This is a genomic window from Klebsiella sp. GB_Kp056, assembly GCF_040064755.1.
GTDB lineage: Bacteria > Pseudomonadota > Gammaproteobacteria > Enterobacterales > Enterobacteriaceae > Klebsiella > Klebsiella quasipneumoniae.
In genome coordinates, this window is record NZ_JBEAJA010000040.1 from 111,909 (window position 1) to 223,537 (window position 111,629).

At 59.5% G+C, this 111,629-nt stretch carries 109 protein-coding genes and 3 pseudogenes (1 of these 112 only partly in view); 60 read left to right on the plus strand and 52 right to left on the minus strand.

Going from position 1 to position 111,629, the window contains the following annotated elements:
* Positions 1 to 185, plus strand: the final stretch of a protein-coding gene (locus ABLV52_RS07435) for a bifunctional 4-hydroxy-2-oxoglutarate aldolase/2-dehydro-3-deoxy-phosphogluconate aldolase (RefSeq protein WP_002911423.1). Its footprint begins 457 nt before the window's first position; the window shows 185 of its 642 coding nt (coding positions 458-642); its start codon lies beyond the left edge, outside the window; it ends in the stop codon at positions 183 to 185.
* Between the two features lie 58 nt (positions 186 to 243).
* On the opposite strand, the gene purT is transcribed toward ABLV52_RS07435, so the two are convergent.
* The gene (gene purT / locus ABLV52_RS07440; protein ID WP_032453377.1) at positions 244 to 1,422 is read right to left on the minus strand and encodes a formate-dependent phosphoribosylglycinamide formyltransferase; all 1,179 of its coding nucleotides are present in this window, start codon (positions 1,420 to 1,422) and stop codon (positions 244 to 246) included.
* A gap of 135 nt (positions 1,423 to 1,557) precedes the next feature.
* Between purT and ABLV52_RS07445 the strand changes: the two genes are divergently transcribed.
* Positions 1,558 to 1,905, plus strand: coding sequence for a YebG family protein (locus ABLV52_RS07445; protein WP_048336015.1), 348 nt, complete (start codon positions 1,558 to 1,560; stop codon positions 1,903 to 1,905).
* Positions 1,906 to 1,915: 10 nt separating this feature from the next.
* On the opposite strand, the gene ABLV52_RS07450 is transcribed toward ABLV52_RS07445, so the two are convergent.
* Positions 1,916 to 2,044 (minus strand): hypothetical protein, encoded by a 129-nt coding sequence (locus tag ABLV52_RS07450; protein ID WP_348890228.1) that lies wholly within the window; start codon positions 2,042 to 2,044, stop codon positions 1,916 to 1,918.
* 76 nt (positions 2,045 to 2,120) lie between these two features.
* On the opposite strand from ABLV52_RS07450, the gene ABLV52_RS07455 reads away from it, so the two are divergent.
* Positions 2,121 to 2,780, plus strand: a complete 660-nt coding sequence (locus ABLV52_RS07455) for a tellurite resistance TerB family protein (RefSeq protein ID WP_065881161.1) — start codon at positions 2,121 to 2,123, stop codon at positions 2,778 to 2,780.
* Between the two features lie 120 nt (positions 2,781 to 2,900).
* A complete protein-coding gene (gene ptrB / locus ABLV52_RS07460) occupies positions 2,901 to 4,961 on the plus strand; it encodes an oligopeptidase B (protein ID WP_032428920.1) in 2,061 nt (686 codons plus the stop codon).
* A 3-nt stretch (positions 4,962 to 4,964) separates the two neighbouring features.
* Here the strand turns inward: ptrB and exoX are convergent, their stop codons facing one another.
* Together exoX and ABLV52_RS07470 are read right to left on the minus strand one after the other, a co-directional pair.
* Positions 4,965 to 5,624 (minus strand): exodeoxyribonuclease X, encoded by a 660-nt coding sequence (gene exoX / locus ABLV52_RS07465; protein ID WP_023290237.1) that lies wholly within the window; start codon positions 5,622 to 5,624, stop codon positions 4,965 to 4,967.
* A 78-nt stretch (positions 5,625 to 5,702) separates the two neighbouring features.
* The gene (locus ABLV52_RS07470; protein WP_002911406.1) at positions 5,703 to 5,933 is read right to left on the minus strand and encodes a DNA polymerase III subunit theta; all 231 of its coding nucleotides are present in this window, start codon (positions 5,931 to 5,933) and stop codon (positions 5,703 to 5,705) included.
* Between the two features lie 112 nt (positions 5,934 to 6,045).
* On the opposite strand from ABLV52_RS07470, the gene yobA reads away from it, so the two are divergent.
* Genes yobA through ABLV52_RS07485 form a run of 3 tightly spaced genes read left to right on the plus strand, consistent with a single transcriptional unit; the run spans position 6,046 to position 7,648 of the window.
* Complete coding sequence (gene yobA / locus ABLV52_RS07475; protein ID WP_032453372.1) at positions 6,046 to 6,420, plus strand: CopC domain-containing protein YobA; 375 nt, start codon at positions 6,046 to 6,048, stop codon at positions 6,418 to 6,420.
* 3 nt (positions 6,421 to 6,423) lie between these two features.
* Complete coding sequence (gene copD, locus ABLV52_RS07480; protein ID WP_087824138.1) at positions 6,424 to 7,293, plus strand: copper homeostasis membrane protein CopD; 870 nt, start codon at positions 6,424 to 6,426, stop codon at positions 7,291 to 7,293.
* Positions 7,294 to 7,309: 16 nt separating this feature from the next.
* Positions 7,310 to 7,648 (plus strand): YebY family protein, encoded by a 339-nt coding sequence (locus ABLV52_RS07485; RefSeq protein WP_002911404.1) that lies wholly within the window; start codon positions 7,310 to 7,312, stop codon positions 7,646 to 7,648.
* Between the two features lie 639 nt (positions 7,649 to 8,287).
* On the opposite strand, the gene ABLV52_RS07490 is transcribed toward ABLV52_RS07485, so the two are convergent.
* Both ABLV52_RS07490 and ABLV52_RS07495 read right to left on the minus strand, forming a co-directional pair.
* Positions 8,288 to 8,431, minus strand: a complete 144-nt coding sequence (locus tag ABLV52_RS07490; RefSeq protein ID WP_032425946.1) for an Ecr family regulatory small membrane protein — start codon at positions 8,429 to 8,431, stop codon at positions 8,288 to 8,290.
* Positions 8,432 to 8,534: 103 nt separating this feature from the next.
* Positions 8,535 to 9,503, minus strand: a complete 969-nt coding sequence (locus tag ABLV52_RS07495; RefSeq protein WP_072413392.1) for a VirK/YbjX family protein — start codon at positions 9,501 to 9,503, stop codon at positions 8,535 to 8,537.
* 156 nt (positions 9,504 to 9,659) lie between these two features.
* Between ABLV52_RS07495 and pphA the strand changes: the two genes are divergently transcribed.
* Complete coding sequence (gene pphA / locus ABLV52_RS07500) at positions 9,660 to 10,313, plus strand: protein-serine/threonine phosphatase (protein ID WP_023290232.1); 654 nt, start codon at positions 9,660 to 9,662, stop codon at positions 10,311 to 10,313.
* On the opposite strand, the gene ABLV52_RS07505 is transcribed toward pphA, so the two are convergent.
* From ABLV52_RS07505 to yebS, 5 genes are all read right to left on the minus strand, one after another.
* Positions 10,310 to 10,501, minus strand: a complete 192-nt coding sequence (locus ABLV52_RS07505) for a YebW family protein (protein WP_002911395.1) — start codon at positions 10,499 to 10,501, stop codon at positions 10,310 to 10,312. The two genes, pphA and ABLV52_RS07505, sit on opposite strands and share 4 nt — an antisense overlap.
* Positions 10,502 to 10,598: 97 nt before the next feature.
* Positions 10,599 to 10,838 (minus strand): YebV family protein, encoded by a 240-nt coding sequence (locus ABLV52_RS07510; protein ID WP_002911393.1) that lies wholly within the window; start codon positions 10,836 to 10,838, stop codon positions 10,599 to 10,601.
* Positions 10,839 to 10,953: 115 nt separating this feature from the next.
* Complete coding sequence (gene rsmF, locus ABLV52_RS07515; RefSeq protein WP_049013974.1) at positions 10,954 to 12,384, minus strand: 16S rRNA (cytosine(1407)-C(5))-methyltransferase RsmF; 1,431 nt, start codon at positions 12,382 to 12,384, stop codon at positions 10,954 to 10,956.
* Between the two features lie 129 nt (positions 12,385 to 12,513).
* A complete protein-coding gene (locus tag ABLV52_RS07520) occupies positions 12,514 to 15,147 on the minus strand; it encodes a PqiB family protein (RefSeq protein WP_017900210.1) in 2,634 nt (877 codons plus the stop codon).
* On the minus strand, positions 15,116 to 16,399 hold the full coding sequence (gene yebS, locus ABLV52_RS07525; RefSeq protein ID WP_032428915.1) for a membrane integrity lipid transport subunit YebS: 1,284 nt from the start codon (positions 16,397 to 16,399) through the stop codon (positions 15,116 to 15,118). Before yebS ends, ABLV52_RS07520 begins: the two co-directional genes overlap by 32 nt.
* A 132-nt stretch (positions 16,400 to 16,531) precedes the next feature.
* Between yebS and ABLV52_RS07530 the strand changes: the two are divergent.
* From ABLV52_RS07530 to htpX, 4 genes and pseudogenes are all read left to right on the plus strand, one after another.
* A pseudogene (locus ABLV52_RS07530) lies at positions 16,532 to 17,045 on the plus strand (GAF domain-containing protein).
* Between the two features lie 81 nt (positions 17,046 to 17,126).
* Positions 17,127 to 17,804, plus strand: a complete 678-nt coding sequence (gene proQ / locus ABLV52_RS07535) for an RNA chaperone ProQ (RefSeq protein WP_023290227.1) — start codon at positions 17,127 to 17,129, stop codon at positions 17,802 to 17,804.
* 19 nt (positions 17,805 to 17,823) lie between these two features.
* Positions 17,824 to 19,872, plus strand: a complete 2,049-nt coding sequence (gene prc, locus ABLV52_RS07540; protein ID WP_032453364.1) for a carboxy terminal-processing peptidase — start codon at positions 17,824 to 17,826, stop codon at positions 19,870 to 19,872.
* 234 nt (positions 19,873 to 20,106) lie between these two features.
* A complete protein-coding gene (htpX, locus tag ABLV52_RS07545; protein WP_023290225.1) occupies positions 20,107 to 20,991 on the plus strand; it encodes a protease HtpX in 885 nt (294 codons plus the stop codon).
* Between the two features lie 68 nt (positions 20,992 to 21,059).
* Here the strand turns inward: htpX and ABLV52_RS07550 are convergent, their stop codons facing one another.
* A complete protein-coding gene (locus ABLV52_RS07550; protein WP_044523967.1) occupies positions 21,060 to 22,430 on the minus strand; it encodes an MFS transporter in 1,371 nt (456 codons plus the stop codon).
* A gap of 177 nt (positions 22,431 to 22,607) precedes the next feature.
* Here ABLV52_RS07550 and kdgR point away from each other — a divergent pair, with 177 nt between their 5' ends.
* Positions 22,608 to 23,399: a DNA-binding transcriptional regulator KdgR gene (gene kdgR / locus ABLV52_RS07555; RefSeq protein WP_004203369.1), complete on the plus strand. Its 792-nt coding sequence runs from the start codon at positions 22,608 to 22,610 to the stop codon at positions 23,397 to 23,399.
* A 57-nt stretch (positions 23,400 to 23,456) separates the two neighbouring features.
* Here the strand turns inward: kdgR and ABLV52_RS07560 are convergent, their stop codons facing one another.
* A complete protein-coding gene (locus ABLV52_RS07560; RefSeq protein WP_110211369.1) occupies positions 23,457 to 23,696 on the minus strand; it encodes a YobH family protein in 240 nt (79 codons plus the stop codon).
* Positions 23,697 to 23,855: 159 nt separating this feature from the next.
* Here ABLV52_RS07560 and mgrB point away from each other — a divergent pair, with 159 nt between their 5' ends.
* The 6 genes and pseudogenes from mgrB to rlmA all read left to right on the plus strand — a co-directional run bounded on the left by mgrB (position 23,856) and on the right by rlmA (position 28,114).
* Entirely contained in the window at positions 23,856 to 23,999 is a 144-nt protein-coding gene (gene mgrB, locus ABLV52_RS07565) for a PhoP/PhoQ regulator MgrB (RefSeq protein ID WP_002911375.1), read from the plus strand.
* Between the two features lie 74 nt (positions 24,000 to 24,073).
* Positions 24,074 to 24,364, plus strand: coding sequence for a YebO family protein (locus tag ABLV52_RS07570; protein ID WP_023290222.1), 291 nt, complete (start codon positions 24,074 to 24,076; stop codon positions 24,362 to 24,364).
* 591 nt (positions 24,365 to 24,955) lie between these two features.
* A pseudogene (locus ABLV52_RS07575) lies at positions 24,956 to 25,027 on the plus strand (DUF2627 domain-containing protein); the annotation flags it as partial.
* 85 nt (positions 25,028 to 25,112) lie between these two features.
* Complete coding sequence (gene cspE, locus ABLV52_RS07580) at positions 25,113 to 25,322, plus strand: transcription antiterminator/RNA stability regulator CspE (protein WP_001062678.1); 210 nt, start codon at positions 25,113 to 25,115, stop codon at positions 25,320 to 25,322.
* A 187-nt stretch (positions 25,323 to 25,509) separates the two neighbouring features.
* Positions 25,510 to 27,258, plus strand: a complete 1,749-nt coding sequence (gene ftsI, locus ABLV52_RS07585; protein WP_032428912.1) for a peptidoglycan glycosyltransferase FtsI — start codon at positions 25,510 to 25,512, stop codon at positions 27,256 to 27,258.
* A gap of 61 nt (positions 27,259 to 27,319) precedes the next feature.
* Positions 27,320 to 28,114, plus strand: coding sequence for a 23S rRNA (guanine(745)-N(1))-methyltransferase (rlmA, locus tag ABLV52_RS07590; RefSeq protein WP_348890229.1), 795 nt, complete (start codon positions 27,320 to 27,322; stop codon positions 28,112 to 28,114).
* A gap of 3 nt (positions 28,115 to 28,117) precedes the next feature.
* Here rlmA and mntP read toward each other — a convergent pair whose 3' ends face one another.
* The 5 genes from mntP to manX form a co-directional block, all read right to left on the minus strand.
* Positions 28,118 to 28,684: a manganese efflux pump MntP gene (mntP, locus tag ABLV52_RS07595; protein WP_348890230.1), complete on the minus strand. Its 567-nt coding sequence runs from the start codon at positions 28,682 to 28,684 to the stop codon at positions 28,118 to 28,120.
* A gap of 420 nt (positions 28,685 to 29,104) precedes the next feature.
* Positions 29,105 to 29,563: a DUF986 family protein gene (locus ABLV52_RS07600; protein WP_023290218.1), complete on the minus strand. Its 459-nt coding sequence runs from the start codon at positions 29,561 to 29,563 to the stop codon at positions 29,105 to 29,107.
* A gap of 62 nt (positions 29,564 to 29,625) precedes the next feature.
* The gene (locus ABLV52_RS07605) at positions 29,626 to 30,477 is read right to left on the minus strand and encodes a PTS mannose transporter subunit IID (RefSeq protein WP_004145526.1); all 852 of its coding nucleotides are present in this window, start codon (positions 30,475 to 30,477) and stop codon (positions 29,626 to 29,628) included.
* Positions 30,478 to 30,489: 12 nt separating this feature from the next.
* Complete coding sequence (locus ABLV52_RS07610; RefSeq protein ID WP_004203359.1) at positions 30,490 to 31,290, minus strand: PTS mannose/fructose/sorbose transporter subunit IIC; 801 nt, start codon at positions 31,288 to 31,290, stop codon at positions 30,490 to 30,492.
* A 56-nt stretch (positions 31,291 to 31,346) separates the two neighbouring features.
* The gene (gene manX / locus ABLV52_RS07615; protein ID WP_004203357.1) at positions 31,347 to 32,318 is read right to left on the minus strand and encodes a PTS mannose transporter subunit IIAB; all 972 of its coding nucleotides are present in this window, start codon (positions 32,316 to 32,318) and stop codon (positions 31,347 to 31,349) included.
* Between the two features lie 446 nt (positions 32,319 to 32,764).
* Between manX and yoaE the strand changes: the two genes are divergently transcribed.
* Positions 32,765 to 34,324, plus strand: a complete 1,560-nt coding sequence (gene yoaE, locus ABLV52_RS07620) for a CNNM family cation transport protein YoaE (protein ID WP_023290217.1) — start codon at positions 32,765 to 32,767, stop codon at positions 34,322 to 34,324.
* A 36-nt stretch (positions 34,325 to 34,360) separates the two neighbouring features.
* On the opposite strand, the gene ABLV52_RS07625 is transcribed toward yoaE, so the two are convergent.
* The 4 genes from ABLV52_RS07625 to pabB form a co-directional block, all read right to left on the minus strand.
* On the minus strand, positions 34,361 to 35,917 hold the full coding sequence (locus ABLV52_RS07625) for an EAL domain-containing protein (RefSeq protein WP_348890231.1): 1,557 nt from the start codon (positions 35,915 to 35,917) through the stop codon (positions 34,361 to 34,363).
* Between the two features lie 189 nt (positions 35,918 to 36,106).
* Positions 36,107 to 37,471 (minus strand): L-serine ammonia-lyase, encoded by a 1,365-nt coding sequence (gene sdaA, locus ABLV52_RS07630; protein WP_004203344.1) that lies wholly within the window; start codon positions 37,469 to 37,471, stop codon positions 36,107 to 36,109.
* Positions 37,472 to 37,633: 162 nt separating this feature from the next.
* Positions 37,634 to 38,212: a CoA pyrophosphatase gene (locus ABLV52_RS07635; protein ID WP_023290215.1), complete on the minus strand. Its 579-nt coding sequence runs from the start codon at positions 38,210 to 38,212 to the stop codon at positions 37,634 to 37,636.
* Between the two features lie 3 nt (positions 38,213 to 38,215).
* Positions 38,216 to 39,571, minus strand: a complete 1,356-nt coding sequence (gene pabB / locus ABLV52_RS07640) for an aminodeoxychorismate synthase component 1 (RefSeq protein ID WP_348890232.1) — start codon at positions 39,569 to 39,571, stop codon at positions 38,216 to 38,218.
* A gap of 88 nt (positions 39,572 to 39,659) precedes the next feature.
* Between pabB and ABLV52_RS07645 the strand changes: the two genes are divergently transcribed.
* Positions 39,660 to 39,845 carry a YoaH family protein gene (locus ABLV52_RS07645; RefSeq protein ID WP_004203339.1) on the plus strand — a complete coding sequence of 62 codons (186 nt, stop codon included), beginning with the start codon at positions 39,660 to 39,662 and terminating at the stop codon, positions 39,843 to 39,845.
* Here ABLV52_RS07645 and ABLV52_RS07650 read toward each other — a convergent pair whose 3' ends face one another.
* Positions 39,846 to 40,190, minus strand: a complete 345-nt coding sequence (locus tag ABLV52_RS07650) for a RidA family protein (protein ID WP_002910910.1) — start codon at positions 40,188 to 40,190, stop codon at positions 39,846 to 39,848. It abuts the gene before it with no gap.
* A 131-nt stretch (positions 40,191 to 40,321) separates the two neighbouring features.
* Here ABLV52_RS07650 and ABLV52_RS07655 point away from each other — a divergent pair, with 131 nt between their 5' ends.
* The 5 genes from ABLV52_RS07655 to rnd all read left to right on the plus strand — a co-directional run bounded on the left by ABLV52_RS07655 (position 40,322) and on the right by rnd (position 46,781).
* Positions 40,322 to 42,232, plus strand: coding sequence for an ATP-dependent DNA helicase (locus ABLV52_RS07655; protein WP_348890233.1), 1,911 nt, complete (start codon positions 40,322 to 40,324; stop codon positions 42,230 to 42,232).
* 145 nt (positions 42,233 to 42,377) lie between these two features.
* The gene (gene tsaB / locus ABLV52_RS07660; RefSeq protein WP_348890234.1) at positions 42,378 to 43,073 is read left to right on the plus strand and encodes a tRNA (adenosine(37)-N6)-threonylcarbamoyltransferase complex dimerization subunit type 1 TsaB; all 696 of its coding nucleotides are present in this window, start codon (positions 42,378 to 42,380) and stop codon (positions 43,071 to 43,073) included.
* Positions 43,074 to 43,111: 38 nt separating this feature from the next.
* A complete protein-coding gene (locus tag ABLV52_RS07665; RefSeq protein WP_032453356.1) occupies positions 43,112 to 43,693 on the plus strand; it encodes a Slp family lipoprotein in 582 nt (193 codons plus the stop codon).
* Between the two features lie 205 nt (positions 43,694 to 43,898).
* Entirely contained in the window at positions 43,899 to 45,584 is a 1,686-nt protein-coding gene (gene fadD, locus ABLV52_RS07670) for a long-chain-fatty-acid--CoA ligase FadD (RefSeq protein WP_085551111.1), read from the plus strand.
* Between the two features lie 81 nt (positions 45,585 to 45,665).
* Positions 45,666 to 46,781 carry a ribonuclease D gene (gene rnd / locus ABLV52_RS07675; RefSeq protein ID WP_348890262.1) on the plus strand — a complete coding sequence of 372 codons (1,116 nt, stop codon included), beginning with the start codon at positions 45,666 to 45,668 and terminating at the stop codon, positions 46,779 to 46,781.
* Positions 46,782 to 46,859: 78 nt separating this feature from the next.
* On the opposite strand, the gene minE is transcribed toward rnd, so the two are convergent.
* From minE to minC, 3 genes are read right to left on the minus strand one after another with little or no spacing between them, the layout of a single operon-like run.
* The gene (gene minE, locus ABLV52_RS07680; protein ID WP_004103270.1) at positions 46,860 to 47,129 is read right to left on the minus strand and encodes a cell division topological specificity factor MinE; all 270 of its coding nucleotides are present in this window, start codon (positions 47,127 to 47,129) and stop codon (positions 46,860 to 46,862) included.
* Between the two features lie 3 nt (positions 47,130 to 47,132).
* Positions 47,133 to 47,945, minus strand: a complete 813-nt coding sequence (minD, locus tag ABLV52_RS07685) for a septum site-determining protein MinD (protein WP_002910900.1) — start codon at positions 47,943 to 47,945, stop codon at positions 47,133 to 47,135.
* Positions 47,946 to 47,968: 23 nt separating this feature from the next.
* Positions 47,969 to 48,667 (minus strand): septum site-determining protein MinC, encoded by a 699-nt coding sequence (minC, locus tag ABLV52_RS07690; RefSeq protein ID WP_023290209.1) that lies wholly within the window; start codon positions 48,665 to 48,667, stop codon positions 47,969 to 47,971.
* 126 nt (positions 48,668 to 48,793) lie between these two features.
* Here minC and ABLV52_RS07695 point away from each other — a divergent pair, with 126 nt between their 5' ends.
* The 3 genes from ABLV52_RS07695 to ABLV52_RS07705 all read left to right on the plus strand — a co-directional run bounded on the left by ABLV52_RS07695 (position 48,794) and on the right by ABLV52_RS07705 (position 50,292).
* Positions 48,794 to 49,075 carry a YcgL domain-containing protein gene (locus tag ABLV52_RS07695; RefSeq protein ID WP_004203320.1) on the plus strand — a complete coding sequence of 94 codons (282 nt, stop codon included), beginning with the start codon at positions 48,794 to 48,796 and terminating at the stop codon, positions 49,073 to 49,075.
* Positions 49,076 to 49,091: 16 nt separating this feature from the next.
* Positions 49,092 to 49,751, plus strand: a complete 660-nt coding sequence (locus tag ABLV52_RS07700; RefSeq protein ID WP_023290208.1) for a fumarylacetoacetate hydrolase family protein — start codon at positions 49,092 to 49,094, stop codon at positions 49,749 to 49,751.
* A 94-nt stretch (positions 49,752 to 49,845) separates the two neighbouring features.
* Positions 49,846 to 50,292: a YcgN family cysteine cluster protein gene (locus ABLV52_RS07705; protein WP_048336001.1), complete on the plus strand. Its 447-nt coding sequence runs from the start codon at positions 49,846 to 49,848 to the stop codon at positions 50,290 to 50,292.
* 6 nt (positions 50,293 to 50,298) lie between these two features.
* On the opposite strand, the gene ABLV52_RS07710 is transcribed toward ABLV52_RS07705, so the two are convergent.
* From ABLV52_RS07710 to nhaB, 3 genes are all read right to left on the minus strand, one after another.
* Positions 50,299 to 50,643 (minus strand): DUF1971 domain-containing protein, encoded by a 345-nt coding sequence (locus tag ABLV52_RS07710; protein ID WP_032453353.1) that lies wholly within the window; start codon positions 50,641 to 50,643, stop codon positions 50,299 to 50,301.
* 151 nt (positions 50,644 to 50,794) lie between these two features.
* Positions 50,795 to 51,325, minus strand: coding sequence for a disulfide bond formation protein DsbB (gene dsbB, locus ABLV52_RS07715; RefSeq protein ID WP_004203315.1), 531 nt, complete (start codon positions 51,323 to 51,325; stop codon positions 50,795 to 50,797).
* A gap of 128 nt (positions 51,326 to 51,453) precedes the next feature.
* Complete coding sequence (gene nhaB / locus ABLV52_RS07720; RefSeq protein WP_023290206.1) at positions 51,454 to 53,004, minus strand: sodium/proton antiporter NhaB; 1,551 nt, start codon at positions 53,002 to 53,004, stop codon at positions 51,454 to 51,456.
* Positions 53,005 to 53,252: 248 nt separating this feature from the next.
* Here nhaB and fadR point away from each other — a divergent pair, with 248 nt between their 5' ends.
* Positions 53,253 to 53,972 carry a fatty acid metabolism transcriptional regulator FadR gene (fadR, locus tag ABLV52_RS07725; RefSeq protein WP_004203311.1) on the plus strand — a complete coding sequence of 240 codons (720 nt, stop codon included), beginning with the start codon at positions 53,253 to 53,255 and terminating at the stop codon, positions 53,970 to 53,972.
* 74 nt (positions 53,973 to 54,046) lie between these two features.
* Here fadR and ABLV52_RS07730 read toward each other — a convergent pair whose 3' ends face one another.
* On the minus strand, positions 54,047 to 55,579 hold the full coding sequence (locus ABLV52_RS07730; protein ID WP_004203310.1) for a SpoVR family protein: 1,533 nt from the start codon (positions 55,577 to 55,579) through the stop codon (positions 54,047 to 54,049).
* Positions 55,580 to 55,655: 76 nt separating this feature from the next.
* Between ABLV52_RS07730 and ABLV52_RS07735 the strand changes: the two genes are divergently transcribed.
* From ABLV52_RS07735 to dadX, 3 genes are all read left to right on the plus strand, one after another.
* The gene (locus ABLV52_RS07735; RefSeq protein WP_348890235.1) at positions 55,656 to 55,802 is read left to right on the plus strand and encodes a hypothetical protein; all 147 of its coding nucleotides are present in this window, start codon (positions 55,656 to 55,658) and stop codon (positions 55,800 to 55,802) included.
* Between the two features lie 98 nt (positions 55,803 to 55,900).
* Complete coding sequence (locus ABLV52_RS07740) at positions 55,901 to 57,199, plus strand: D-amino acid dehydrogenase (RefSeq protein ID WP_044523951.1); 1,299 nt, start codon at positions 55,901 to 55,903, stop codon at positions 57,197 to 57,199.
* Positions 57,200 to 57,208: 9 nt separating this feature from the next.
* Positions 57,209 to 58,279, plus strand: coding sequence for a catabolic alanine racemase DadX (dadX, locus tag ABLV52_RS07745; RefSeq protein WP_023290204.1), 1,071 nt, complete (start codon positions 57,209 to 57,211; stop codon positions 58,277 to 58,279).
* 16 nt (positions 58,280 to 58,295) lie between these two features.
* Here dadX and ABLV52_RS07750 read toward each other — a convergent pair whose 3' ends face one another.
* Together ABLV52_RS07750 and ldcA are read right to left on the minus strand one after the other, a co-directional pair.
* Complete coding sequence (locus ABLV52_RS07750; RefSeq protein WP_032453349.1) at positions 58,296 to 60,029, minus strand: potassium/proton antiporter; 1,734 nt, start codon at positions 60,027 to 60,029, stop codon at positions 58,296 to 58,298.
* A gap of 92 nt (positions 60,030 to 60,121) precedes the next feature.
* Positions 60,122 to 61,036 (minus strand): muramoyltetrapeptide carboxypeptidase, encoded by a 915-nt coding sequence (gene ldcA / locus ABLV52_RS07755; protein WP_044523947.1) that lies wholly within the window; start codon positions 61,034 to 61,036, stop codon positions 60,122 to 60,124.
* A 175-nt stretch (positions 61,037 to 61,211) separates the two neighbouring features.
* On the opposite strand from ldcA, the gene emtA reads away from it, so the two are divergent.
* On the plus strand, positions 61,212 to 61,823 hold the full coding sequence (gene emtA, locus ABLV52_RS07760; protein WP_048335997.1) for a membrane-bound lytic murein transglycosylase EmtA: 612 nt from the start codon (positions 61,212 to 61,214) through the stop codon (positions 61,821 to 61,823).
* A 41-nt stretch (positions 61,824 to 61,864) separates the two neighbouring features.
* Here the strand turns inward: emtA and ABLV52_RS07765 are convergent, their stop codons facing one another.
* Together ABLV52_RS07765 and ABLV52_RS07770 are read right to left on the minus strand one after the other, a co-directional pair.
* Positions 61,865 to 63,985 (minus strand): TonB-dependent siderophore receptor, encoded by a 2,121-nt coding sequence (locus ABLV52_RS07765; RefSeq protein WP_348890236.1) that lies wholly within the window; start codon positions 63,983 to 63,985, stop codon positions 61,865 to 61,867.
* Between the two features lie 256 nt (positions 63,986 to 64,241).
* The gene (locus ABLV52_RS07770) at positions 64,242 to 65,975 is read right to left on the minus strand and encodes an alpha,alpha-trehalase (RefSeq protein ID WP_048297798.1); all 1,734 of its coding nucleotides are present in this window, start codon (positions 65,973 to 65,975) and stop codon (positions 64,242 to 64,244) included.
* A 486-nt stretch (positions 65,976 to 66,461) separates the two neighbouring features.
* Here ABLV52_RS07770 and ABLV52_RS07775 point away from each other — a divergent pair, with 486 nt between their 5' ends.
* From ABLV52_RS07775 to ABLV52_RS07790, 4 genes are read left to right on the plus strand one after another with little or no spacing between them, the layout of a single operon-like run.
* The gene (locus ABLV52_RS07775; RefSeq protein WP_004180417.1) at positions 66,462 to 67,901 is read left to right on the plus strand and encodes a circularly permuted type 2 ATP-grasp protein; all 1,440 of its coding nucleotides are present in this window, start codon (positions 66,462 to 66,464) and stop codon (positions 67,899 to 67,901) included.
* Entirely contained in the window at positions 67,895 to 68,824 is a 930-nt protein-coding gene (locus ABLV52_RS07780) for an alpha-E domain-containing protein (protein ID WP_002910835.1), read from the plus strand. The genes ABLV52_RS07775 and ABLV52_RS07780 overlap by 7 nt, the downstream gene beginning before the upstream one ends.
* Positions 68,821 to 69,636, plus strand: a complete 816-nt coding sequence (locus tag ABLV52_RS07785) for a transglutaminase family protein (RefSeq protein WP_032453344.1) — start codon at positions 68,821 to 68,823, stop codon at positions 69,634 to 69,636. Before ABLV52_RS07780 ends, ABLV52_RS07785 begins: the two co-directional genes overlap by 4 nt.
* Positions 69,637 to 69,652: 16 nt before the next feature.
* Positions 69,653 to 70,399, plus strand: coding sequence for a proteasome-type protease (locus tag ABLV52_RS07790; RefSeq protein WP_032453343.1), 747 nt, complete (start codon positions 69,653 to 69,655; stop codon positions 70,397 to 70,399).
* A gap of 61 nt (positions 70,400 to 70,460) precedes the next feature.
* Here the strand turns inward: ABLV52_RS07790 and ugpC are convergent, their stop codons facing one another.
* The 5 genes from ugpC to ABLV52_RS07815 are packed head-to-tail and all read right to left on the minus strand — an operon-like array spanning position 70,461 to position 75,489.
* Positions 70,461 to 71,546 carry a sn-glycerol-3-phosphate ABC transporter ATP-binding protein UgpC gene (gene ugpC, locus ABLV52_RS07795; protein WP_008804321.1) on the minus strand — a complete coding sequence of 362 codons (1,086 nt, stop codon included), beginning with the start codon at positions 71,544 to 71,546 and terminating at the stop codon, positions 70,461 to 70,463.
* Positions 71,533 to 72,495, minus strand: coding sequence for a carbohydrate kinase family protein (locus ABLV52_RS07800; protein WP_048297796.1), 963 nt, complete (start codon positions 72,493 to 72,495; stop codon positions 71,533 to 71,535). Before ABLV52_RS07800 ends, ugpC begins: the two co-directional genes overlap by 14 nt.
* A 2-nt stretch (positions 72,496 to 72,497) precedes the next feature.
* On the minus strand, positions 72,498 to 73,337 hold the full coding sequence (locus ABLV52_RS07805) for a carbohydrate ABC transporter permease (protein ID WP_348890263.1): 840 nt from the start codon (positions 73,335 to 73,337) through the stop codon (positions 72,498 to 72,500).
* Positions 73,327 to 74,235, minus strand: a complete 909-nt coding sequence (locus ABLV52_RS07810; protein WP_017899871.1) for a sugar ABC transporter permease — start codon at positions 74,233 to 74,235, stop codon at positions 73,327 to 73,329. The genes ABLV52_RS07805 and ABLV52_RS07810 overlap by 11 nt, the downstream gene beginning before the upstream one ends.
* Positions 74,236 to 74,244: 9 nt before the next feature.
* A complete protein-coding gene (locus tag ABLV52_RS07815) occupies positions 74,245 to 75,489 on the minus strand; it encodes an extracellular solute-binding protein (RefSeq protein ID WP_109547172.1) in 1,245 nt (414 codons plus the stop codon).
* A gap of 214 nt (positions 75,490 to 75,703) precedes the next feature.
* Between ABLV52_RS07815 and ABLV52_RS07820 the strand changes: the two genes are divergently transcribed.
* The 3 genes from ABLV52_RS07820 (at position 75,704) to ABLV52_RS07830 (ending at position 78,766) form a co-directional block, all read left to right on the plus strand.
* Positions 75,704 to 76,912 carry an ROK family transcriptional regulator gene (locus tag ABLV52_RS07820; RefSeq protein WP_048297795.1) on the plus strand — a complete coding sequence of 403 codons (1,209 nt, stop codon included), beginning with the start codon at positions 75,704 to 75,706 and terminating at the stop codon, positions 76,910 to 76,912.
* Between the two features lie 74 nt (positions 76,913 to 76,986).
* Complete coding sequence (locus tag ABLV52_RS07825; RefSeq protein WP_162543113.1) at positions 76,987 to 77,973, plus strand: fatty acid desaturase; 987 nt, start codon at positions 76,987 to 76,989, stop codon at positions 77,971 to 77,973.
* Complete coding sequence (locus tag ABLV52_RS07830) at positions 77,966 to 78,766, plus strand: PhnD/SsuA/transferrin family substrate-binding protein (RefSeq protein ID WP_348890237.1); 801 nt, start codon at positions 77,966 to 77,968, stop codon at positions 78,764 to 78,766. The genes ABLV52_RS07825 and ABLV52_RS07830 overlap by 8 nt, the downstream gene beginning before the upstream one ends.
* 48 nt (positions 78,767 to 78,814) lie before the next feature.
* Here the strand turns inward: ABLV52_RS07830 and ABLV52_RS07835 are convergent, their stop codons facing one another.
* From ABLV52_RS07835 to ABLV52_RS07860, 6 genes are all read right to left on the minus strand, one after another.
* On the minus strand, positions 78,815 to 80,239 hold the full coding sequence (locus ABLV52_RS07835; protein WP_315971095.1) for an LLM class flavin-dependent oxidoreductase: 1,425 nt from the start codon (positions 80,237 to 80,239) through the stop codon (positions 78,815 to 78,817).
* Positions 80,217 to 81,116 (minus strand): ABC transporter substrate-binding protein, encoded by a 900-nt coding sequence (locus tag ABLV52_RS07840; RefSeq protein WP_348890238.1) that lies wholly within the window; start codon positions 81,114 to 81,116, stop codon positions 80,217 to 80,219. The genes ABLV52_RS07835 and ABLV52_RS07840 overlap by 23 nt, the downstream gene beginning before the upstream one ends.
* A gap of 61 nt (positions 81,117 to 81,177) precedes the next feature.
* Entirely contained in the window at positions 81,178 to 81,846 is a 669-nt protein-coding gene (locus ABLV52_RS07845) for an ABC transporter permease (protein WP_023290193.1), read from the minus strand.
* Complete coding sequence (locus tag ABLV52_RS07850) at positions 81,846 to 82,475, minus strand: ABC transporter permease subunit (RefSeq protein WP_023290192.1); 630 nt, start codon at positions 82,473 to 82,475, stop codon at positions 81,846 to 81,848. The genes ABLV52_RS07845 and ABLV52_RS07850 overlap by 1 nt, the downstream gene beginning before the upstream one ends.
* Complete coding sequence (locus tag ABLV52_RS07855) at positions 82,468 to 83,556, minus strand: ABC transporter ATP-binding protein (protein WP_348890239.1); 1,089 nt, start codon at positions 83,554 to 83,556, stop codon at positions 82,468 to 82,470. The genes ABLV52_RS07850 and ABLV52_RS07855 overlap by 8 nt, the downstream gene beginning before the upstream one ends.
* Positions 83,557 to 83,993: 437 nt before the next feature.
* Positions 83,994 to 84,116 (minus strand): hypothetical protein, encoded by a 123-nt coding sequence (locus ABLV52_RS07860; protein WP_348890264.1) that lies wholly within the window; start codon positions 84,114 to 84,116, stop codon positions 83,994 to 83,996.
* Positions 84,117 to 84,313: 197 nt separating this feature from the next.
* Between ABLV52_RS07860 and tdcA the strand changes: the two genes are divergently transcribed.
* The 5 genes from tdcA (at position 84,314) to pflB (ending at position 91,252) form a co-directional block, all read left to right on the plus strand.
* A complete protein-coding gene (gene tdcA, locus ABLV52_RS07865) occupies positions 84,314 to 85,252 on the plus strand; it encodes a transcriptional regulator TdcA (RefSeq protein ID WP_032453338.1) in 939 nt (312 codons plus the stop codon).
* A gap of 93 nt (positions 85,253 to 85,345) precedes the next feature.
* Positions 85,346 to 86,335, plus strand: a complete 990-nt coding sequence (gene tdcB, locus ABLV52_RS07870) for a bifunctional threonine ammonia-lyase/L-serine ammonia-lyase TdcB (RefSeq protein ID WP_065881209.1) — start codon at positions 85,346 to 85,348, stop codon at positions 86,333 to 86,335.
* 25 nt (positions 86,336 to 86,360) lie between these two features.
* Complete coding sequence (gene tdcC, locus ABLV52_RS07875; RefSeq protein WP_032453337.1) at positions 86,361 to 87,692, plus strand: threonine/serine transporter TdcC; 1,332 nt, start codon at positions 86,361 to 86,363, stop codon at positions 87,690 to 87,692.
* A 27-nt stretch (positions 87,693 to 87,719) separates the two neighbouring features.
* Positions 87,720 to 88,928, plus strand: a complete 1,209-nt coding sequence (gene tdcD / locus ABLV52_RS07880; RefSeq protein ID WP_032453336.1) for a propionate kinase — start codon at positions 87,720 to 87,722, stop codon at positions 88,926 to 88,928.
* 29 nt (positions 88,929 to 88,957) lie between these two features.
* Complete coding sequence (pflB, locus tag ABLV52_RS07885) at positions 88,958 to 91,252, plus strand: formate C-acetyltransferase (RefSeq protein WP_348890265.1); 2,295 nt, start codon at positions 88,958 to 88,960, stop codon at positions 91,250 to 91,252.
* Between the two features lie 51 nt (positions 91,253 to 91,303).
* Here the strand turns inward: pflB and ABLV52_RS07890 are convergent, their stop codons facing one another.
* Complete coding sequence (locus ABLV52_RS07890) at positions 91,304 to 91,450, minus strand: hypothetical protein (protein WP_004225356.1); 147 nt, start codon at positions 91,448 to 91,450, stop codon at positions 91,304 to 91,306.
* A gap of 289 nt (positions 91,451 to 91,739) precedes the next feature.
* On the opposite strand from ABLV52_RS07890, the gene ABLV52_RS07895 reads away from it, so the two are divergent.
* The 5 genes from ABLV52_RS07895 (at position 91,740) to ABLV52_RS07915 (ending at position 96,706) form a co-directional block, all read left to right on the plus strand.
* Positions 91,740 to 92,798 (plus strand): branched-chain amino acid ABC transporter substrate-binding protein, encoded by a 1,059-nt coding sequence (locus ABLV52_RS07895; protein WP_075206763.1) that lies wholly within the window; start codon positions 91,740 to 91,742, stop codon positions 92,796 to 92,798.
* A gap of 109 nt (positions 92,799 to 92,907) precedes the next feature.
* Complete coding sequence (locus ABLV52_RS07900) at positions 92,908 to 93,822, plus strand: branched-chain amino acid ABC transporter permease (RefSeq protein ID WP_023290184.1); 915 nt, start codon at positions 92,908 to 92,910, stop codon at positions 93,820 to 93,822.
* Positions 93,823 to 93,831: 9 nt separating this feature from the next.
* Positions 93,832 to 95,118 (plus strand): high-affinity branched-chain amino acid ABC transporter permease LivM, encoded by a 1,287-nt coding sequence (gene livM, locus ABLV52_RS07905; RefSeq protein WP_023290183.1) that lies wholly within the window; start codon positions 93,832 to 93,834, stop codon positions 95,116 to 95,118.
* Positions 95,115 to 95,990 (plus strand): ATP-binding cassette domain-containing protein, encoded by an 876-nt coding sequence (locus ABLV52_RS07910; RefSeq protein ID WP_044523916.1) that lies wholly within the window; start codon positions 95,115 to 95,117, stop codon positions 95,988 to 95,990. Before livM ends, ABLV52_RS07910 begins: the two co-directional genes overlap by 4 nt.
* Positions 95,987 to 96,706: an ABC transporter ATP-binding protein gene (locus tag ABLV52_RS07915; RefSeq protein ID WP_023290181.1), complete on the plus strand. Its 720-nt coding sequence runs from the start codon at positions 95,987 to 95,989 to the stop codon at positions 96,704 to 96,706. Before ABLV52_RS07910 ends, ABLV52_RS07915 begins: the two co-directional genes overlap by 4 nt.
* A 5-nt stretch (positions 96,707 to 96,711) precedes the next feature.
* On the opposite strand, the gene ABLV52_RS07920 is transcribed toward ABLV52_RS07915, so the two are convergent.
* Positions 96,712 to 97,605, minus strand: coding sequence for a LysR substrate-binding domain-containing protein (locus ABLV52_RS07920; protein ID WP_023290180.1), 894 nt, complete (start codon positions 97,603 to 97,605; stop codon positions 96,712 to 96,714).
* 283 nt (positions 97,606 to 97,888) lie between these two features.
* Here ABLV52_RS07920 and pckA point away from each other — a divergent pair, with 283 nt between their 5' ends.
* The gene (gene pckA / locus ABLV52_RS07925; protein WP_023290179.1) at positions 97,889 to 99,532 is read left to right on the plus strand and encodes a phosphoenolpyruvate carboxykinase (ATP); all 1,644 of its coding nucleotides are present in this window, start codon (positions 97,889 to 97,891) and stop codon (positions 99,530 to 99,532) included.
* A 49-nt stretch (positions 99,533 to 99,581) separates the two neighbouring features.
* Here the strand turns inward: pckA and ABLV52_RS07930 are convergent, their stop codons facing one another.
* Positions 99,582 to 100,058, minus strand: a complete 477-nt coding sequence (locus ABLV52_RS07930) for a GNAT family N-acetyltransferase (protein WP_004203250.1) — start codon at positions 100,056 to 100,058, stop codon at positions 99,582 to 99,584.
* A 99-nt stretch (positions 100,059 to 100,157) separates the two neighbouring features.
* On the opposite strand from ABLV52_RS07930, the gene ABLV52_RS07935 reads away from it, so the two are divergent.
* The 3 genes from ABLV52_RS07935 to ABLV52_RS07945 all read left to right on the plus strand — a co-directional run bounded on the left by ABLV52_RS07935 (position 100,158) and on the right by ABLV52_RS07945 (position 103,540).
* Positions 100,158 to 101,090, plus strand: a complete 933-nt coding sequence (locus ABLV52_RS07935) for a LysR family transcriptional regulator (RefSeq protein WP_348890240.1) — start codon at positions 100,158 to 100,160, stop codon at positions 101,088 to 101,090.
* 333 nt (positions 101,091 to 101,423) lie between these two features.
* Complete coding sequence (locus ABLV52_RS07940; protein WP_348890241.1) at positions 101,424 to 102,719, plus strand: MFS transporter; 1,296 nt, start codon at positions 101,424 to 101,426, stop codon at positions 102,717 to 102,719.
* 11 nt (positions 102,720 to 102,730) lie between these two features.
* Positions 102,731 to 103,540, plus strand: a complete 810-nt coding sequence (locus tag ABLV52_RS07945) for a substrate-binding domain-containing protein (RefSeq protein ID WP_072096615.1) — start codon at positions 102,731 to 102,733, stop codon at positions 103,538 to 103,540.
* Here ABLV52_RS07945 and ABLV52_RS07950 read toward each other — a convergent pair.
* Positions 103,515 to 104,414 carry a LysR family transcriptional regulator gene (locus ABLV52_RS07950; protein WP_023290175.1) on the minus strand — a complete coding sequence of 300 codons (900 nt, stop codon included), beginning with the start codon at positions 104,412 to 104,414 and terminating at the stop codon, positions 103,515 to 103,517. The two genes, ABLV52_RS07945 and ABLV52_RS07950, sit on opposite strands and share 26 nt — an antisense overlap.
* Positions 104,415 to 104,528: 114 nt before the next feature.
* Positions 104,529 to 105,011: a cold shock domain-containing protein gene (locus tag ABLV52_RS07955; protein ID WP_032453327.1), complete on the minus strand. Its 483-nt coding sequence runs from the start codon at positions 105,009 to 105,011 to the stop codon at positions 104,529 to 104,531.
* Between the two features lie 191 nt (positions 105,012 to 105,202).
* Here ABLV52_RS07955 and ABLV52_RS07960 point away from each other — a divergent pair, with 191 nt between their 5' ends.
* Positions 105,203 to 105,901 carry an RluA family pseudouridine synthase gene (locus ABLV52_RS07960; protein WP_032428902.1) on the plus strand — a complete coding sequence of 233 codons (699 nt, stop codon included), beginning with the start codon at positions 105,203 to 105,205 and terminating at the stop codon, positions 105,899 to 105,901.
* A gap of 24 nt (positions 105,902 to 105,925) precedes the next feature.
* Here ABLV52_RS07960 and ABLV52_RS07965 read toward each other — a convergent pair whose 3' ends face one another.
* Together ABLV52_RS07965 and ABLV52_RS07970 are read right to left on the minus strand one after the other, a co-directional pair.
* Positions 105,926 to 106,465: a DUF2058 domain-containing protein gene (locus ABLV52_RS07965; protein WP_023290173.1), complete on the minus strand. Its 540-nt coding sequence runs from the start codon at positions 106,463 to 106,465 to the stop codon at positions 105,926 to 105,928.
* 115 nt (positions 106,466 to 106,580) lie between these two features.
* Positions 106,581 to 106,910 (minus strand): gamma-glutamylcyclotransferase family protein, encoded by a 330-nt coding sequence (locus tag ABLV52_RS07970; RefSeq protein ID WP_023290172.1) that lies wholly within the window; start codon positions 106,908 to 106,910, stop codon positions 106,581 to 106,583.
* Between the two features lie 599 nt (positions 106,911 to 107,509).
* On the opposite strand from ABLV52_RS07970, the gene tssK reads away from it, so the two are divergent.
* The 4 genes and pseudogenes from tssK (at position 107,510) to ABLV52_RS07990 (ending at position 111,512) form a co-directional block, all read left to right on the plus strand.
* Complete coding sequence (gene tssK / locus ABLV52_RS07975) at positions 107,510 to 108,850, plus strand: type VI secretion system baseplate subunit TssK (RefSeq protein WP_348890242.1); 1,341 nt, start codon at positions 107,510 to 107,512, stop codon at positions 108,848 to 108,850.
* Entirely contained in the window at positions 108,847 to 109,500 is a 654-nt protein-coding gene (gene tssL / locus ABLV52_RS07980; RefSeq protein ID WP_023290170.1) for a type VI secretion system protein TssL, short form, read from the plus strand. Before tssK ends, tssL begins: the two co-directional genes overlap by 4 nt.
* A 3-nt stretch (positions 109,501 to 109,503) precedes the next feature.
* Positions 109,504 to 111,201 (plus strand): OmpA family protein, encoded by a 1,698-nt coding sequence (locus tag ABLV52_RS07985; protein ID WP_348890243.1) that lies wholly within the window; start codon positions 109,504 to 109,506, stop codon positions 111,199 to 111,201.
* A 186-nt stretch (positions 111,202 to 111,387) separates the two neighbouring features.
* Positions 111,388 to 111,512, plus strand: a pseudogene (locus ABLV52_RS07990) (hypothetical protein).
* Positions 111,513 to 111,629 lie beyond the last annotated feature (117 nt).

The window sequence follows — 111,629 nt, forward strand, 5'->3', positions numbered from 1 at the left end:
CGTTCGGTCACATTCGTTTCTGCCCGACCGGCGGTATCTCCCCGGCCAACTACCGTGATTACCTGGCGCTGAACAGCGTGCTGTGCATCGGTGGTTCCTGGCTGGTGCCGGCCGACGCCCTGGAAGCTGGCGACTACGATCGCATCACCACCCTGGCGCGTGAAGCGGTGGAAGGCGCGAAGTAAACCGCGCCTCAAGGTCAACAACCCGGTCAGCGGCAACGCGACCGGGTTTTTTTATTATTTATCCTTCGACGATAACCGCCGCGGCGGCGGTTTTAGCCCGCGCCACGGCCTCTTCCACTGAATCGGCGACGGCGAGGGTCACCCCCAGACGACGGGTGCCGTCAATCTCCGGCTTGCCGAACAGACGCAGCTGCAGGCCAGCTCCGACGGCCGACTGCAGCTGGCCGAAGCTGACGTTCTGGCTGGTCAGCTGCGGAAGGATCACCGCGGAAGCGGCTGGGCCATACTGGCGGATGGCGCCGACGGGCAGCCCAAGAAAGGCGCGAACGTGCAGAGCGAATTCCGAGAGATCCTGCGAAATAAGCGTCACCATTCCGGTGTCGTGCGGGCGCGGGGAGACTTCGCTGAAGATCACCTCGTCGCCGCAAACGAACAGCTCCACGCCGAACAGGCCATGCCCCCCCAGCGCCAGCACGACCTTACGGGCGATATCCTGAGCGCGTTCAAGGGCCAGGTCGCTCATCTGCTGCGGCTGCCAGGATTCACGATAATCGCCATCTTCCTGACGATGGCCGACCGGGGCGCAGAAATGCACGCCATCGACGGCGCTGACGGTGAGCAGGGTGATTTCAAAGTCGAAATTCACCACCCCTTCGACGATCACCCGCCCGGCGCCGGCGCGGCCGCCCTGCTGGGCGTAGCGCCAGGCTTCGCTGAGCTGGTCAGCCGAGCGGATAAAGCTCTGGCCTTTACCGGAGGAGCTCATCACCGGTTTGACGATGCACGGCAAGCCGATCTCCGCGACCGCCGCGCGGAAGGCGTCTTCACTGTCGGCGAAACGGTAGCTGGAGGTGGGGAGCTGCAGCTCTTCTGCCGCCAGACGGCGAATGCCTTCGCGGTTCATGGTGAGCTTCGCTGCCCGCGCCGTGGGGACCACTTTCTGCCCGGCCTGCTCCAGTTCGACCAGGGTATCGGTGGCGATAGCTTCGATCTCCGGCACGATGTAATCAGGTTTTTCCTGTTCGATCAGCGCGCGCAGGCTCTCGCCGTGCAGCATATTGATGACGTGGGCGCGGTGGGCGACCTGCATCGCCGGGGCATCGGGGTAGCGGTCGACGGCGATAGTTTCAATGCCCAGGCGCTGACATTCAATGGCGACTTCTTTACCCAGCTCGCCGGAGCCTAACAGCATAACTTTGGTGGCTGCCGGGCGCAGCGCGGTGCCTAATACAGTCATAACTCTCTTCCGCAGTAAAAAAAGATGCGGTCGATTATAAACGAAAACGTTTGCGTCTGTCTTTACGCGCGTGAGTTGAGTCCGGAAGGGAAATTTGTTATACTGTATAAAAATACAGTATCGAGAGGCTGCAGCATGGCGGTTGAAATTAAATATGTGGTGATCCGCGAAGGTGAGGAAAAAATGTCTTTTGCCAGCAAAAAAGAGGCCGACGCTTACGACAAAATGCTCGATCTGGCAGAGGTGCTGAATGACTGGCTGGTAGCATCGCCGCTGGAAATGGACGATGCCCAGCGCGATACCATGGCGATGTGGCTGGCGGAGCGTAAAGAGGCGCTGCAGCATATCCTGCGCGCCGGCAAACTGCCGGAGCAGGATGCGACTGCGCACGAGGCGCCCGCGCCGTCAACGGACGCAGAGGCTACCCCGGCGGAAGATGCCGCCGCGCCGGCTGCCAAAACGCGGAAAGCCAAAGCGGCCTGATGGCTGGCGGTCAGCCACTGGCGGGCTGGCGGGCTGGCGGGCTGGCGGGCTGGCGGGCTGGCGGGCTGGCGGGTTGGTCGGTCGGTCGGTCGGTTGGTCGGCTGAACCCGGTACCGCCGCCGCGCGCACCTTTGCGCATCTTTAGCCATATCTAACATTTCCTGACATCGCGTCGTTTAGGCTGATAACAGTGTTTGTCACCTGAGAGGAAAACCATGGCTAACTGGCTAAATCAACTGCAGTCGCTGCTCGGACAGCAGGGCGCGTCGCCGTCCGGCGAATCGTCAAAAGGGAGCGCCCTGCTGCCCGGCGCCATCGGCGGGCTGGCAGGGCTGTTGGTGGCCAGCAAATCGTCACGCAAGCTGCTGGCGAAATATGGCACCAGCGCGCTGCTGGCTGGCGGTGGGGCAGTGGCGGGTACCGTGCTGTGGAACAAGTATCAGCAGAAAATGCGCGCTCAGAACACGCCCGCCCCGACACCAGAGACGGCTGCGGCGCCGGCGGATGTCGATCCGCGCAGCGTGCGGCTGATCACCGCCCTGGTGTTTGCCGCCAAAAGCGATGGGCATATCGACGATCACGAGCGGGCGAGGATTGAAACCCAGCTTCGGGAGGCCAATATTGACGTTCAGGCCCGGGTGCTGATTGACCAGGCGCTGGCTCAGCCGCTGGATCCGCAGCGTCTGGCCGAGGGCATCGTTGACCCGCAGGAGGCGCTGGAGATCTACTACGTCAGCTGCGCGGTGATCGATATCGACCACTTTATGGAGCGCAGCTATCTCAACGCCCTGGGTGAGGCCCTGGCGTTGCCAAAAGATGTCCGGGCCGACATCGAACAGGATATCCAGTCACAAAAACAGGCGCTAAGCGTTTAAATTATCACGTTTCGCTTGCATCGCCCGCGTCTTTTGCCACCCTTATAGACACGTCATCATTCAGGCGCCACCCTGCGGCCTGAATGCTCTTGTGTCACGAAAAAGCAGCAGAAGAATAACATGCCACCTAAAGCCAAACGGATCCCTCACGCCATGACCTTGCATGGCGATACACGCATCGATAACTATTACTGGCTGCGCGACGATGAACGCGCGCGGCCTGATGTGCTGGAATATCTGCACGCGGAAAACGCCTACGGCAAGCAAGTGATGGATTCGCAGCTCAGCCTGCAGGAGCGTCTGCTGAAGGAGATTATCGACCGCATTCCGCAGCGGGAAGTCTCGGCCCCCTACAGCAAAAACGGCTTTCGCTATCGTCAGGTGTACGAGCCGGGCTGCGAATACGCTATCTACCAGCGCCAGTCGGTGCTGAAAGAGGAGTGGGACGAGTGGGAGATCCTGCTTGATGCCAACCAGCGGGCGGCGAAAAGCGAGTTTTACACCCTGGGCGGGCTGGGCATTGCGCCCAACAACCAGCTGATGGCGGTGGCGGAAGATTATCTTTCCCGCCGCCAGTACGGCCTGCGCTTTTGCGACCTCAGCAACGGCGAGTGGTATCCGGAGACCCTGGAAAATGTCACCTCCGGCTTTGCCTGGAGCAACGATTCACGCTTTGTGTGGTATGTGCGTAAACATCCCACCACGCTGCTTCCTTATCAGGTCTGGCGCCACACCGTCGGGACGCCGGCGCAGAGCGACGCGCTGGTCTATGAGGAAAAAGATGAGACCTTCTACGTCAGCGTGCATAAAACCACATCCCAGCAGTTCGTGGTGATCTATCTCTCCAGCGCCACCACCAGCGAAGTGCTGCTGCTCAACGCCGAATTGCCAGACGCCGAGCCGGTCTGCTTCCTGCCGCGGCGTAAAGATCATGAATATAGCCTCGATCACTATCAGCACGCTTTTTATCTGCGATCCAACCGGGAGGGGAAGAATTTTGGCCTCTACCGTACCGTGCTGCGCGATGAAGAGCAGTGGACCACGCTGATCCCGCCGCGTCACGACGTAATGCTCGAAGGATTTACCCTGTTTACCGACTGGCTGGTCGTCGAGGAGCGTCAGCGCGGCCTGACCAGTTTGCGGCAGATTAACCGCAGGACCCGGGAGGTGGTAGGGATCGCCTTTGACGATCCGGCCTATGTCACCTGGCTTGCCTATAACCCGGAGCCTGAAACGTCGCGCCTGCGCTACGGCTACTCGTCGATGACCACGCCCGACACCCTGTTTGAGCTGGATATGGATACCGGCGAACGACGGGTGATCAAGCAGCAGGAGGTGAAGGGGCTGGACACCCGCTGCTATCAGAGCGAGCACCTGTGGGTAACCGCCCGCGATGGCGTCGAAGTCCCGGTCTCTCTGGTCTACCATCGCGACCATTTTCGTAAAGGGAGCAATCCGCTGCTGGTCTATGGCTATGGCTCGTATGGCGACAGTATCGATGCCGATTTCAGCGCCAGCCGGCTGAGCCTGCTCAACCGGGGCTTTGTTTACGCCATCGCCCACGTCCGCGGCGGCGGGGAGCTGGGCCAGCAGTGGTATGAGGATGGAAAATTCCTGTGTAAGAAAAATACCTTCAACGACTACCTGGACGTCTGCGACGCGCTGCTGGCCCAGGGGTACGGCGACCCGCAGCTCTGCTATGGCATGGGCGGCAGCGCCGGCGGAATGCTGATGGGAGTGGCCGTTAACGAGCGTCCAGAGCTGTTCCACGGCGTAATAGCTCAGGTGCCGTTCGTCGACGTGGTGACCACCATGCTGGATGAGACCATTCCGCTGACGACCGGCGAATTTGAAGAGTGGGGGAACCCGCAGGATGAAACCTATTACCACTACATGAAAAGCTACAGCCCCTACGACGGCGTGAAGGCGCAGGCGTATCCGCATATGCTGGTGACCACCGGGCTGCACGATTCCCAGGTGCAATACTGGGAGCCGGCGAAGTGGGTGGCGAAACTGCGTGAACTGAAAACCGACGATAACCTGCTGCTGCTCTGCACCGATATGGACTCCGGCCATGGCGGAAAATCCGGGCGCTTTAAAAGCTATGAGGGGGTTGCGCTGGAGTACGCCTTTTTCATCGCCCTGGCGCAGGGGACACTGCCGGGGAAAGCGGCAGTGTAGGGGCTATTCCCCGAGGTAATGCTTGAGCGTGAGGCGCAGCTCGGGGCTCATGCGGTCGAGATTGTTGAATAACCAGCGCAGATAGCCTGGATCGTTTTCAGCAATCTCGGCGACGGCTTTACCGCGGTATTTGCCGAAGGTGAAGGTGGTGAGCAGCGCCGGCCGACCGGTGATATCGGCCATTTCGTCAGGCGTCCAGCCGGAAACGTTGATGATATCCAGCAGCAGCGCAGCGGTGATATAGCAGTCATACAGCGCCCGGTGGTGATGCAGCCCCGGCGGCGTGGCCACGTTCAGCTTACGTGATTTATAGAGCCCCATATTGCTGTATTTGATCCCCGGCCACAGCCGGCGGGCCAGCTTCATGGTACAAATCCACTCGCCATGCATCTCCGGTAACACCCGACGATCGAAGCTGGCGTTATGCGCGACATACCACGGGCTGCCATGATAGTGCGGAATAATCTCCTCAATCCACGGCTTATCGGCGACCATCTCTTCGGTAATCCGGTGGATAGCCATCGCCTGCGGGCTGATGGGGCGGTCAGGACGCACCAGATGACTCATGGGATTGGTGATCTGCCCGTCGACAATGTCGACCGAGGCGACTTCAACGATGCCCCCCTGCAGTCCACAGGTTTCGGTATCAATGACGCGCAGCATGGCTCGCTCCAGAGCAAAACAATAAGCGTAAAGCAATTGGCCAAGCTTGCCAACCGACGGCGAGGGGGGAAGTAGGCATTATTTCTGTTTCGGCTCCCAGGGCAGGCGGGACAGCGAGACGGAGGCCAGCCGATGGGCGATCAGTCGTTCGCGGAACCAGTCGCGCAGATGGGCGGGCTGTTCACGCTCGACCAAATCAGCGACCACGGGCATATTATACCGCTCTTTAAAGGCGACGCCGGCGGCGGCGAGATCGACGTTGACTTTATCCATCTCATCTTGCGAAATTTTGGCCAGATTTCTTTCCATCATACACTCCACTCTGCTTGTAAACCCGGTCAGGGCCTGACGCCCGGCTCGACTCTGCCATTATACAGGGTTATTCTCTGTGCTACAGACATAACAAAAGGGAATGACGAATATGCGACTTCTTGCTGGACGCGCGATGCGCCTCTCCGTTGCGTTTGCCGGGCTATTAACCGCGACGGGCGCGCTCGCCCACGCTCACCTGCAGCAGCAGATCCCCGCCGCCGGTGCGCAGCTGGCGGCTTCTCCGCAGACGCTGACGCTCAGTTTCTCCGAAGGCATTGAACCCGCGTTCAGCGGGGTGTCCGTCACCGGTCCGCAGCAGCATGCGGTGGCCACCGGCAAACTGACCCGCAGCGCCGACAATCCCACCCAGGTCACCGTGCCTGTGGCGGAAACCTTGCGGCCGGGAGAATACACTGTGGCATGGCATGTAGTTTCAGTGGATGGCCATAAAACCAAAGGGCAATACACCTTTAGCGTGAAGTAAGCGATGCTGACCGGGCTCTATATTACCCTGCGTTTTGGGCATTTTATCGCCCTGATGCTGGCTTTTGGCTGCGTGCTGTATGGCGCCTGGTGGGCGCCGGTGCCGCTGCGACGCGTACTGATGCTGCGCTTCTATCCGCTGTTGCGCCCGCTGCTGCTGATCGGCGCGCTCTCTACCCTGGCGCTGTATCTGCTGCAGGGGGGGATGATGGGCGAGGGCTGGGCGGATGTCTGGCAACCCGCCGTCTGGCAGGCGGTGGCGGGTACCCGCTTCGGCGGGGTGTGGATCTGGCAGATCCTGCTGGCGTGGATCGCCCTCGCCGTGGTGTGGATCCGTCCCCGCCACGGCGCTCGCCAGCTGGTGGCCCTGCTGGCGGCCCAGCTGCTGCTTTCCGCTGGGGTAGGGCATGCCGCCATGCATGATGGTTTACTCGGCGCCCTGCAGCGGACTAATCATGCTGTCCACCTCTTCTGCGTTGCCAGCTGGTTCGGCGGCCTGTTGCCCTTTATCTATTGCCTGCGCCTGGCGCAGGGGCGCTGGCGGCAGGCCGCGGTCTATACCATGGCGCGCTTTTCACGCTACGGGCATCTGGCCGTCGCCGGCACCCTTGCCAGCGGGGCGATCAATGCGCTGTTGATCCAGGGAGGATTGATTGGCGCATCGCCCTGGGGACGCCTGCTGTTGATCAAATGTGCGCTGGTGGCCGGGATGGTGGTAATTGCGTTAGTGAACAGGTATGTTCTGGTACCGCACATGTCGGCAAGCGGTTCGCGGGCGGAAAGCCTGATCCTGCGAACCACGCAGGCCGAGATAGGGCTGGGCGCGCTGGCGCTGCTGGCCGTCAGCCTGTTTGCCACCTGGGAACCTTATTGAATTAACTGGCAAAATCATGAAAAAAATTGTTCTGACCATGTTGTTACTGGCAAGCTCCGGCGCTGCTCTGGCGGCGCCGCAAATTATCACCGTGAGCCGCTTTGAGGTAGGAAAGGAGAGCTGGGCGTTCAACCGTGAAGAGGTGATGTTGACCTGTCGTCCGGGCAATGCCCTCTACGCTATCAACCCGAGCACCCTGGTCCAGTATCCGCTCAATGAGGTGGCTGAGCAGCAGGTCAAAGCCGGCAAAACCACCGCCCAGCCGATCTCGGTGATCCAGATCGACGATCCGCAGCACCCGGGGCAAAAAATGAGCCTCGCGCCGTTTATCGAGCGCGCGCAGAAGCTCTGCTAGATTTTCGCGCTATCTCGCTGTAATGACATAAAAAAAACCGCCCTTGCCGGACAACGGCAGTGGCGGTTTTTTCGCTAACAGCGCCCTCTTTTCCAGGAATTATTCGGCCACATTGGCCGCAGACTGGAAAAGCTGACGCGTTAAACTATTCTTATAGTGCAAGGCGACTTAGCCTGCATAAATGCCAACTTTTAGCGCACGGCTCTCTCCCAAGAGCCATTTCCCTGGACCGAATACAGGAATCGTATTCGGTCTCTTTTTATCTTAATCTGTCTGCTTTCGCGATGACCAGCGACATCCTGTCAGTCAATCACCAGGCTGGCCTCTGGATGTCCCGTTATAGCACACCGTTTTTAGCATACACAATTCATTTACACACAAATTGCATCCAGCGGAAGCACGATATGAGGAAGGCGGAACCGTAAGCGAGGGGAGAGGAAAAGAAAAAACCTGCACCTAAACAGGCCCGGCGTGCAGGTTAACTGGCGGGCCAACATCGGAAGTCTGCTAGTATACCTATTTGTATGATAAATAGAATAAACAAAACCTTATTGATTTGGCAATTCATGCGATTAGTCGTCCGCGCCCCACTACGTGGCGGGAAATAATATTCAGAGGTGTAGTTTCGGGCAAACAGTATTATTCCGGAACGCTAAAGGTGGGAAATATCTGACTCTCCAGATAGCAGAGTAAAAGCCAAATTTCATCGCTGAAAATAAACCATATGCTGCCCAGCAGCACGACCGCCAGAATAATCAGCAGAAAAATTTCGGTTTTACTCATCATGCTAACGACTATCCAATGGCCTGCGGGACCATGATAGTAGCGAAATAAGAACATAATAAGCAAACGCCGCGTAACGGGGCGGGTTCGCTGGTCGCGAAATTTACATGCCCGGCAGCGGCTGCGTCAATATTGCCACCTGCTCCGCCAGCTGATCCAGCAGCTGGAATCGACGCCGGTATTCGGCCCGTTTTTTACTGGCGATGCTCTCCAGCGGTTTTCTTTCCAGACGCAGCGGTAGCTGCCAGCGCCAGAGGCTTTCCGGCTTGCCGTCGATGGATTGCCAGAACTCGTCATAGCTGGCGTGGAAATGGCGCCCCTTGCTCAGGCGATAGCGCAGGGCGCGGAACACATGGCCGTTATCGCTGACGCCGTAAATCGCCGCGATATGGCTGCGAGCGGCCAGCAGCCAGATAAACTCCAGCAGCAGGCGCTTCGGGAACAGGCCGTAGCAGGCGCGAGTCGCCTGCTTGATCACCTCATGAGAAACGTGGCGTCGCGGTCCCTGTAAACCGCCGATGACCAGCTGCCAGGCGTCGCCCTCCCGGGTCACGCTGAAGGTCGCGCTGGCCAGCAGGGTATGGTCGCTGTCGCGCAGCCATAGGGTGGTTTCACCCTCACGCTCGGCCTTCCCGGCCGAAGAGGCCGAGAGGGTAAACTGGCGTTCATCCTTTCCATTGAGCGTCAGCAACGGGACCTCGCACACCGCGGTCATGGCATGCGCCAGCCGCGACCCGCGCAGGGTATCGACATAGCGATAATGGCTTATGACCGCCATCGCCCGCTGCCAGGCGTTGAGATCGCGCGTCAGATATTGACGGTGCACTTTCCCCGGCAGCGTCGCCTGCGCCGTCAGCAGCTGGTTAAAATCGTCACGAGCGCTCAGCGCCTCCAGCATCGCTTTGGTAGGGCTATAAAATAACGCCGTGCGCAGCAGAAACTTAAAGCGGTAATTTTTCTGCCGCCAGATAGGTGCGGGTGTTAATCTGCCCATCACCAGATCGGCAATGAGATGCGAGCGCGGCGTAAGCACGCTGGATGAATGCAGGCTATTGTCTGTCACGATAAACACCTCGTTGTTATTTCCTGCTATTTTAAAGCGAGGCACTGATAAGCTTAATGCTCTGGCCGACTATATTTGCCGTTTGTTTAAAATCGATTGAGGTGTAAATAAAAAACAGCGGCTGTAAGCTGGAATTACCTATAATTACGGCAGAGAGGTAATTATATGTATCAGCGTATTAATGGCAGCGACTGGCGTAATATCTGGCTGATGGGCGATCTGCATGGCTGCTTTGCGCTGCTGATGGAGCGCCTGCGCCGGCTGCGCTTTGATCCCTGGGCCGATCTGCTGATCTCGGTTGGCGATCTGATCGATCGCGGGCCGCAAAGCGCTGACTGTCTCGGCCTGTTGCGCAGCCGCTGGTTCAGGGCCGTGCGTGGGAATCATGAGCAGATGGCGCTGGAGGCGCTGGAGAGCGGAGATATGACGCTCTGGCAGATGAACGGCGGCGACTGGTACGCCCGGAGCAACGTGCGGCAGCGGGCTGACGTCGATCGGCTGCTGGCGCGCTGTCAGCGGCTGCCGTTGATTATTGAAGTGGAGTGCGCAAAGGCGCGGCATGTGATCGCCCATGCCGATTACCCGGCGCCGGTCTATCGCTGGCAGCAGCCGGTGGATCCCCAGCGGGTCCTGTGGAGCCGCCATCGTCTGAGTGAACATCTGGCGGGGCGTCATGGCGCTATCGCCGGGGCTGACCATTTCTGGTTTGGCCATACGCCGCTTCGCGCGCGTTGTGACTACGACAATCAACACTATATTGACACCGGCGCCGTGTTCGGCGGCACGCTGACCCTGGTGGCGCTGCAGTCGGCAGGCTAAAAGTCACTGTATTCGCTGGCGGGTTGCCAGAAGCCGTCAATAAAATCTTCTATCGGGTAGCAGCCGCCGTGGCGGATCCGCTGATCTTCCATCGCCACCAGGCACTGGGTTTCCTCGCGGTAGACGTCAACCACAATGTCCTCGCAGCCGCCATCGAGATAGCAAATAAACAACACTAAGGCAAACATCCTGGCCTCATGTCCGGGGGCACATACTCTTTAGTGTAGGGGATGACGGCGGGACGGGGAAATAAATAACCCGTCTCAGGCGACGGGTTCATTGGTGTCAGGCAAGGCGCATGACCCAGGCATCGGACTGGCGGTCGTAATGTTTACGGTAGAGGACGGAATGTTCACCATTGAGAATCGCGGGAACGCTGGTATCGGCATCCCAGGCGTCAAGCTGCATACATAAATCTGGATCGGATTTGCAGGGAATGCTTAACGTTCGCTCACCCTGATGTTCACCATGCAGTTCGGCATCGTCTATCTCAAACGCGCCGATGCGGACATTGGTTTTACTCATCGCTTCACCCCATTTTTCAGCTGAGTTGTGGTACGACCAGTTGCGGCCGTCATTTTTCAGCGTAGTCAATGGGGGGAAAACCGCCAGTCAAAAAGTGCGTATTTTTTGCGCGGTGTCACACCTTGCCGGCAAAAAGTTTCCCATCGCGTACCAGCTCGCGCGGATAACTGTTCTTCAGACGGGAGCCGACGCGCTTGGCCAGGCCCAGCGGCACGCCCTGGAAGGTGACAATGGCTTCGTCCTGCGCTGGCGGGGTTTGCGGATAGACGTCGCGTCCGCGATACCACGCTTCCGCCTCCTCCAGCGTCAGCTCGAAGGCGCGCTGCGGCGCGGCAAAGGCGATAACCGCCTCATGCTGCCAGCGATAACCCTTATTGTGCAGCTCCGCCAGGCGCACGCCAATGCGCGAAAACCGCACCCGACCAAACAGAGGCTCCATAGACTGCGGAAACAGCCACAGCTCTTTATCTCGTTGCCACAGCGTGTGGCTCGCGTCCCATTCCAGGCCGACAGCGCGGGCGGCGGCGGTCGCCGCGGCGGCTTCCCGGCCCTTCAGCGGCACAAACGGGAACTTGCCGACCTTATAGCCCGGCGCCGGGAGCGGATCGATCGCCGCAGTCTTGCGCAGGCGAGCGACAAAGAAGCCTTCACAATCGTAGATCTGCGGGAAGACATGCAGAAATCCCTCCGCGGTTAAGGCATCGGCCGCGCCGGGAAACAGCGCTCCCAGCGGCTGGATCTCTACCGCCTGCGGGTAACGGGACAGCAGCCAGTGTATGACTGACTGATTTTCTTCGCGGTTCAGGGTGCAGGTCGAATAGACCAGCGTCCCGCCAGGGCGCAGGGCATGGAAAGCGCTGTCGATAAGCTCGCGCTGGGTGGCGGCGATGTCGAGGTTGCTCTCCGGCGACCAGTTTTTCAGCGCGTCGGCATCTTTGCGTACCACCCCTTCGCCGGAGCAGGGGGCATCAAGCAGAATGGCGTCGAAGGCTTCGGGCAATGCCGCGCCGAACACCCGGCCGTCGAAATGGGTCAGGCCGACGTTACTGATGCCGCAGCGGCTGATGTTGGCATGCAGCACTTTCACCCGGCTGGCGGAGAACTCATTCGCCAGGATGCCGCCCGCATTGCCCATCCGGGCGGCGATCTGGGTGGTTTTCGACCCCGGGGCGGCGGCAACGTCCATGACCCGTTCAGGCTGCGGGTTGTCGGCGAACAGGGCGGCGACCGGCAGCATTGAGCTTGCTTCCTGAATATAGAACAGCCCGCTGAGGTGTTCGGCGGTGCTGCCCAGCGGCAGCGCATCGTCGTCCCGCTCGATCCAGAATCCCTCCTCACACCAGGGGACCGGCGTCAGCTGCCAGCCATAGGGCGCGACCAGAGAGAGGAAATCATCGACGCTAATTTTCAGCGTATTGACGCGAATACTACGGCGTAGCGGGCGCTGACAGGCGGCGATAAAGTCGTCGAAAGAGAGGTGCGCCGGCATTGCCGCGCGCATTTGAGCGAGAAACGCTTCAGGGAAATAGACAGTATTTTCGGCCACGGGCAGCGCACCACAGAAAAAAAGGGTGCGCAGTTTAGCACAAACGCCCCGGTGCAGGACACCGGGGCGTGCGGTTTGTCGTCTGCCCGCCGCCGGCGTTTGCCGGGGCGGGAGAAGGGGAGGTAAGGATTACTGCGGCAGGGCGGTGCCCCACTCCCGCCACTCTTTCGGCTCGCTCTCCAGCAGCAGGAAGTGCTTGCCGTCCTGGGCCTTGGGCGCCAGCGGCGTACCCGGCGGCGTGGCAAAGGCGATCCCGCCGCGGATAAACTGATTGAAGGTCCCGGTTTTCACCACGCCACCAACCAGGCCGAAGTCGAGGCTGTAACCTGAGGCCAGCCAGAACACCGAGTTATTGCGCACCAGGTACTGGTAGCGCTTGCTGATGCGCATCTTAACCATGACCCGGTCAGACATCGATCCCAGCGACAGACCGGTCACCGTCCCGACTTCCAGACCGCGGAACAGCACCGGCGTACCGATGCCAAGCGATCCGGCTTCCGGCGCTTCCACCACGATATTCAGACCGTCGATATAGCGCGAGTCGCTGATCGTCGTATCCTGGATCTCAAAGTCGCGACGCGCCGGGCCGCGTCCGGGCTCAACGTTAATATAGGACTGGAACAGGGTGTCGAGATGCTCCACGCCTGCCGCGGAGATCTGCGGGGTGATCACCGAGAAGCGAGTCCCGGCGCGGGCAAACGTGCCGACGTATTCCGGGTAAAGCACGGCTTTCGCCTGCACCTCGTTTTTGGCGGTGATCAGCTCCAGGGACTGGATCTGACCGATATCAATGCCGAGATAGCGAATCGGCATCCCGGCCGCCATCTTCCCGGCGTCGAACGCGTGCAGGGTGATCTGGCCGCCCACGGCGCGCGCCGCCGTTTCAGAAGCGTAAAGGATGCGTTTATTATTCAGCCGCGCGTTGGCGCTGCTGCCGTTGAGGTTATCGAAACTGATCGCTCCTTTAATGGCGCGGGCCAGCGGCGAGGCCTGAACGGTGAGCCCGTTGCCGTCAAGTTTGACCTTCGCACCCCCTTCCGCCCAGAAGACGCTGTTGTTGGTCAGCAGGTAGCGGTACTCCGGCTTGATATGCAGATCAATATCGAAAGCGTCTTTGCGCGGTTTGACGGCGATGATCTCGCCGACGGCGAATTTACGATACAGCACCACCGAGCCAGCCTGAACGTCAGGCAGCGTCTCAGCGGAGAGGCTCAGGGTGGTGGTCGGCACTTCGCTCAGGCTGTTTTCCTGCGCCTTTTCGAGGTTGGCATACAGCGGATAGCTGCTCTGCATTTCGCCTTTTTCACCCGGGATCACCCGGATCCCGCCGTTCACCCATTCGCTGGCGCTGGCGCCCAGCACCTGCACGCCATCGAGCCCCACTTTGACGTCCAGACGACTGTTCACCACAAACTTGCTGTCGCCGCGAATCAGATCGCGGTATTCCGGGGCAATCGCCACCTGGAAGGTCACCCCTTTGGCCGTCAGCTTGCGCTCCAGCACCTGGCCGACTTTCACCCCGTGCAGCACCAGCGGCTGGCCGCCGTCGATCCCGTAGCTCTCCGGCGCCGAAAGGGTGACGGTAGCGACATTGGGCTCCTCCAGCAGCGCTTTATCCGCTGGCATGACGGAGAAGTGATTACGCGGTTCGCCTTCGCCGGGCACCAGCTCAAAGGTATTGCCGGTGAGCAGGGCGCTGACGCTGGGGTTATCAAGGGAGATCTTCGGCTTCTTCATCTGAATCAGCGTTTTCTCCCGCAGCAGGGTCACCACGCTCGGGTCGACGGTCATCTCGCCCGTGACTTTGCCGCCAGGGTTAAGATTCAGTTTGCTTAACTGGCCCACTTCCAGCCCCTGATACATCAGCGGCGTCGAGCCCGCTTTCAGGCCGTCGCCGTCCGGCAGGTCGAGGGTCACCACCACCCCGCGCTGACTGTGCGCCAGGTCTTCGTACAGATGATAGTCATCGTTTTGCGACGCGACCTGCGAATCGGCAGGGGAGTCAAAGGCGATGGCGCCGTTCACCAGCGCGGAAAGGTTCTCCAGCTGCACTTTGGCCCCGCTCAGGCCGACGTCGGCTTTGATCCCGGAGACGTTCCAGAAACGGCTGCCTTTTTTCACCAGGTTGGTAAACCGGCGCTCGATCAGCACATCAATGGTGACCCCCTGGTTATTGTCATTCAGCGTGAAGTCATACACCCGCCCGACTGGGATCTTACGGAAGTAGACCAGCGAGCCGCTGCTCAGAGAGCCAAGGTCGGGCGCCTGCAGGTGGATCATCAGCTCGCCGTTGTTGATGCGGTATTTTGGCTGGGTGTCGAGGGCGACGAAGTGATCTTCGGGTTCGCCCTTGCCCGGCATCATGCCGATATAGTTCCCGCCCACCAGGGCATCCAGTCCTGACACGCCGGCCAGAGAGGCTTTCGGCGTCACCAGCCAGAACTGCGTATCTTTGCGCAGCGCCTCTTTCATATCGCGTTTGATGCTGGCGGAAACTTCAATTTTACTCAGGTCTTTACTGAGACTAATGTCCTGGACGGTACCGACTTCCACCCCCTGATAGCGGATAGGCGTCCGCCCCGGCACGATGCCGTTAGCAGACTGGAAATCGATAGTAATCGTCGATCCACGGTCGTCAAAGCTGGTCCAGATGAGCCAGGCGGCAATCAGCAGCGCGATGACCGGCAGCAGCCAGAATGGCGAGATACGACGTTTGGTTTTTATTCTGGCTTCAGTCTGCGAAGCGGGCGTTTCCTGACTCATGTGCGTCCCAAAGTAAGCGGCTGTCCAGCCATTCAACTGCAAGAATAGTTAAAATTACCGCGCCACCGAAGTAAACCGCGGCCGGCCCCATCGTAAAGGCGAGGAGCTGATCGCGATTGATTAGCGACATGGTGAGTGAGATAACAAACAGATCCAGCATCGACCAGCGGCCAATCCAGGTTATCAGCCGCAGCAGCAGGATGCGGGTGCGCAGCCCCTGCTCGCATTTGAATTGTATGCTGAGCAGCAGGGTAAATAACACTATAACTTTGGTGAATGGCACCAAAATACTGGCGATAAACACCACGCCGGCGATGGCGATATTGCTGCTGGCGAGGGAGATGATCCCGGAGAGGATGGTGTCTTCCTGGCGCGCGCCGTTAACGTAAATGATGGAGATCGGCAGCAGGTTGGCCGGTAAGAGCAAAATCAGCGAGGCAATCAGCGCCGCCCAGCTGCGCTGCAGGCTCTGCGGTCGGCGATGGTGCAGCGGCGTGTGGCAGCGCCGGCAGCGGCCGCGGGCGTCGCGGTAGCCGGTGTAGTGGCAGCCGGTGCACACCTGCAGATTGTTATCGGCGCGGGTCGCCGGCCGTTCGGGATAGAATCGCTCCCACAGCTCTTCGACGTTCATATGGATAAGCGTCAGGATGCTCAGCAGCGTCAGGGAGATAAATGCCACGAGGCCGATGCCGGGCTGCAGAAAGGCGTAATCCTGCACCTTGATGGAGGCGACGCCGATGCCCACCAGATAGATATCCAGCATGACCCACTCCTTGAGCTTACCGAGCATTAGCAGCACCGGACGCAGGTTCATCCCCAGCACGTTGCCCAGCCACAGATAGCTAATCGAAACCACCAGCAGCACCGGGGCGACCACCGCGCAAAACAGCACCATCGCGGCGGTAAGCGGGTCGCCCTGCGCGGTCATCTGCCAAATTCCATGCAGAACGTTGGCGTCAATGCGAACCCCCAGCAGGTGAAGGCGCAGCAGGGGTTCGGACCAGGCAAAGGGCATTAACAGCAGCATCGCCAGGGCCATGCTGCCCAGACGGGTCAACGACCAGTCGCGGCCATCGCGCACCTTCGCGTTACAGCGCGGACACCAGGCGCTTTGGTTGCGTTTAAGCACCGGTAAGCGAAAGAGCATGTCACACTGCGTACAGCGCTGATAATGCGCATAGGGAAGCGGTGTGCTCACGGCATGCACGACCATCTTATTCGCAGGCTTAAGGGTGGATGTTTTTATCGGCATTTAATACGTACAGGAATGAATGTATCCCACTATCTTAACCTATGAATGAATTCATCTTGAGCCCAAGCGCATTTAATGCTTATTTTAGTAGGCTGTACGTATCAGGCAGTAAGACAACCAAGTGAAGATATAATGAGCAAAACAGAATTTTACGCGGATTTGAACCGCGATTTCCAGGCATTAATGGCAGGTGAAACCAGTTTCCTGGCGATGATCGCCAATACCAGCGCGCTGCTGTTTGAACGACTGGGCGAGGTCAACTGGGCCGGTTTCTATCTTCTGGAAGGCGATACCCTGGTGCTGGGGCCGTTCCAGGGCAAACTGGCCTGCGTGCGGATCCCGGTCGGGCGCGGCGTATGCGGCGCGGCGGTGGCGCAAGCCCAGGTGCAGCGCGTCGAGGACGTCCACGCGTTTGACGGCCACATCGCCTGCGATGCCGCCAGTAATTCGGAAATTGTCTTCCCCCTGCGCGTGAACGACCAGATTATCGGCGTGCTGGATATCGACAGTCCGGCTTACGGCCGCTTCACTGCTGAAGATGAGCAGGGGTTGCGCACGCTGGTCGAGCATCTGGAAAAACTCATCGCGGCCACTGATTATCAAAAAATCTTTACCCGTGTCGTGGGATAATCAACGGATAACGTAGCATTTAGCGAGGACGTCATTATAATGTCGCCTGTTCATGCCTGCGGCTTGTTGGCTACGTCCGTTGTAATCAGGAAATTTCATGGAAAATCAACCTAAGTTGAATAGCAGTAAAGAAGTTATCGCCTTTCTGGCCGAACGTTTCCCTCAGTGCTTCAGCGCTGAAGGCGAAGCGCGCCCCCTGAAAATCGGAATTTTTCAGGATCTCGTTGAGCGAGTGGGTGGTGAGATGAATCTCAGCAAAACCCAGCTTCGCGCTGCATTACGTCTCTATACTTCGAGCTGGCGCTATCTCTACGGCGTAAAAGCCGGCGCTATCCGCGTTGACCTGGACGGCAACCCGTGCGGCGAACTGGAAGAGCAGCACATTGCCCATGCGCGTCAGCAGCTGGAAGAAGCGAAAGCTCGCGTTCAGGCGCAGCGCGCTGCCCAGCAGGCGAAAAAACGCGAAGCCGCTGCCGCTGCAGGCCAGCCGGATGAAGGCGTTCGCCGCGAGCGTAAACCGCGTCCTCAGCAGCCGCGTCGTAAAGAGGGTGCTGAACAGCGTAAACCGCGTCCTGTTGCAGCCAAAGCTCCGCGTGAAGAGCGTCTTACTCCGGTATCGGATGTTTCCGTTCTGACCGTCGGCCAGGCGCTGAAGGTAAAAGCAGGCAATAACGCAATGGACGCCACCGTTGTGGAAATCACCAAAGATGGCGTTCGTGTACAGCTGACTTCTGGTATGTCAATGATTGTACGCGCAGAACACCTGGTGTTCTGAAACGGAGGCCGGGCCAGGCATGAACACATTTTTTAAAATCACCGCGCTTGCGGGCCTGCTGGCAATAGCAGGCCATGCGTTCGCTGTTGATGAAATAACCCGTGCAGATCAAATCCCCGTGCTGAAAGAAGAGCCGCAGCACGCGACGGTGAGCGAGCGCGTGACATCGCGCTTTACCCGCTCTCACTACCGTCAGTTCGATCTCGACAACGCCTTCTCGGCAAAGATTTTTGACCGTTATCTGAACCTGCTGGATTACAGCCATAATGTGCTGCTGGCCAGCGATGTGGCGAAGTTCGCGGCGAAAAAAGACCAAATCGGCGACGAACTGCGCACCGGGAAACTGGACGTCTTCTATGACCTCTACAACCTGGCGCAGCAGCGCCGCTTCGAGCGCTATCAGTATGCGCTGAAGGTGCTGGAACGTCCGATGGACTTTACCGGCAACGATAATTTCAACCTTGACCGCTCCAAAGCGCCGTGGCCGAAAGACGAGGCCGAGCTGAACAAGCTGTGGGACGCCAAGGTGAAATTTGACCAGTTAAGCCTGAAGCTGGCGGGGAAAGACGATAAAGAGATCCGCGACACCTTAACCCGTCGCTATAAGTTCGCTATCCGTCGTCTGGCGCAAACCAACAGCGAAGATGTCTTCTCGCTGGCGATGACCGCCTTCGCCCGCGAAATCGACCCGCACACCAACTATCTGTCGCCGCGCAATACCGAGCAGTTCAACACCGAGATGAGTCTCTCACTCGAAGGGATCGGCGCTGTGCTGCAGATGGATGATGACTACACGGTCATTAATTCGCTGGTGGCGGGTGGTCCGGCTGCGAAGAGCAAAGCGATCAGCGTCGGCGACCGCATTGTCGGCGTCGGCCAGACCGGGAAGTCGATGGTCGATGTCATTGGCTGGCGTCTGGATGACGTCGTGGCGCTGATTAAAGGGCCGAAGGGCAGCAAGGTTCGCCTTGAGATTCTGCCGGCCGGCAAAGGGGCCAAGACGCGTATCGTCACCCTTACCCGCGAACGCATCCGTCTGGAAGACCGCGCGGTGAAGATGTCGGTGAAAACCGTCGGTAAAGAAAAAGTCGGCGTGCTGGATATCCCGGGCTTTTACGTCGGCCTGACCGATGACGTGAAAGTGCAGCTGCAGAAGCTGGAAAAACAGAACGTCAGCAGCGTGGTTATCGATCTGCGCAGCAACGGCGGCGGGGCGCTGACCGAAGCGGTATCGCTCTCGGGGCTGTTTATTCCGTCCGGCCCGGTGGTGCAGGTGCGGGATAACAATGGCAAGGTGCGCGAAGACAGCGATAACGATGGCGTAGTCTATTACAAAGGGCCGCTGGTGGTGCTGGTTGACCGCTTTAGCGCCTCAGCGTCTGAGATCTTTGCCGCCGCAATGCAGGATTATGGCCGCGCGCTGATCGTTGGCGAGCCGACCTTCGGTAAAGGTACCGTACAGCAGTATCGCTCGTTGAATCGTATCTACGATCAGATGCTGCGTCCGGACTGGCCGGCGTTAGGTTCCGTTCAGTACACCATCCAGAAGTTCTACCGCATTAACGGCGGCAGTACTCAGCGCAAAGGCGTAACGCCGGATATCATGATGCCAACCGGAAATGAAGATCGCGAAACCGGCGAGCAGTATGAAGACAACGCGCTGCCGTGGGATAGCATCAACGCGGCCACCTACGTGAAGTCCGGGGACCTCGCCCCGTTTGGACCGGAACTGCTCAAGCGCCACGACGAGCGTATTGCCCAGGATCCTGAGTTCCAGTACATCATGAAGGATATTGCCCGTTATAACGCGATGAAGGACAAACGTAACATCGTCTCTCTGAACTATGCGCAGCGTGAAAAAGAGAACGAAGAGGATGATGCGATTCGTCTGGCGCGGATTAACGATCGCCTGAAACGCGAAGGCAAACCGCCGCTGAAAAAACTGGACGATCTGCCGAAGGATTACCAGGAGCCGGATCCGTATCTTGATGAAACGGTCCATATCGCGGTAGACCTGGCGCATCTCGAAAAAGCGCGCCCGGCGGTGGAACCGCCGGCCAGCCAATAAGTCGCCAACGGGCACCCTGAGAGGTGCCCGTTTTTTTAGGCGCCTGGTCATCGCCATTCAGCTCATCTAACAAAATGTCAACCTGCTCTGCCGCTGTCAGCAAGATGCTACAAAATGTAAAGTTGTGTTTTTATCGTGACTTAGCGGGGGCTGATGGTTGAAAATTGCAGCCTGACCCATACGATGTGGGTAATCGCATAGTGCGTTTTGTTAAATTGAGGTAAAAAGAAAATTATGATGCGAATCGCGCTTTTCCTGCTGACGAACCTGGCAGTGATGGTCGTGTTCGGGCTGGTGTTAAGCCTCACGGGGATCCAATCCAGCAGCATGACCGGTCTGTTGATTATGGCCCTGCTGTTCGGCTTCGGTGGTTCTATCGTTTCGCTGATGATGTCGAAATGGATGGCGCTGAAGTCTGTGGGTGGGGAAGTGATCGAGCAGCCGCGCAACGAAACGGAACGCTGGCTGATGAACACCGTTGCACAGCAGGCGCAGCAGGCGGGCATTGCCATGCCGCAGGTGGCTATCTATCACGCCCCTGACATCAACGCCTTCGCTACCGGCGCGCGTCGCGACGCCTCGCTGGTCGCCGTTAGTACCGGGCTGTTGCAAAACATGAGCCGTGATGAAGCGGAAGCGGTCATCGCCCATGAAATCAGCCACATCGCCAATGGCGATATGGTCACCATGACGCTGATCCAGGGGGTGGTAAACACCTTCGTTATCTTTATCTCCCGCGTTATCGCGCAGATTGCGGCCGGCTTCCTCGGCGGCAACCGGGAAGATGAAGGCGAGAGCAGCAATGGCAACCCGCTGATCTACTTCGCCGTCGCCACGGTGCTGGAGCTGGTGTTCGGTATTCTGGCCAGCATTATCACCATGTGGTTCTCTCGTCATCGCGAGTTCCATGCTGATGCCGGCTCGGCGCGCCTGGTGGGCCGCGAGAAGATGATTGCCGCCCTGCAGCGTCTGAAAACCAGCTATGAGCCGCAGGAAGCCAGCAGCATGATGGCGTTCTGCATTAATGGTAAAGCGAAATCCATGAGCGAGCTGTTTATGACCCACCCGCCGCTGGACAAGCGTATTGAAGCCCTGCGTAGCGGTGAATATCTGAAATAGTTCGTCATCTGACGCTGAAAATAAAAATCCGCAGCCCGAAGGCTGCGGATTTTTTTTGTCCTTCATCGTCAGGCTGCGCGCGGCTGGGTGACGCGCAGACCGCTAATCAGCGCCGCGACGGTCGCCAGGATGCCGGCCAGCAGCAGGGCGGTGTGGGTGCCGCTGTTGCCGAGCAGGTTGAACAGCAGGGCCACCAGCGCGGCGCCGGTGCTCTGGCCGAGCAGGCGAGCGGTGCCCAGCATGCCGCTGGCGCCGCCGCTGCGATGGCTCGGGGCCGAGGCGACAATGGTGTGGTTGTTGGGCGACTGGAACAGCCCGAAGCCGGCGCCGCACAGCGCCATACGCCAGATAATATCCAGATCGGTGGGCGACGCCGGAAGCAGCGCCAGACCGAACAGGCCGCAGGCCATAACCAGCAGCCCAATGGCCCCCAGTAGCCCCGCATGGCATTTCTCGATTAAATAGCCGGCCAGCGGCGCCATCACCATCGTCGCCAGCGGCCACGGCGTCAGCAGCAGGCCGGTTTCCACTTCGCTGCGCCCCATCATCGTCTGCAGGAAGAAAGGCAGAGAGACCATCGCCAGCATCTGTGCGCAGAAGGAGCAGATGGAGGTGCAGATTGAGAGGGAGAAGAGCGGGATGCGCAGCAGATCGACCGGCAGCAGCGGGACGGGCATCGTGAGCTGACGGCGAACGAAGAAAAAGCCTACCACCAGCATAGCGGCGACCTCCGCCAGCACCAGCTGCGTGGACTGGCCCTGGGCGAAACCGCTCAGGGCGGTGATCAACAGCCCGAAGGTCAGCGCGTTCATGATGGCGCTCGGCAAATCGAAGCGGACGATTTTGCTGCGCGCGCTGTTGGGCGGCAGAAAGCGCATGGCCAGGACAAAGGCGACGATGCCGAGAGGCACGTTAATTAAAAACAGCCATTGCCATGAGGCGAGGGAGAGGATGGCGGCGGCGATCGTCGGGCCTGCCGCCGAAGAGACGGCGACGACAAAGGAGTTGATACCCATGCCGCGACCGAGAAAGCGCTGTGGATAAATCAGGCGGATCAACGCCGTGTTTACGCTCATCAGCGCGGCGCCGCCCAGTCCCTGGGCGACGCGGGCGAAGGTCAGCATTTCGAGGCTGCGCGACAGGGCGCAGGCCAGCGAGGTAAAGATAAATACCACCAGGCCTATCTTATAGATACGGCGATAGCCGACCATGTCGCCGAGGAAAGAGAGCGGCAGCAGGGCGATAACAATGGCGATTTGGTAGGCGTTAACGATCCAGATTGAAGCCGCCGGCGAGGCGTTAAGATCGCTGGCGATGGTTGGCAGCGCGACGTTGGCGATAGCCCCGTCGAGCACGGCCATGGTCAGCCCAAGCACAATGGTCAGAATGGCGCCATAGCGTTGCGGCAGCGGCACGCCATCGGATGAATTTTTATCCATGGTGAATATAAGTCTTGAATGAAACGGTTTTTTGAATGATGAGTTTAGCATTGATTATTCCGCAGTATGTCGCAGATTTGTAACGAAGTGGCAGAAGAATGATTGCGGCGCAGAGGCGGCGAATTTATAATAAAAACCGGTTCTAAATTTTATAAAACAGTTACGACGAGGTGATAAATGGCAGGTGCAGATTTGGATAAACAGCCAGATTCTGTCTCTTCGGTATTGAAGGTTTTCGGCATCCTGCAGGCGCTGGGTGAAGAGCGTGAAATTGGCATTACCGAACTGTCCCAGCGCGTCATGATGTCGAAAAGCACCGTTTATCGCTTTTTACAGACCATGAAATCACTGGGCTATGTGGCGCAGGAGGGAGAGTCTGAGAAATACTCCCTCACGCTCAAACTGTTCGAGCTGGGCGCGCGCGCGCTGCAGAACGTCGATCTGGTGCGCAGCGCCGATATTCAGATGCGGGAACTCTCCCGCCTGACGAAAGAGACTATCCATCTCGGCGCGCTGGATGAAGACAGTATTGTTTACATTCACAAGATTGATTCAATGTATAACCTGCGGATGTACTCGCGTATCGGCCGTCGCAACCCGCTGTACAGCACCGCGATTGGCAAGGTTCTGCTGGCGTGGCGCGATCGCAGCGAAGTGGAGCAGATCCTTGACGGCGTGGAGTATAAACGCAGCACCGAGCGGACCATCACCAGTACCGCTGAGTTGCTGAAGGTGCTGGATGGCGTTCGCGAGCAGGGGTATGGCGAAGATAACGAAGAGCAGGAAGAGGGGCTACGCTGCATCGGGGTACCGGTATTCGACCGTTTCGGCGTGGTCATCGCCGGGCTGAGTATCTCTTTCCCGACCTTACGTTTCTCTGAAGAACGTTTGCATGAATATGTGGCGATGCTGCACCAGGCGGCGCGCAAGATTTCTGAGCAGATGGGATATAACGACTACCCCTTCTGACACGGCGCTGAAGTATTCGGCGACCGCGGCGCTATCGTCGCGGTCGCCGGTTCGATCTTAGCCGTTATCGACGACGGTTGCGCTTTTACGCAGCAGCGGGCAGTTGCTGACGCCGATTACGCCGCTATTGGAATGCACATAAAGTGCGGTACTGACCCCACGGGCGGTGAGATATTGACACTTCAGGCCGAGACCGCCGACGTTTTCTTCACTGTGGAATAATACCCCGTAGCCGCTTAATAATACGCCAATCCATAAGATAGCCACTACGACAATAGTACGAATGATTAATCGCATTGATGCCTCATTATTTGTAAGATCCTTGCCGTGATTTTGACACGAACACGTTTTGAAACAAGTCGATGATTCCTAAACTTGCCTTTCGTATTACAGTTAGCCGCGGTTTAAGAAGGCCGTGTTATCCTGGCGACATAAAGTACTGATGCGGAGAGTGGAGTGAAAAAATTACGGTGGGTTTTACTGATAGTCATCATAGCAGGCTGCCTGTTGCTGTGGACTCAGATGCTTAACGTAATGTGCGACCAGGATGTTCAGTTTTTCAGCGGCATTTGCACTATCAATAAATTTATCCCGTGGTAAGACATTTTTCTGACGACTGATTTCCTTCTGCGCCGCGGGTGGTAGAATGAACGCCTTCTCTTTGAGGTGGTGAAATGAGTGAGTTACTAAATCCTGGGATCTTAAATCTGGCATCGCTGGCCGTGTCTGTGGCGCTGCTGCTTGTCGGTCTGTTGTTATGGTTCTTCGTCAACCGCGCCAGCTCGCGGGCGAATGAGCAGATAGAACTGCTGCAGGCGCTGTTGGATCAGCAAAAGCGGCAGAATGCGCTGCTACGTCGCCTGTGCGAAGCCAGTGCGCCGGAAAAAGAGGACGTGGCTGAGCCGACCGTCGCCGGTAAGGCGAAAGGGGAGGACGAGTTTATCCGCCTGGTGGCAGAGCGCTAAGTACCTCGACAGGTGTGCATCATAAGATGCGCACCTGCATGATAGCGGGCGGTAATATCTTATTCTTATTCCATTATTCCTTTCTCAATGTACTATCCCCTTTTTTACACGCTGTAAATAAAGTGATCCCCGCCGCGTTTATTGTTGGATAACGTGACGCTGTCATCTTTTTTTCATTATTAAGGTGCAGAATTAGCACTATTTTTAGCGTGACGACTAACAGGTTTTATTATCACTACACTGGCGTGGCTTTAGCGATTTTTCGTCTGGGGTTATAACGAATTTTGCGCATCAATATTCATCACGGCCCGCCAGTCGCCTGTATACTGGCAGTTCGTATACGGACATACCTGGACGAAGCGAAGTTGTTGAGCTATGGTAAAAAAGTTGCCGTTACCGGGCTGCGCTCTTGCGTTATTGATAAACGCCATAGCGCCTTGCCAGGGGCGACAAACACGCATAAATGTGCAGGCGATCAAAGGATTACCTTATAATTTGTGCGAACGATCGAGACACGTTTAAAAATGGCTTGCCATTATTTACGTAGTGTGTGATAACACCTTTCGGGTTAAACGAGGTACAGTTCTGTTTATGTGTGGCATTTTCAGTAAAGAAGTCCTGAGTAAACACGTTGTCGTTGAATACCGCTTCTCTGCCGAACCTTAAATTAGTGCCTCATGCAGTTATGTGTCAGTTTTATCTATGTAAACGCCAGCAGGCGAAGAAAACAGTCTAAGGAATTTTGCAAATGGCAAAGATTAAAGGTCAAGTTAAGTGGTTCAACGAGTCTAAAGGTTTTGGTTTCATTACTCCGGCTGATGGCAGCAAAGACGTGTTCGTACACTTCTCCGCTATCCAGGGTAACGGCTTCAAAACTCTGGCTGAAGGCCAGAACGTTGAGTTCGAAATTCAGGACGGCCAGAAAGGTCCGGCTGCAGTTAACGTAACTGCTATCTGATACAAGACCACTCTTCTTGTATAAAAGCCTCGCCTGCGCGGGGCTTTTGCGTTTTTATTGCAAAGCATGTCATTTTTCCCCCTCTCGTCGCGTCTTGTTGCAAATACTCAACTTTATTAGCATTGTGTAGCAGTCTGTTTTGCTAATTTTCTGTTAAATCAGTTGGTTGCAAAACAATGCCGGAGCTATGGTGCTAAATAAAAAAATGAAGTCCGCCGCCAGCTTTACCCCGATTCGCTTCGGGTTACTCTGCGTGGCCATACTCGGTTGTCTGGGACTGCTATTGGCCCGCGTGGGCTGGCTGCAGATTATTTCCCCCGATAATCTGGTAAAACAAGAGGATATGCGTTCTCTGCGCGAAGAGCCCGTTGCGGTTGAGCGGGGGATGATCACCGACCGGGAAGGACGACCGCTGGCGGTGAGCGTTCCGGTCAGCGCAATCTGGATCGACCCGCAGACCACCATGGAGAAGGGCGGCGTCGGCTACGGACCCCGCTGGCAGGCGATGGCCGAAGCGCTGCATCTCAACCTCGGGGAACTGGCCCAGCGGGTACAGAGCCATCCCCACGCCCGCTTTCTCTATCTGGCGCGGCAGATCAATCCCGAGCAGGCGGCGTGGATTGATAAACTGCATCTGCCAGGCGTCTACCTGCGCGATGAATCGCGGCGTTTCTATCCGGCAGGCCATGTGGCTGCCAATCTGCTGGGCTTTACCAATGTCGATAATCAGGGCATCGAAGGGGTGGAGAAAAGCTTCAACGCCCAGCTGACCGGTAAACCCGGGCGACGTCTGGTGCGGAAAGATAAACATGGCAATGTGATTGAGAACATTACCGAAGTACCGCCTGTGCCGGCGCATAATCTGCAGCTGAGTATCGATGAGCGCCTGCAGACGGTGACGGAAGATGCCCTCGACAACGCTGTTCGCTGGAATAAAGCCGAGTCCGGGGCGGCGGTGCTGATTAAAATCGATACCGGTGAGATCCTGGCGATGGCCAGCTATCCGGACTTCAATCCCAACAATCGCGATGCCGCAACGCTGGATGATTTTCGCAACCGGGCCATCAGCGATACCTTCGAGCCGGGGTCGACCGTCAAACCGCTGGTGATCATGACCGCGCTGCAGCAAGGGATTGTCCAGCCGGACAGCGTCGTGGACACTCATCCGTTTGTCCTCGACGGCCACCGTATCCGCGATGTCGGCTATTATCCGGAGCTGAGCCTGACCGGCATTCTGCAGAAATCCAGCGATACCGGCGTATCGCATCTCTCGCTTGCCATGCCGGTGCAGCATCTGATTGACACCTATACGGCTTTCGGCTTCGGCGAGCCGACGGGGTTGGGGTTGACCGGCGAAAGCGCCGGGCTGATGCCGCATCGTCGTTACTGGGGGCAACTGGATCGCGCCACCTTCGCTTTCGGCTATGGTTTGATGGTTACCCCGCTCCAGCTGGCGCACGTTTACGCCACCATCGGCGGCTTCGGCATACAACGACCGTTGTCGATCACCCGCATCGACCCGCCGGTGATTGGCACGCGCGTAATGCCGGAGAATATTGTTCACAGCGTGGAGCATATGATGGAGAGCGTGGCGCTCCCAGGCGGGGGCGGTACCAAAGCGGCGGTGCGCGACTACCGGGTGGCGGTAAAAACGGGGACGGCGAAGAAAATCGGTCCGGACGGCAAATATATCGACAAATATGTGGCCTATACCGCCGGCGTGGCGCCCGCCAGCCGTCCGCAGTTCGCGCTGGTTGTAGTGATGAACGACCCGAGCAATGGCTCCTATTACGGCGGGGCCGTTTCCGCCCCGGTATTCAGCCAGATTATGGGCGATGTCCTGCGGCTGGAGAACGTCATGCCGGACGGCATGCCACAAGGGGCGGAGAATCTGATCGTTATGCACGACAGCCACCCGCTGGCGCCGGCGCTGTAACAGTGGTCTGCAGGGGCGAATAGCGCTACACTTTCGCCCTTTCAGCGACACCGGAGCCGTCATGTCATACAGTTGCCCCCTTTGCCACGCGCCGCTCAGCCGTAGCGACAATCACTATTCCTGCCCGCAGCGGCACCAGTTCGATCTGGCGAAAGAGGGGTACGTCAATCTGCTACCGGTGCAGTTCAAACGGTCGCGCGATCCCGGCGACAGCGCTGAGATGATGCAGGCCCGTCGGGCGTTCCTCGACGCCGGGCATTATCAGCCGCTGCGGGACGCTATCGCTGAGCGACTGCGGCACGCTGCCCCTCAGGCATTACTGGATATCGGCTGCGGCGAAGGCTATTACACCCACGCATTTGCCGCCATCGCCAGCCGCAGCTGGGGGCTGGACGTGTCGAAGCCGGCAATCCGCGCGGCGGCGAAACGCTACCCGCAGGTGAATTTTTGCGTCGCCTCCAGCCAGCGGCTGCCATTCTCCGATAACAGCTTCGATGCGGTGGTGCGCATTTACGCCCCCTGCAACGCCGGTGAGCTGGCGCGGGTGGTGCGGCCTGGCGGATGGGTGATCACTGCCACGCCGGGACCCTGCCATCTGCTGGAGCTGAAAGGGCTGATTTACGATGAGATCCGCCTGCATGAGCTGAAGACGGAAGCGATGCCGGGGTTCCGCCTGGATGCTCAGCAGCAGCTGGCTTATCCGATGACCCTGACGGGAAGTGAAGCGCAGGCCCTGCTGCAGATGACGCCGTTCGCGTGGCGGGCCAAAGCCGAAGTGCATGACGCGCTGCGTCAGCAGGCGACCTTTGGCTGCCAGACCGATTTTATGATCCATTGCTGGCAGCGTGAGGAGTAAAGCTTAACCGGCGAAATGGCTCCAGAGAATTTCGCTGCCGATGCCAATCAGTACGATACCGCCGAGAATTTCGGCCCGTTTGCCCAGCAGCGGGCCGATAAAGCGACCCACCATGATCCCCAGCGTCGACATGATAAAGGTGGCGCAGCCGATCGCCAGCGCGGTGGTCACAATGCTGACCTGCAGGAAGGCCAGACCGACGCCGACGGCCATCGCGTCAAGGCTGGTGGCGAAGGCGGTGGTGACCAGCAGCCAGAAGCCATGCCGGCGAGGCGCCTCGCACGCCTCGTCGCTATCGCCGCGAAGCCCTTCGACAATCATCCGCCCGCCGAGAAACACCAGCAGAATAAAAGCAATCCAGTGATTCCACTCGAGCACAAACTGGCTGGCCAGCATGCCCAGTCCCCAGCCGACCATCGGCGTCAGGGTTTCAATGGCGCCAAAAATCAGCCCGGTGCGTACAGCTTCTGAGAATTTGGGTTTATGCAGGGTGGCGCCTTTGCCGATAGAGGCCGCGAAGGCGTCCATAGACATGCCGAAAGCGAGAAGAAGGGTTGCGGATAAATTCATGTGCCTGTCCTGACCGGGGATAATCCATATGACACATCGCTGCCCCCAGTAAATATACGCGGAGCCGCTCAATGGCTGAGCAATACGTACAGCAGTGATGTATCTATGGTCTCGCCTGATTGAATCACTTCAACCCGTACGTGCCACGTTTTGCAACGAGTATGTTGACACGTACATTTCCTGACGGGCAGGAAATCGGCTACTCCCCAACGACGGGCGCAACCTTAACATATTTTTAGAATATAAAACAATAACAGAAGAGGGCTATTTTAATAACCAAATGATAACGATTTTCATTTGAATTTATAAGTAAATAAATAGTTAATGAAAAAACAGAAGGGCAGAGGGGGAAATATAGCCATGGCTATATAATTCCCCAGAAGAAATCTGAAAAAACATAGCGTTGGCTATATTTTTAACTCATTGAGTTGAAACGAGAAGTTTGTATATTTTTTCCAGATCGTCGATATTTCGTACGCGAATCAGCAGCCGCCGTTGCTCTAATTGCATCACCAGTACGCCGTCTTCGGATAAATTCATCTCTTTAATTCGCTGATATTCTATCCACACGTTGGCGAAGAAAAAGCCGCGCGGTTTAAAAATGATTTTCGGCGTACGGATCCAGAATAAATAGAGTCCCATCAGCGCCAGCGCAGATAATAGCCAGGTGGTGATCGCGGTGCCGTGCTGGGTGATGTTGTTATAGATCAGAATGGCGATGAGGCCGACAAAGATCATGCCGTCAACGCGGCTGCGGCGAAGCAGGGGGATGGCCAGCAGCACCGGGCCGTTGCGCCTCGGCATAATAAACTGGTCATACACCGCGTAGGCCAGTAGCGCAAGGATAAACAGGATGATCACCAGGTCCGTGAATGTCATTGCTTTGCGTTCCTCCTGATAAAAAAAAGCCGGGGGCAAGCCCCCGGCGTACAACCTGGAAATTACAGACCCAGCAGACCGACAGCGTAGCCCGCGATACCGATGACAAAGAAGCCAACGATGATCCACAGCGGGTTAACTTTCTTACGCAGCAGCCACATACAGGCGAAGGTCAACAGCAGCGGTACCAGGCCCGGCATCAGCTGGTCGAGGATCGTCTGCACCGTGGTGACGTGAACCTGTCCGTCAGAGCCGGTGATTTTTGACACCACCATCGGAATGTTCACGTGCGTCCACTTGTTAACCAGCGCCCCCATGACAAACAGGCCGAGGATTGACGCCCCCTCAGTCAGTTTCTGCAGGAAGCCGCCGCCCATATCTTTCACGATGTCCACGCCTTTGCGGTAACCGTAGGCGACGCCATAGTAGCGGGTCAGTAGTCGCACCGCGTTGAACAGGATAAAGAACAGCAGAGGTCCGAGCAGGCTTCCGCTCATCGCGATCCCGGCGCCTAAGGCCGCGAACACCGGACGCACCGTACCCCAGAAGATCGGGTCGCCGACGCCGGCCAGCGGCCCCATCAGACCGACTTTGATGCCGTTGATGGCGCCATCGTCAATCTCTGCGCCATTGGCGCGCTGCTCTTCCATCGCCAGCGTTACGCCCAGTACCGGCGCGGCAACGTAAGGATGGGTATTGAAGAACTCAAGGTGACGCTTAATCGCCTGCTTACGCGCATCGTTGTTCTCCGGGTAGAGACGACGAATCGCCGGAACCATAGAGAAGCAGAAGCCCAGCGCCTGCATACGTTCGAAGTTCCATGAACCCTGGAACAGGTTAGAACGAATGAACACGCCACGAATATCACTCTGAGTGAGTTTTTTCTCGGTGGTATTTTTAGTCATATCAACCATTTCGCTCACCTGTTAGTCCAGTTCGTTATCGAGATCGTTGTTACCAGCCGCCTGAGCCGGGGCACCGGCGACGCGGTTATATTTCGGGCTCAGCTGGATGTAGAGGATTGCCATGACCGCGCCAATCACGCCCAGGGCCACCAGGTTGAAGTTGGTGAAGGCGGCGGTGACGAAGCCGAGGTAGAAGAACGGCATCAGGTAGCCCGCGCGCATCATATTGATGACCATCGCGTAACCTACAACCACGATCATGCCGCCGGCGATGTTCAGGCCGCTGGTAACCACTTCAGGGATCGCATTCAGCAGGCCCTGGACTTCGCTGGTACCGACGGAAATGGCCACGATGACGGCCGGGATAGCGATACGCATCGCCTGCAGGAACAGGGATGAGACGTGCAGCCACGACAGGGCGGTCAGGTTGCCATTCTCCGCCGCTTTATCCGCTGCGTGCTGGAAGGCTACGGTGATGGTACGCACGATGATGGTCAGCACCTGGCCTGCAGCCGCCAGCGGGATAGCCAGCGCGATGCCGGCGCCGATGCTCTGATGGCCGGCAATAACCAGAACGGTGGAAATAATGGACGCCAGCGCGGCATCAGGGGCAACCGCCGCACCGATGTTCATCCAGCCCAGGGCGATCATTTCCAGCGTACCGCCGATGATAATACCGGTTTTCATATCGCCGAGAACGGCGCCGATCAGCGTACAGGCGACCAGTGGACGGTGGAACTGAAATTCATCAAGCACCGACTCCATACCCGCAATACACGCGACGATGAACACCAGCACAATCTGAAGAAGGGTAATCTCCATTGTACTTCTCCTGTTGATTAAGTCTTAAAGTGAAAACTGGGGCGCGATCGTCCGGGTTATTTATCAACCTTGGCGATCAGATCCATCATTTTCAGTTTCGGGTCGGTGGACACTTTACGTGCCTCCAGCTCGATACCGCGTGCGTTCAGCTTGTTAAACGCCTCAATATCTTTGGCATCGACCGAAATCGCGTTGTTAACCTGGGTTTTGCCCTGGCGGAACGCCATACCGCCGATGTTGACGCTGGTGATTTTCACGCCGCCCTCGACGACGCGCTCAACGTCGGTCGGGTTAGTAAACAGCAGCATCACGCGCTGTCCGGCGTACATCGGGTTGTTGTAGACGCGGATCATTTTGGCGACGTCCACCACGTGGGCGGTGACGCCCGGCGGCGCAACCTGGGTCAACAGGGTTTTGCGCACGGTATCCGCGGCGACTTCATCGCTGACGACGATGATGCGGGTGACGTTGGTCTCTTTGGTCCAGCGGGTGGCGACCTGACCATGGATCAGGCGGTCGTCGATACGCGCAAGGCCAATGACCATGTAGTCATTCGGGCCCATCGGTTTGGCCGGGGCGGCGGCTTTTGGCGCCGCGGCAGGAGCGGGCGCAGGGGCCGCTTTTTCCACCGGTTTGGCCTTCAGCGCTTTCACGCCTTCGCTGCCGGTCTCTACCGCTAAGGCGACCAGCTCATCAAAGGAAGGATCGTCATCGCGGGCCATGAAGGTTTCCACCAGCATCGGGATGTTGACGCCGGCGATGACTTCGTAATGCTCTTTATCGACGACAATGCGGCTCGCAGCGTTGAACGGGCTGCCTCCCCATGTATCGACGAGAAACAGCACGCCTTTACTGGTATCCAGTTTTGCCAACTGGGCATTGTATTTCTCGATCAGCGTTTCGGCGTTTTCACCCGGAACGAAATCGATCCAGCCAACGTTTTCCTGCTCGCCCAACAGCATCTCTGCTGTTTTCAGCAGCTGTTCTGCAGCCCAACCATGTGTGCCTATTACAATAGCAATCGTCACTTGCTACCTCCTTTATTATCGTGAATGCATCATCTGCTTTGATACATCCTGAATCACTCTTGAGGACAAAATCGATTCAGTTAGGGTGTAAGATAGAAAATAGTTACTACCGCGAATTATTTTAGACAGTGAAAAAATAATTAATGTGATGAAGATCCGTTAATCAGGCATCGCCTGGTAATAATTTTGCAGCGCAAAAAATAGCCTTAGTTATTGCAAATTCAGGTAAATCTTTTCCAATTTCGATCTATATTTTGCTATGTTTAACTTCCGTTTAATTACTCAGGAGTATAGGGCATAGCCCGCAGTATGGACCGTCATCGACGTCTTTTCACTTTCTGGCACCTGGTTGCCACCTCCACGCATCACGCTTATCTCTCAGCATCTATTGTCGCGTCCGTGCATGACATGGCGATGACTGACGTTGCCGCTAACCGGAGTCGCACATGGAATTGTTAATGGATCCCTCAATCTGGGCCGGCCTGTTGACGCTTATCGTTCTGGAAATTGTGCTCGGTATCGATAACCTGGTGTTTATTGCCATCCTGGCGGACAAACTGCCGCCGAAGCAGCGTGATAAAGCGCGACTGATCGGCCTGTCGCTGGCGCTGGTGATGCGCCTGGGGCTGCTGTCGGTGATCTCCTGGATGGTGACGCTGACTAAACCGCTGATTACTATCGCCGATTTCTCCTTTTCCGGGCGTGACCTCATCATGCTGCTCGGCGGGATCTTCTTGCTGTTCAAGGCGACAACCGAGCTGCATGAACGGCTGGAAAACCGCCAGCATGACGCCGGTCACGGGAAAGGCTATGCCAGTTTCTGGGTGGTGGTACTGCAGATCGTGGTGCTGGATGCTGTCTTCTCTCTGGATGCGGTGATCACCGCGGTCGGGATGGTGAACCATCTGCCGGTGATGATGGCGGCGGTCGTGATCGCGATGATTATGATGCTGCTGGCGTCGAAGCCGTTGACGCGCTTTGTCAACCAGCACCCGACGGTGGTGGTGCTCTGTCTGAGCTTCCTGTTGATGATCGGCCTGAGCCTGGTGGCGGAAGGGTTTGGCTTCCATATTCCGAAAGGGTACCTGTACGCGGCGATCGGTTTCTCGATCATCATTGAGTTCTTTAACCAGGTGGCGCGCCGCAACTTTGTTCGTCACCAGTCGACGCTGCCGCTGCGCGCCCGTACCGCGGATGCGATCCTGCGCCTGATGGGTGGCCGTAAACAGGCCTCCGTCAACCATGACGCCGACAGCCCGGCGTCGGTGCCGGTACCGGAGGGCGCCTTTGCGGAAGAAGAGCGCTACATGATTAACGGCGTGCTGACGCTGGCTCAGCGCTCTCTGCGCAGCATCATGACTCCGCGCGGGGAAATCAGCTGGGTGGACGCTGAGCAGAGTGAAGATGAAATTCGCCGTCAGCTGCTTTCGTCGCCGCACAGTCTGTTCCCGGTCTGCCGCGGAGAACTGGACGAAATCATTGGCATCGTGCGGGCGAAAGAGATGCTGGTGGCCCTGGAGTCGGGCGAAAACGTCGCGGCGCTGGCCTCCGCCTCTCCGGCGATTGTGGTGCCTGAAACGCTGGACCCGATCAATCTGCTCGGCGTCCTGCGTCGCGCGCGCGGCAGTTTCGTCATCGTGACCAATGAATTTGGCGTGGTGCAGGGGCTGGTGACGCCGCTGGACGTCCTGGAAGCGATCGCCGGTGAATTCCCGGACGCCGATGAGACGCCGGAGATCGTTATCGATGGCGACGGTTGGCTTATTAAGGGGTCGACCGACCTGCATGCGCTGCAGCAGGCGCTGGGGCTGGATCCGCTGATCAATGACGATGAGGATATTGCCACCGTTGCCGGTCTGGTGATCTCCGCCAATGGCCATATCCCGCGCATTGGCGACGTGGTGTCGCTGCCGCCGCTGCATTTCACCGTGGTGGAAGCGAATGACTACCGGGTCGATCTGGTTCGCGCGGTGGTCACCCGTCCGCCGAGCGACGAAGAAGAGTAATCGTCCTGCGCGCCGGTCCCCGTGGGGGCCGGCGAGTTATTCTGTTGCCTCTTGACTGGCCAGCCACGCCGGGAACGCCTCCACCGGCATCGGCCGCGCATAATAAAACCCCTGCAGCACATCGACGCCGTGGTTTCTGAGGTAGCTTTCCTGCTCCAGCGTCTCCACCCCTTCGGCAACGGTAATAATATTCAGCCGGTTGGCGAGGGAGATAATGATATCGGTCACCGTGGCATTGACGCTGTCTATCCCCACCGAGCTGGTAAACGAGCGGTCAATCTTCAGCACGTCCGGGCGCAGTTTTTCCAGCCATGAGAGCGAACTGTTGCCGGTGCCAAAGTCATCGATCGCCAGCTGTACGCCTTTCAGGTGCAGATCTTCGGCCATATGCTGGTCGCCATCCTGCAGGACATCGCGTTCGGTCAGCTCGACCACCAGCTGTTGTACCGGGTTCATGCTGAACCAGTAATTATGCAGGTCATGCAGCAGTAAGCCGTTGGCGAAGTGGCGGGCAGCGACGTTAATGGCGATATGAAATTGGCGGTCGCTGGGAAAAGCATCCAGACGGCGGGCGGTTTCGGCAATGACGTAGCGGGTGAGGGGGATGATCAGATTGTCCCCTTCGGCGATGGGAATAAACACCTCCGGCGAAATCGCTCCGCGGCGAGGGTTGTTCCAGCGCAGCAGGATCTCCACCCCGCAGCAGCGGCCGCTGCGCGCATCCTGCAGCGGCTGGCACCAGAGGGCAAACTCCCGGGCGGAAATACCGAGGCTTATCTCCCGCGAGAAGCTCATTCTTCCGGCGGTGGCCAGCCAGGCGATGCCAGTCATTAGCAGGCTGAAGATCAGCGCCAGCGGCAGCTCGCCAGGCAGTTCTTCGAGGGCGATTGTCGAGGCGCCAGGGCCGTTGATGTTGATGGTAAACGGAAACTCGCTAGAGCGTTGGCGATAAATCACCGTTCCCTGCGGGGTATGCGTTTTATCGAGAAGCCCATCGCGGCTGCTAAAATAACGATCGCCAACCTGCAGGCTGACGTCGCTTATCAGGGATGATTTTTCGTTGAGAATTAAGGTCCCCAGCAGCTCGATATTGACAATCAACATCACGCCGTCCTGGCCGCTTTCCGGGGTGGGGTACCACTGGATCAATACCGGCGTCCCTTTAAGCAGCGATTTTTCGGTTGAAAAGAGCAATAAGGGATGGGGGGCTGGCAGCGAGGGCTGCAGCTGGTGTAAATCCGCCTGCCGTTGCCCGAAAATACTCGAACAGTAAACGATACCGTCCTTCACGAGGACGACGGAACGAACGGTCTGCAACGAGGCTGCCATTTTGCGCAGGGTCAGATGGATATCCGGGCAGCGTTTGTCCACCAGAGGAAGCAGGGTGGTGCGCTCCGCGCTCAGCGGGCGCAGGATATTATTTAGCGCCGCCACCCGCTGGCTGGCGGCCGTGCGGATATAGTCTTCATTTTCGCTACGCTGCGAAATAAATCGAATGGCTAAGGTGGCGCCCAGGGTCACCAGGGCGACCAGCAGGCAGACTATAATGCGTTTGCGGCGATAGGCCGTAATGACTTTTTGTGCAGTCTGCATGTGCGACACCCTGTCGACAGGACGAGTGGTTAAGCGTGGCTTATTTAATAGAGCAATTGTAGTGGCAGAATATCGCCAGGTATAGAAAAAAGAAAATGCGCCACGGAGGGCGCATCAGGAAGGCAGGGGCTTTTAGTTACCCTCGCTCCGCGCCTGCGCCCCGGGAAGCGGCAGGCGAAAGCCAACATGTTAGTCACACTGAACTTTAATCGCCAGGCCGCCTCGCGAGGTTTCGCGGTACTTGGCGTTCATGTCTTTGCCGGTTTCGTACATGGTCTCGATCACTTTATCGAGCGAGACGCGCGGTTCGCTGGTGCGGCGCATCGCCATCCGCGCGGCGTTGATCGCTTTCACGGAGGCGATGGCGTTACGTTCTATGCACGGCACCTGTACCTGGCCGGCGACCGGGTCGCAGGTCAGGCCGAGGTTGTGTTCCATACCGATCTCCGCCGCCACGCAGACCTGCTCCGGGCTGGCGCCGAGCAGTTCAGCCAGACCCGCCGCCGCCATCGAGCAGGCGACGCCCACTTCGCCCTGACAGCCGACTTCGGCGCCGGAAATGGAGGCATTCATCTTGTACAGCGCGCCGATCGCACCGCAGGCCATAAAGTAGCGGATATAGATCTCCGGGCTGACGGATTCGATAAAGTGATCGTAATAGGCGAGTACCGCCGGAACGATGCCGCAGGCGCCGTTGGTCGGCGCGGTCACCACGCGACCGCCGGCGGCGTTCTCTTCATTGACCGCCAGCGCGAACATGTTGACCCAGTCAACGACGTTCATCGGATCGCTGGAGAGCTTATCGCTGGCCACCAGCAGACGACGCAGCGCCGAGGCGCGACGCGGCACGCGCAGCGGGCCAGGCAGCACGCCTTCGGTGTTCATGCCGCGGTCGATACAGGCGCGCATGGTCTGCCAGACATTAGCGAAATAGTCCTCGATCTCTTTTTTGCTGTGCAGCGCCAGCTCGTTCTGCATTACCATCCCGGATAGCGACAGGCCGGTCTCTTTGCAGTAGGCCAGCATTTCCTGCGCCGATTTAAACGGGTAGGGCACCTGTAGTTCGTTGGCGTTTTCTTTGCCGAAGTGCTCTTCGTCGACGATAAAGCCGCCGCCAATCGAGTAATAGGTCTTGCAGTAGATCTCTTTCTCGCCGGCCCAGGCATGAATGGTCATGCCGTTTTCGTGCAGCGGCAGATTGTCGCTGCGAAAACGCATGCCGTCATCCGCCGGGAAGTCGACTTCGTGCTGACCGTTGGCCAGCAGCAGACGGCCGCGTGTCTCGACGTCACGGATAAATGCCGGTATCGCGTCTATATCGACCGTATCGGGCTGATTGCCCGCCAGTCCCATGATAATGGCGATGTCCGTATGGTGGCCTTTGCCGGTTAATGACAGCGAACCGTAGACGTCAACCGCCACGCGGGTCACTGCATTAAGCAATCCTTTTTCGACCAGGTCATCGACGAACTGTTTACCGGCCTTCATCGGGCCAACAGTGTGGGAAGATGAGGGACCAATCCCCACCTTGAACATGTCGAATAGACTAATCACGATAATACTCCTGACAGGGTTACCGCGGGTGCGGTAACGATGTAATAACTGCGCATAGTGTAAGAGGGAAGCGCCCTGTCAGTTCAACTATTCACATGAATTAAACTAATGGATAACCGCGATTTTACTAATAGTGAGAGCGCCCTCTCATAATCAGTATAGCTAAGGGCGCGCGCCTATCTGCAGCGCCAGCTCGCGAATGATCCCGGCGGTCATCCCCCAGACAAAATAATGCTGGTACCAGGAGAGCCAGACGCGGTGGTCGTTGCCCCGGCGGTGGATATCGAGCGGATGATAGCGCCCGAGGCGCAGGGCCTCGGCGAGCGGCATTTCAAATACCGCGGAGACTTCGTCCTGGCTGGCGTGATAGTGCAGATCCGGCGGAATAATACCCACCACCGGCGTCACCTGGAAGCCGGTGACGCTGTCCACCGGCGGCAGAACGCCAATCACCTCAACCGTCTCCGGCGGGATCGCCACCTCTTCCTGGGCTTCGCGCAGAGCGGCGGCGATAAGGGTCGCATCAGTATTATCTACCGCCCCGCCGGGAAAGGCGACCTGGCCGGCGTGCTTGCGCAGCAGCGGCGAGCGCTGGGTCAGCAGCAGGCCAGGCTGCGGCCGGCGCACGATCGGCACCAGTACCGCCGCCTGCCGCTGATTGAGCGCATGGCGCGAAGGCTGAGGGCGCAGCAGCTGGAAGCGGGACAGAAAATCATCCAGATTGAGGGCGTGGTCCGCCATGGTCTAGTTCTCCAGTTGGTGCAGGATACGATTAACTTTATCAAAAGTTTCCTGATATTCCGCATCTTCCTCGCTGTCCGCGACGATACCGCCCCCGGCGGAGCAATACAGTTGCCCCTGCCAGGCCGTCAGGGTGCGAATGGTGATGCTGGTATCCATATTGCCGCAATAGCTCAGATAGCCGACGCTCCCGCACCAGGCGTTGCGTCGCTGGGGTTCCAGTTCATCAATAATCTCCATCGCCCGTACCTTCGGCGCGCCGGTGATCGACCCTCCGGGGAAGGCGGCGCGCAGCAGATCGCTGGCATGAAGCGTCGCCGGCAGGCGGGCGGTGATGGTGCTGACCAGATGATGGACCGCCGGGAACGGCTCCACCACGAACAGCTCGGGGACCCGCACGCTGCCCGGGACGGCGACGCGGCCAATGTCGTTGCGCATCAGGTCGACAATCATTAAATTCTCAGCGCGGTCTTTCGGCGAGTTCGCCAGCTTCTCCGCCTGCTGCGCATCCGCCAGCGGCGAATCGAGCCGCGGCAGGGTGCCCTTAATCGGGCGCGTCTGGATCTCACCCTGGCGGAGCTGAATAAATCGCTCCGGCGACAGGCTTAAAATCGCCCCTTCCGCAAGGCGGATGAAGGCGCTAAAGGGGGCGCGGTTGGCGGCGTTCAGCCGGCGGAAGGCCAGCCATTCATCCCCGACGTAGCGGGCCTGAAAACGCTGGGCGAGGTTGACCTGATAGCAGTCACCGCTGCGCAGATAGGCCTGCACCTGACGAAATTTCTCGCCGTACTGCTGGCGGCTCATATTTGACTGCCAGGCCGAGGTCAGGGCGAAGGTTTCACCCGGCGCCGGCGTTTGCGCCTCCAGCCACTGCAGACGCTGCTGCGGGTCGTCATAGCTGAGCAGCGACACCTGCTGGCGCTGATGGTCGACGATCAGCGCCCAGTCATAAATCCCCACCGCCATATCCGGCAGCGCGATATCGGCCTGCGCGGCAGCGGGAAGTCGCTCAAAACGGCGGCCCAGATCGTAACCGAAAAGCCCCAGCGCGCCGCCAAGAAACGGCAGATCCTCATGGGGCTGCGGCGTGAACGGCTGACGATCCAGCTGCTGCTGAAGCAGTTGCAGCGGATCGTCAGCCGAGACAAAAACGGTCTCGCCGTCATCGATCCAGGTCTGTTCACCGCGCGTCAGCAACGTGGCGCGCGGGGCCGCCACCAGGATATCAAAACGGTTATGCGGATGGTCGGCAAAGCCGGAATGCAGCAGCATCGCCCAGGGCGTGGCGCTTAACGGCGTAAAATAGTATTCGGCGGCATCCGGGCGCCAGGGCAGGGTAATAATCGCGGGGGACAACATCTTTCTCGATCCTGAACGTTACCGTCCCTCTGGCGTAGGCGGGGACGGCGTGAAATAATTACGCCCCACAATGTAGCAGGAGTACAAGATGTTTGCAGGTTTACCTTCGCTGAGCCACGAGCAACAGCAAAAAGCGGTCGAACGTATCCAGGAACTGATGGCCCAGGGGATGAGCAGCGGCCAGGCGATTGCCCTGGTGGCGGAAGAGCTACGCGCGACGCATACCGGCGAACGGATCGTCGCGCGCTTTGAAGATGAAGACGAAGACGAGTAATTACACCGCGGCGATGATTTTGATCTCAACTTTATATTGCGGGTTCATCAGCGTCGCTTCCACCGTGCAGCGCACCGGGGCGTGACCGGCTACCACCCAGGCGTCCCAGGCTTTATTCATCGCCGCAAAGTCGCTTTTGTCGGCAAGGAAAATAGTGGCGTCAAGAATACGCGACTTGTCGCTGCCCTGTTTTTCCAGCACCGCGTCAATCTGCGCCAGGGTGTTGGCGGTCTGCTCGAAGGCATCGGCATCAAGATTCGCCGGTACGCCGGTGTAGTAAAGGGTCTGATTGTGGATCACTACATCTGACCAGCGGGCTTCGGCATCAATACGCGTAATTGTCATTTCTCATTCCTCTTTGAGCATTCCATTCGGCAGCGGCAAGACTGCCATAATGTTCCGCTCGCGTCACTACCCGGACTGGCGAAACGCCGTCCTCCCTGACATAATCACTGTCCAAATAACCAGGGGGCAATGTGATCGACGATTTTGCAGCAGACGGCCAGCTAGCCAAAGCCATACCGGGATTTAAACCGCGCGAGCCGCAGCGCCAGATGGCAGTGGCGGTCAGCGAAGCGATTGAGGCCTCCCGGCCGCTGGTGGTGGAAGCGGGGACTGGAACCGGTAAAACCTACGCTTACCTGGCGCCGGCGCTGCGGGCGAAAAAAAAGGTGATTATCTCCACCGGGTCGAAAGCGCTGCAGGATCAGCTCTACAGCCGCGATCTGCCCACCGTCGCCAAAGCGCTGAAATTCACCGGCAAACTGGCGCTGCTAAAAGGGCGCTCCAACTACCTGTGCCTCGAACGCCTGGAACAGCAGGCGCTGGCGGGGGGCGATCTGCCGGTGCAAACCCTCAGCGACGTGATCCTCCTGCGCTCCTGGTCGAACCAAACCCAGGATGGCGATATCAGCACCTGCGCCAGCGTGGCGGAAGATTCCCTGGCCTGGCCGCTGGTCACCAGCACCAACGATAACTGCCTCGGCAGCGACTGCCCGCTGTATAAAGATTGCTTCGTGGTGAAGGCGCGTAAAAAAGCGATGGACGCCGACGTGGTGGTGGTCAACCATCATCTGTTTCTTGCCGATATGGTGGTCAAAGAGAGCGGCTTTGCCGAACTGATCCCCGAGGCGGAGGTGATGATCTTCGACGAAGCCCATCAGCTGCCGGATATCGCCAGCCAGTACTTTGGCCAGTCGCTCTCCAGCCGCCAGCTGCTGGATCTGGCGAAAGACATCACCATTGCCTACCGCACCGAACTGAAAGACACCCAGCAGCTGCAAAAATGCGCCGACCGCCTGGCGCAAAGCGCCCAGGATTTTCGCCTGCAGCTGGGGGACCCGGGCTACCGCGGCAACCTGCGCGAGCTGCTGGCGGACAGCCACATTCAGCGGGCGCTGCTGCTGCTCGATGATGCTCTTGAACTGTGTTACGACGTCGCCAAGCTCTCGCTGGGGCGCTCGGCGCTGCTCGACGCCGCCTTTGAGCGCGCCACGCTTTATCGCGGGCGTCTGAAGCGGCTGAAAGAGATCAATCAGCCGGGCTACAGCTACTGGTATGAGTGCACCTCGCGCCACTTTACCCTTGCGCTGACGCCGTTGACCGTGGCCGAGAAGTTTAAAGAGGTGATGGCGCAGAAGTCGGGAAGCTGGATCTTTACCTCGGCGACGCTGTCGGTAAATGACGATCTCCACCACTTCACCGCCCGGCTGGGGATCGACGAGGCGCAGACTCTGCTGCTGCCTAGCCCCTTTGACTATCAGCATCAGGCGCTGCTCTGCGTACCGCGTAATCTACCGCTGCCGAACCAGCCCGGCGCGGCGCGCCATCTGGCGGCCATGCTTAAACCGCTGATCGAGGCTAACGACGGTCGCTGCTTTATGCTGTGTACTTCGCACGCCATGATGCGCGATCTGGCGGAGCAGTTCCGCGCCACCATGACCCTGCCGGTGCTGCTGCAGGGGGAGACCAGTAAAGGCCAGCTGCTGCAGCAGTTCGTCAACGCCGGCAACGCCCTGCTGGTGGCCACCAGCAGCTTCTGGGAAGGGGTCGATGTGCGCGGAGACGCGCTGTCGCTGGTGATCATCGATAAGCTGCCGTTTACCTCGCCGGACGACCCGCTGCTGAAAGCGCGGATGGAAGATTGCCGGCTACGCGGCGGCGATCCGTTCGATGAAGTGCAGCTCCCGGACGCGGTGATCACCCTCAAGCAGGGGGTGGGCCGACTGATCCGCGATATCGACGACCGTGGGGTGCTGGTTATCTGTGACAACCGGCTGGTGATGCGCCCTTACGGCGCGGTGTTCCTGGCCAGCCTGCCGCCCGCGCCGCGGACCCGCGATATCCGCCGGGCGGTGCGCTTCCTCGCCGTGCCGCCGGCAAGGTAATCCGCCCTAAAATGTGTTAAGCTGCGCGCCATTTTGTTAATTAGCGGTTCCCACTAGACTTCGGGCGGTGTGGCGACGGATTGACCGTCTGCCGGTAAACAGGCTGCCTGAAGGCCTGAACTATGTAACGAGAGCGTGACCACCCATGCGAATTTTGGCTATCGATACCGCCACAGAGGCCTGCTCCGCGGCGCTGTGGAATGATGGCACCCTTAGTGCTCATTTCGAAATTTGTCCCCGCGAACACACCCAACGTATCCTGCCGCTGGTGCAGGAGGTTCTCACCGAGAGCGGCACCACTCTGACCGAGCTGGACGCGCTGGCCTTTGGCCGCGGCCCGGGCAGCTTTACCGGCGTGCGTATCGGCATCGGTATCGCCCAGGGGCTGGCGCTCGGCGCGGAGCTGCCGATGATCGGCGTTTCCACGCTGGCCACCATGGCGCAGGGCGCCTGGCGCAAAACCGGCACCACACGCGTGCTGGCGGCGATTGACGCCAGGATGGGTGAAGTCTACTGGGCTGAGTACCAGCGCGACGAGCAGGGCGTCTGGCACGGCGAAGAGACGGAAGCGGTGCTCAAACCGGACGCGGTGGCCGAACGGCTGGCGCAGCTTTCCGGCGAATGGGCCACCGTCGGCACCGGCTGGCAGGCGTGGCCGGATCTGGCGAAAGAGAGCGGACTGACCTTAAGCAGCGGCGAAATTGAACTGCCGGCGGCAGAGGATATGCTGCCGTTAGCCTGTTATCTGCTGGCGGCAGGGAAAACCGTGGCCGTGGAGAAAGCGGAGCCGGTTTATTTGCGTAACGAGGTGGCGTGGAAGAAACTTCCGGGCCGCGAGTGAATCTCAGTAACAAGAAGACTGAGAAAAGGAGTCGCATCATGGCGGGTCAAAAACAGGGCGTTCGCTGGCTGCTGGCCGCGGCGGTTGCCGTTGCGCTGAGCGGCTGCGTATCGGTGCCGGATGCCATCAAAGGCACCAGCCCCACGCCGCAGCAGGATTTGGTGCGGGTGATGAACGCCCCGCAGCTGTACGTTGGTCAGGAAGCGCGCTTTGGCGGCAAGGTGGTCAACGTGCAGAACCAGCAGGGTAAAACCCGCTTAGAAATCGCTACCGTGCCGCTGGACAGCGGTGCGCGACCGGAACTGGGCGAACCCTCGCGCGGGCGAATCTTTGCCGATGTTAACGGCTTCCTCGATCCGGTGGATTTCCGGGGTCAGCTGGTGACCGTGGTCGGGCCGATTGCCGGGGTGGTCGATGGCAAAGTGGGTAGCACGCCCTACAAATTTATGCTGATGAACGCCACCGGCTACAAACGCTGGAACGTGGTGCAGCAGGTGGTGATGCCCCCGCAGCCCATCGACCCGTGGATGCTGGGTCCCCGCCCCTGGGGGTACGGCTATGGCGGATGGGGATGGTACAACCCCGGCCCTGCTGAGGTAAGAAACGTTGTAACTGAATGATTTTGTTGTTTTTGTTAGTTCAAAGAAACAGCGGCCAGTCCGCTGTTTCTTTGTTTTCAGTCGAATAAGAAAAAAAATAGTGACGCGCTTCGCAACCTGCTCATTGCCTAATTAATAAACTGGTACGCTGAGTTAATATAATGTTAACAAAATGTATTTCCCAGGGGCTGTGATGACGACGAATAACTATTTCAGAGGTGATGCAGTGAAAAAGGTTTGGCTAAACCGTTATCCCGCAGATGTTCCGGCGGAGATAAATCCTGACCGCTATCAATCCCTGGTTGAACTGTTTGAACATGCCACCACCCGCTACGCCGACCAACCGGCGTTTATCAATATGGGTGAAGTGATGACCTACCGTAAGCTGGAAGAGCGCAGTCGCGCCTTCGCCGCTTACCTTCAGGAGGGCTTAGGGTTACAGAAGGGCGATCGGGTGGCCCTGATGATGCCTAACCTGCTGCAGTATCCGGTGGCCCTGTTTGGCATCCTGCGCGCCGGGATGATCGTGGTCAACGTCAACCCCTTATATACCCCGCGGGAACTGGAGCATCAGCTCAACGACAGCGGCGCGGCGGCGATCGTCATCGTCTCCAACTTTGCCCATACCCTGGAAAAAGTGGTGGCGAAGACCCAGGTGAAACACGTGATCCTGACGCGCATGGGCGATCAGCTCTCCACCGCCAAAGGCACGCTGGTGAACTTTGTGGTTAAGTACATCAAGCGCCTGGTGCCGAAGTACCATCTGCCGGATGCCATCTCGTTTCGCAGCGCGCTGCAGCACGGCTATCGCATGCAGTATGTGAAGCCGGAGATCGTAGCGGAAGATCTGGCGTTTCTGCAGTACACCGGGGGCACTACCGGGGTGGCTAAAGGGGCGATGCTGACCCATCGCAACATGCTGGCCAACCTCGAGCAGGTCAATGCCACCTACGGCCCGCTGCTGCATCGCGGCAAAGAGTTTGTGGTGACCGCGCTGCCGCTGTATCACATTTTCGCCCTCACCATGAACTGCCTGCTGTTTATCGAGCTGGGCGGGCAGAATCTGCTGATCACCAACCCGCGCGACATACCCGGACTGGTGAAGGAGCTGGCGAAATATCCCTTTACCGCCATGACCGGGGTCAATACCCTGTTCAACGCCTTGCTGAACAACAAAGAGTTCCAGCAGCTTGATTTCTCCTCGCTGCACCTCTCCGCCGGCGGCGGCATGCCGGTGCAGCAGGCGGTGGCTGAGCGCTGGGTGAAACTGACCGGGCAATATCTGCTTGAGGGCTACGGACTGACCGAGTGTTCGCCTCTGGTCAGCGTCAACCCCCACGATATCGACTACCACAGCGGCAGCATTGGTCTGCCGGTGCCTTCCACCGAAGCCAAACTGGTGGATGATGACGATAACGAAGTGGCGCCGGGCCAGCCTGGCGAACTCTGTATCAAGGGGCCGCAGGTGATGCTGGGCTACTGGCAGCGACCTGACGCGACGGATGAGATCATCAAGAACGGCTGGCTGCACACCGGGGATATCGCGGTGATGGATGAAGAGGGGTTCCTGCGCATCGTCGATCGGAAAAAAGATATGATCCTGGTGTCGGGTTTTAACGTCTATCCGAATGAAATCGAAGATGTGGTCATGCAGCACAGCGGCGTGCTGGAGGTGGCGGCCATCGGCGTGCCGTCCGGCAGCAGCGGCGAAGCGGTGAAGATCTTCGTGGTGAAGAAAGATGCCGCGTTAACCGAAGAAGCGCTGATTACGTTCTGCCGACGCCATTTGACCGGCTATAAGGTGCCGAAACTGGTGGAATTCCGTGACGAACTGCCGAAATCCAACGTCGGGAAAATTTTGCGGCGAGAACTGCGTGACGAAGCGCGCGCTAAAGTGGACAATAAAGGCTGAGTAACGAATGAGTCGCCAGACGCCGGCTACGCCGGCGTTTTTTATGGGCGCAAGTTAAGAGAGTATGCTTTGAACTATCAGATGATCACCACCGACGATGGCCTGCGCGCTGTCTGCGAAGCGGCAAGCGCGGCCTCCGCCGTCGCTCTGGATACGGAATTTGTCCGTACCCGCACCTATTACCCGCAGCTGGGCCTGCTGCAGCTGTTCGACGGCCACCTGGTCTCTCTGATCGATCCCTTGACGATTAACGACTGGGCGCCGATGCGCAACCTGCTGCTCAATCCGGATGTGACCAAATATCTGCATGCCGGCAGCGAAGATTTAGAAGTCTTCCTCAACGCGTTCAACCTGATGCCGCAGCCGCTGATCGACACCCAGATCCTGGCGGCCTTCTGCGGTCGGCCGATGTCCTGGGGCTTTGCCTCGATGGTGGAAGAGTATTCCGGGGTCGCGCTGGACAAAAGCGAATCCCGCACCGACTGGCTGGCGCGACCGCTGACCGAGCGTCAGTGTGAATACGCAGCGGCCGACGTCTGGTACCTGCTGCCGATCGCCAGCCAATTAATGGCGGAGACCGATCGCGCGGGCTGGCTATCGGCGGCACTGGACGAATGTCGCCTGATGCAGCAGCGCCGTCAGGAGGTGGTCGACCCGGCCGAGGCCTGGCGCGATATCGGCAACGCCTGGCAGCTGCGTACCCGCCAGCTGGGCTGCCTGCAGCTGCTGGCGGAGTGGCGTCTGCGCAAAGCGCGTGAGCGCGACCTGGCGGTGAACTTTGTGGTGCGGGAAGAGCATCTGTGGAGCGTGGCGCGCTATATGCCCACCAGCCTCGGCGAGCTCGACAGCCTCGGGTTGTCCGGTAGCGAAATTCGCTTCCATGGCAAAACGCTGATCGGCCTGGTCGAGAAAGCCCAGGCGCTGCCGGAGTCGTCGCTGCCGGCGCCGCTGCAGAATCTGATCGACATGCCGGGCTACCGCAAAGCCTTTAAAGAGATTAAAGCGCTGGTGCAGGAAGTGAGCGCGGAGAAGGGCGTAAGCGCGGAGCTGCTGGCGTCGCGTCGACAGATCAACCAGCTGCTGAACTGGCACTGGCAGCTGAAAACGCAGGCCGCTGAGCCTGAGCTGATTTCCGGTTGGCGTGGTGAGCTGATGGGCGAACGGCTGAAGAGGCTGTTAAACGACTATCCGCGCTAGCGGGCGGGTCTGGTTCAGGGTATAAAAAAACCGGCTGCGCGTGGCGTAGCCGGTTTTTTTTCGGGATGGAACAGCTGGTCAGGGTTTCGACTCTTCCGTTTCGGGTAGGGTCACGTTCAGCTCAAGAATGGAAATATCACCGTCCCGTTGCTCCAGCTGCACGCTGACCATCTCCGGGTCGATCTGCACGTATTTACAGATCACTTCCAGGATATCTTTGCGCAACTGCGGCAGGTAATGCGGCTCCGCGTCCCCGCGGCGGCGCTCGGCGACGATGATTTGCAGGCGTTCTTTCGCAATATTAGCCGTGTTCTTTTTTCGCGAGAGAAAAAAGTCGAGTAAAGCCATAATTTATCCTCCGAACAGGCGTTTGAGGAATCCTTTCTTCTCTTCTTCAATGAAGCGGAAAGGGCGTTCTTCTCCGAGCAGACGTTCAACGGTATCGGCATAGGCTTTGCCTGCGTCCGACGCGGCATCGAGGATCACGGGCTCACCCTGGTTGGATGCGCGCAGGACTGACTGGTCTTCCGGGATCACGCCCACCAGGTTGATGCGCAGAATCTCCAGTACGTCTTCCATGCTCAGCATATCGCCTTTATTGACGCGGCCTGGATTGTAGCGGGTCAGCAGCAGGTGCTCTTTGATCGGCTCTTCGCCATTTTCCGCGCGGCGGGATTTGGAGGCGAGAATGCCAAGGATACGGTCGGAGTCGCGAACGGAGGAGACTTCCGGGTTGGTGGTGATAATGGCTTCATCAGCGAAATAGAGCGCCATCAGCGCACCGGTTTCAATGCCTGCCGGGGAATCACAGACGATGAAATCGAACTCCATCTTCTTCAGTTCTTCGAGAACTTTGTCGACGCCTTCGCGGGTCAGGGCGTCTTTATCCCGGGTCTGGGAAGCCGGGAGAATGTAGAGGTTTTCCGTGCGCTTATCTTTGATCAGCGCCTGGTTCAATGTGGCATCGCCCTGGATGACGTTGACGAAATCATAAACGACGCGACGTTCGCAGCCCATAATCAGGTCGAGGTTACGCAGGCCGATGTCGAAGTCGATAACGACGGTTTTCTTTCCCTTCTGGGCCAAACCTGTAGCGATGGCCGCGCTGGAGGTGGTCTTGCCAACGCCCCCTTTACCCGAAGTCACAACAATAATGCGTGCCATAGAAATTCCTTGTTAAAAAGGGATTAATTTAACGGTTGAATTGTCAAAGCGCTTTCGCCTAAACGCAGGCGTGCCGCTTTGCCATAAAATTCGGCCGGGATGTTATCGCTCAGCCAATATTCCCCGGCGATGGAGACCAGCTCCGCCGCAAGGTGGGTACAAAATATCTGGGCGTCTCTGTCGCCACCGGCGCCTGCCAATGCGCGTCCTCGCATCATGCCATATACATGGATATTGCCGTCAGCGATAAGTTCCGCGCCGGCACTCACATGATTTGTAACAATAAGATCACAGTGTGGCGCATAAATGCGCTGACCGGAACGTACCGGCTGGTCAATCAAACGCGTTTTTGTGATCTGGTTAGCAACTGGCGGCGGCGGGGCAGGTTCGGACGGTGCCGGACGAGGGGCTTTTTCTTTCCCTTCGGTTAATAACGGGATACCGGCGCGGTCGATTTCGGTTTTCAGGCGCGGGATTTTGCATCCGCTGACGCCCATAATACGTAAACCGGTCGCGGCGATAGCCTCGTTGACGGCGCGCCATTCGACGCTCTCCTCGACGCTGGCGATATTCACCACCACCGGAGCATGGCGTAAAAAGGCGGGAGCCTGGGCGATTTTGTCTTCTAACGCCTGACGAATAACCTCGGGATTTGCATCGTGCAAATGAACGACAGATAACGTGAAGCTACTGCCTTTAAGTTCGATTGGCGTATTTGACATCCTGGCCTTACTCAATTTGCTGTTTATCGACCGCCGAAGTGCGGTGATATTCCGAAGACTAAAAGGCATGTTATAGTCACTCATATATTGAGGCAAGTGACCACGGGTCTAATTCCGAGTAAAACTATGTTTTGTGTGATCTATCGAAGTACTAAACGTGAACAAACCTATTTATACGTCGAAAAAAAGGACGATTTCTCACGCGTTCCTGACGAGCTGATGCGCGGCTTCGGCACGCCGCAAATGGCGATGCTGCTGCCGCTGGATGGGCGCAAAAAACTGGTTAACGCCGACCTGGAAAAAGTGAAACAGGCGTTAAGCGAACAGGGCTATTACCTGCAACTTCCTCCGCCGTCTGAAAATCTACTAAAGAAACACCTGGCGGAACAGGGGAAACAATCCGATTAACCCACGAGGGAAAATAATGTACCAACATCATAACTGGCAGGGAGCGCTCCTGGATTATCCGGTGAGCAAAGTGGTTTGCGTCGGCAGTAATTATGCAAAGCACATCAAGGAAATGGGCAGTGCGACGCCGGAAGAGCCGGTGCTGTTTATTAAACCTGAGAGCGCGCTGTGCGATCTCCGTCAGCCGTTGGTGCTTCCTGAGGGGCTGGGCTCGGTGCATCACGAAGTCGAGCTGGCGGTGCTGATCGGCGGTACGCTGCGTCAGGCGACGGAAGAGCATGTGCAGAAAGGGATTGCCGGCTATGGCGTCGCATTGGATCTCACCCTGCGCGACCTGCAGGCGAAGATGAAAAAGGCCGGTCAGCCGTGGGAAAAGGCCAAAGGCTTCGATAACGCCTGTCCGATCTCCGGCTTTATTCCGGCCGCCGAGTTCCACGGCGACCCGCAGAATACGCCGTTAAGCCTGAAGATTAACGGCGAGGTGCGCCAGCAGGGCACCACCGCCGACATGATCCATAAGATCGTGCCGCTGATCGCCTATATGTCGCGCTTCTTTACTCTCAAAGCCGGGGACGTGATCCTCACCGGCACCCCGGAAGGGGTAGGGCCGCTGCACAGCGGCGACGAGCTGGTGGTCGGCTTCAACGGCCTGTCGCTCACCACCCGGGTACTGTAAGCGTGGTTTGCCGCCTTTTGGGGCGGCAAAACTTGCATCGTCGTGCCAGACTGGTTATAAGGTGCACCCTTAACTGGCAACGACGGACACTTCGATGAGCGAACAACCTTTCTGGCAACAAAAAAACCTGGATGACATGACCGACGCGGAGTGGGAATCGCTGTGTGACGGTTGCGGCCAGTGCTGCCTGCATAAGCTGATGGATGAAGATACCGATGAGATCTACTTCACCAACGTCGCCTGCCGTCAGCTCAATATCAAAACCTGCCAGTGCCGTAACTACGAGCGTCGCTTCGAATATGAGCCGGACTGCATCAAGCTCACGCGCGAAAATCTGCCGACTTTCGAATGGCTGCCGCCAACCTGCGCCTATCGCCTGCTGGCGGAAGGCAAGCCTCTGCCGGCCTGGCACCCGCTGCTGACCGGCTCAAAAGCGGCGATGCACGGCGAACGCATCTCCGTCCGTCATATTGCGGTGCCCGAGTCCACCGTTGTCGACTGGCAGGACCACATCCTCAATCTGCCTGACAGGGCGCGGTAAGCGCCGTCACGCTTTTTTCGCGTGGAACAGCCCGTTTTCACCGTCGGTTTCATCCGCCACCCAGAAGTGAATATTGAAGCGGGCATCGTCGCTGAGTTCGACGCGGTGCCAGTACTGCGGCGGACTGGTGGCAAACTGCCCGGCATGAATGACGACTTTTTTCTCCGGCTCCGTCGCCTGTTCATTGGCAAAACCGTAATAGGTCACCGTACCTTCCATGACGCACAGCTGACCGAAGACGCCGGCTGCGGTGTTGTGGTGGCTCAGCAGGGCGGCGGGGACGTTCTCTTTGGTAAAGAACGGGGTGGAGCGTTTAACTTTCCAGTCTGCGGGGATCAGTAAAGATGACATGTGAGCTCCTGTGGGGGTTATAGAAGATGTATTTAATATGCATCTTTTGATGGCCGTGGTCAACCATAGACTGGAAACGATTCAGCGATGAACAGCAGGCACAAAAAAACGCCCCGGAGGGCGTTTCATGGTGTGCGGGACTCACAGCGGGTTAGCGGCCAAACAGATCGCGCTTTTTCGCTTTAAAAGGCTGAGCAACGATCACCAGGATAGCCACCACCAGATAGGCCGCGAAAATGCCCACCAGCCATTGCGGCATCTCCAGCGACAGGAACTGCCACTGGCGTACCGAACAGTCGCCGGACGCGACAAACACCTGCGGCAACCATTTATCCAGCGGCAGCCAGCTCGGGAAGCGGGCGGCGAAATCACAGGTCTGGAACGGCGATGGGTGCAACTGGATCATCGTATGTTCCCACGCCAGCTGCAGCCCACGTACCGCGCTGTACAGCCAAATCAGCATGGCGACATAGCGCAGCGGCGTTTTGGGGGCAATGGCGCCCACCAGCCCCGCGCCCATGATGCCAAACAGGGCGCAGCGTTCATAAATGCACATCACACACGGCTGCAGCAGCATCACGTGCTGGAACCACAGCGCGACGAGTTCGAGAATGAACGCGGTCAATGCCATCAGGAGCCAGGCGCCGCGTCCCCGCGAGCACTGGTTTAAATATTGCAACATAATCATTTCCCTGGAAGATGCTAAATCATGGCAGTGTAAACGAAAACCGAACCGACGCCAGCGGCCCGGCGGAAAATATTACGTAACTGGTTATTGAATCGCCCGGGCGAACCCGGGCGACAGGTGGATCAGGGCAGGGTGGGGGTAACCAGCCAGCCGTGAGCCAGCAACCATTCGGTGACCGGCATCAGGGTGAACTCGACGCACAGCAGGCCGACCAGCGTCAGCACGAGAGTGTAGGGCAGAGCCATCCACACCATGCGGCCATAGGAGAGCCGGATAAGCGGCGCCAGCGCGGAAGTCAGCAGGAAGAGGAATGCCGCCTGGCCGTTCGGGGTGGCCACTGACGGCAGGTTGGTGCCGGTGTTGATCGCCACCGCCAGCATCTCAAACTGCTTCAGGCTGATGGCGCCATGCTCGAGGGCGGTTTTCGCTTCGTTGATGTAGACCGTACCGACAAAAACGTTATCCGAGATGGACGACAGCAGGCCGTTAAACAGATAAAACAGTGACAGCTGCGCGTGCGGCGAGGCCTGCAGAACAAACTCGATGACCGGCGTGAACAGCTGCTGGTCGATGATCACCGCCACGACGGCAAAGAATACCGTCAGCAGCGCGGTGAAGGGCAACGCCTCGGTGAACGCCTTGCCAATCGCATGTTCATCGGTCACGCCGGTAAAGGTGGTAGCGAGAATGATCACCGACAGGCCAATGAGGCCGACTTCGGCAAGGTGCAATGCGAGGGCTGCGATCAGCCAGACGCCAATCAGCGCCTGGGCAATCAGCCGCAGCCGTTCCTGACGACTGCGCTGCGCGCGGCTGCGATCGTCAAAGTCCTGCAGCACCTTTCGTACCGCCGGCGGCAGCGGTTCGCCGTAGCCAAACAGGCGATACTTTTCCACCAGCAGACAGGTCAGCAGCCCGCAGACCAGCACCGGCAGCGTGATGGGCGACATGCGAATGAAGAATTCGCCAAAATGCCAGCCCGCCGCTTTGGCGATAATCAAGTTTTGCGGCTCGCCGACCATGGTCATGACGCCGCCGAGCGCGGTACCGACGCCGGCGTGCATCATCAGGCTGCGCAGAAAACCGCGGAACTGCTCCAGCACCTCGCGGTAGTGCTGATCGATATGGCTGTCGTCCTGCACATCGCTATCGTCGGGGCGCGCCGAGGCGACGCGGTGATAGATGCCGTAAAACCCGACGGCGACGCTAATCACCACCGCCACCACGGTGAGCGCATCGAGAAAGGCGGAGAGGAAGGCGGCGGCCAGGCAGAAGGCCAGCGACAGCAGCATTTTGCTGCGGATGCCGAGCAGCAGGCGCGTAAAGACGAAGAGCAGCAGCTGCTTCATAAAGTAGATGCCCGCCACCATGAACATCAGCAGGAGCAGCACTTCCAGGTTGCTGGCGATCTCTTCCCGCACATGACCCGGGCTGGTCATGCCGATCAGCACCGCTTCAAATGCCAGCAGCCCCCCCGGCAGCAGTGGATAGCACTTCAGCGCCATGGCGAGGGTAAAGATAAACTCAACCACCAGCAGCCAGCCGGCGACAAACGGCGCTAAGGCGAACACCAGCGGATTGATGATTAAGAAAATAATTAATGCCAGCTTGTACCAGTCAGGCGACTGGCCAAGAAAATTGCGCCACAGCGCGCGGCCATAAGAAATTTCCACGACAGAATCCTTCCCCGTCAATTAGTACATGATTTTGTGCGTAACGATTGGCAAGAGTATCAGCTGAGCAAAATGAGAAGCAACTTTCTTCGCAGCGCGGCGGCGGTTACGGGAGAGAAGGAAAAGCGTAAAGTAAAAACGGAAAATGAAACGGCGATCCCTTTTTAATTCACTTGCGATGCTATCTGCGCTATAGCGGCTCTGGTATGATGAGTGCAATTGCAACAATGTGTAATGGAAATATTATTATGGTCATTAAGGCGCAGAGCCCTGCGGGTTTCGCGGAAGAGTATATCATTGAGAGCATCTGGAATAACCGCTTCCCACCTGGATCGATTCTCCCCGCTGAACGCGAGCTTTCTGAGCTGATCGGTGTCACCCGCACCACTCTGCGCGAAGTGTTGCAGCGTCTGGCGCGTGACGGCTGGTTGACCATTCAGCACGGCAAACCCACCAAAGTGAACAACTTCTGGGAGACCTCCGGGCTGAATATCCTTGAAACGCTGGCACGTCTCGATCACGACAGCGTCCCGCAGCTGATTGATAACCTGCTCTCCGTGCGCACCAATATTTCCACGATTTTTATTCGCACCGCGTTCCGTCAGCATCCGGATAAAGCGCTGGCGGTGCTGGACAGCGCCCGGGAAGTGGAAGATCACGCCGACGCCTTCGCCGACCTCGATTACAACATTTTCCGCGGTCTGGCGTTCGCCTCCGGCAATCCGATCTATGGTCTGATCCTCAACGGCATGAAGGGGCTGTATACCCGCATTGGCCGCCACTATTTCTCCAGCCCGGAAGCGCGCAGCCTGGCGCTGGGCTTTTATCATCAGCTGGCGAAGGTGTGCGAAGGCGGCCTGCACGATCAGGTGTATGAGCTGGTTCGTCGCTACGGCCATGACAGCGGCGAGATCTGGCACCGGATGCAGAAATCGCTGCCCGGCGATTTAGCCATGAATGTGCGTTAAGCTGGCTATTCGCCATCGATAAACACAATAAGGGGGCCGATGGCCCCCTTCGTCGTTTTATACGTCCCGTAAAGCTATAGCGCGTTCGGCCGCGCCGGGCAGCGGTCCAGTAGCTCAATGCTGCCGTCGGCGTTCTGCTGCTCCAGCAGCACATCGAACCCCCACAGACGATGCACATGTTTCAGCACTTCGCGCCGCCCTTTGTCCAGCGGGACGCGGTTGTGCGGCACATAGCGCAACGTCAGCGAGCGGTCGCCGCGCAGGTCAACGTTCCACACCTGGATATTCGGCTCAAGATTGCTGAGGTTATATTGCGCTGAGAGCTTGTTGCGGATCTCGCGATAGCCCTCTTCGTTGTGGATCGCCGAGATCTCGAGATAATTGTTGTGGTCGTCGTCGAGCACCGTGAAGAAGCGGAAATCGCGCATGATCTTCGGCGACAGGAACTGGCTGATAAAGCTCTCATCCTTGAAGTCGCGCATGGCGAAATGCAGCGTTTCCAGCCAGTCGGATCCGGCGATATCCGGGAACCAGTACTTGTCCTCTTCGGTGGGCGACTGGCAGATGCGCTTGATGTCCTGGAACATGGCGAAGCCCAGCGCGTAGGGGTTAATCCCACTGTACCACGGACTGTTGTATGGCGGCTGGAACACCACGTTCGTGTGGCTGTGGAGAAACTCCAGCATAAAGCGCTCGGTCACTTTCCCTTCGTCATAGAGATGATTGAGGATGGTGTAGTGCCAGAAGGTGGCCCACCCCTCGTTCATCACCTGGGTCTGTTTCTGCGGGTAGAAATACTGGCTGACTTTGCGCACGATGCGCAGGATCTCGCGCTGCCACGATTCCAGCAGCGGGGCGTTCTTCTCCATAAAGTACAGCAGGTTCTCCTGCGGTTCGGAAGGGTAGCGGCGGGCGGACTCAATCGCCTTCTCCTCTTCGCGCTTCGGCAGGGTGCGCCACAGCATATTCACCTGGCTCTGCAGATACTCTTCCCGGCTTTTCTGCCGCGCCTTCTCCTCCTGCAGAGAGATTTTTTGCGGACGTTTATAGCGGTCGACGCCGTAGTTCATCAGCGCATGGCAGGAGTCGAGCAGTTTCTCCACTTCGTCGACGCCATAGCGTTCTTCGCACTCGGTAATGTATTTGCGGGCGAAGATCAGGTAATCGATGATTGAGCTGGCGTCGGTCCAGCTGCGAAACAGGTAATTGTTTTTAAAGAACGAGTTATGCCCGTAGCAGGCGTGCGCCATCACCAGCGCCTGCATGGTGATGGTGTTTTCTTCCATCAGGTAGGCGATACAGGGGTTGGAGTTGATGACAATCTCATACGCCAGGCCCTGCTGGCCGTGCTTATAGGCCTGCTCGGTCTCAATGAATTTTTTGCCGAACGACCAGTGCGGATAGTTGATGGGCATGCCGACGCTGGAGTAGGCGTCCATCATCTGCTCAGAAGTAATGACTTCGATCTGGTGCGGGTAGGTGTCAAGACGATAGAGCTTAGCGACCCGGTCCACTTCGGCCAGGTAGGTCTCCAGTAACTCAAACGTCCAGTCGGGTCCATCGCTTAAACGGGTGGTGTCCCTGTTCATGGAGTCAATCGTAGCCATTAGCGCGCCCTCGTTGTTGTTGGTTTTCTCTGAACGGAAAACCTCTAAACAAGCATAGAACACCGCACAGCAAACTGTGTTGTCAGCCAATCGCTTTTCTTCGCGATTTCCCCATCTCAAAGCCGTTTTTTGTGCTTATTTACAGAATATAATGCTGGTTAAAAATAAAGCGCAGCATGAGATCGTAAATCTCGCAGCGCAGGGCTGGTGCGGTTTGCTGTGAGTTAAGTCACCATAAATAAAGCGTATGTTGAATAATATTTTCATCTGAGTTATCAATTTGTAATTAGATGATTGTTCTTTAACTGTTACGGAGTCGCTATGCGTGTCGTCATACTGGGAAGTGGGGTGGTTGGGGTAGCCAGCGCGTGGTATTTGAGTCAGGCGGGTCATGAGGTGACGGTTATCGACCGTCAGCCCGGTCCGGCAGAGGAGACCAGCGCGGCCAACGCCGGGCAGATTTCTCCTGGCTATGCGGCGCCCTGGGCGGCGCCGGGGGTGCCGCTGAAGGCGATAAAATGGATGTTCCAGCGCCATGCGCCGCTGGCGATCGGCCTTGACGGCACGTCGTTCCAGCTGAAGTGGATGTGGCAGATGCTGCGCAACTGCGACACCCGCCACTATATGGAGAACAAAGGCCGGATGGTGCGCCTGGCGGAGTACAGCCGCGACTGCCTGAAGGCGCTGCGCGACACCACCGGCATTCAGTATGAAGGGCGTCAGGGCGGGACGCTGCAGCTGTTCCGTACCGCCAAACAGTATGAAAACGCCACCCGCGACATCGCGGTGCTGGAGGACGCCGGCGTGCCGTATCAGCTGCTGGAGGCGAAGCGGCTGGCGGAAGTGGAGCCCGCGCTGGCGGAGGTCAGCCACAAACTGACCGGCGGCCTGCGCCTGCCAAACGATGAAACCGGCGACTGCCAGCTGTTTACCACCCGTCTGGCGGCGATGGCGGAACAGGCCGGGGTCACCTTCCGCTTCAATACCCCGGTGGACGCCCTGCTGCAGGAGGGCGATCGCATTGCCGGGGTGAAATGCGGCGATGAGATTATCAAAGGCGACGCCTATGTGATGGCCTTCGGCTCCTACTCGACGGCGATGCTCAAGGGGCTGGTGGATATTCCGGTCTACCCGCTGAAAGGCTATTCGTTAACCATCCCGATTGCCCAGGAAGACGGCGCGCCGGTTTCCACTATCCTTGATGAGACGTATAAAATCGCCATCACCCGTTTCGATCAGCGCATTCGCGTCGGCGGTATGGCCGAGATCGTCGGTTTTAACAAAGCGCTGCTGCAGCCGCGTCGGGAAACTCTGGAAATGGTGGTGCGCGACCTGTTCCCGCGCGGCGGCCACGTTGAGCAGGCCACCTTCTGGACCGGCCTGCGGCCGATGACGCCGGACGGCACGCCGGTGGTCGGGCGCACGGCGTTTAAAAACCTGTGGCTCAACACTGGTCACGGTACCCTCGGCTGGACCATGGCCTGCGGCTCAGGGCAGCTGATCAGCGATTTGATCTCCGGCCGCACGCCGGCGATCCCTTACGACGATCTGGCGGTCGCCCGCTACAGCCCCGGGTTCACCCCGGCGCGTCCGCAGCATCTGCATGGCGCACACAACTAAGGAGCTTGCATGACCCGTCCGGTAGTGGCCAGCATCGACCTGCTGGCCTTGCGGCAGAATTTACAGATAGTGCGTCGCGCGGCCCCCGGGTCGCGCCTGTGGGCGGTGGTCAAAGCCAATGCTTATGGCCATGGCGTGGCGCGGGTATGGAGTGCGTTGAGCGCGGCGGATGGTTTCGCCTTGCTCAACCTGGAAGAGGCGATCCTGCTGCGCGAGCAGGGCTGGAAAGGTCCGATCCTGCTGCTGGAGGGCTTCTTCCATGCCGATGAGCTGGCGGTGTTGGATCAATATCGCTTAACCACCAGCGTTCACAGCAACTGGCAGATTAAGGCGCTGCAGCAGGCGAAGCTGCGCGCGCCGCTGGATATCTATCTCAAGGTGAACAGCGGCATGAACCGGCTGGGCTTTATGCCGGAGCGGGTGCATACCGTCTGGCAGCAGCTGCGGGCGATAAGCAATGTCGGCGAGATGACGCTGATGTCGCACTTCGCGGAGGCGGAGAACCCGCAGGGGATTGTCGAGCCGATGCGCCGTATTGAACAAGCGGCGGAGGGACTGGATTGCCCGCGCTCGCTGGCTAACTCGGCGGCGACCCTCTGGCATCCGGAAGCGCATTTTGACTGGGTTCGACCGGGCATCGTGCTGTATGGCGCGTCGCCCTCCGGGCAGTGGCAGGATATCGCGAACACCGGCCTGAAGCCGGTGATGGCCCTGCGCAGCGAAATCATCGCCGTGCAGAACCTGCGCCCCGGCGAGGCGATCGGCTATGGCGGCCTGTATCGCACCACCCAGGAGCAGCGGATCGGCATCGTCGCCTGCGGCTATGCCGACGGCTATCCGCGGGTGGCGCCGAGCGGCACGCCGGTGCTGGTGGACGGCGTGCGGACCACCACCGTCGGGCGCGTGTCGATGGATATGCTGGCGGTCGATTTAACCCCCTGTCCGCAGGCCGGGATTGGCGCGCCGGTCGAACTGTGGGGCAAAGAGATTAAAATCGACGACGTGGCGGCCAGCTGCGGCACCGTCGGCTATGAGCTGATGTGCGCCCTGGCGCCGCGGGTGCCGGTTGTGACCCTGTAACGTATTCCGGGGCGGATCACTCCGCCTCGTCTTCCGCGACCCGGACCCCTACCTTCAGCACGTGATCGTTCTCTTTTTCCGCTACTGTCCACACCATCCCGGCGAACTCCACCTGGTCGCCCACCACCGGCGCGGCGCCCAGCAGCTGCTGAACCACTTCCCCCAGTGACTGCTGATGTTCGCGGAACTCCTCTCCGCCGTCGATGCCGTAGATTTGCGCCACATCGGCGAAGCGGGCCTCGGCATCAAGGATAAAGTCGCCGAAAAAGCGCTGATCGAGCGCCACCGGCGGCGACTGGCTGAACATTTTGCCCAGCGCAGGCAGGTCGTGTTCCCGGCCAATGACGCACAGGATATCGCCTTCCCGCAGGCGGGTGCTGCCGGTGGGGTGCAGCAGGGCATTGTTGCGAAACAGCGCGGCAATCCGCGTCTCCGGCGGCATATGCAGGTCGCGCAGCGCCGCGCCGATGCACCATTTATCGGCCCCCAGCTGGTAGACGAACTGCTCCCACGGGTTTTCCGGGTGAATATCCAGCCCGACGCGGGAGATGGGCCAGCTGACGGGGGGCACCACCACTTTGGCTTTTTTCGCCGCCCACGATAGCGAGGTGCCCTGCAGCAGTAGCGACACCAGCACCACGAAGAAGGCGACATTGAAGAACAGGCGGGCGTTGTCCAGGCCGGCCATCATCGGGAACACCGCGAGAATAATCGGCACCGCGCCGCGCAGGCCAACCCAGCTGATAAACACCCGTTCACGGAGGTTAAATCCGCGGAACGGCAGCAGACCGGCAAACACCGACAGCGGACGGGCAATGAAAATCATCCACATCGACAGCAGCAGCGCCGGGATAGCGATCGGCAGCAGGTCGGAGGGCGTCACCAGCAGGCCCAGCACCAGGAACATGGCGATTTGCGCCAGCCACGCCAGACCGTCGAAGTTCTGCAGGATACCGTGCCGGTTGCGGATCGGCCGGTTGCCCAGCAAAAAGCCGCAGAGATAGACGGCGAGGATACCACTGCCGTCGAGGGTGGTGGTGACGGCGAAAATCATGATCCCGCCGCTCAGCGCCAGCAGCGGATAGAGCCCGGCGGGCAGCACGATGCGGTTGATCATCTGCAGCAGCAGGTAGCCGCCGCCGAGGCCGATGGCGATCCCGAGGCCAAACTGCTGAATGATATGCACGGCGAACATCCAGCTGAGGCCGGTCTGGTGCTGCTGGATCATTTCGATCAGGGTGATGGTCAGGAAAACCGCCATCGGGTCGTTACTGCCTGACTCGATCTCCAGCGTCGAGCCGACGCGCTCGTTGAGCCCCTTGCCGCCGAGCAGCGAGAAGACCGCCGCGGCGTCGGTGGAGCCGACAATGGCGCCGATCAGCAGGCCTTCGATCATATCCAGTTTGAACAGCCAGGCCGCCATCATCCCGGTGAGCGCCGAAGTGATCAGCACCCCGACCGTCGCCAGCGACAGCGCCGGCCATAGCGCCACGCGAAAGGAGCTAGCCTGGGTGCGCATCCCGCCGTCCAGCAGGATCACCGCCAGCGCCAGGTTACTCACCATGTAGGCGAAGGGGTAGTTGTCGAAGGGGATGCCGCCGATGCCGTCAATGCCTGCCAGCATCCCGATAGCCAGAAAGATGACCAGAATCGGGATGCCAAGGCGAGAAGAAAAGGAGCTCAATAAGATACTGCAGGTTACTAAAACAGAACCCAGAATAAACAGACTAATGACCGCAGCGGCGTCCAATGTTCACGTACTCCCTGACTGGCGTGAAAAAATGGCTAAAAGTGACACTATTTTAACAATTCGCAGGGGATCCGCCTATGCGTCTGACAAATTTATTCTGCCAGCACCGGGTGGCCGCTGATTGTCAGGGTGGTGGCCGCCGCCTGATTCACCAGCCGCGCGCGCGCCCCCAGCGGCAGGGTCACCGTGCGCTGCTCGTGACCAAACTCCAGTCCGCTAATCATCGGTACAGAGAGCTGCTGGCGCAGGTAATCAAAGACCTGCGGCAGGTCGTATCCCGCGTCATAGTCGTTCGGCGTGCCGCCGGTGAAGCTGCCGAAGATCACCGCCTTCTGCGCCGCCAGTACGCCGCTGTGCAACAGCTGAAGCAACATGCGTTCGACGCGGAACGGGTGCTCATTGATATCCTCCACCACCAGGATGCCGTCGCGGATCGCCGGCAGCCACGGGGTGCCGATAAGCGAGGTCAGCATCGCCAGATTCCCGCCCCACAGGGTGCCTTCCACCCGGCAGTTCGGCCCTTCGCCCGGCCATTCGAGGGTGAATTCCGGCTGGCGCAGCGCCTGCCAGAAATGGTGTTCGGTAAACGGATCGAGGGTCTCCGCGCCGAAGTTGCCCGCGAGCATCGGCCCGCTGAAGGTGACGACATTGCCCAGGGCCAGCAGGCCCGACTGGATGGCGGTGAAATCGCTGTGGCCGCAAATCAGCAGCGGGTCGCGCTGCTGGCGGGCAATCAGCCCCTGCCAGTCGATATGCGGCAGCAGACGACTGGCGCCGTAGCCGCCGCGCACCGCGAGGACGATCCGGTTGCGCCCGGGCAGCTGGGCAAGCTGGTTAATATCGGCCAGCCGTTCATGTTCAGTCCCGGCGAAACGCTGCAGCCGGCGGGGAATGACCTGCTGGTGGGCCACCTCGTGTCCGGCCTGCTGCAGACGCTCGACGCCGCGGGCCGCCGCCTGCTGGTTGATGCAATAACCGGATGGCGCGACCAGATAAAACTGAGACATGATAATTCCTTGCTATGAATGAAAGGGTTATGATGCCGCCTGGAATGGCGATTGTCATCTCCAGGTGGCTAACTTCAATCCGCACCCGTCATCCATCAGGCTGTCGGCGGGCGGGGGTCGTACCGCTGCCGTCGTTCTGCAGCATGATGGCGTTTGGGTAGATAAGGATAGATGTGTGAAATTGAGATGGTTGCTTATTTTAGTCGTTTTTCTGGCCGGTTGTAGTTCGAAACATGATTACACCAATCCGCCGTGGAACCCCGAGGTCCCGGTGAAGCGGGCGATGCAGTGGATGCCGATCAGTGAAAAAGCCGGCGCCGCCTGGGGCGTGGATCCGCAGCTGATCACGGCGATCATCGCCATCGAGTCGGGCGGTAACCCTGCGGTAGTGAGTAAATCCGGCGCCGTCGGGCTGATGCAGCTTAAGCCGTCGACCTCCGGACGCGATGTCTATCGGCGGATGGGCTGGCGCGGCGAGCCGTCGGTCAGTGAGCTGAAAAACCCGGAACGGAATATCTCGATGGGGGCCGCCTATCTGAGCATTCTGGAAAACGGCCCGCTGGCGGGGATCAAAGACCCGCAGGTGATGCGCTATGCGGTGGTGGTCTCCTACGCCAACGGCGCGGGCGCGCTGCTGCGCACCTTCTCGTCAAACCGGCAGGACGCCATCGACGAGATTAACGATCTCGACGCCGATGAGTTCTTCGAGCATGTGGTGAAAAAACACCCGGCTCCGCAGGCGCCGCGCTATATCTGGAAGCTGCAGAAAGCGCTGGATGCCATGTAATCCCTCGTTTGGCCTCCGGGAGTCTCCCGGAGGCCACGTCCTCAGAAATCGTAGCCGACGGTAGCCATCACGCTGCGCTCTGCTCCCCAGTAGCAGTTGCCGGTGCCGTAGCAGCCGGAAACGTATTCACGATTGCCGATATTGTTGGCGTTAACCTGCACATAAGCGCCTTTCAGCCCCGGCGACCAGACGCCGAGGTCGGCCCGCATCATGGCATCCATCAACGTCACCGACGGCAGCCGTGCGGTGTTGGCATCATCCGCCCACTGTTTGCCGATGTAGCGGACGCCGGCGCCCACCGAGATCCCCGCCGGGAACTGATAGCGCGCCCAGAAGGAGGCCATCTGATCCGGGGTCAGCTGCGGCGTGTTGTTGTCGGTACCGTCCTTAGTGTCCTGGAAGCGCAGACGATTCCAGGTATACGAGGCGATAGTGCTCAGCTGCGGCGTGATCTGATGGTGCGCTTCCAGTTCGACCCCCTGGGAATGCACTTTCCCCGCAGGAATATAGGTGGCGGTGGCGATGTTCGGGTCGCGGGTGGCGACATCCTTTTGCGTCAGGTCGTAAATCGCGATGCTGTAGAGGTCGCTGCTGCCCGGCGGCTGGAACTTCAGGCCGGCTTCAAACTGTTCGGCGGTGGTCGGTTTCAACGGTTTGCCATCCGCGCCGGGCAGCATCGCCGGGGTAATCGCCTGACTGTAGCTCAGATAGGGTGAAAGCCCGTTGTCCAGAGCGTACAACAGCGAGGCGCGGCCGCTGATATGATCGTCTGAACGGCGGTTCGAGGTGCCCTGGGTGTCGCTGACCTGCTGGGAAACGATGCGGTCATAGCGGGCGGAAACATCCATATGCCAGCGGTCCCAGACCATCTCATCCTGCAGATACAGCCCGGTCTGGTAATAGCGGCGATTATTGTCATCGCTGTAGGTCACGGTATGCCCGGTCTGGGCGGTATAGCCGGTAAACGGGTTAAGCGGCGCCGCGCCGCCGGCGCCGGTCCACAGATCGTTGCGGAAGCGATGATATTCGGCGCCGAGGATCAGGGTATGCGCCAGAACGCCAGTATTGAAATCGGCGCGCAGGCGGTTATCGGTTGACCAGCCGTCCAGCGAACCGCGCGAGCCGCTGTAGCCGCGGGCCAGCCTATCGCTGTCATCTATCCAGCCGACCTGGTAGACCTGATCGAGGGAGACGTTGGTGTGGGTGTAGCTCCCGGCGGAATAGACCGACCAGACGTCGGTGAACTGGTGGTCAAACTCATAGCTGTAGATCTGCTGACGGCGCTGATAGCCATCTCCCGGATCGCCCTCGTTGGTGCTGGTGGAGAGCTTACGGCCATTGTGCGCGTAGCGGGTGCCGTCCAGCGGCAAAGAGCCATGATAGCCGCCGGAAGGATCTTTTTGCAGATAGGCGCGCAGCAGCAGCGAGGTGTCGCTGTCCGGCTGCCACAGCAGGGAAGGCGAAATGGCGTAGCGCTCTTCGCGGGTATGGTCATACTGCGTGTCGCTGCTGCGGGTCATACCGATCAGCCGCCATGCCCACTGCTCATTGATGGCGTCGGTGTAATCGAAGGCCGCGCCTTTGGTATTTTGCGTTCCGCCAGTCAGGCGGACGTGGCCCTGCTGACTGAACTGCGGGCGCTTGGAGGTCAGGTTGACCACGCCGCCCGGCACGCTTTGCCCGTAGAGCGCGGAGGAGGGGCCGCGGATCACATCGACGCGTTCGATAAACCATGGGTCGATCTGCACAACGTTATGGCTGCCGCCGTCGCTCATCAGGCGCATGCCGTCGAGGAACAGGTTATCGACGTCGCCGCCGTGGTAGCCGCGCAGGGAGATGGCGTCAAACCGGGTGGCGCCGCCGCCGAAGCTGGAGTAGACCCCTGGGGTATATTCCAGCGCCTGGCTGATGGTATTCGCCCCCTGATCCGCCATCTGCTGGCGGGTGACAACCGACACCGACTGGGCGGTGGTGATTAACGGCTGGTCGGTTTTCGTCGCCCCGAGCGAGGTGCTGGCGCTATAGCCTTCAGTCGGCGCGCTGGCAGACGCCGGCGGGCTGGCCGTCACCACCACCGTCTCTTCGGCCTGCGCGGTGAAGGGAAGTGCGACCGCGAGGGCGTACAGCAGCCTCGGGCGTTTTCGAGAAATAGCCACGTTCATAAGATCATCCTGAACCAGCGCGGTCTGGTACTCCTGTACGCCGCCGCGGGAAAAACGAATCTGTCATTATTCGTTAAAAAGTAATGCGAATTATTATTGTTTGTATTTGTGCAATCAAGCGAAAAGGTGATCTGTTCAGCGCGAGGGGGTGGAGAGGTGTTTCCCGCGAGCCGCAGAATGGCCCTGCGCGGGAGGGTCGTGACCAGGGAGACCACTTCACCCCTACCGATTTTGGTAGGGGGGAAGCGGAACAGCGTCAGGAGCCGGTCTTTTGCGGTGCCGCAGGGGCGGGGTCGTTAGCGGCGGGTTTGTCCTGTGGTGAAGGCGTTGTCGCCGGACGGGTGGCGGGCAGCGCATCGCAGGGTTTCTCCTGCGGGCAGATAAGGTCCAGCATCTTAAGGGTGACGCCGTTGGTCCAGCCAAAACCGTCCTGCAGTGGATATTCCCCACCGCCGCCGCCGGTGCCGGTCGAACTCACATCATACTTCTCCACCAGCTTTTGTTTGCTGTCATAGGTATGCTGCACGTTGGTCAGGAAACGCCAGCTGACCTCCATGGCGATCTTCTGCTGGCCATAGTTTTGCAGCCCCTCGACGGCCACCCACTGCAGCGGCGCCCAGCCGTTGGGGGCGTCCCACTGCTGGCCGCTGTTGACGGTGGTGGTGGTCAGCCCGCCGGGTTTGAGCAGTCGCGACTCGGCGGCGGCCGCCACTTTCGTCGCCCGCTCGCGTGACGCGGCATTGACGTACAGCGGGAACAGCGCCGCGGCGGTCAGCTGATTGCGCACCTTGTGGCTTTTCAGATCGTAATCGGCGTACCACCCCTCTTTTTCATTCCACAGGTATTTCTCGATAGCCTGCTGGCGGGTGTTGGCCAGCGCATCGTAACGCGTAGCGCCGGCGCTGTCCCCCGCAGCTTTACTGGCGCGGGCGAGGGTTTTCTCCAGATGGAACATCAGGGCATTGAGATCGACCGGGACAATCGAGGTGGTGCGAATGGTGGCAAGCTGCTGCGGATTGTCCATCCAGCGGGAGCTGAAATCCCAGCCGGAAGCGGCGGCGGAGCGCAGGTCGCGATAGATCTCGGTGGCCGGACGATTCGGGTTGCTTTTGGCGGTTTTGACGTCGTCAAGCCAGGACTCGGGGCGTGGGGTGTCGTTATCGTCCCAGTAGCGGTTGAGCAGCGCGCCATCGGCCATCCGCACCGCCCGTTTGTCGGCGCTGCCGGGAGCCAGCGCGTCCGCCCCGGCCATCCAGTAGCGATACTCTTTCTCCAGCTGCGGCTGGTAGGTTTTCAGCACCTGGTCGCCATCGTGCGTCGCCAGCAGGCTTACCATAAAGGAGAAGAAGGGGGGCTGCGAACGGCTGAGGTAATAGGTGCGGTTACCGTTGGGGATATGGCCCCAGGTGTCAATTTCCGCGGCGAAGTTGGCGACCATATCTTCGACTTTATCCCAGTGACCGCTTTCGGCAAGACCCAGCATGGTGAAATAGCTGTCCCAGTAATAGACTTCGCGAAAGCGTCCTCCGGGGACCACGTAGGGCTTAGGCAGCGGCAGCAGCGAGTCCCACTTTTCCACCTCGACGGTGCTGCGGGTCAGGACCGGCCACAGGCCGTCGATATGCTGACGCAGGGTTTGCCCTTTGGGCGGCACATAGGTGTCGTTCTCTTTCGGCAGCGTGAAGTTCAGCTCGACGAAGTGGCGCAGGTCGAAGCTGGCCTGGTTTTTTTGCATCCGGTAATCGGCAAGGATCATCAGCGGATCGCTGTTAGGGATCGCGTCGGCGAAGGTTTTTTGATCGGCAAAGAGCTTCGCGCTCTGGACATCATTGAACAACGGGCCCAGCAGAATATCCGGCGAGGGTGGCGGCGCAGTTTTGCCGTCTTCCGCCTGGACATTCAGGCTCATCAGGGCGAGCAGGGCGCCGCCGATCGCCAGGCGCAGGGAACAGGGCAAAGCAGCGGGACGATGTGCATCAGTACTCGTCATGGGGAGTTCTCCTTATCATTATCGACTGCGGGCCACGACGTTTGGCCATCCAAAAACCTTAGACGAATATCTGCCGCTGCGCGTGTCAGGGGTAACATTTTGCGCGAAAACAGAGGATTTACCTGCCTGGTTTTCTGCTACAACCGCCGGCAACGCGATTAGGCTTACCGGCAAGCCAACGCGCCCGGGCCACTGGCCACGGCGCGCTGGCGGCGAATACCAGCGGATCGAGAGGGGCTGTGAGGTCCGGCCTGCGGCACACTGGCTGACGGCGCTGGCGTCCACCATGGCGCAAAAATCGTCGCCCTGCCTCACGACGGTGCAACCGCAGCCGGGCGCAGGCAGCCATTGTGGCGATTTTTTGCACAATCAGACGGCGGGTCAGAACCGATTTGCACAACGCCGCGGCGGCGGATGACCTGGCATAATTAATGCTTATCTCTTACCGGGATTACCACAAAGTGAGTACAACCGGAGGAGACGGCCATGATAAAAATAACGCTTCCTGACGGGCATTATTATGACGAGATGCTGACCGCCCAGGGTGAACAGCGGCCGCACTATAATGCCTGGTGGCAATGGTTTCGCAACACCGATCAATTCTCTATCCGGCAGAAAAAAGCGCAAGCGGAACTGCTCTTTCACCGTATCGGCATCACTTTTAACGTTTACGGCGAGGATGAAGGGACCGAGCGGCTGATCCCGTTTGACAGCGTGCCGCGGATCATCCCCGCCGGGGAGTGGCAGCGCATTGACCGCGGTATACGCCAGCGGGTGAAAGCGCTGAACGCTTTTCTCTATGACATCTATCATGAGCAGAATATCCTGCGTGCGGGGCTGATCCCGGCCGAACAGGTGCTGGCCAACGAGCAGTATCAGCCGTGCATGCAGGGCATCAACCTGCCAAACAACACCTATGCCCATATCACCGGCGTCGATATGGTGCGCAATAACGACGGACAGTACTACGTGCTGGAGGATAATCTGCGCACGCCGTCCGGCGTCTCCTACATGCTCGAAAACCGTAAGATGATGATGCGCCTCTATCCGGAGATGTTCGAGCAGCATCACATTGCGCCGGTGGAGCGCTACCCGAGCTACCTCCTGCAGACCCTGCGCGAAAGTTCGCTGGTGGATGATCCCTGCGTCGTGGTGATGACGCCGGGTCGCTTCAACAGCGCCTACTTCGAGCACAGCTTCCTGGCGCAGCAGATGGGGGTTGAGCTGGTGGAAAGCGCCGACCTGTTTATTAAAAACGGCGCGGTGTATATGCGCACCACCGAGGGGCCGCGGCGGGTGGATGTGATTTATCGCCGCATCGATGACGCCTGGCTCGACCCGCTGGCCTTCCGCGCCGATTCGATGCTCGGCGTACCGGGGCTGCTGTCCGTTTATCGCGCCGGCGGCGTGGTGCTGGCCAACGCCATCGGCACCGGGGTGGCCGACGACAAATCGATCTACCCGTACGTCCCGGAGATGATCCGCTTTTACCTCGGCGAACAGCCGATCCTCAGCAATATCCCCACCTGGCAGTGCCGGAAAGCGGAGGACCTGCGCTACGTGCTGAGCAATCTGGAGCTGATGGTGGTCAAGGAGGTCCATGGCGCCGGGGGCTACGGCATGCTGGTCGGCCCGCGTTCCACCAAAGAGGAGCGGGAGGCCTTCCGCCAGCGCTTGCTGGCCAATCCGGCCAACTATATCGCCCAGGACACCCTCGCGCTGTCGACCTGCCCGACCTTCGTTGATGAAGGGCTGTCGCCGCGGCATATCGATTTACGCCCCTACGTGCTGTCCGGGCAGGAGATGCGGCTGGTGCCTGGCGGCCTGACCCGCGTGGCGCTGACCGAAGGGTCGCTGGTGGTCAACTCGTCGCAGGGCGGGGGAACCAAGGATACCTGGGTGATGGAGGATGACGCATCATGCTAAGTCGTACGGCGAGTGAACTGTTCTGGATGGCCCGCTATCTTGAGCGGGCGGAGAGCTACGCCCGGGTGCTGGACGTAACCTGGAAATTATCAATGATCCCCCGCCACAGTCAGCAGTCGCGGGATCTGGCGCTGCCGCTGAATTTGTCGATGACCCACGAGCTGTTTCAGGCGCGCCACGCCCGCTTTACCATGAGCAATCTGCTCAACTTTTTTGCCCTCGATGGCAACAACCCCTGCAGTATTTACAGCTGCGTGGAGATGGCGTGGAACAACGCGCACGCGGTGCGCGGCAGTCTGTCGGCCGAAGTGTGGGAGAGCATCAATGCCACCCGCATCGAGCTGCGAACCCTCCGCCAGCAGGGGCTGGGCGAGCTGGGGAGCGACGGCTTTTTCGAGTGGGTGAAAGAGCGGGTGCATCTGTTTCGCGGGGCGGTGATTGGCACGCTGCTTCGCAACGACGCCCTGAGCTTTATCGGTATCGGCACGCTGATCGAGCGTGCGTTCGCCACCACCCAGCTGCTGCTGATTAAGGATCAACAGCTGACCAACGATCCGGACCCGGTGCGCGAATACTACCGGCTGGATACCCTGCTCAATGCGGTCAGCGCCCGCGAAGCATACAACAGCCTCTACCGCCAGCCGGTCAGTCGCGAAACGGTGATGGAGCTGCTGATCCTGCGTAACGATATTCCACGTTCGCTGCGCGCCAGCATTGCCGACCTGGTGGGCGAACTGGAGAAGATCGCCAACGATCGCTCCTATCAGCCGCTGCGCCTCGCCCATCAGCTCAACGTTGACCTGCGCTTCAGCACCCGTGACGACCTGGCGCAGGCGGACCTGCAGACCACGCTTAACGGACTGCTGGCGAGAATTAACGCCCTGTCCGACAGCATCAGACAAACCTATCTGGAGGCCTTATGAAACTGGTCATCGATCATCTCACCCGCTACGGCTACGATGAAGAAGTGAAGTTTTCCACCCAGTATCTGCGCCTGACGCCGCGCAGCACCGGACGGCAGACCATCACCGCCTGGACGCTGACCCTGCCGGACGGCGCGGCGGTGACCACCACCGACGGCTGGGGCAATGTGCTGCATGTGCTGACGCTGGATAACCCGCACAAAGAGATCACCATCCGCGCCAGCGGGATTGTCGATATCGCCGACGAGGGGGAAGAGACGCGTGATGAAGAGGCCGAGCTGCTGTCGCCGCTGGTTTTTCTGCGCTCTACGCCGCTGACCCGCGCCGATACGGCGATCCGCGAGTTTGCCCAGCGCCTCTATCGTCCCGATGCGGCGGAAGAGAGTTTGAATCAACTGATGGCGGATCTGCTGTTAAGAATGCCATACTCCCCCGGCGCGACCCAGGTGCAGGACTCCGCTGCCGACGCCTTCGCCCGGGCGAAGGGAGTGTGCCAGGATCATACCCATGTTTTTCTCGCCTGCTGCCGGGCGCTGGATATCCCGGCGCGCTACGTCAGCGGCTATGTCTACAGCGATAACGCCCAGCATGTGGCGATGCATGCCTGGGCGGAAGTGTGGCTCGACGGCCGCTGGCTGTCGTTTGATATCACCAATAATACCCGTCGTCTGAATCAGCATCTGCGGCTGGCGACCGGGCTGGATTATCTCGACGCCTGCCCGGTACGGGGCACCCGGTTGGGCGGCGGCGGGGAGATTATGTTAACCAACGCTGAAGTGCGCGAACACAGTCAGCAGGCGCAGCAGCAATAATACGGGAATAACCGCAATGACCTACTGTGTGGCCATGTGCCTGGCGGATGGACTGGTGTTTGCTTCCGACTCCCGCACCAACGCGGGCGTCGACCATATTGCCACTTTTAAAAAGCTGCACGTTTTCCATCAGGAAGGGGAACGGGTGCTGGTGCTGCAATCCGCCGGCAACCTGGCCACCACCCAGAGCGTGATAAGCCTGCTCAGCGCGCGGATCCGTACCCAGCAGGAGCCGAACCTGATGCAGGTAACTTCCCTCTACGACGCCGCCATGCTGATCGGGAAAACGCTGCTGGAGGTGATCCAGCGCGACAGCAGCAACCAGCAAAACTGCAGTAACACCAACTTCAACTGCAACCTGCTGCTTGGCGGCCAGATCGCCGGCGAAACCCATCGTCTGTTCCATATTTATCCGGAGGGCAACTTTATTGAAGCCACCCGCGACACGCCTTATTTCCAGATTGGCGAAAGCAAGTACGGCAAGCCGATCATCGATCGGGTGCTGACCATCGATACGCCGCTGGAGCAGGCGATGTGCTGCGCGTTGATCTCCATTGACTCGACGCTGCGCAGTAATCTGTCCGTCGGTCTGCCGCTGGATACGCTGCTCTACCGCAGCGGCAGCCTGAGCAGCGCCGGGCAGCATCGCATCACCGACAGCGATCCCTACTTCAACCGCATCCGCAAGGCGTGGTCGGAAGGGCTGTTGCACACCTTCCGGACCCTGCCGACCTGGACCCCAGCGGAGCGGGAAGAGGAGTAGCCCTGGAATACGACCTCGCCCGGAGCCCGGCCACACGGATGATGACCGGCTCCCTTCGCCCTTAGCGCGTCTCCGCCAGCCGCTCGCCGCTGGCGGCATCAAACAGATGCAGGTTTTCGCGGCGGAGAGTCAGCCCCAACGTCTGCTGCGCCGCGACCGCCACCCTGCCGGCAACCTGCACATGCACCGGAAAACCCTGCCAGTCGAGATGCAGCAGGGTGGATTCCCCCGTCACCTCCATGATGTTTACCGTTGCCGGCGCGCCATGCGCATCCGGCAGAATATCCTGCGGGCGCAGACCGACAATCAGCGGGGCATCGCCCTGCTGCGCCACGGCCTGATGCCAGCGTTCGGCCAGCGGAAACCACAGCGCACCGCAGGCGACGCCGGGCTGGCCGTCGCGCACGGCGCGCTGACCGGGCAGGAGATTCATCGGCGGGGAGCCGATAAAGCGGGCGACGAAGGTATTGCAGGGCTGGTCGTAAATGGCCAGCGGCGCCCCCTGCTGGACGATCTGCCCGTCGCGCATCACCACAATCTGATCGGCAAGGGTCATCGCCTCCACCTGGTCATGGGTGACATAGATCATGGTGGTATTGATACGCTGGTGAAGGGATTTGATCTCCGCGCGCAGCTCCATCCGCAGCTGGGCGTCAAGGTTCGACAGCGGCTCATCGAACAGGAAAACCTGGGGGTTTCTGACCATGGCCCGGCCCATCGCCACCCGCTGGCGCTGGCCGCCGGAGAGCGCACGCGGATAGCGAGCCAGCAGTTTATCAATCCCCAGCAGGCTGGCGACCTGCTGCACTTTGCTTTTCTGTAACTGCTTATCCACCTTTTTGACCTGCATATGAAAGGCGAGATTTTCCGCCACCGTCAGGTGGGGGTAGAGCGCGTAGCTCTGAAAGACCATCGCCACATCGCGGTCGGCCGGATCCAGATCGTTGACCGGCCGCTTGTTCATCAGAATGGTGCCGCCGGAAAGCGTTTCGAGACCGGCCAGCAGGCGCAGCAGGGTCGACTTGCCGCAGCCGGAAGGGCCCACCAGTACGGTAAAGCTGCCGTCGGGGATGGTGAGGTCCAGAGGCTGGAGCACCGTCTGTTTGCCGTAGCGCTTGGCGACATCGATCAGTTCAACACTGGCCATCGGTGGCCTCCTCAAGGTGATGTTGCAGGGTATGCCAGTCGGGATAGCGGCGCGGGGAGGTGCCGATCGCCTGCGCGGCGACGGTATTTCCCCAGCGCAGCGCGGCCGCCGCAGGTTTGCCGCTCAGCAGTGCGGCAAGAAATCCTGCGTTAAAGCTGTCACCAGCGCCGATGGTATCGATCACGGTGACTGGCCGGGTCGGCGCATGGTGATGGCCGTCGGTCGTCCAGCAGTCCGCGCCGTCGGCGCCGCGCTTTACCACGCACCCGCCGCGGCCGCTGAGCCGTGCCGCCAGGACTGCGGCGGCTGCGGCGAGGGTCGGGTGGCCGGCCAGCTGCAGGGTTTCAACGTCGTTGAGCAACAGCCAGTCGCAGTCGCCCAGCCAGCGGTCGACCTCATGACGCAGCGGGTCGCTCCAGCCCTGAGGCGGCCAGCCGGTATCGACGGCAAGGGTAAACCCGCGCTGGCGGAGCGAGGCGAGCAGCTGCGGATAGTCGGACAGCAGCCCGGTACAGAGAAAGGTACCGCAGAGCAACACGATATCGCCCTCGCCAGCGGCGGCCGGCAGCTGGCTCAGCACATCCCCGGCGGTCAGGCGGGTAATATGTCCATGGTTGCTGAGGAAGGAGCGCTCTTTGTTGGGATGGGTGATCGCCACCGTCAGTGAGGTTTCACAGGGATACTGCGGCCAGCGATCGCTGCCGCCGGGAAACTGTGCCGCCAGCCACGGAGTAAACGCGTCGTCGCCCTGGCAGCCGACCGCGCAGTGCGGAAGCTGCATGGCGGCGGCGGCCAGCGCGCAGTTGCCGGCAGAGCCGCCGGGCCGCAGCGCGCTGTGCTCGAGCATCATCTCAGTCCCCTGGGCAGGCCAGTGGATCAGGGTTCCCATCACTAAATCAATATTGTAATTGCCCACGATATAGAGCACAGGTGTCCTGGTGTTATCCATAGTTATCCTTTACTTCCCCCGTTGGTGAGGCCGCTGACCAGCGATTTTTGCAACCAGATAGCAATCAACAGCGGAGGGACTGAGGCTAGTATGCCGACCGCCGCCACCAGCCCGTCATCGGTGGCGCGGCCAGCGGTGAAGCCGGCGATGGTCACCGGCAGCGTTTGGGCGGCGAGGTTGCTGGTGAACAGTAGCGCATAGAAAAACTCGTCCCACGCCAGCAGCCAGCCGAACAGCGCGGCGGCGCCAAGCATCGGTTTCGCCAGCGGTAGAGTAATGCGCAGCAGGACCTGCCAGATGCGCAGACCGTCAAGCCGGGCCGCCTGTTCGATATCCTGCGGCAGGGTATCGAACTGGTTTTTGACCATCCACGTCAGAAACGGCACGATCAGCGAGCAGTAGACCAGCACCAGCCCGCTGCGGGTGTTGAACAGGCCAAAGTGTTCAAGAATAAAATAGAGCGGCAGCACAAAGGCCACGGGCGGCACCATATAGATGCCGAGGCCGGCGTACAGCCAGCCGTCGCGGCCGGGATAACGCGAAAAGCTGAAGGCGGCAGGGATCGCCAGCAACAACGACACCAGCGTCGCCCCGGCGGCCACCAGCAGGCTGTTGCCCAGCGCGGGAAGAAACAGCGCCCCGGGTTCGCCAGGGGCCAGCGACAGCAGATGGCCATAGCGGCTGAAGTCCCACTGCCGCGGGAGCCACTCCAGCGGGACGCGGGTGAGGTCCGCGGTGGTGCTGACGCTCATCAAAAACAGCCACAGCATCGGGGCGAGGATCGAGATCGCCACCGCCAGCGCCGCCAGGTAACGCAGTACGATGTACCCTTTACGCTTCATCATCAATACTCCGGCGCCGCTGACGCAGCAGCAAAAACAGATACAGGGCTATCAGCACGGCGCACATCAGGCTCATCAGCATGGCGTAGGCCGCGCCGCTGCCGGCGCGCAGGTAGCTGAAGGACTCCTGATAGACAAAAAAGCTCAGCGTTTTGGTGCTGTCGAGTGGGCCGCCGCGGGTCATAACATAGATAATGTCGAACACTTTGAAGGCATCGATGGTGCGTAGCACCAGCGCGACGCCAAGGGGACCCACAATGGCCGGAAAGGTAATGGCGCGAAAACGCCGCCAGGCCGAGGCGCCGTCGAGCCGCGCCGCCTCGTACAGATCGTCGGGAACAGACTGCAGGGCGGCCAGCACCAGCAGGGTGACCAGCGGGTAGTTTTTCCAGATATCCGCCAGCATCACCGCGTGCAGCGCAGAATCCGGCGAGCCCAGCCAGCTGCGATAGCTGTCAATCAGCCCCAGCTGGCTGAGCAGAGCATTAACGCTGCCGTAGTCGGGATTAAAGTTAAGCCGCCACATCATGGCGTTGACGATAGTCGGCAACGCCCACGGCAGGATCACCAGCACCCGCAGGACATTTCGCCCGACAAAACGCTGATTCAACAACAGCGCCACCAGTACGCCGATCGCACCCTCAATCGCCACCGAGACCACGGTGAAATAGAGCGTTCGCGCGAAGGCCGCGCGAAAGTCCGGGTCGGTCAGGGCATAAAGATAATTATCCAGCCAGACGTAGTGGGTCGCCTCGCCGCTTCCGGCCAGCGCGGTATCGGTAAAACTCAGCCACAGCGTGCGCGCCAGCGGCCATGCGGTGAGGATAAACATCGCGATAAGCATGGGCGCTAACAGCACCCATGCCTGACGATGCTCGCGTCGTTGCAGACTCAGCATCATGCCTCCTTAACGCAGACGGGCCGCGCTGGTGTCGACCACCTTGAGGGCGACGTCGGGCGTGGCTTTACCCTGCAGTACCGACTGAAGCTGCTGTTGCAGGGTGTTTGACAGGCGCGAGTAATCTGCCGTTTCGGGACGAGAGAGCATCACGTTCAACGACTTGTCGGCGGCGGCGATCAGGCTCTCCTGGCCTTTGGCAACGGCAGGATCCTGGTACGAGGCTTTCCACACCGGCAAGCTCAGTTTGGCATACTTGTCCTGTACCGGCTGGGAGGTCAGATAGTGAATATACTGCCAGGCCTCTTCCGGATGCTGACTGGCTTTGGCGATGCCCAGGCCCATTGAACCGTTGACGGCGCCGGGTTTATCCGGGGTATCGCCTGGGGCGGGGACAATGCCAACATCACCTGCGACTTTACTCTGTTTCGGATCGTTGGCCATGTTGTACATATAGGTCCAGTTGAGCGCAAAGGCGGCGTCGCCATTGGAGAAAGCCTTACGCACATCCTCCTCAAGGTATTCACGTGATGCCGGGTTGCTCAGCCCCTGATCGAGCGAGGTTTTCATCAGCGTGACCGCTTTCAGCGAGGCGGGCGTCGAAAAATCGAGCTTGCCGTTCTGGTAAAAGCTCCCGCCGAAGCCGGAGACGAGGGTGGTGTAATCGCAGACCAGCGCTTCCGCTTGCGACCAGCTCCAGACCAGAGGATATTTGACGATCCCTTTGTCCTTAAGCACTTTGGCGTCGTCCATCACCTGCTGCCAGCTGGCAGGCGGCGTTTTGATCCCCGCTTTGTCCAGCATGGCTTTGTTGTAGTACAGATATTTGGTGTCGAGGATCCACGGCATGCCGAGGGTTTTGCCTTGATACACCACGGTATTCATCGCCCCGGGGAAAATCTTCTCGCGCTCGTCGGCGGCAATCCGTGAGGAGACATCCTGCAGCAGATCGAAGCGGCTAAACTCCGCCGGCCAGATCGCGTCGAACAGCACCACGTCGTAGCCGTTACCCCCTGCGCCGCGGGCGGCGACGATCTTGTCGTGCAGCGCTTCATAGGGGACGAATTCGAGATTGACCTTCACGTCAGGGTGTTGCTTTTCGAAGTCACTGGTCATCGCGCGAATGTCGTTTTCGCTATAGGCCGCCTGGGTCATGAACAGGGCATTAATCTGGGTCGCTGCGCTGACGCTCCCGCTGATAACGAGCATCGCCAGCAGACAGGCGTTGACCCGTAGTGCGCTGTGGTATTTCATCTTTGCTCTCCGCTGTGCTGTACTGAAAGGGGTTATGATTTATTAAATCAATTTGATTGATTTAATCAGGGCGACAATATCGGCAACATCTCCCGAGTGGTCCCAGCACTAAGCGTAGCAAAGGGTATGCCATCGCGAAGACCCGCCTGCGCGGGTCGTTGTCAGATCTGTGATGCCGGCTAAAATTTCACCAGTCCAGCCTGGAAGGGAAACGATGAAAACATCAGGTACAAACCTTGAACATGCCCGGGTGCATAACCGCCGGGTGATCATTGAGGCGGTGCGTTTACATGGCGAGCTGACCCGCGCCGAGTTGGCGCGGCTGACCGCGCTGACCCCGCAGACCGTGTCGAATATTGTGGCGGAGCTGGAGCAGATGGATCTCCTGACCAGCCACCAACCGCGGCGCGCCAGCGGCCGTGGACAGCCAGCGGTGCCGGTGAGCCTCAATCCCGCCAGCGCCTGGTCAATTGGCATCCATCTCGATCATCAGACGTTGATTGTGGTGCTGGTGGATCTGGCCGGCGAGGTCCATTTTCGCCGACTCATTCTGGTGCAAAAGCCCCAGCCTGGTGCGACCTTTGCCCGCCTCGCTGAGGTGCTGGATGAGATCCGTGCGCTGCCGACGCTGGACTGGTCGCGGGTGCTGGGGATGGGGGTCGTGATGCCGGGGCCCTTTGGCGTGGAAGGGATCTCGTCGACGGGGCCCACGACGCTCAACGGCTGGGAAGGAATCGACGTAGCGGCGGAGCTCGGGCGACTCAGCGGCCTGCCGGTGACTCTCGAAAACGACGCCACGGTGGCCGCCATTGGCGAACGCTTTCACGGCGTGGCGCGGCAGCTCAACTCTTTTGTCTATCTCTATATTGGCACCGGTCTGGGCGCCGGTATTTTTACCGATGGTCATGTGTATACCGGCCATGCCCATAACGCCGGTGAGGTCGGGCATATCGTGGTCGCGCCGAACGGTCGCCCTTGCTATTGCGGGAATGAGGGATGTCTTGAGCGCTATGTTTCGCTGCAGGCGGCCTATGAGTTTTGCGGCCTCGACCCTTATCGCGCGCTGCCGGAAGATCTGCTGTCGGTGGACGCTGCGCTTTTCGACCAGTGGATCACCAGCATCCTGGCGCCGTTGCGTCAGGCGATCAATTTGCTGGAGTGCGTCTTCGATGCCGAGACAGTGGTGGTGGGCGGTATGATGCCCGCCCCCTTGCTGGAGAAAGTGCTGGCGCGGCTGCCGCCGCTGTATCAGTCTGTGCGCGGGCGTTACCTGCCGGCGCAGCGTGTCAAAATGGGGATGACCGGCACCGATACCGCCGCGCTGGGCGCCGCTGCGCTGCCAATCTTTGATGAATTTAATCCGCAGTTTCAGGTGTTGATGAAAGCGGTGAATACAAACGCGCTTTTTGGCAAAGCTAAGTAAATTAAATACTTTGTTATTTAACGTGTTATCTCACATCTTCGGAGGGAATGAGGCAACACGGCAAGGTATGGGAAGTGACGGAAAAGAAGACGGCTGTCTATGTGGATGACCAACAGCGCATCCTGATCCGCCAGCTGGCGCGCAGCTGGCTGTGGCGCAGCGAGCTGCCGACCTGGCTGCTGATTGTGACGGTATACGGCGGCTGGTTTGCCTGCGTGACGAGCTGGCGGACGCTGGGACTGTTTCCGGCCACGCTGCTGCTAATCTGGTTTACCGCCTGGTATATGTCCTTACAGCATGAGCTGATCCATGGGCATCCCACCCGGCTGGTATGGTTCAACCAGCTGCTGGGGACGCTGCCGCTGGCGGTCTGGTATCCCTACGGCGTCTACCGCGACAGCCATCTGGCGCACCATCGCAACCATCTGCTGACGCACCCCGAGGACGACCCCGAATCGTACTATGTGACGGCGGAAAGCTGGCAGCGCTTCTCTGCCTGGCAGCGCCGTCTTATCCACCTGCGCAATACCTTCTGGGGGCGTCTGCTGCTGGCGCCGCTGATGGATATCGTTCACACCCTGCGTAGCGCGCTGCGGGCTTTCCGCGCGGGCGACCGCCGCGCCATCGCCATGTGGAGCCTGCATCTGTTTCTGTTGACGGGTCTGCTGGCCTGGATGGCGGCGCAGGGTTTTTCCCCGCTGTGGTTTGTGCTGGCGGTGAGCTACCCGGCGCTGGCCCTGACCAAAGTGCGCTCTTTTCTCGAACACCGGGCTGCGGATGACCCGCTGGCCCGCTCGGTGATCAACGAGGCCGGGCTTCCCTGGCGGGTGCTGTTCCTCAATCTCAACTACCATGCGGTACATCATGACCTGCCAGGGGTCCCCTGGTACGCTTTACGTCGGCTGTATCTGCATCGTCAGGCGGCTTATCTGCAGCGTAATCAGGGGTTCCTGGTACGTGGTTACGGTGAGTGGCGACGCCATTTTAGCCGCCGGGCGGTGGCGGTGAACGCCCATCCAGGCTTTGGCGAACAGGCGCAGGCGGGAGGAGAACATGGCTGAACGTATGACCTTTCCCATGTATGCCATCCACCGACAACAGACCCAGGCCCTGTGGCTGGCGGTGCAGTCGCTGCTGGCTGAACGCGGCGTGATGGTGACAGGGGACCCTCCGGCGGCCGATCCCGAGTATCTGCTGGCCCACTGGCGCCAGCCGGGGCTGTTGCTGAGCCAGACCTGTGGCTATCCGCTGGTGACCCAGCTGCCGGAGGTGCAGACGGTGGGCTGCTTCCACTACGCCGCGCCCGGTTGCGAGGGGCGCCGCTACCGCAGCCTGCTGGTGGTTCGCGAAGCGGATAGTCACCGGATGCTGGCGGACTTTTTTGGCCGCCGCGCGGTGTGCAATGCCGAGCACTCGCAGTCTGGCTACAACGTGCTGCGCAAAATGGTCGCGCCGCTCTCCCGGCAGGGGCGATTTTTTTCGGCGGTGGTGTTCAGCGGCAGCCATCGGCAGTCGCTGCGCGAGCTGCAGCAGGAAAACGCCGATATCGCCGCCATCGACTGCGTGACCTACGCTCTGCTGCAGCGCCATCAGCCGCAGGCCCTGGCAGGCCTGGCGGCGATCGGCTGGAGCCCGGCCGCGCCAGGCCTGCCGCTGATCACCGCCGGCGCCACCCCGGCGGCGACGCTGAACAGCCTGCGCGAGGCGCTCCAGCAGCTGGTGAGCGATGCGCGCTATCGTCGCCTGTGCGACGCCTTGCTGATCTGCGGCTATAGCGATATGTCGCGGGAGGCCTATGCTCCGCTGCTGGCGTGGCGGGATGAGGCCGTGGCGCTGGGGGTCAGTCAGCTGTAGGTAAAATGCCCCGGCCAGCGATCTGCGCCGGGGGCGGGCCATGGCAAGCTACGGCGTCGGCGGTAACGCGGGGCGGGTCGGGGCGGTGAAGCGGTTTTCCACCGCCGGCAGACCGAGCTTTTCACGCAGGGTGCCGGGCGGATAGCGGTCGCGCATGACGCCGTTACGCTGCAGAAGCGGTACCACCTGGTCAATAAAGCGGTCAAAGTCTCCCGGCAGCAGCGGGAACATCAGGTTGAACCCATCGGCGGCGCCCGCCTGCCAGGTCTCCGTTAAGGTGGCGGCAATCTCCTCGGCGCTGCCCAGCAGCAGCCAGCTATCAGAACTCTGTAATAACAACTTCCCCAACTCCAGCAGGGTGAGCTGCGGATCGTACTGGCGGATAAGCTTCAGCGCGGTACGGATGCCGTCAAAGCTCTCCTCATCGGGGAGCGGCGGCAGAGGTTGGTCCCGCGGCAGGGCGCTGAGATCCATTCGAAGATAAGAGGAGAGCAGATCGATAGCCATCTGGTCGCTCATGAGCTGCTCGTTAAGCTGCTGGCGGGCCGCCTTCTCCTCGCCGGAGTTCACCACCACCGGCAGGACCCCGGCGATGATTTTGAAATGGGCCGGATCGCGCCCGTGCTGGCGCAGCCGCTGGTTCATCTCTTCGCGATAGGCCAGCCCCTCGGCGACCGAATGAATAAACACGAAGTGCATATCAGACCAGGCGGCGGCCAGCGCTTTTCCCGCCTCCGAAGAGCCGGCCTGCACCAGCAGCGGATGGCCCTGCGGCGGGCGAGGTACGTTGAGCGGGCCGCGGACGCGGAAGTACTCACCCTGATAGTCGAGGTGATGCACCTTGTCGGCATCGGCGAAGACTCCGCGCGCTTTATCAAAGATTGCCGCGCCATCTTCCCAGGAATCCCACAGGCGAGTGACCACGTCGATGAATTCATTGGCCCGCTGGTAGCGGGTGCCGTGGCGGGGAAGCTGCTCCAGACCGAAGTTTGCCGCTTCTTCTTCCAGCCACGACGTCACCACATTCCAGCTTGCCCGGCCATTGCTGAGAAAATCCAGCGAGGCAAAGTACCGGGCGAGATTATAGGGTTCGTTATAGGAGGTCGACGCGGTGGCCATCAGGCCGATATGCTCCGTTACCGCGGCGAGGGCGGAGAGCAGCGTCAGTGGTTCAAGCCGGGCGTTGGCATAGTGGCTCAGGCCGCTGGGCACCGTGTCCCACACCGCGATATGGTCGGCGACAAAGATAGCGTCCAGGGTCGCCGCTTCGGCCTTACGCGCCAGGCTGGCGTAATAGTCGAGGGTAAATATGTCCGCTTCAGGCGCGTCAGGGTGGCGCCAGGAGAAACGGTAATCCCCCTGTGGGTTATAAAAGAAGAGGTTCAGGATCATGTGTCGGTTAGACATAGCGTAGACTCGCGGCTGAACGCCATCCGTGGCGGGGTGACGGTCAGTGTTGGGATAGGTTGGCATTAACCCACTGTTCGGCGACGGCCGCCGGATCTTTATGCTGGAGATCCACCTGCTGGTTGAGGGCAATCAGCGTGGCATTGTCCAGTTTGCCGGAGACCTCATTGAGCACGGCGCCTATCTCCGGCGTCAGACTGGCTTTGCGCACCAGCGGCACCACGTTCTGACTCGGTTGTTCATGTTTATCATCCTCGAGGACCACCCATTTCTCCTTCGCCAGATTGCCCTGGGTGGAGACGACCGTCGCGACGTCGATTTTGCCCGAATTGAGCGCCAGCCGGGTGAGCGGCCCACCCATGTCCAGCGATTTCACCGCTTTGAACTCAAGACCATAGACGAGCTTCAGCCCCGGCAGGCCGAGGGCACGTACCGCCAGCTCCGGCGGTCCGCCGATCACCAGCTGCGGGGCGACGGGCTTCAGGTCGGAGAGGGTGCGCAGATGGTATTTCTCCGCGGTCTCGGCACGTACCGCCCAGGCGGTGATCGAGGTGGCCGGGGCCGGGTTCAGCAGGGTGAAATCGGCGGGCAGGGCCTGGGCCAGCTCTGCGCTGACGTCCTGCTGGCTGGTGGCCTCGGTTTTGCCGTTATAGAAATTGAGCAGGGCGCCAAGATATTCCGGAACGATATCGATCTCACCGCTCTGCAGCGCCGGAATAATAATTTCCCGGTTGCCGAGGTTGAGACGGGTGTTGGCCTCAATATGATTTTTCTTTAGCGCGCTGGCGTAGATGTTGGCGAGAATGGAGCTTTCGGTAAAGTTGGCCCCGCCCACGGTGACGCCGGCGGCAAAGGTGTTAACGCTCAGACTGAAGAGCCCGGCGGCCAGCAGCGAGAGACGAAATCGACGGGCGGTGACGGCCTTGCCAAATAATTGCTTCATAATACCTCTTGTATTTTCAGGTTAATCAGCGCCAGGCGCTGAGGGTAATGTCAGGTACACGCTAATAAGGCGCGGCAATTCGGCGGTGGGTCAGGCGTCCGGCGCAGCGGGCGAAAAGCAGTTCGCCGCCTATCGCCAGCAGGGAAACCACCAGCGAGCCGCCGATTACCTGCGGGATATCCCGCTGCCCGAGGCCATCGATCAGAAAACGTCCCAGCCCGCCCAGGCCGGCATAGGCTGCGACTACCGCCGTGGCGATAAGCTGAACCAGCGCGGTGCGCATCCCGGCGAGGATCAGCGGCGCCGCCAGCGGGATCCGCAGCTGCCACAGGCTTTGCCAGGGGGTCATACCCAGCGCGATGGCCGCATCGCACAGCGGGCGGTCGGCGTGATAAATCCCCACCCAGGTATTAGTGAGAATGGGCGGAATAGAAAGCGCGATCAGCGCCGCCAGCACCGGGATATCGTTAAAGCCGAAAACGATGATGCATAATAAAATCAGCCCTAACGAAGGGATGGCGCGGCCAAGATTAAACAGGTTGATCACCACGAAGGCGCCTTTGCGCCAGTAACCCAGGGCGATGCCGAGCGGCAGGGCAATGGCGCAGGCAACGGCCATGCTGACCAGCACGTAATAAAGGTGTTGGCCCAGGCGCAGCAGGATGCCATCGTCGCCCAGCCAGTGCTCCGGCTGGGTTAACCAGTGAAAGGTGGCGAGAAGCAGCGTCATCATTTCGTCCACGGCGTTAGCCAGTCGCCGAGACGGGCAATCAGCCCGTCAAAGACCAGCGAAAGTACAAGACTGAGGACCAGGCTGACGACAATCGGTGTCAGAAAGTCCTGATTAAAGCCCGCCATCAGCAACTGCCCGAGCCCGCCCTGACCGATCAGCGCGGTGACAGTGACCAGGCCGACCAGCGTCACCGAGGCAATGCGCAGCCCGGCAAACAGAGAGGGCAGCAGCAGCCACAGCTCGATATCGAAGAAGCGGAAACCGCGGGTGTAGCCGAGCGCCCGCGCCGACTCCAGCGCCGCCTGCGGCAGCTTCTCCATGCCGGCCAGCACGTTGCGCAGCAGGATCAACAGCGAGTACAGCGTCAGGCCAATCAGCGAGGTGGTCAGCGACAGCCCGGTAAACGGCAGCAATAAAATAAACAGCGCCAGCGAGGGAATGGTAAACAGCACGCCGCAGAGGGTGATGAGCGGCTGCGCCGTCGCGGGCCAGCGCAGGGTAATGGCTAACAGGCCGCCGGTGAGCAGGGAGCCGAAAAACAGCGCCAGCAGGACCATCCGCGCATGCTGCCAGAGAAGATCGCCGATCATCGCGCGGTTATCGATAACCCAGCCCCAGTCAATCATGAGGTCTCACCCCCACCGCGCCGTCGAGCACCTGCTGCAGCAGGGCGTGGGACACCGCCCCCTGGTATTGTCCTTCGCTATCCACATGCACCAGCACGCCGGTCGCCACGTCGAGCAGCGCGCTGTAGGCGAAACGCAGGCTGTGGCTGCTGGCGAGCGGGCGCTCCACCGGCAGGGTGAGACCGTGTTGCGGATCGAACCAGTGCAGCGGACGTCGCTGGCGGTCAAGCACCAGGCGCAGCGGGCTGGCCAGCGGTGGATGGGCGCTGGCGATCGGCGTCAGCGCTTCGTCGAGCAGGGGGACATCGTGACGCGGCAGCTGGCCGACCTGAATCATACCCAGCCGTTTCAGATTGGGCTCCGGGCCGATAAAGCGGCGCACGAACTCGCTCGCCGGGTGGGCCAGAATATGGTCGGGGGTATCAAACTGCGCCAGCACGCCGCCTTCCTGGAAAATGGCGATTTTATCGCCGAGGCGGATCGCTTCATTGATGTCGTGGGTCACTAATACAATGGTTTTCTGCAGCCGCTGCTGCAACAGCAACAGCTCGTCCTGGAGGCGTTCGCGGACCACCGGGTCGATGGCGGCGAAGGGCTCATCCATCAGTAAAATCGGCGGATCGGCGGCGATGGCGCGGGCGATGGCCACGCGTCCCTGCTGGCCGCCGGAGAGCTGATGCGGATAGCGGTGCAGCAGATGGCTGTCGAGCGACATCAGCGCTACCAGTTCGTCAATGCGCGCGTTGATGCGCGCTTTGCTCCATCCCGCCAGCCGCGGCACGGTGGCGATATTTTGCTCCACGGTACGATGGGGAAAGAGCGCGGCGCTTTGCATCACGAAGCCGATCTGGCGGCGGACCTGGATAATATCAGCGTCAGCGAGGCGGACGCCCTGAATATAGACGTCGCCGCTGTCGGGAATATCCAGCTGGTTGATCATCCGCAGGATGGTGGTTTTTCCGCAGCCGCTCGGGCCGACGAAAGTGCAGAATTCGCCATGATCAATATCCAGGCTGAGGTCACGAATGGCCGGCTGGGCGCTGCCTGAATAGGTTTTGAAAAGATGCGCTAATTTTATCATGGCGAAATTCAACACTCTGAATAATAAAGTCCTGACCCGGAAAAAGTGGCGCCGGGATCCTGGCTCAAACTACAGAGCGCCTGCGGGGAGGGCAAATACGTTATTTGCATTTGCATAGTGAAAAGCTGGTTAATCAGTCGCGGTGGAAGAGAGGCCGGGAGGTTGTTTTATGGATTTGTGATCGGCAACACAAATGACTGCCTGCCAGGCGCCGCAAAAGATAAATTGCCAGGGTTGATTTTAATCAAAGTATGACCGCCTGCGATATGGCGGAAAAAGCCGCCCCCTCCGCCGCACAAGAAAAACAAGATTGTGAATTTAATGTTTCTTTGATGTAAATAATGCCTGCGCCTTTTTCCCGCCCGCCGCCGATAAAATGTGATGCCAAACCGACTTGTCGTTAAATAATGGCGTTGATTACGTCCGCTTTTTATTCTTTACAGCATTAATTTAATTTTCGCCTTTTTTATCGCCCTGACGGCGTGGGTCGAATAGCGTACAAAAGGCGTATTTTTTATCGCCATTTTGCCGTCGATGTTATCGCCATCAATTATTTTTATCCCCGCATTCGGTTACGGCAAAAGACGCGCAAACAACGTTCGAAATGATTTTAATGCATTGATTTTAAATGGATTGTTCTGGGTGGTGAATCCTGCTAATCGGCCACGGCGGAGCCTTTGTGAGAGCTCTCACATAACCCGCTAATCGCGATTTGTTACACTTTCCGCCGTCAACAAAGGAATGAAAGCGAGACGTGATGAATACTTTTTCTCTGCCTAAAACTCAGCATCTGGTGGTTTTCCAGGAAGTGATCCGCAGCGGGTCTATCGGGGCCGGAGCAAAAGCATTAGGACTCACACAGCCGGCGGTCAGTAAAATCATTGGTGACATGGAAAGCTATTTTGGCAGCGAATTAATCGTCCGGCGAAATACCGGCGTCTCGCTCACCGAGGCCGGGCAGGTATTTCTGAACTGGTCAGAGGCGATCACCCGTGAAATGAAAAATATGGTCAATGAAATGAATGCGTTGACCAACAGCACGGTGGTGGATGTCTCCTTTGGTTTTCCCTCGCTGGTGGGGTTTACCTTTATGTCGGAGATGGTGCATCAGTTCAAAATGACCTTCCCCAAGGCGAGGGTATCGATGTATGAGGCGCAGCTCTCTGCCTTCTTGCCGGCGATCCGCGACGGGCGCCTCGACTTCGCCATCGGGACGCTGAGCGATGAGATGAAGCTGCAGGACCTGCACGTCGAGCCGCTGTTTGAGTCTGAGTTTGTGCTGGTGGCGAACCGGGCGCGGATCGGCAACGGCACCGTCCGCCTGGCTTCGCTCCAGCACGAGCAGTGGGTGCTGCCGGAGACCAATATGGGCTACTACAGCGAACTGCTGACCACCCTGCAGCGCAGCGGCATCCGCCGTGAAAATATCGTCAATACCGATTCGGTGGTGACGATCTATAACCTGGTGCTCAATGCCGATTTTTTGACGGTCATTCCCTGCGACATGACCACGCCGTTCGGCTCGAGCCAGTTTGTCACCATCCCCATTAAAGAGGCCTTGCCGGTGGCGCGCTATGCGGCGGTGTGGTCGAAAAATTATCGGCTGAAAACCGCGGCGGCGTCGCTGGTGGAGATGGCGAAACAGTATTCATCGGGGCAGGGCAACCGCCACTGGCAGCCAATAGAAATTGCCTGACTGATATTAATTAAATAATCCAACAACCATCCTCGCTGTTGTCAGCAGGATGACGCCCGGTCATTGACTTTATATTAAGATACAGAGGCCATAATGCATATTACCTACGATCTTCCGGTATCCATTGACGATATTCTCGAAGCGAAGCAACGCCTGGCAGGAAAAATATATAAAACGGGTATGCCGCGGTCGAATTATTTTAGCGAACGCTGCAAGGGTGAAATATTTCTTAAATTCGAAAATATGCAGCGCACGGGTTCATTTAAAATTCGCGGCGCCTTTAATAAGCTCTGCGGCTTATCCGCAGCGGAAAAACGCAAAGGGGTGGTGGCCTGCTCAGCGGGCAACCACGCCCAGGGCGTCTCGCTCTCCTGCGCCATGCTCGGCATTGACGGGAAAGTGGTGATGCCGAAAGGGGCGCCGAAATCGAAAGTCGCCGCCACCTGCGATTATTCGGCGGAGGTGGTGCTGCATGGCGATAATTTTAACGATACCCTCGCCAAAGCCAGCGATATTGTTGAACTTGAAGGCCGTATCTTTATTCCCCCCTATGACGATCCCCAGGTTATTGCCGGGCAGGGCACCATCGGTCTCGAAATATTAGAAGATCTGTATGACGTGGATAATGTCATTGTGCCGATTGGCGGCGGGGGCTTAATTGCCGGCATCGCGATTGCGATTAAATCTATTAACCCGACGATCCGCATTATCGGCGTGCAGTCGGAGAATGTTCACGGCATGGCCGCCTCCTGGTACGCCGGAGAGATCACCAGCCATCGCCACGCCGGCACCTTAGCCGATGGCTGCGATGTCGCCCGCCCGGGAAAACTGACCTATGAAATCGCCCGCCAGCTGGTGGATGACATCGTCCTCGTCAGTGAGGACGACATTCGCCAGAGCATGGTCGCCTTAATTCAGCGCAATAAAGTGATCACCGAAGGGGCCGGAGCGTTGGCCTGCGCCGCGTTATTAAGCGGCAAATTAGACAGCTATATCCAGAACCGCAAAACGGTCAGCCTGATTTCCGGCGGCAATATCGATCTCTCGCGGGTATCGCAAATTACCGGTTTTGTTGACGCTTAATTCAATACATAAGTGAGGACAGGATATGAGTACGACTGAGAGCATTGCATCCAGCCAGACAAGCCTTTCGTCCTGGCGTAAATCTGACACCACCTGGACCCTGGGCCTGTTTGGTACCGCCATCGGCGCCGGGGTGCTGTTTTTCCCTATCCGCGCCGGCTTCGGCGGGCTGATCCCTATCCTGGTGATGCTGGTGCTGGCCTATCCCATCGCCTTCTATTGCCACCGGGCGCTGGCGCGGCTGTGCCTGTCGGGGGCTAACCCCTCCGGCAATATCACCGAAACGGTGGAAGAGCATTTTGGCAAAACCGGCGGGGTGGTGATCACCTTTCTGTACTTCTTCGCCATCTGCCCGCTGCTGTGGATTTATGGCGTGACGATCACCAATACCTTCATGACCTTCTGGGAGAACCAGCTGCAGATGCCGGCCCTCAACCGCGGAGTGGTGGCGCTGCTCCTGCTGCTGCTGATGGCGTTTGTCATCTGGTTTGGCAAAGACCTGATGGTCAAGGTGATGAGCTATCTGGTGTGGCCGTTTATCGCCAGCCTGGTGGTGATCTCCCTGTCTCTGATCCCTTACTGGAATAGCGCGGTGATTGATCAGGTGAACCTCAGCGATATCGCCTTAACCGGTCACGACGGCATTCTGGTGACAGTGTGGCTGGGCATCTCCATTATGGTGTTCTCCTTTAACTTCTCGCCGATCGTCTCCTCGTTTGTGGTCTCCAAACGCGAAGAGTATGAAGCGCAGTTTGGCCGGGAGTATACCGAACACAAATGCTCGCAGATCATCTCCCGGGCCAGCATGCTGATGGTGGCGGTGGTGATGTTCTTCGCCTTCAGCTGCCTGTTTACCCTCTCGCCGCAGAACATGGCGGACGCCAAGGCGCAGAATATCCCGGTGCTCTCCTATCTGGCGAACCACTTTGCCTCGATGTCGGGCGCCAAATCCACCTTTGCCACCCTGCTGGAGTATGGCGCGTCGATCATCGCCCTGGTGGCCATCTTCAAATCGTTCTTCGGCCACTATCTCGGCACCCTCGAGGGGCTGAACGGTTTGATCCTGCGCTTCGGCTATAAAGGGGATAAAACCCGGGTCTCCAGCGGCAAGCTCAATACCCTGAGCATGGTGTTCATCATGGGCTCGACCTGGGTGGTGGCCTATGCCAACCCCAATATCCTCGACCTGATTGAGGCCATGGGCGCGCCGATTATCGCCTCGCTGCTGTGCCTGCTGCCGATGTACGCCATTCGTAAAGCGCCTTCGCTGGCCAAATACCGTGGCCGTCTAGATAACCTCTTTGTGACCGCCATTGGTCTGCTGACCATCCTCAATATCGTTTACAAACTGTTCTAATCCGGCTCAGGCCACGCGGAGTACAACATGACTGAATTTCCGGTAGTGCTGGTGATCAACTGCGGCTCGTCGTCGATCAAATTTTCCGTACTGGACGCCGCCAGCTGCGACTGCCTGCTCAACGGCGTAGCCGAGGGCATCAACGCGGACCAGGCGTCTCTCTCGCTCAACGGCGGCGAGCCGGTGGCGCTGGCGCCGCGCGGCTACGAAGGCGCCCTGCAGGCGATTGCCGGGGCATTAGCCCAACGCGATCTTATCGACAGCGTGGCCCTGATTGGCCACCGCGTCGCCCACGGCGGCGACCTCTTCACCGAGTCGGTCATTATCAGCGAGGAGGTTATCGACAATATTCGCCAGGTATCGTCCCTGGCCCCGCTGCATAACTACGCCAGCCTTAGCGGCATCGCCTCGGCGCAGCGGCTGTTCCCGGGGGTCATGCAGGTGGCGGTCTTTGATACCAGCTTTCACCAGACCCTGGCCCCGGAAGCCTTTCTCTATGGCCTGCCGTGGGAGTATTACCAGAACCTCGGGGTGCGCCGCTATGGCTTCCACGGCACCTCCCACCGCTATGTCTCCCGGCGCGCCCTGGCGCTGCTCGGGTTGCCGGAGCAGGAGAGCGGCCTGGTGATCGCCCACCTGGGCAATGGCGCCTCGATCTGCGCGGTGCGCAACGGCCGCAGCGTGGACACCTCGATGGGGATGACGCCCCTGGAGGGGCTGATGATGGGCACCCGCAGCGGCGATGTCGACTTCGGCGCCATGGCGTGGATTGCCGCGGAAACCCGGCAGACCCTCAGCGACCTGGAGCGGGTGGCCAACACCGCCTCCGGCCTGCTGGGGATCTCCGGCCTTTCCTCCGACCTGCGGGTACTGGAGCAGGCCTGGCATGAGGGCCATGCCCGCGCCCGCCTGGCGATCAAAACCTTCGTCCATCGCATCGCCCGCCATATCGCCGGCCACGCCGCCGCGCTGCAGCGTCTCGACGGCATTATTTTCACCGGCGGGATTGGCGAAAACTCGGTGCTGATCCGTCGGCTGGTGAGCGAGCGGCTGGCGGTCTTTGGCCTTGAGATGGACGCCGCCCGCAACCAGCAGCCTAATTCGGCCGGCGAGCGTCTGATCTCCGCCGACGGCAGCCGGGTGCGCTGCGCGGTTATCCCCACCAATGAAGAGCGCATGATTGCCCTCGATGCGATCCGCTTAGGCCGGATCCACACCGCGGCGGCGCTGGCCTGATTTTTTTATTCTGTAGAGAGACGATGTTCATGAAAGTAGATATCGACACCCACGACGCACGATACGCCGACGCCTGGCAGGGCTTTCGCGGTATGGCGTGGCAAACGCAGATTAACGTTCGCGACTTTATTCAGCATAACTACACCCCTTACGAGGGCGACGAGTCCTTCCTCGCCGACGCGACGCCGGCCACCACCGCCCTCTGGGAGCAGGTGATGGCCGGGATCCGCGTCGAGAACGCCACCCATGCGCCGGTGGATTTCGACACCAATGTCGCCACCAGCATCACCGCCCACGCGGCGGGCTATATCAACCAGCCGCTGGAAAAGATCGTCGGCCTGCAAACGGACCGGCCGCTGAAGCGCGCCCTGCATCCCTTTGGCGGCATCAATATGATCAAAAGCGCCTTCGAGGCCTATGGCCGCGAAATGGACCCCGATTTTGAGTATCAGTTTACGGCGCTGCGCAAGACCCACAATCAGGGCGTATTTGACGTCTATTCCCCGGATATGCTGCGCTGCCGTAAGTCCGGGGTGCTGACCGGGTTGCCGGACGGCTACGGTCGCGGACGGATCATCGGCGATTACCGCCGCGTGGCGCTGTACGGCATTCGCTACCTGGTCCGCGAACGTGAGCTGCAGTTTGCCGACCTGCAGCCGGCCCTTGAACGCGGCGAGGCGCTGGAGTCCACCCTGCGCCTGCGCGAAGAGCTGGCCGAACAGCGGCGCGCGCTGCAGCAGATGCAGGAGATGGCGGCCCGTTACGGCTGCGATATCTCCCACCCGGCGCGCACCGCCCGGGAGGCGGTGCAGTGGCTCTACTTCGCCTACCTGGCGGCGGTGAAGTCGCAGAACGGCGGCGCCATGTCGCTGGGACGCACGGCCACCTTCCTCGATATCTATATTGAACGCGATCTGCGCGCCGGTTTACTCAATGAGGAGCAGGCCCAGGAGCTGATTGACCACTTCATCATGAAGATCCGCATGGTGCGTTTCCTGCGAACCCCGGAATTTGACTCGCTGTTCTCCGGGGATCCCATCTGGGCGACGGAAGTCCTGGGCGGTATGGGGCTGGATGGCCGCACCCTGGTCAGTAAAACTACCTTCCGTTACCTGCATACCCTGCACACCATGGGGCCGGCGCCGGAGCCGAACCTGACCGTGCTCTGGTCGCAGGCGCTGCCGGTGGCGTTTAAAAAATACGCCGCCCGGGTCTCTATCGCCACCTCGTCGCTGCAGTATGAGAACGACGATCTGATGCGCAGCGATTTTCACAGTGACGACTACGCCATCGCCTGCTGCGTCAGCCCGATGGTGATCGGCAAGCAGATGCAGTTCTTCGGCGCCCGCGCCAATCTCGCCAAAACGCTGCTCTACGCGATTAACGGCGGGGTGGATGAGAAACTGAAGATCCAGGTGGGGCCGAAAACCGCGCCGCTGCGCGATGAGGTGCTGGACTACGACAGCGTGATGGCCAGCCTCGACCACTTTATGGACTGGCTGGCGGTGCAGTACATCAGCGCGCTGAACATCATCCACTGCATGCATGATAAGTACAGTTACGAAGCGGCGCTGATGGCCCTGCACGACCGCGACGTTTACCGCACGATGGCCTGCGGCATCGCCGGCCTGTCGGTGGCGGCGGATTCGCTGTCGGCGATAAAGTACGCCCGGGTGAAGCCGGTGCGTGACCATCACGGGCTGGCGGTGGACTTTGTCATTGAGGGGGATTATCCGCAATATGGCAACAACGACGATCGCGTCGATGCCATCGCCTGCGACCTGGTGGAGCGCTTTATGCGCAAAATTCAGGCGCTGCCCACCTGGCGCCAGGCGGTGCCGACCCAGTCGATCCTGACCATTACCTCCAACGTGGTGTACGGGCAGAAAACCGGCAACACGCCGGACGGACGTCGGGCGGGGACGCCGTTCGCCCCGGGGGCCAATCCGATGCATGGCCGCGACCGCAAAGGGGCGGTGGCGTCGCTGACCTCGGTGGCGAAACTGCCGTTTACCTACGCCAAAGATGGCATCTCGTACACCTTCTCCATCGTGCCGGCGGCCCTCGGCAAAGCGCCGTCGGCGCAGGAAAACAACCTGGTGGGGCTGCTGGACGGCTACTTCCATCACGAGGAGACGGTGGAGGGGGGACAGCACCTCAACGTCAATGTACTGAACCGGGAAAAGCTGCTCGATGCGATAGAACATCCGGAGCAGTATCCGAATCTGACGATCCGCGTCTCCGGCTATGCGGTCCGCTTTAACGCGCTAACCCGCGAGCAGCAGCAGGATGTGATCTCGCGAACGTTCACCAGCCAGCTCTGAGCGGCCGCCGGGCCACAGGGGAGCCCTTAACGGGCTCTCCTGTTATCATCTTCACATTACCGCAACAAAATAATCACCACTGTTGATCATATTCGCATTTTTGCACCACGCTGGCGCGCAGCGACCGCTAACTGCATCTATGTTTAGCTCACGGGCCGGTACGGATACCGCGTTGTCCGGCTCGCCACGTGATGGCAACCGATCTCCTGACCTGAAAGGGAATGCGCCCTTGCCGGATACGGCACGGGTTGTCGTCGCGTGCGCACCGACCGGGGCGTCCGCTCTCCGGCGCGACCTCTCTACCTGGCGGGATTTTTGCTTCTTCCACCCTGGCCGTCCTGGCGCTGCGCCTGCGTCGGTACCACACGGTAAGTGATATTTTCTGCGTCATTCCATGACGCCAGGCTCTAAATCGCTGAGGAATATCCGAATGTCTTTGAAACTGAAAACAATGACGCTTCATGTTGTGATAGCAGGTTGTATGAGCATGGCCTTTTACGCCCAGGCTGACGTGAAGATCGGCGTCGCCGGGCCCTTCACCGGCCCCAACGCCACCTACGGCGCCCAGTACTGGAAGGGGGCCTCGCAGGCGGTGGCTGATATCAATGCCGCCGGCGGCATCAAAGGCGAAAAGATTGTGCTGGTGCAGGGGGATGACGCGTGCGAACCGAAACAGGCGGTAGCGGTGGCCAACCGGCTGGTGGACGAAGCGAAAGTCTCCGCCGTGGTGGGGCATTTTTGCTCTTCCTCAACGATGCCGGCCTCCGAGGTGTATGACGAAGCCGGGATTCTGACCATTACCCCCGGCTCCACCAATCCGCAGATCACCGAGCGCGGCATGAAGGATCTCTTCCGCATGTGCGGCCGCGACGATCAGCAGGGGGCGATTGCCGCCAACTATATGCTGGACGTGCTGAAGGCGAAGAAAATTGCCGTCATCCACGATAAAGACACCTATGGCCAGGGGCTGGCCGATGCCACCCGCGCGGCGCTGGCGAAGCGGGGCACCAAAGAAGTGTTGTACGAAGGCCTCTCCCGCGGTGAAAAAGACTTTAACGCCCTGGTGACCAAGATCGGCGCCCTCAAGCCGGACGTGGTCTATTTTGGCGGCTGCCACCCTGAGGCGGGCCCGCTGGTGCGCCAGATGCGCGAGCAGGGAGTGCAGGCGAAATTCTTCTCCGGCGACTGTATTGTCACCGAGGAGCTGGTGACGGCCGCCGGCGGGCCGCAGTTCACCAACGGCGTGCTGATGACCTTTGGTCAGGACCCGCGCACCCTCCCGGAAGGCAAAGCGGTGATCGAGAAGTTCCGCGCCAGCGGCTTTGAGCCGGAAGGCTATACCCTCTACGCCTACGCCTCTATTCAGGCTATCGCCGCCGCCTGGAACGCCGTCGGCACCGATAACGCCAAAGCCAGCGACTGGCTGAAGAGCCACGACGTCGAGACGGTGATGGGCAAAAAAGGCTGGGATGGCAAAGGCGACCTCAAGGTGTCGGACTATGTGGTCTATCAGTGGGACGACAAGGGCAAATATCACCAGCTCTGATCGGCTACCACCCAGGAACTATCCGTTGTTTTGATTGGCTAATCGTCTCACGACGGCGGTCGACCGGGTACCGATCCCGGCGGCCGTCGGCCTGGCGGCTGGAGGGGCTATGACGGCGTTTTTTCTGCAACAACTGATCAATGGGCTGACGCTGGGCGCGGTGTACGGCTTAATCGCCATCGGCTACACCATGGTGTATGGGATCATCGGCATGATCAACTTCGCCCACGGCGAGGTGTATATGGTCTCCGCCTACCTGTGCGCCATCGGCCTGGCGCTGCTCTCCTTCTTTGGGATCCACTCGTTTCCGCTGCTGATTTTCGCCACCCTGGTATTCACCATTGTGGTCACCGGCGTGTACGGTTGGGCGATCGAGCGCATCGCCTACCGGCCGCTGCGCAACTCGACGCGCCTGGCGCCGCTGATCTCGGCTATTGGAATGTCGCTGATCCTGCAGAACTATGTTCAGCTGAGCCAGGGGCCAAACCAGCAGGGGATCCCGACGCTGCTCAGCGGCGCGCTGCGTATGACGGTGGGCGATGGGGTAGTGCAGATCACCTGGACCAAGGTGTTTATTCTCGTCGCCGCGCTGGTGGGGATGCTGATCCTGACCTGGATTATCCAGTACACCCGGCTGGGGCGCATCTGCCGCGCCACCCAGCAGGACCGGCGCATGGCGGCGATCCTCGGCATCAATACCGACCGGGTGATCTCCCTGGTGTTTGTCATCGGCGCGGCGATGGCCGGCCTGGCCGGAGTGTTGGTGACCATGAACTACGGCACCTTCGACTTCTACATCGGATTTATTATCGGCATCAAAGCCTTCACCGCCGCGGTATTGGGCGGGATTGGCTCGCTGCCTGGCGCGATGCTGGGCGGACTGCTGCTCGGGGTGGCCGAGGCGCAGTTCGCCGGAATGGTGAATTCGGATTACAAAGACGTTTTTTCCTTTGCGCTGCTGGTGGCGATCCTGATTTTTCGCCCGCAGGGGCTGCTGGGTCGTCCGCTGGTGGCCAAGGTCTGAGGGGGCTCTATGGGTGAACTGACGCGCCAGCCTGCGCGGGATATCAAAAGCGCGCTGATCGACAGCGTGCTGGCCGGTCTTTGCGCGTTAATTGTCTTTGGCCCGATCGTCGGCGTGGTGCTCAAAGGCTATGGCTTTACCCTCGCGCCCGCGCGGGTGGCGATCCTGGTGGCGGTGGTGATGGCCGGCAGACTGGCGCTCAGCCTGCTGCTGCAGAGCCGGCGGGGCAAGGCCTTGGTTGCCCGCTTTGAGGGGGCGGATGATGGGGTGTACGTCCGGCCCCCGGGCTACCGCTCGCGGCTGCGCTGGATAATGCCGCTGCTGGTGGGCCTGGCTATCGCCTTTCCGTTTCTCGCCAGCAAATACCTGCTGACCGTGGCGATCCTCGGGCTGATCTACGTCCTGCTCGGTTTGGGGCTGAATATCGTGGTGGGTCTCGCGGGGCTGCTCGATCTGGGCTATGTGGCGTTCTATGCTATCGGCGCCTACGGCCTGGCGCTGGGCTACCAGTACCTGGGCCTCGGCTTCTGGGCGATGCTGCCGCTGGGGGCGGTGATGGCGGCCCTCGCCGGGGCGTTGCTGGGCTTTCCGGTGCTGCGCATGCACGGCGACTATCTGGCCATCGTCACCCTCGGCTTTGGCGAAATCATTCGCCTGGTGCTTAACAACTGGGTGAGCTTCACCGGCGGCCCCAACGGCGTCCCGGTGCCGTCCCCGACGCTGTTTGGCCTCGAATTTACCCGCCGGGCAAAGGATGGCGGTATCCCCATCCATGAGTTCTTCCACGTCAGTTACAACCCCAACCTGAAATTCATCTTCCTCTACGCCGTGCTGTGCATGGTGGTGATACTGGTGCTGCTGGTGAAGCATCGCCTGACGCGGATGCCCATCGGCCGCGCCTGGGAGGCGCTGCGCGAGGATGAGATCGCCTGTCGGGCGATGGGGCTCAACCATGTGCTGGTCAAGCTCTCGGCGTTCATGCTCGGCGCGTCGACCGCCGGCATCGCCGGAGTGTTCTTCGCCAGCTATCAGGGATTTGTTAATCCGACGTCGTTCACCTTTTTTGAGTCGGCGCTGATCCTGGCGATTGTGGTGCTGGGGGGAATGGGCTCCACCCTTGGGGTGGTGCTGGCGGCGTTTGTCCTGACGGTCACCCCGGAGCTGCTGCGCGGGTTTGACGAATATCGCGTGCTGCTGTTTGGCGTGCTGATGGTGCTGATGATGATCTGGCGGCCGCGCGGCCTGGTGCGCACCAGCCGCAGCGGGGTCGCGTTGCGAAAAGGAGTCGCGCCATGAGCGACAGCATCTTACGCGTTGAGCATCTGATGATGCATTTCGGCGGCATCAAAGCGCTGAATGACGTCAATCTGGAGGTGGAGCGGGGGTCGATCACCGCCCTGATCGGCCCCAACGGCGCGGGCAAAACCACGGTATTTAACTGCCTGACCGGCTTTTACCGGGCGACGGGGGGGAGTATCGTGCTACGGGCGCGGGAAAAGGTCACCGATGTCATTCAGGTGCTGGGGCAAAAGCTTCACCCGGACGATTTCCTCCACCCGGCGCAGCTGGGGCGACGGATCTATTACAAGATGTTCGGCGGCACCCATCTGGTGAACCGCGCCGGTCTGGCCCGCACCTTCCAGAATATTCGCCTGTTCCGCGAGATGTCGGTGATTGAGAACCTGCTGGTGGCCCAGCATACCCAGGTTAACCGCCATCTGCTGGCCGGGATCCTCAACACCCGCGGCTATCGGCAGGCGGAAAGTCAGGCGCTGGATCGCGCGTTTTACTGGCTGGAGGTGGTGGAGATGGTGGACTGCGCCAACCGTCTGGCGGGAACGCTTTCCTACGGACAGCAGCGGCGGCTGGAGATCGCCCGCGCCATGTGTACCCGTCCGGAGATGATCTGTCTGGACGAGCCGGCGGCCGGACTCAACCCGGTTGAAACCCAGGCGCTGAGCCGGATCATCCGCTTTCTGCGCCAGCAGCACGGCATCACGGTGCTATTGATCGAACATGATATGGGGATGGTGATGGAGATTTCGGATCATATCATCGTCCTCGATCACGGGGACGTCATCGCCCGCGGCGCGCCGCAGGCGATTCAGGCCAACGCCAGCGTGATTGCCGCCTATCTTGGCGCTGAGGAAGAGGAGACGCGCCGATGAGCCAGCCACTACTTGCCTTTGATGAGGTGGATGTCTTCTACGGGCCGATCCAGGCCCTGAAGCAGGTCTCCCTGACCGTCAACGAGGGGGAGACGGTGGCGCTGATCGGCGCCAACGGCGCGGGTAAATCGACGCTGCTGATGTCGGTATTCGGGCAGCCGCGTATTGCCGGCGGGGAGATTTTCTATCGCGGGGAGGCGATCAGCCGGAAATCGACCCACTTTATCGCCAGCAACGGCATCGCCCAGGCCCCGGAAGGGCGGCGCATCTTTCCCGATATGACCGTCGAGGAGAATCTGCTGATGGGGACTATTGCCATTGGCAACCGCTATCAGGCCGAGGACAAGGCCCGGATGTACCAGCTGTTCCCCCGGCTGGAAGAGCGGCGGGGACAGCGGGCGATGACCCTCTCCGGCGGTGAACAGCAGATGCTGGCCATCGCCAGGGCGCTGATGAGCCGGCCGCGCCTGCTGCTGCTGGATGAGCCGAGCCTGGGACTGGCGCCGCTGGTGGTGAAGCAGATATTTCAGATCCTGCGCGAGCTGACGGCCCAGGGGATGACGCTGTTTCTGGTGGAGCAGAACGCCCGCCATGCCCTCAACCTGTCGGACCGCGCCTACGTGATGGTGAACGGCCAGATCCGCCTGAGCGGTAGCGGCCAGGCGCTGCTCAACGACCCGGAGGTGCGTAAGGCGTATCTGGGGATCAGCGGCTGAGAGGGTTAATCCCGCGGTTGGTTACGGGTTTTAATGTGCTGCCAGAAACGTTCGGCGGCCTGGTTAAGCCGCGAGCCGGAGCGGTAGAGCCAGGCGCCGATCGGCAGCGACAGGCTCTCATCGAGGATCGTCAGTCGCCCTTCGTCCAGCTCGCGCTGAATGGAGTACTGCGGCAACCAGCCCACGCCGTCGCCATTGAGGATCATGCGCTTGAGCAGCTCGCTCATGGAAGAGACAAAGGTGAGGGAGAAGGTGATCTCCGGCGTGCGGTCGATGACCTGGTTCACCTGGCGCCCCATATAGCTGTCGTTGGCGTATTTCATCAGCGGCAGCACGCCGCGATGTAAATGAAACAGCGGCCGGCCATGTTCGTCGCAGGGGGAGACCAGGTGCAGGTAAGAATCAAAAATTTTATGATTAATAAACGGATAGTTCATTAATTCTTCATTATAGAAGGAGAGGATAAAATCGCTTTTACCCTCTTTCAGGTTAAATACGGCGTCGTTGACGTTAATCGATTCAACATGAAAAGTCTTATTTTTACGGTCGGTGTAACCGGCGATAATTTCCGGCAGCAATAACACCGACAGCGAAGGGGCGGCGTCGATTCTTATTTTCTGCGTGGTGTTATTTAAACCTTTAATTCGGCTGATCTGAAAATCCATGTCGTCGAGCATATTTCGCGCATAGCCGACAAAAATTTTCCCGCGGTTGGTCAACTGCAGGGGGTTGGCGCTGCGGTCGAAGATGCTGAATCCGAGGGAAGCCTCCAGCGACTGGATGCGTCGGCTGAACGAGGACTGCGAGATATTGCGGGCTTTGGCCGCCAGGGTAAAGCTGCGTGACTCCTCGAGAGCAATCACATCATACAGCCATTTAACTTCCAGATTTGCCAACACCGATCCAGTCCTCAAAAACGCAATAAAGGCTATGCAATTTTAGCATAGCGCATAGAAACTATGCAATTAACATAATTATCGACAGGTGTTAACATTTTTTGGAAAGTTGAGATTTATGAATGCGTATCGGCGACCCTACATGAGCACGATATGAAATCGCGACTCACGGTTATTTATTGCTTTATTTCATTGCCCAGGATTTATCTTATTAAATAGCTGGCGACGATGACGAAAGCAATGAATAACCCAGGCCTCTTACCTTAAATAGTTTGTCAGGAGTTCCATGTCACAACAAATTGAATCAGTAAAAATGGCTCTGCAGGAGCTGGGGATTAATGCAAGCGGCGAATTGTTTTACAACCCTGATTACGATTTGCTTATTGCACATGAAACCGCTCCTGAGCTGACCGGCGCGGCCCGCGGCGTAATGACCGACTCTGGCGCTGTGGCAGTGGATACCGGCATCTTCACCGGCCGCTCTCCGCGCGATAAATATATCGTCAGAGACGAGCAGACGCGCGACACCGTATGGTGGGCTGACTCCGGCCTCGGCCGCAATGATAATAAGCCGTTATCGCCAGAAGTGTGGCGCAGCCTGAAAAGCCTGGTCGCAGGCCAGCTGAGCGGCAAAAAACTGTACATCATCGACGCCTGGTGCGGCGCCAGCCCGGACACCCGCCTTGGCGTGCGCTTCGTCACCGAGGTGGCGTGGCAGGCCCACTTTGTCAAAAACATGTTTATCGTGCCGAGCGCCGACGAGCTGGCCAGCTTTACCCCGGACTTCGTGGTGCTCAACGGCGCCGGCTGCACCAATGCCAACTGGCAGGCGCAGGGCATGAACTCCGAGAACTTCGTCGCCTTTAACCTGAGTGAGCGTATTCAGCTCATCGGCGGCACCTGGTACGGCGGCGAAATGAAAAAAGGGCTGTTCTCGGTCATGAACTACCTGCTGCCGCAGAAAGGCATCGCGTCGATGCACTGCTCGGCCAACCGCGGCGAAGCAGGGGACGTCGCGCTGTTCTTCGGCCTCTCCGGTACCGGCAAAACCACGCTGTCCACCGATCCGCATCGTCAACTGATTGGCGATGACGAGCACGGCTGGGACGATGATGGGGTGTTTAACTTCGAAGGCGGCTGCTACGCCAAGACCATCAATCTCGACCCGCAGGCGGAGCCGGAGATTTATGGCGCCATCCGCCGCAATGCGCTGCTGGAAAACGTGGTGGTGCGCGCCGACGGCAGCGTGGATTACGCCGACGGCAGCAAAACCGAGAACACCCGCGTCTCCTATCCGCTGTCGCATATCGACAATATCGTCAAGCCGGTGTCCCGTGCGGGCCATCCGTCGAAGGTGATTTTCCTTGCCGCAGACGCGTTTGGCGTCCTGCCGCCGGTCTCCCGTCTGACCACCGAGCAGATGCAGTACCATTTCCTGTCGGGCTTCACCTCGAAGCTGGCGGGCACCGAGCGCGGCATTACCCAGCCGACGCCGACCTTCTCCGCCTGCTACGGCGCGGCGTTCCTGCTGCTTCACCCGACCCAGTACGCCAGCGTACTGGCGGCGAAGATGGCGGAATCCGGTGCGGAAGCCTGGCTGGTCAACACCGGCTGGAACGGCGAGGGCAAACGCCTGTCGCTGCGCGATACCCGCAGCATCATCAGCGCGATCCTCAATGGCACCACCGGCCCGCTGCGCGATGAAGCGATCCCGGTGTTCAATCTTGCGATCCCGCAGAGCATTCCGGGCGTCGACAGCGCAGTGCTGGATCCACGTAATGGCTGGAGCTCAGCGGATAAGTGGCAGGAGAAGGCGGAGAGTCTGGCTCAGCTGTTTATGGATAACTTTAAGCAGTACAGCGATACCGAAGCGGGCGCGCGTCTGGCGCTGGCCGGTCCGCAGCTGCAGAATAGCGCGGTCGAAGCCTGATCCGCGGCCAGCAGGTCGACGCCTGGCGCAGACCTGCTGGCGAGCCGCTTTACTCCGCAAAGGCCCGCAGCGCATCGCCAGTGAGGCGATAACGCACCCACTCATCCTGCGGCTGCGCGCCAATGCTCAGATAGAAATCAATCGCCGGCTGGTTCCAGTCGAGCACGCTCCACTCCAGACGCCCGCACTGACGCTGTACAGCATATTGCGCGATGGTTTTCAGCAGCGCTTTTCCGGCGCCGATCCCGCGATAGTCGGGGGTTACGTACAGATCCTCCATATAGATGCCGTTACGGCCAAGCCAGGTGGAGTAGCTGGTGAAGAACACGGCGTAGCCCACCGCTTTGCCCGCCACCTCGCAGATCAGCGCCTCGGTTTTGCTGCTGCTGGCAAACAGCGTCTCTCTGATCTCCTCTGCCGTCGTCACCACCTCTTCGGGGGCTTTCTCGTAGACCGCGAGTTCATAAATCATGTCATAAATAGCGGTGGCGTCGTCCGGGGTGGCCTGGCGGATCGTGATGCTCATGGGTCGTCCTGTCTGAATGGTATGAAGGAAAGCAAAATTGCTGACCCAGAGCATAAGCGGTATTGTGAAAAGAATTAAGTGCAATGAAATCAGCAAACGATGAATATTATGCATCCTGTCCTGCGCCGTATCGACCTCAACCTGCTGCCAGTCTTTGACGCGGTCTATCGCTCCCGCTCGGTGCGCCTGGCGGCAGAAGAGCTGGCGATGAGCACCTCGGCGCTGAGCCATGCGCTCTCCCGGCTGCGCAGCGCCCTCAACGACCCGCTGTTCTATCGGGAAGGTCACCGGATGTGTCCCAGCGTCTATGCCAGCCAGCTGGCGCCCTCTATCGCTTCGGCGCTGAAATTTCTCAATCAGGAGCTGACGCCGCCGGCGGCGTTTGTGCCGGCCGCCAGCACCGACTGCATGCAGATTGCGATCACCGATTTCACCGCGTTCTGCGTCTTTCCGACGCTGATGCATCACCTGCAGCGTGAGGCGCCCGGGCTGCGGTTTGAGCTCCGTTATCTGCCCCACAGCCCGGCGCTGACCGAGCTGCTGGCGGGGGAGGTCGATCTGGCTCTCGGGTTCAATACCCCTGACGAGCCAGCTCATCCCGATCTCGAGGAGATTAACTGGCTGCGGGACGAATATGTGGTTATCAGCCAGGCCGACCGAACGGCGCTGGCCCTGGACACCTACCTTGCGGCCCGTCATCTGGTGGTGACCCCATGGAATGAGCGGCAGGGGGTGCTGGACTGTGAGCTGGAGCGGCAGGGCTATTCGCGGCAGGTGGCGGTGAAAACGCCCTCGATGCTGAGCGCTCCCTTTATTATTGAGCAGAGCGATCTGCTGATGGCGCTGCCCCGGCGGGCGGCGGAGACGATGGCTCGCGCCGCCCGGTTGACCATTTTCCCGCTGCCGTTTCCGGTTCCCCCATTTGACGTCAAGATTTACGCCCACAAACGCAGCGGGAAACGCGAGGCCACCCGCTGGCTGATCTCCCTGTTGCAGAAGCTGGGGAACGCCGCCGCGGCGCCGGCGCCATGAGGTCACGTCCGGATTATTAACATCTTGCCGCTCGGCGTCGCGTTAACCCTGCCGGGCCGGGTATGTCTTTTACCGCCTGGCGCCCGGGGCGCAGCGGCGTACCCTGGCCTCGGTCACAAAACGGAAAACTCACTTTTTCATCCCTGCCGCCGACGCTGATGGCGCAGAGAGTGTTAAATGATTGTATATAAAAGTAATGTTAATTAGTTAAATGTTATTTATGCGTAAATTGCATCAATGGATGCGTTTATTACGCTTATTTCATTCCCGGTTCTGTTTCAGTCTTCAGCAACAGGCGCGCGACAACGCGTGGATAACAAACTGGAGACCTGCATGCATTCGACAACCTCACTGATGAGTACCCGTGACCGGCTCGGCGCCATTCTGCGCGTCACGTCCGGTAACTTTCTCGAACAGTTCGACTTTTTCCTGTTCGGGTTTTATGCCACCTACATCGCACATACCTTTTTTCCGGCGAGCAGTGAATTCGCCTCGCTGATGATGACCTTCGCGGTCTTTGGCGCCGGCTTTCTGATGCGGCCCATCGGCGCCATCGTGCTTGGCGCCTATATCGACAAGGTAGGGCGGCGCAAAGGGCTGATTGTGACCCTGTCGATCATGGCCACCGGCACCTTCCTGATCGTGCTGATCCCCTCTTACCAGGCCATTGGCCTGTGGGCGCCGCTGCTGGTGCTGATCGGCCGCCTGCTGCAGGGCTTCTCCGCCGGCGCTGAGCTGGGCGGGGTATCCGTCTATCTGGCCGAGATCGCCACCCCGGGCCGCAAAGGGTTTTACACCAGCTGGCAGTCGGGCAGCCAGCAAGTCGCCATTATGGTGGCGGCCGCGATGGGCTTTGCCCTCAACGCCGTGCTGGAGCAGAGCGCCATCAGCGACTGGGGCTGGCGTATTCCGTTCCTTTTCGGCTGCCTGATCGTCCCGTTCATTTTTGTGCTGCGCCGTAAGCTGGAGGAGACCCAGGAGTTTACTGCCCGCCGCCATCATCTGGCGATGCGCCAGGTATTCGCCACCCTGCTGGCGAACTGGCAGGTGGTCATCGCCGGGATGATGATGGTGGCGATGACCACCACCGCGTTCTATCTGATCACCGTCTATGCGCCGACCTTTGGCAAAAAAGTGCTGATGCTCAGCGCCTCGGACAGCCTGCTGGTCACGCTGCTGGTGGCGATTTCTAACTTCTTATGGCTGCCGGTGGGCGGGGCGCTGTCCGACCGCTTTGGCCGCCGACCGGTGCTGATTGCCATGACCCTGCTGGCGCTGGCTACCGCGTGGCCTGCGCTGACCATGCTGGCGAACGCGCCGAGCTTTTTGATGATGCTGAGCGTGCTGCTGTGGTTGTCCTTTATCTACGGCATGTACAACGGGGCGATGATCCCGGCGCTGACCGAAATTATGCCCGCCGAAGTGCGCGTGGCAGGCTTCTCGCTGGCCTATAGCCTGGCGACCGCGGTGTTTGGCGGCTTCACGCCGGTGATTTCCACGGCGCTGATTGAATATACCGGTGATAAAGCTTCCCCAGGCTACTGGATGAGCTTTGCCGCCGTCTGCGGCCTGCTGGCCACTTGCTACCTCTATCGCCGCAGCGCCGTTACGCTGCAGACGGCACGTTAATCAGGGAGATGATGATGCGTAAAACGACAGGAACCCTGCTGGCCACGCTGCTGCTGGCCGCCACCGGCGGCAGCGCGCTGTCCGCTGAGGTCACCGTGATGATCTCCGGCGGCTTCAAAGCGGCGCTGGAAAAGCTGGCCCCGGCATGGGAAAAACAAAGCGGTAACCACCTCGTGGTGATCCCCGGGCCGTCGATGGGGAAAACGCCGCAGGCGATCCCTAACCGCCTGGCGCGGGGCGAACACGCGGACGTGGTGATTATGGTCGGCGACGCGCTGACCGGCCTCGAGAAAGCGGGCCGTACGCAACCGGATTCGCGCCGGGAGCTGGCCGACTCGCCCATCGGCGTGGTGGTGAAAGCGGGAGCGCCGCTGCCGGCTATCCGCAGCGCAGACCAGCTGCGGGCGGCGCTGCTGGCTGCGCCGTCGGTCGCGTACTCCGACAGCGCCAGCGGACGCTATGTCAGCTCGACGCTGTTCCACCGCCTGGGCATTGATGAGGCGATGCAGAGCAAAGCGCAGATGGTGGAGCGTATTCCGGTAGCCTCGGAAGTGGCGAAGGGACGGTATGCGATCGGTTTTCAGCAGGTGAGCGAACTGCTGCCGGTGCCCGGCGTGACCTTTGTCGGCGAACTGCCGGATAACCTGCAGTACATCACCCGCTTTGCCGGGGCGGTGACCGTCAGCGCCGACCACCCGCAGGAAGGAAAGGCGCTGCTGACGTATCTGGCCTCACCGGCGGCGCAGGAGACCATCCACGCCACCGGTATGCGAAGCGTAGCTGCCGCCGCGCCGGTCAGCCAGAAGGATACTGTTCAATAATCAGCTTCTCCAGCTCTGCCGCCACGTAGGACTGAATACGGCCGCTGAGGCGGATCAGACCTACCGTACGGGTGACCACCGGCTCGGTAAGCGGTACGGCGCGGAGAACGGAATGCTCCCCGGCGGGCATCGACATCGCGGGCACGGCGGCAATGCCGATGCCCGCTTCCACCATCCCCAGCATCGTGGTGACGTGGCGGGTTTCGCAAATGCTTGGCCGCGCAGGCGTCAGATGCGCCAGCTCCCTGTCGAGCAGCGTCCGGTTGCCGGAGACCCGATCGAGGCCAATATAATCCTGTTCAAAGTATGCCTGCCAGCTGAGGTGCGTCCTGCTCGCCAGCGGATGGTCGTGCCGACAGGCGGCGACATAGCGGTCGTCGGCCAGCGGGGTGAATTCGATGCTGGCCGGCAGGTTTTTGGCAAAGCAGAGGCCAAAGTCAGCCTGTCCGCTGCTCACCGCCTCGATGACATTCCCGGCGCTGCTGTCGATCAGCCGGATACGCACCTGGGGAAAGCGCGCCTGAAAGCTGCGGATGATTTCCGGCATAAAGTAGTAGGCGGCGGAAGGTACCGTCGCCACTGTCACCAGCCCGGTACGCGCCTTGCTGACCTGGCTGATATCCGCCAGCACCGTCTCGACGTGGGCCAGCAGCTGCTCCGAACGTTCGGCAAAATTCTGTCCATACAGCGTAAGGGTCACGCGGCGGGTGGTGCGTTCGAACAGCCGGTTGCCTAACGCGGTCTCCAGCTTTTCGATGCGGCGGCTGAGGGCCGACTGCGACAGGCAAATGGATTCTGCGGCCAGCCGAAAGCTGCCATACTCCATCAGGGCGCGAAAGGCATAGAGATCGTTGAAGTCAAAATTTACGGGCATGGCGGCGGCATCCTTATCGGCTGTCTGGCGCCTCGCCCCGTCCGGTGAGGGGCGATGGCGACGAAAATCGGCTCGGCAGGTGACTGGGCGCGCGGCTGACCGCACGCCGGGTCGTCATACCTTGAGCAGTTTTACCGTGGCATCGATATCGATTTCGTCTTCCGAGAAGATCAGGGTTGTCCCCTGAAAGGTGGTGATCGCCAGCTTTTTCACCGAGCGCATCTCTCCCGGCTGCACCGCGGATTTTGGCCGGATGCTGTTCATCAGCAGCCCGACCGACAGCACCGCGTTTTCTTTATCCACGCGGGTCTCGACCGGCTCTTCTTCCCGGTAAACCACATAGGATTTGATGGAGGTCAGCTTCAGCCGCTCGCCGGCGATATAGATATATTTGCTTTCCGGAATGACCTTCACCGCGTAGGCCGACAGCCCTTTATTGTTGGTGGTAGGTTCAAAAGTCACCGCCGCGTCTTTCTTGATGAGATCGGGATTGGCGACCTTAATCACATGAAAATACCGGTTTTCGCCGTTTTCATCTTTGATAAATCCAAAACCTTTATCTTTAAACCACGTTGTGATTGTTCCGTTCATCGCCATTACCGTTCTTACTCGTTGGTTAACTCAAATTTTGCAGCGCGCAGTGTAAAGCACATTGCCTGCGCAGACCATGCCTTTGCGATAAGTGTGGGTGATAAATGACGCCGCCGCGAGGGCGGATCGTGCGCCAGCGTCGTACCGGCGGGCAAAATGGGGTACTATCGCCGGCCACTCCTTCTTCGGGCCGTCTGATGTCCACCATTATCGATACCTTTGTCGCTCCGCCGTGCCGCGAGCAGATAACCCTCCTGTATCAGGACGAACACCTGCTGCTGATCAATAAACCTGCCGGGCTGCTGAGCCTGTCAGGCAAAGATCCGCGCAACCTCGACTCCGTGCATCATCGACTGGTCCAGCGCTTTCCGGGCTGCACCCTGGTACACCGCCTTGATTTCGGCACTTCCGGTCTGATGGTGGTCGCCCGCAACAAGGTGATTAACGCCGCGCTGTGCCAGCAGTTCAGTCAGCGCACGGTGGGTAAGGTCTATACGGCGCTGCTGTGCGGCCATCTGCCGGAAGATGAAGGGATAGTGGAGGCGGCGATCGCCAAAGACCCGGCCCGTTTCCCGCGCATGTCGATCTGCGCCCGGCACGGCAAACCGGCGCGTTCGCGCTACCGGGTAATTGACCGTATGTACCAGACGCGGGAAGGGGAGAGGGCGCTGGCGCTGACGAGGGTGGCGCTCACCCCGGAGACCGGGCGCACCCATCAGCTGCGGATCCACTGTCAGCTGCTGGGCTATCCGATCCTTGGCTGCGATCTGTATGGCGGCCGGGAATTGCCGGGCACGGAACAGGCTCCGCGGCTGATGCTGCACGCCAGCGAACTGCGTTTTCGCCACCCCGTCAGTCGCGAGCCGATGCATATCCAGCAGGCAAGCTCGTTCTGATCGCCTGCCGCCGGAAGCCCGCGATCACCACATCAGGTCGTCGGGCACCTTAAAGTCGGCGTACGGATCGTCTTCATCCTGCTCATCCTGGCTCAGGGCGCTGTGCAACACGATGCTGCTGGCATCGCGCTGGGCAATTTTCTCAGCCACAATCGCCGGAATAATTGCATATTCCCCTTCAGGTTTGTTGTCCACCGCCAGGCGGGCAATCGCCAGGCGACCGTTAATCAGCTGGGTTTGGGTGGTCTTGTCGACCATGATTTTTTTGATCAGATTATTATCGGTAAAGTTAAAGCCGATATCGCCCCGGGCGACGGTAATGCGGTTCATCTCAATCAGCTGCTTGACCTGAGCTTTATACTCTTTCGCCAGCACCGCCTGCTTTTGCTGCTCGCTGAGCTGTTTATCGCGCTCCAGCTGGGCTTTTTTATTCTCTTCCACCGCTTCCCGGGCCTCACGGGCCTGCACGCGGGATTTTTTCGCCGTTCTCTGGACTTTGGCCATTTTTTTGCTGCTGACCAGGCCGGCTTTGAGCATCTGCTCTTGTAAGGTAAGTTTTGTCATTTGCGTATCTGAAGCTTAGGAAACATCTGGCAAGTATACCTGCATTGGCGGAAACGACGCCAGACCCGCGGACGTACTGGGCCGCTATGCCCGGTAGCGCGAGACTGGCCGGGGATTACTCCCGGGGCTGGAGCTGATAAATCCAGGCGCTGACCTGCTGTCCATCGTCGGTAGTCACCTCCACCGACACCCGATCGTACCCCTCCTCAAAGTCGTCCAGCATGGGCCAGTGCGCCGCCAGCCGGTCGGACAGGAACAGATAGCCGTTGACCCGCGGGCCGTTGGCATCGAGGACGATCCCCGGAAAATCAGCGGCTGCGCCCCAGCCGCGCGCGTAAAAGGTACCGGTAACGTAGCCCGGACGCCACTCGCCCCCGATCGCCTCCAGAATATGCGCATTGCTGCGACCGGGACAGAGCGTCCCATAGACAAATAGCGGTTTCATTTTCTCTCTCTCGTTCGCCCTGATACCCGCCCCCAGCGGAGCGGAAAACCAAAATACGGGGTAATTCAGCGCCTGGCAATGGCCGGATGGGGGTTAGGCGTCTCTCTGATACCGGGGGAGATTCAGGCGCCGGCGCTGTCGGTGGCATATTTACTGCAGTGACAATTTTAGTGTTGAGTTTTTTTTATTATTTGCAAGTGAATATAAATAATATTTAATAGCGAAATAATAAATGGACGGCTTATGGAATAAGCTGCGTGAATGGAATGAAGAGGAATTATAAAACTTCCTTGGGTTGAATTCAGATATTATTTAGGGCCAGGCGTTACCTCCCCTGGCTATTTCACTTTAAGATAAACCTCCCTTGAACAAAAAATACCATCTGATTTCGAAATTCTCGCGGGCAGGGGAGATATTTCCTTTCCTTGAAGCGGCAGTCAATCAATCGAGACGAACGACGTTCGGGAGAAAAACCGCTAGTGAGGAACAGGCCAGAGCAAATGCAGGGGCTGAGGCGAACGCAAGGTATATGAAGGATATCCCACCGGGCATTTGGTCCTGTCTGCAGACAGATGAAAGTGAAAGGCACAGGAGGTGCGATGAAGATTTTCCGCCCATTATGGCGCGATGGGGCTTTTCTGGTTCCGCAGCAGTTTCAGCAACAGGCCCGCTGGGACGCGCACGTCGCCGATACGGTCTCCCGCATGGCGCTCGCTCACCCGTGGGGGGTATTGCGCGCGGAGTTTGACGCCAGCGCGCTCACCCTTTCCCGGCTCAACGCCACCCGGCTGATCGTGCGTTTCGCCGACGGCGCGCTGATTGACACCGAGCTGGCGGATATTTTGCCACCGGTCCGCGATGTATCGGACGTGATGCAGGACAACGTGGAGGTTCTGCTCGCTCTGCCGCTGCTCAGCGCCAGCGGCGGCAATCTTGATGACGGCCAGGAAAGCGCCCGCCCGCGCCGCTGGCGCGCCGAGCAGGTGACCGTGCAGGAGCTGGCAGGCCATGAACGCAGCGAGCTGGCCGTCCTGCGGCACACGCTGACGCTGCGTCTCTCCATCGAAGAAAACGCAGCCTTCCTAACCTGCCCGGTAGCGCGTCTGGTACGCGACGCCCAGGGACAGTGGATCTTTGACCCGAAATTCATCCCGCCGCTGCTGTCGCTGGCCGCAAGCCCGACGCTGGTCAGCGAGCTGGGCGAGCTGCTACATCGCCTGCAGGCCCGACGCAGACGCCTCATGGTCATGCGCCGTGAAAGCAATGCGCGGATGGCTGATTTTGCCGTGGCGGATGTTTCCCTGTTCTGGCTGCTCAACGCACTGAACAGCGCCGAGCCGGTGCTCAGCGAGCTGCATCAGGACCCTTCGCGCCATCCGGAGCTGCTCTATCGTGAACTGGCCAGGCTGGCCGGCAGTCTGCTGACCTTCTCTCTTGAACATCATCTGGACGCGATCCCCCGCTACCGGCATGCCTCGCCGGAGCAGGTATTCCCACCGCTGTTTGCCCTGTTGGATACGCTGCTCGAAGTCAGCTTGCCCTCAAGGGTGATCGCCATCGCGCTGGAGCAGGGTGCTGACCGGGAGATCTGGCGGGGGAGGCTGCACGATGCACGGCTGCGCGAGGGGGCGGATTTTTATCTGTCGGTGCGTTCTTCACTTCCCCCTCACCAGCTTCAGAGCCGCTTTCCGCAGCTCTGTAAGGCGGGTAGCCATGATGATGTCGCCGAGGTCGTCAACATTGCCCTCAGCGGCATCGCGATCAAACCGCTGAGCCACGTGCCGGCGGCCATTCCGCTACGTCTGGAAAACCAATATTTCGCTCTGGATCTTTCCACGGATGCCGCCCGCGCGATGCTGGAGGCTGGCAACTGCACCTTCTATACCCCGGAATCGCTTGGCGACGTGAAACTTGAACTCTTTGCGGTACTGCGCTCATGAATATCTCTGAAAGCGATCTGATCAACAAAACCTTTTACCCGGGCTGGCTGATGGTCAGTCAGTTACGCTGCGGCCAGCCGGTGACCGATGGCGAGGCGCTCTATCGTCAGGCCTGTCGATGGGTGACCGAGGCGCGCGAGGCGCTGGCGGCGGCAGGCGTCAGTGAAGCCAGCGCTGAGCAGATGCTCTATGCCTACTGCGCGCTGCTTGATGAGAGCGTCCTTAACCGCGCCAGTCAGGATGATGGCTGGCGCAGGTGGCGCAAGGATCCGCTGCAGGCGCGCTTTTTCAGCACCCTCAACGCCGGGGAAGAGCTCTGGGAACGGATCCGCCAGCTGCTACGTGAGCCCGCGGCGGATGCGGCAGTGCTGACCTGCTTCTTTCGTACTTTGCAGCTGGGGTTTGTCGGAGAGTACCGCGCCCAGGATGACGAACGGCGTGAGGATGTAGCGCATGCGCTTGGCGCGCGGGTTCCGCCGTTCAGCATAACCCAGGAGGCGCCGGTGGTGGTTCGTGCTTCCCGGCTGCGCAGCGGACGGCGGATGTACTGGTGCGGCTGGGCGGCTGGCATTGTGGCGCTGGCGGCGCTGTGGTTGACCTTCTCCTCCATGCTGTCACAGATGGTGGCGCAGATAGCAGGGCAGGGATAAGAGATGCGTGATAACGCCCGGCGTCTGCTTACGATATTGACCGTCATCCTGGCCCTGTGGCTGGCGCTGGGCTTCTGGCCGCTGTCCATCGGCAACCAGGTGATATTCAGTCTGTGCATCCTGCTGGCGGGCAGCGCGGCGCTCTGGCGTCAGCGTCGCCGGGCAGTCAGCCGTCAGCGACCGGAAATCGTCCTGCCGCCCGAGGATTTTCAGGGGGCGGTGGTTCTGGTCTGCGGGGATACCGACGGTCTGTTTCCCGGGCGTTCGGCGCACTGCGAAACCCGCCTCGGCTGGTATCTACGGGGGGAAAGCGCGGAGCAGTTGCCGCTGCTGGCGCAGTACCTGGCGGCGGCGCGTCCAGCACTGGTATCGCAGGTTTCCGTGCTGCTGGCGGTGGTACCGGAGCACCACCCCACCGGGGAGCACCTGGTGCAGTCGCTGTGCGACTGGCGGCGGAGTATTGTTCAGTGCCGAACCTGGTTAAACGGTCTGCCGCCGGTGTGGAGCGTGTTCTGGGTGACGCCGCCTGGCGGCCAGGCAGCGGAAAGCCGCTGGTTTACCGTCACGCCGGATCGGCCTGGTCTCCAGGTGCGGCAGAAGGGACAAGCGCCCCAGTCGATTGCCGACTGGCAGCGAGAGGGCAGCTCTGCCTCACGCCTGCATCATACGCTGTGGCTGGAGAGCATTCTGGCGTTGGCAGAAAACGTTCTTTTCCGGCCACTGAGCACTCGCCAGGCGGAACTTTCGCCGTTGGAGCTGTGCGCCATGGGCATCTGCCTGACGCCGGTGACGGTGGTGGCAAATAACCTCTGGCAGCAGCAAATCGCCGGGATCACCACGCTCTCCCCGGGCAACGCCGCGGCGCCAGGTCCTCACCCGCTGCCGGATCTTCTTCTGTCGTCACTGCCGCACCGCCACGGAGTCAGTCGCCGGATGCGAGCTGCCGGTCTTGCCGCTGGCATGGGCTTCCTCTTTCTGGCGCTGGCGATGCTGGCTTCCTTTATCAACAACCAGCGCCTCGTGCGCAGCGTCGGCGATCATCTGGCGGTCTACCACCGCCTTAGCGGCGCGCCGCCGACGCCGAAGCTGCAGGCGCAGCAGCGTCTGCGTGCCGACAGCCGCCTGCTGGATGACTGGCTGCGCCGGGGAGAGCCGCTGCGTTACCGGCTGGGGTTGTATCAGGGATTGCGGCTGATCCCCTTCGTGGAAGCCGCGATCAATGACTGGGCGCCGCCCCCGCCGCCGCGTCCGGTCATTAAGCAGGTTGTGCAGGGGCCGCAGACGATCCGCCTCGATAGCATGGCGCTGTTCGATACCGGCAAATCGACGCTGAAACCGGGTTCGACAAAGCTGCTGGTGAACTCGCTGCTGGGCATTAAGGCGAAACCCGGCTGGCTGATCGTGGTGGCAGGCCATACAGACAGCATCGGCAATGATAGATCTAATCAACAACTCTCCCTGAAGCGTGCCGAGGCGGTCCGCGACTGGATGCGCGATACCGGCGATGTGCCGGAGAGCTGTTTTGCGGTGCAGGGCTACGGCGCAAGTCGTCCTGTCGCCAGCAACGAGACGCCAGAGGGGCGGGCGCAAAATCGCCGAGTGGAGATCAGTCTGGTCCCGCAGAAGGACGCCTGTCTGACGCCGGGCACGGCTAATACGTCAGGAGCCGGGGCTGACGCCTTAAAAAACGAAACCGAGTAACCCGCGAACCCGATCGCGGACGTTGAACAACAACATTATGCCTGCCTGACCCTGTGCGCTACGGGTTCCTGATAAACAGGAAACAGCGATGGGCGGTAGCTTGCCTGCAGCCAGTCAATCTTGTCGGCAAAGCGGGGCCTCTGCGGGGATGAAGCGCAGGAAAGGGGATGGATAAAGGAGATCAGCATGGATAGCGCTAAGGACAGTGCCAGAGAAATGCTGGCGGCGATAAACGTTGAAGGTTCCGGTTTCTGGCTGCTCTTTTTATTTCTCAGTCAGTGAATATAAATATCCCTGGGGTTGCCTTTTAGTAATGAAGTTCCTGGTGGGGTATCTGATATATCGATATGCACTTAAATATATTTATGAAGAATGAGATGATTATCATTAAACAAAATTAAACCGTATGGCCTGTTAATCGATGTTTG

Bases quoted from the DNA above. Each gene is read 5' to 3' on its own strand.
- ABLV52_RS07605 (WP_004145526.1), bottom strand. From the start codon at position 30,477: ATGGTTGATATGACTAAAAATACCACCGAGAAAAAACTCACTCAGAGT.
- cspE (WP_001062678.1), top strand. From the start codon at position 25,113: ATGGCAAAGATTAAAGGTCAAGTTAAGTGGTTCAACGAGTCTAAAGGT.
- yoaE (WP_023290217.1), top strand. From the start codon at position 32,765: ATGGAATTGTTAATGGATCCCTCAATCTGGGCCGGCCTGTTGACGCTT.
- prc (WP_032453364.1), top strand. From the start codon at position 17,824: ATGAACACATTTTTTAAAATCACCGCGCTTGCGGGCCTGCTGGCAATA.
- ABLV52_RS07955 (WP_032453327.1), bottom strand. From the start codon at position 105,011: ATGGCGATGAACGGAACAATCACAACGTGGTTTAAAGATAAAGGTTTT.
- ABLV52_RS07960 (WP_032428902.1), top strand. From the start codon at position 105,203: ATGTCCACCATTATCGATACCTTTGTCGCTCCGCCGTGCCGCGAGCAG.
- rlmA (WP_348890229.1), top strand. From the start codon at position 27,320: ATGTCATACAGTTGCCCCCTTTGCCACGCGCCGCTCAGCCGTAGCGAC.
- ABLV52_RS07455 (WP_065881161.1), top strand. From the start codon at position 2,121: ATGGCTAACTGGCTAAATCAACTGCAGTCGCTGCTCGGACAGCAGGGC.
- minE (WP_004103270.1), bottom strand. From the start codon at position 47,129: ATGGCTTTACTCGACTTTTTTCTCTCGCGAAAAAAGAACACGGCTAAT.
- ABLV52_RS07780 (WP_002910835.1), top strand. From the start codon at position 67,895: ATGCTAAGTCGTACGGCGAGTGAACTGTTCTGGATGGCCCGCTATCTT.
- mntP (WP_348890230.1), bottom strand. From the start codon at position 28,684: ATGAATTTATCCGCAACCCTTCTTCTCGCTTTCGGCATGTCTATGGAC.
- ABLV52_RS07635 (WP_023290215.1), bottom strand. From the start codon at position 38,212: ATGGCGGACCACGCCCTCAATCTGGATGATTTTCTGTCCCGCTTCCAG.
- ptrB (WP_032428920.1), top strand. From the start codon at position 2,901: ATGCCACCTAAAGCCAAACGGATCCCTCACGCCATGACCTTGCATGGC.
- ABLV52_RS07625 (WP_348890231.1), bottom strand. From the start codon at position 35,917: ATGCAGACTGCACAAAAAGTCATTACGGCCTATCGCCGCAAACGCATT.
- rnd (WP_348890262.1), top strand. From the start codon at position 45,666: ATGATCACCACCGACGATGGCCTGCGCGCTGTCTGCGAAGCGGCAAGC.
- ABLV52_RS07450 (WP_348890228.1), bottom strand. From the start codon at position 2,044: ATGCGCAAAGGTGCGCGCGGCGGCGGTACCGGGTTCAGCCGACCAACC.
- minC (WP_023290209.1), bottom strand. From the start codon at position 48,667: ATGTCAAATACGCCAATCGAACTTAAAGGCAGTAGCTTCACGTTATCT.
- ABLV52_RS07985 (WP_348890243.1), top strand. From the start codon at position 109,504: ATGCGTGATAACGCCCGGCGTCTGCTTACGATATTGACCGTCATCCTG.
- ABLV52_RS07910 (WP_044523916.1), top strand. From the start codon at position 95,115: ATGAGCGACAGCATCTTACGCGTTGAGCATCTGATGATGCATTTCGGC.
- ABLV52_RS07600 (WP_023290218.1), bottom strand. From the start codon at position 29,563: ATGACATTCACGGACCTGGTGATCATCCTGTTTATCCTTGCGCTACTG.
- ABLV52_RS07730 (WP_004203310.1), bottom strand. From the start codon at position 55,579: ATGGCTACGATTGACTCCATGAACAGGGACACCACCCGTTTAAGCGAT.
- ABLV52_RS07810 (WP_017899871.1), bottom strand. From the start codon at position 74,235: ATGCTGAGTCTGCAACGACGCGAGCATCGTCAGGCATGGGTGCTGTTA.
- ABLV52_RS07935 (WP_348890240.1), top strand. From the start codon at position 100,158: ATGAATATTATGCATCCTGTCCTGCGCCGTATCGACCTCAACCTGCTG.
- ABLV52_RS07695 (WP_004203320.1), top strand. From the start codon at position 48,794: ATGTTTTGTGTGATCTATCGAAGTACTAAACGTGAACAAACCTATTTA.
- purT (WP_032453377.1), bottom strand. From the start codon at position 1,422: ATGACTGTATTAGGCACCGCGCTGCGCCCGGCAGCCACCAAAGTTATG.
- copD (WP_087824138.1), top strand. From the start codon at position 6,424: ATGCTGACCGGGCTCTATATTACCCTGCGTTTTGGGCATTTTATCGCC.
- ABLV52_RS07855 (WP_348890239.1), bottom strand. From the start codon at position 83,556: ATGATAAAATTAGCGCATCTTTTCAAAACCTATTCAGGCAGCGCCCAG.
- ABLV52_RS07650 (WP_002910910.1), bottom strand. From the start codon at position 40,190: ATGACAATTACGCGTATTGATGCCGAAGCCCGCTGGTCAGATGTAGTG.
- dsbB (WP_004203315.1), bottom strand. From the start codon at position 51,325: ATGTTGCAATATTTAAACCAGTGCTCGCGGGGACGCGGCGCCTGGCTC.
- ABLV52_RS07850 (WP_023290192.1), bottom strand. From the start codon at position 82,475: ATGATTGACTGGGGCTGGGTTATCGATAACCGCGCGATGATCGGCGAT.
- ABLV52_RS07560 (WP_110211369.1), bottom strand. From the start codon at position 23,696: ATGCGATTAATCATTCGTACTATTGTCGTAGTGGCTATCTTATGGATT.
- ABLV52_RS07510 (WP_002911393.1), bottom strand. From the start codon at position 10,838: ATGAGTAAAACCAATGTCCGCATCGGCGCGTTTGAGATAGACGATGCC.
- htpX (WP_023290225.1), top strand. From the start codon at position 20,107: ATGATGCGAATCGCGCTTTTCCTGCTGACGAACCTGGCAGTGATGGTC.
- pabB (WP_348890232.1), bottom strand. From the start codon at position 39,571: ATGTTGTCCCCCGCGATTATTACCCTGCCCTGGCGCCCGGATGCCGCC.
- tdcB (WP_065881209.1), top strand. From the start codon at position 85,346: ATGCATATTACCTACGATCTTCCGGTATCCATTGACGATATTCTCGAA.
- ABLV52_RS07840 (WP_348890238.1), bottom strand. From the start codon at position 81,116: ATGAAGCAATTATTTGGCAAGGCCGTCACCGCCCGTCGATTTCGTCTC.
- ABLV52_RS07930 (WP_004203250.1), bottom strand. From the start codon at position 100,058: ATGAGCATCACGATCCGCCAGGCCACCCCGGACGACGCCACCGCTATT.
- ABLV52_RS07970 (WP_023290172.1), bottom strand. From the start codon at position 106,910: ATGAAACCGCTATTTGTCTATGGGACGCTCTGTCCCGGTCGCAGCAAT.
- ABLV52_RS07895 (WP_075206763.1), top strand. From the start codon at position 91,740: ATGGCCTTTTACGCCCAGGCTGACGTGAAGATCGGCGTCGCCGGGCCC.
- ABLV52_RS07800 (WP_048297796.1), bottom strand. From the start codon at position 72,495: ATGGATAACACCAGGACACCTGTGCTCTATATCGTGGGCAATTACAAT.
- ABLV52_RS07705 (WP_048336001.1), top strand. From the start codon at position 49,846: ATGAGCGAACAACCTTTCTGGCAACAAAAAAACCTGGATGACATGACC.
- ugpC (WP_008804321.1), bottom strand. From the start codon at position 71,546: ATGGCCAGTGTTGAACTGATCGATGTCGCCAAGCGCTACGGCAAACAG.
- ABLV52_RS07700 (WP_023290208.1), top strand. From the start codon at position 49,092: ATGTACCAACATCATAACTGGCAGGGAGCGCTCCTGGATTATCCGGTG.
- exoX (WP_023290237.1), bottom strand. From the start codon at position 5,624: ATGCTGCGCGTCATTGATACCGAAACCTGTGGACTGCAGGGGGGCATC.
- ABLV52_RS07665 (WP_032453356.1), top strand. From the start codon at position 43,112: ATGGCGGGTCAAAAACAGGGCGTTCGCTGGCTGCTGGCCGCGGCGGTT.
- ABLV52_RS07710 (WP_032453353.1), bottom strand. From the start codon at position 50,643: ATGTCATCTTTACTGATCCCCGCAGACTGGAAAGTTAAACGCTCCACC.
- ABLV52_RS07845 (WP_023290193.1), bottom strand. From the start codon at position 81,846: ATGACGCTGCTTCTCGCCACCTTTCACTGGTTAACCCAGCCGGAGCAC.
- ABLV52_RS07610 (WP_004203359.1), bottom strand. From the start codon at position 31,290: ATGGAGATTACCCTTCTTCAGATTGTGCTGGTGTTCATCGTCGCGTGT.
- ABLV52_RS07505 (WP_002911395.1), bottom strand. From the start codon at position 10,501: ATGTTTGCCTTAGTGTTGTTTATTTGCTATCTCGATGGCGGCTGCGAG.
- ABLV52_RS07835 (WP_315971095.1), bottom strand. From the start codon at position 80,239: ATGCCAACCTATCCCAACACTGACCGTCACCCCGCCACGGATGGCGTT.
- ABLV52_RS07900 (WP_023290184.1), top strand. From the start codon at position 92,908: ATGACGGCGTTTTTTCTGCAACAACTGATCAATGGGCTGACGCTGGGC.
- pflB (WP_348890265.1), top strand. From the start codon at position 88,958: ATGAAAGTAGATATCGACACCCACGACGCACGATACGCCGACGCCTGG.
- ABLV52_RS07805 (WP_348890263.1), bottom strand. From the start codon at position 73,337: ATGAAGCGTAAAGGGTACATCGTACTGCGTTACCTGGCGGCGCTGGCG.
- ABLV52_RS07820 (WP_048297795.1), top strand. From the start codon at position 75,704: ATGAAAACATCAGGTACAAACCTTGAACATGCCCGGGTGCATAACCGC.
- livM (WP_023290183.1), top strand. From the start codon at position 93,832: ATGGGTGAACTGACGCGCCAGCCTGCGCGGGATATCAAAAGCGCGCTG.
- tdcD (WP_032453336.1), top strand. From the start codon at position 87,720: ATGACTGAATTTCCGGTAGTGCTGGTGATCAACTGCGGCTCGTCGTCG.
- ABLV52_RS07550 (WP_044523967.1), bottom strand. From the start codon at position 22,430: ATGGATAAAAATTCATCCGATGGCGTGCCGCTGCCGCAACGCTATGGC.
- ABLV52_RS07485 (WP_002911404.1), top strand. From the start codon at position 7,310: ATGAAAAAAATTGTTCTGACCATGTTGTTACTGGCAAGCTCCGGCGCT.
- ABLV52_RS07950 (WP_023290175.1), bottom strand. From the start codon at position 104,414: ATGCCCGTAAATTTTGACTTCAACGATCTCTATGCCTTTCGCGCCCTG.
- kdgR (WP_004203369.1), top strand. From the start codon at position 22,608: ATGGCAGGTGCAGATTTGGATAAACAGCCAGATTCTGTCTCTTCGGTA.
- ABLV52_RS07830 (WP_348890237.1), top strand. From the start codon at position 77,966: ATGGCTGAACGTATGACCTTTCCCATGTATGCCATCCACCGACAACAG.
- ABLV52_RS07765 (WP_348890236.1), bottom strand. From the start codon at position 63,985: ATGAACGTGGCTATTTCTCGAAAACGCCCGAGGCTGCTGTACGCCCTC.
- ABLV52_RS07490 (WP_032425946.1), bottom strand. From the start codon at position 8,431: ATGAGTAAAACCGAAATTTTTCTGCTGATTATTCTGGCGGTCGTGCTG.
- tsaB (WP_348890234.1), top strand. From the start codon at position 42,378: ATGCGAATTTTGGCTATCGATACCGCCACAGAGGCCTGCTCCGCGGCG.
- ABLV52_RS07965 (WP_023290173.1), bottom strand. From the start codon at position 106,465: ATGACAAAACTTACCTTACAAGAGCAGATGCTCAAAGCCGGCCTGGTC.
- tssK (WP_348890242.1), top strand. From the start codon at position 107,510: ATGAAGATTTTCCGCCCATTATGGCGCGATGGGGCTTTTCTGGTTCCG.
- proQ (WP_023290227.1), top strand. From the start codon at position 17,127: ATGGAAAATCAACCTAAGTTGAATAGCAGTAAAGAAGTTATCGCCTTT.
- ldcA (WP_044523947.1), bottom strand. From the start codon at position 61,036: ATGTCTCAGTTTTATCTGGTCGCGCCATCCGGTTATTGCATCAACCAG.
- minD (WP_002910900.1), bottom strand. From the start codon at position 47,945: ATGGCACGCATTATTGTTGTGACTTCGGGTAAAGGGGGCGTTGGCAAG.
- tdcA (WP_032453338.1), top strand. From the start codon at position 84,314: ATGAATACTTTTTCTCTGCCTAAAACTCAGCATCTGGTGGTTTTCCAG.
- dadX (WP_023290204.1), top strand. From the start codon at position 57,209: ATGACCCGTCCGGTAGTGGCCAGCATCGACCTGCTGGCCTTGCGGCAG.
- ABLV52_RS07775 (WP_004180417.1), top strand. From the start codon at position 66,462: ATGATAAAAATAACGCTTCCTGACGGGCATTATTATGACGAGATGCTG.
- ABLV52_RS07645 (WP_004203339.1), top strand. From the start codon at position 39,660: ATGTTTGCAGGTTTACCTTCGCTGAGCCACGAGCAACAGCAAAAAGCG.
- ABLV52_RS07740 (WP_044523951.1), top strand. From the start codon at position 55,901: ATGCGTGTCGTCATACTGGGAAGTGGGGTGGTTGGGGTAGCCAGCGCG.
- tdcC (WP_032453337.1), top strand. From the start codon at position 86,361: ATGAGTACGACTGAGAGCATTGCATCCAGCCAGACAAGCCTTTCGTCC.
- pckA (WP_023290179.1), top strand. From the start codon at position 97,889: ATGTCACAACAAATTGAATCAGTAAAAATGGCTCTGCAGGAGCTGGGG.
- ABLV52_RS07945 (WP_072096615.1), top strand. From the start codon at position 102,731: ATGATGCGTAAAACGACAGGAACCCTGCTGGCCACGCTGCTGCTGGCC.
- tssL (WP_023290170.1), top strand. From the start codon at position 108,847: ATGAATATCTCTGAAAGCGATCTGATCAACAAAACCTTTTACCCGGGC.
- ABLV52_RS07470 (WP_002911406.1), bottom strand. From the start codon at position 5,933: ATGGAAAGAAATCTGGCCAAAATTTCGCAAGATGAGATGGATAAAGTC.
- ABLV52_RS07815 (WP_109547172.1), bottom strand. From the start codon at position 75,489: ATGAAATACCACAGCGCACTACGGGTCAACGCCTGTCTGCTGGCGATG.
- ABLV52_RS07445 (WP_048336015.1), top strand. From the start codon at position 1,558: ATGGCGGTTGAAATTAAATATGTGGTGATCCGCGAAGGTGAGGAAAAA.
- ABLV52_RS07790 (WP_032453343.1), top strand. From the start codon at position 69,653: ATGACCTACTGTGTGGCCATGTGCCTGGCGGATGGACTGGTGTTTGCT.
- ABLV52_RS07770 (WP_048297798.1), bottom strand. From the start codon at position 65,975: ATGACGAGTACTGATGCACATCGTCCCGCTGCTTTGCCCTGTTCCCTG.
- ftsI (WP_032428912.1), top strand. From the start codon at position 25,510: ATGGTGCTAAATAAAAAAATGAAGTCCGCCGCCAGCTTTACCCCGATT.
- ABLV52_RS07940 (WP_348890241.1), top strand. From the start codon at position 101,424: ATGCATTCGACAACCTCACTGATGAGTACCCGTGACCGGCTCGGCGCC.
- ABLV52_RS07915 (WP_023290181.1), top strand. From the start codon at position 95,987: ATGAGCCAGCCACTACTTGCCTTTGATGAGGTGGATGTCTTCTACGGG.
- fadR (WP_004203311.1), top strand. From the start codon at position 53,253: ATGGTCATTAAGGCGCAGAGCCCTGCGGGTTTCGCGGAAGAGTATATC.
- ABLV52_RS07520 (WP_017900210.1), bottom strand. From the start codon at position 15,147: ATGAGTCAGGAAACGCCCGCTTCGCAGACTGAAGCCAGAATAAAAACC.
- yobA (WP_032453372.1), top strand. From the start codon at position 6,046: ATGCGACTTCTTGCTGGACGCGCGATGCGCCTCTCCGTTGCGTTTGCC.
- ABLV52_RS07785 (WP_032453344.1), top strand. From the start codon at position 68,821: ATGAAACTGGTCATCGATCATCTCACCCGCTACGGCTACGATGAAGAA.
- ABLV52_RS07570 (WP_023290222.1), top strand. From the start codon at position 24,074: ATGAGTGAGTTACTAAATCCTGGGATCTTAAATCTGGCATCGCTGGCC.
- yebS (WP_032428915.1), bottom strand. From the start codon at position 16,399: ATGCCGATAAAAACATCCACCCTTAAGCCTGCGAATAAGATGGTCGTG.
- pphA (WP_023290232.1), top strand. From the start codon at position 9,660: ATGTATCAGCGTATTAATGGCAGCGACTGGCGTAATATCTGGCTGATG.